This is a genomic window from Pseudomonas sp. LB3P93 (assembly GCF_054898025.1).
On the sequence record NZ_CM142713.1, the window covers coordinates 1785587 to 1897941 of the forward strand.

At 58.6% G+C, this 112355-nt stretch carries 114 protein-coding genes and 2 pseudogenes (2 of these 116 running past the window's edge); 94 read left to right on the forward strand and 22 right to left on the reverse strand.

Going from position 1 to position 112355, the window contains the following annotated elements:
• From pseG to ACYZT8_RS08095, 46 genes are all read left to right on the forward strand, one after another.
• On the forward strand, nt 1–1150 hold the 3' portion of the coding sequence (pseG, locus tag ACYZT8_RS07870) for a UDP-2,4-diacetamido-2,4,6-trideoxy-beta-L-altropyranose hydrolase (RefSeq protein WP_461980238.1). 356 nt of this gene lie to the left of the window's left edge; 1150 of the gene's 1506 nt are visible here — the last part of the coding sequence; its start codon lies beyond the left edge, outside the window; the stop codon is at nt 1148–1150.
• Nucleotides 1143–2195 (forward strand): pseudaminic acid synthase, encoded by a 1053-nt coding sequence (gene pseI / locus ACYZT8_RS07875; protein ID WP_461980239.1) that lies wholly within the window; start codon nt 1143–1145, stop codon nt 2193–2195. Before pseG ends, pseI begins: the two co-directional genes overlap by 8 nt.
• A gap of 228 nt (nt 2196–2423) precedes the next feature.
• Nucleotides 2424–3350 carry a ketoacyl-ACP synthase III gene (locus ACYZT8_RS07880; protein WP_461980240.1) on the forward strand — a complete coding sequence of 309 codons (927 nt, stop codon included), beginning with the start codon at nt 2424–2426 and terminating at the stop codon, nt 3348–3350.
• 96 nt (nt 3351–3446) lie between these two features.
• A complete protein-coding gene (locus tag ACYZT8_RS07885; RefSeq protein WP_461980241.1) occupies nt 3447–4739 on the forward strand; it encodes a motility associated factor glycosyltransferase family protein in 1293 nt (430 codons plus the stop codon).
• Nucleotides 4736–5005, forward strand: coding sequence for a hypothetical protein (locus ACYZT8_RS07890; RefSeq protein WP_461980242.1), 270 nt, complete (start codon nt 4736–4738; stop codon nt 5003–5005). The genes ACYZT8_RS07885 and ACYZT8_RS07890 overlap by 4 nt, the downstream gene beginning before the upstream one ends.
• A gap of 253 nt (nt 5006–5258) precedes the next feature.
• Nucleotides 5259–6110, forward strand: a complete 852-nt coding sequence (locus ACYZT8_RS07895; RefSeq protein WP_461980243.1) for a flagellin domain-containing protein — start codon at nt 5259–5261, stop codon at nt 6108–6110.
• A gap of 74 nt (nt 6111–6184) precedes the next feature.
• Complete coding sequence (locus ACYZT8_RS07900) at nt 6185–6550, forward strand: flagellar protein FlaG (protein WP_461980244.1); 366 nt, start codon at nt 6185–6187, stop codon at nt 6548–6550.
• 82 nt (nt 6551–6632) lie between these two features.
• Nucleotides 6633–8045, forward strand: coding sequence for a flagellar filament capping protein FliD (fliD, locus tag ACYZT8_RS07905; protein ID WP_461980245.1), 1413 nt, complete (start codon nt 6633–6635; stop codon nt 8043–8045).
• Between the two features lie 128 nt (nt 8046–8173).
• On the forward strand, nt 8174–8569 hold the full coding sequence (gene fliS, locus ACYZT8_RS07910) for a flagellar export chaperone FliS (protein WP_461980246.1): 396 nt from the start codon (nt 8174–8176) through the stop codon (nt 8567–8569).
• Nucleotides 8570–8579: 10 nt separating this feature from the next.
• Nucleotides 8580–8876: a flagellar protein FliT gene (locus tag ACYZT8_RS07915; protein WP_461980247.1), complete on the forward strand. Its 297-nt coding sequence runs from the start codon at nt 8580–8582 to the stop codon at nt 8874–8876.
• Nucleotides 8877–9049: 173 nt separating this feature from the next.
• A complete protein-coding gene (locus ACYZT8_RS07920; RefSeq protein ID WP_131061623.1) occupies nt 9050–10525 on the forward strand; it encodes a sigma-54 dependent transcriptional regulator in 1476 nt (491 codons plus the stop codon).
• Nucleotides 10526–10653: 128 nt separating this feature from the next.
• Nucleotides 10654–11859, forward strand: a complete 1206-nt coding sequence (locus ACYZT8_RS07925) for a sensor histidine kinase (protein ID WP_461982394.1) — start codon at nt 10654–10656, stop codon at nt 11857–11859.
• A 5-nt stretch (nt 11860–11864) separates the two neighbouring features.
• Nucleotides 11865–13244: a sigma-54-dependent transcriptional regulator gene (locus tag ACYZT8_RS07930; protein WP_461980248.1), complete on the forward strand. Its 1380-nt coding sequence runs from the start codon at nt 11865–11867 to the stop codon at nt 13242–13244.
• 254 nt (nt 13245–13498) lie between these two features.
• Nucleotides 13499–13828, forward strand: a complete 330-nt coding sequence (gene fliE, locus ACYZT8_RS07935) for a flagellar hook-basal body complex protein FliE (protein WP_010456962.1) — start codon at nt 13499–13501, stop codon at nt 13826–13828.
• Between the two features lie 14 nt (nt 13829–13842).
• Nucleotides 13843–15630 (forward strand): flagellar basal-body MS-ring/collar protein FliF, encoded by a 1788-nt coding sequence (fliF, locus tag ACYZT8_RS07940; RefSeq protein WP_461957795.1) that lies wholly within the window; start codon nt 13843–13845, stop codon nt 15628–15630.
• On the forward strand, nt 15623–16642 hold the full coding sequence (fliG, locus tag ACYZT8_RS07945) for a flagellar motor switch protein FliG (protein WP_007894195.1): 1020 nt from the start codon (nt 15623–15625) through the stop codon (nt 16640–16642). The genes fliF and fliG overlap by 8 nt, the downstream gene beginning before the upstream one ends.
• Nucleotides 16643–16649: 7 nt before the next feature.
• Nucleotides 16650–17459, forward strand: coding sequence for a flagellar assembly protein FliH (gene fliH / locus ACYZT8_RS07950; RefSeq protein WP_461980249.1), 810 nt, complete (start codon nt 16650–16652; stop codon nt 17457–17459).
• Nucleotides 17449–18807 (forward strand): flagellar protein export ATPase FliI, encoded by a 1359-nt coding sequence (fliI, locus tag ACYZT8_RS07955; protein ID WP_461980250.1) that lies wholly within the window; start codon nt 17449–17451, stop codon nt 18805–18807. Before fliH ends, fliI begins: the two co-directional genes overlap by 11 nt.
• Nucleotides 18808–18813: 6 nt before the next feature.
• Nucleotides 18814–19263 (forward strand): flagellar export protein FliJ, encoded by a 450-nt coding sequence (fliJ, locus tag ACYZT8_RS07960; protein ID WP_461980251.1) that lies wholly within the window; start codon nt 18814–18816, stop codon nt 19261–19263.
• A 215-nt stretch (nt 19264–19478) separates the two neighbouring features.
• Complete coding sequence (locus ACYZT8_RS07965; protein ID WP_461980252.1) at nt 19479–19784, forward strand: STAS domain-containing protein; 306 nt, start codon at nt 19479–19481, stop codon at nt 19782–19784.
• Nucleotides 19785–19789: 5 nt separating this feature from the next.
• On the forward strand, nt 19790–21493 hold the full coding sequence (locus tag ACYZT8_RS07970; RefSeq protein WP_461982396.1) for an ATP-binding SpoIIE family protein phosphatase: 1704 nt from the start codon (nt 19790–19792) through the stop codon (nt 21491–21493).
• Between the two features lie 30 nt (nt 21494–21523).
• Nucleotides 21524–21871 (forward strand): Hpt domain-containing protein, encoded by a 348-nt coding sequence (locus tag ACYZT8_RS07975; RefSeq protein ID WP_461980253.1) that lies wholly within the window; start codon nt 21524–21526, stop codon nt 21869–21871.
• 105 nt (nt 21872–21976) lie between these two features.
• Nucleotides 21977–23368, forward strand: a complete 1392-nt coding sequence (locus ACYZT8_RS07980) for a flagellar hook-length control protein FliK (RefSeq protein ID WP_461980254.1) — start codon at nt 21977–21979, stop codon at nt 23366–23368.
• A gap of 226 nt (nt 23369–23594) precedes the next feature.
• Nucleotides 23595–24092, forward strand: coding sequence for a flagellar basal body-associated protein FliL (gene fliL / locus ACYZT8_RS07985; RefSeq protein ID WP_131061612.1), 498 nt, complete (start codon nt 23595–23597; stop codon nt 24090–24092).
• A 9-nt stretch (nt 24093–24101) separates the two neighbouring features.
• Nucleotides 24102–25070 (forward strand): flagellar motor switch protein FliM, encoded by a 969-nt coding sequence (gene fliM, locus ACYZT8_RS07990; RefSeq protein WP_438662292.1) that lies wholly within the window; start codon nt 24102–24104, stop codon nt 25068–25070.
• 66 nt (nt 25071–25136) lie between these two features.
• Nucleotides 25137–25595, forward strand: coding sequence for a flagellar motor switch protein FliN (gene fliN, locus ACYZT8_RS07995; RefSeq protein ID WP_403099462.1), 459 nt, complete (start codon nt 25137–25139; stop codon nt 25593–25595).
• Nucleotides 25596–26045 (forward strand): flagellar biosynthetic protein FliO, encoded by a 450-nt coding sequence (fliO, locus tag ACYZT8_RS08000; RefSeq protein ID WP_461980255.1) that lies wholly within the window; start codon nt 25596–25598, stop codon nt 26043–26045.
• Complete coding sequence (fliP, locus tag ACYZT8_RS08005) at nt 26045–26803, forward strand: flagellar type III secretion system pore protein FliP (protein ID WP_027922366.1); 759 nt, start codon at nt 26045–26047, stop codon at nt 26801–26803. Before fliO ends, fliP begins: the two co-directional genes overlap by 1 nt.
• Nucleotides 26800–27069 (forward strand): flagellar biosynthesis protein FliQ, encoded by a 270-nt coding sequence (fliQ, locus tag ACYZT8_RS08010; protein WP_007948918.1) that lies wholly within the window; start codon nt 26800–26802, stop codon nt 27067–27069. Before fliP ends, fliQ begins: the two co-directional genes overlap by 4 nt.
• Before the next feature lie 3 nt (nt 27070–27072).
• Nucleotides 27073–27858: a flagellar biosynthetic protein FliR gene (gene fliR / locus ACYZT8_RS08015; protein WP_461980256.1), complete on the forward strand. Its 786-nt coding sequence runs from the start codon at nt 27073–27075 to the stop codon at nt 27856–27858.
• 3 nt (nt 27859–27861) lie between these two features.
• The gene (gene flhB / locus ACYZT8_RS08020; protein ID WP_461980257.1) at nt 27862–29001 is read left to right on the forward strand and encodes a flagellar biosynthesis protein FlhB; all 1140 of its coding nucleotides are present in this window, start codon (nt 27862–27864) and stop codon (nt 28999–29001) included.
• Between the two features lie 189 nt (nt 29002–29190).
• On the forward strand, nt 29191–29856 hold the full coding sequence (locus tag ACYZT8_RS08025) for a hypothetical protein (protein WP_461980258.1): 666 nt from the start codon (nt 29191–29193) through the stop codon (nt 29854–29856).
• A 250-nt stretch (nt 29857–30106) separates the two neighbouring features.
• Nucleotides 30107–32236 (forward strand): flagellar biosynthesis protein FlhA, encoded by a 2130-nt coding sequence (flhA, locus tag ACYZT8_RS08030; protein WP_461980259.1) that lies wholly within the window; start codon nt 30107–30109, stop codon nt 32234–32236.
• Between the two features lie 11 nt (nt 32237–32247).
• The gene (flhF, locus tag ACYZT8_RS08035) at nt 32248–33582 is read left to right on the forward strand and encodes a flagellar biosynthesis protein FlhF (RefSeq protein WP_010456940.1); all 1335 of its coding nucleotides are present in this window, start codon (nt 32248–32250) and stop codon (nt 33580–33582) included.
• A 116-nt stretch (nt 33583–33698) separates the two neighbouring features.
• Complete coding sequence (gene fleN, locus ACYZT8_RS08040) at nt 33699–34529, forward strand: flagellar synthesis regulator FleN (protein WP_003222917.1); 831 nt, start codon at nt 33699–33701, stop codon at nt 34527–34529.
• Nucleotides 34526–35266 carry an RNA polymerase sigma factor FliA gene (gene fliA, locus ACYZT8_RS08045; protein ID WP_007894214.1) on the forward strand — a complete coding sequence of 247 codons (741 nt, stop codon included), beginning with the start codon at nt 34526–34528 and terminating at the stop codon, nt 35264–35266. Before fleN ends, fliA begins: the two co-directional genes overlap by 4 nt.
• Nucleotides 35267–35433: 167 nt before the next feature.
• Nucleotides 35434–35805 (forward strand): chemotaxis response regulator CheY, encoded by a 372-nt coding sequence (locus ACYZT8_RS08050; protein WP_003183998.1) that lies wholly within the window; start codon nt 35434–35436, stop codon nt 35803–35805.
• A 22-nt stretch (nt 35806–35827) separates the two neighbouring features.
• Nucleotides 35828–36616, forward strand: coding sequence for a protein phosphatase CheZ (locus ACYZT8_RS08055; RefSeq protein WP_461980260.1), 789 nt, complete (start codon nt 35828–35830; stop codon nt 36614–36616).
• A 53-nt stretch (nt 36617–36669) separates the two neighbouring features.
• The gene (locus ACYZT8_RS08060; RefSeq protein ID WP_461980261.1) at nt 36670–38901 is read left to right on the forward strand and encodes a chemotaxis protein CheA; all 2232 of its coding nucleotides are present in this window, start codon (nt 36670–36672) and stop codon (nt 38899–38901) included.
• 49 nt (nt 38902–38950) lie between these two features.
• Nucleotides 38951–40084, forward strand: a complete 1134-nt coding sequence (locus tag ACYZT8_RS08065) for a protein-glutamate methylesterase/protein-glutamine glutaminase (protein WP_461980262.1) — start codon at nt 38951–38953, stop codon at nt 40082–40084.
• The gene (locus ACYZT8_RS08070) at nt 40084–40824 is read left to right on the forward strand and encodes a flagellar motor protein (protein WP_461980263.1); all 741 of its coding nucleotides are present in this window, start codon (nt 40084–40086) and stop codon (nt 40822–40824) included. The genes ACYZT8_RS08065 and ACYZT8_RS08070 overlap by 1 nt, the downstream gene beginning before the upstream one ends.
• A gap of 15 nt (nt 40825–40839) precedes the next feature.
• Nucleotides 40840–41730 (forward strand): flagellar motor protein MotD, encoded by an 891-nt coding sequence (motD, locus tag ACYZT8_RS08075; protein WP_461980264.1) that lies wholly within the window; start codon nt 40840–40842, stop codon nt 41728–41730.
• A gap of 40 nt (nt 41731–41770) precedes the next feature.
• The gene (locus tag ACYZT8_RS08080) at nt 41771–42559 is read left to right on the forward strand and encodes a ParA family protein (RefSeq protein ID WP_461980265.1); all 789 of its coding nucleotides are present in this window, start codon (nt 41771–41773) and stop codon (nt 42557–42559) included.
• A 1-nt stretch (nt 42560) separates the two neighbouring features.
• Nucleotides 42561–43457, forward strand: a complete 897-nt coding sequence (locus ACYZT8_RS08085; RefSeq protein WP_461980266.1) for a CheW domain-containing protein — start codon at nt 42561–42563, stop codon at nt 43455–43457.
• An 88-nt stretch (nt 43458–43545) separates the two neighbouring features.
• Nucleotides 43546–44031, forward strand: a complete 486-nt coding sequence (locus ACYZT8_RS08090) for a chemotaxis protein CheW (protein WP_008155806.1) — start codon at nt 43546–43548, stop codon at nt 44029–44031.
• On the forward strand, nt 44032–44424 hold the full coding sequence (locus tag ACYZT8_RS08095; RefSeq protein WP_109628604.1) for a DUF2802 domain-containing protein: 393 nt from the start codon (nt 44032–44034) through the stop codon (nt 44422–44424).
• A gap of 167 nt (nt 44425–44591) precedes the next feature.
• Here the strand turns inward: ACYZT8_RS08095 and ACYZT8_RS08100 are convergent.
• Nucleotides 44592–44885: pseudogene (locus tag ACYZT8_RS08100) on the reverse strand (EscU/YscU/HrcU family type III secretion system export apparatus switch protein); the annotation flags it as partial.
• 393 nt (nt 44886–45278) lie between these two features.
• Here ACYZT8_RS08100 and ACYZT8_RS08105 point away from each other — a divergent pair.
• From ACYZT8_RS08105 to ACYZT8_RS08155, 11 genes are all read left to right on the forward strand, one after another.
• A complete protein-coding gene (locus ACYZT8_RS08105) occupies nt 45279–45641 on the forward strand; it encodes an acyl carrier protein (RefSeq protein ID WP_461980267.1) in 363 nt (120 codons plus the stop codon).
• Nucleotides 45634–46758: a hypothetical protein gene (locus ACYZT8_RS08110; protein WP_461980268.1), complete on the forward strand. Its 1125-nt coding sequence runs from the start codon at nt 45634–45636 to the stop codon at nt 46756–46758. The genes ACYZT8_RS08105 and ACYZT8_RS08110 overlap by 8 nt, the downstream gene beginning before the upstream one ends.
• Complete coding sequence (locus ACYZT8_RS08115; protein ID WP_461980269.1) at nt 46755–48014, forward strand: beta-ketoacyl-[acyl-carrier-protein] synthase family protein; 1260 nt, start codon at nt 46755–46757, stop codon at nt 48012–48014. The genes ACYZT8_RS08110 and ACYZT8_RS08115 overlap by 4 nt, the downstream gene beginning before the upstream one ends.
• Nucleotides 48014–49252, forward strand: a complete 1239-nt coding sequence (locus ACYZT8_RS08120; RefSeq protein ID WP_461980270.1) for an AMP-binding protein — start codon at nt 48014–48016, stop codon at nt 49250–49252. The genes ACYZT8_RS08115 and ACYZT8_RS08120 overlap by 1 nt, the downstream gene beginning before the upstream one ends.
• Before the next feature lie 45 nt (nt 49253–49297).
• The gene (locus ACYZT8_RS08125) at nt 49298–49801 is read left to right on the forward strand and encodes a hypothetical protein (RefSeq protein ID WP_461980271.1); all 504 of its coding nucleotides are present in this window, start codon (nt 49298–49300) and stop codon (nt 49799–49801) included.
• A 59-nt stretch (nt 49802–49860) separates the two neighbouring features.
• Nucleotides 49861–50172, forward strand: a complete 312-nt coding sequence (locus tag ACYZT8_RS08130) for a hypothetical protein (protein WP_461980272.1) — start codon at nt 49861–49863, stop codon at nt 50170–50172.
• Nucleotides 50169–50714, forward strand: a complete 546-nt coding sequence (locus ACYZT8_RS08135) for a hypothetical protein (RefSeq protein ID WP_461980273.1) — start codon at nt 50169–50171, stop codon at nt 50712–50714. The genes ACYZT8_RS08130 and ACYZT8_RS08135 overlap by 4 nt, the downstream gene beginning before the upstream one ends.
• Nucleotides 50707–51078 (forward strand): hypothetical protein, encoded by a 372-nt coding sequence (locus ACYZT8_RS08140; RefSeq protein WP_461980274.1) that lies wholly within the window; start codon nt 50707–50709, stop codon nt 51076–51078. Before ACYZT8_RS08135 ends, ACYZT8_RS08140 begins: the two co-directional genes overlap by 8 nt.
• 80 nt (nt 51079–51158) lie before the next feature.
• The gene (locus ACYZT8_RS08145) at nt 51159–51794 is read left to right on the forward strand and encodes an SDR family NAD(P)-dependent oxidoreductase (protein ID WP_461980275.1); all 636 of its coding nucleotides are present in this window, start codon (nt 51159–51161) and stop codon (nt 51792–51794) included.
• A gap of 81 nt (nt 51795–51875) precedes the next feature.
• Complete coding sequence (locus ACYZT8_RS08150) at nt 51876–52736, forward strand: arylamine N-acetyltransferase family protein (RefSeq protein WP_461980276.1); 861 nt, start codon at nt 51876–51878, stop codon at nt 52734–52736.
• A gap of 18 nt (nt 52737–52754) precedes the next feature.
• Entirely contained in the window at nt 52755–54065 is a 1311-nt protein-coding gene (locus tag ACYZT8_RS08155) for an ATP-grasp domain-containing protein (RefSeq protein WP_461980277.1), read from the forward strand.
• Between the two features lie 39 nt (nt 54066–54104).
• On the opposite strand, the gene ACYZT8_RS08160 is transcribed toward ACYZT8_RS08155, so the two are convergent.
• Both ACYZT8_RS08160 and fliK read right to left on the reverse strand, forming a co-directional pair.
• On the reverse strand, nt 54105–54431 hold the full coding sequence (locus ACYZT8_RS08160; RefSeq protein WP_461980278.1) for an EscU/YscU/HrcU family type III secretion system export apparatus switch protein: 327 nt from the start codon (nt 54429–54431) through the stop codon (nt 54105–54107).
• Nucleotides 54428–56005 carry a flagellar hook-length control protein FliK gene (gene fliK / locus ACYZT8_RS08165; protein WP_461980279.1) on the reverse strand — a complete coding sequence of 526 codons (1578 nt, stop codon included), beginning with the start codon at nt 56003–56005 and terminating at the stop codon, nt 54428–54430. Before fliK ends, ACYZT8_RS08160 begins: the two co-directional genes overlap by 4 nt.
• A gap of 197 nt (nt 56006–56202) precedes the next feature.
• On the opposite strand from fliK, the gene ccmA reads away from it, so the two are divergent.
• From ccmA to ACYZT8_RS08215, 10 genes are all read left to right on the forward strand, one after another.
• Nucleotides 56203–56838: a cytochrome c biogenesis heme-transporting ATPase CcmA gene (ccmA, locus tag ACYZT8_RS08170; protein ID WP_461980280.1), complete on the forward strand. Its 636-nt coding sequence runs from the start codon at nt 56203–56205 to the stop codon at nt 56836–56838.
• A complete protein-coding gene (gene ccmB, locus ACYZT8_RS08175; RefSeq protein WP_461980281.1) occupies nt 56835–57503 on the forward strand; it encodes a heme exporter protein CcmB in 669 nt (222 codons plus the stop codon). Before ccmA ends, ccmB begins: the two co-directional genes overlap by 4 nt.
• Nucleotides 57504–57578: 75 nt before the next feature.
• On the forward strand, nt 57579–58334 hold the full coding sequence (locus tag ACYZT8_RS08180) for a heme ABC transporter permease (RefSeq protein ID WP_461980282.1): 756 nt from the start codon (nt 57579–57581) through the stop codon (nt 58332–58334).
• Nucleotides 58331–58507, forward strand: a complete 177-nt coding sequence (ccmD, locus tag ACYZT8_RS08185) for a heme exporter protein CcmD (RefSeq protein ID WP_008145547.1) — start codon at nt 58331–58333, stop codon at nt 58505–58507. Before ACYZT8_RS08180 ends, ccmD begins: the two co-directional genes overlap by 4 nt.
• Complete coding sequence (ccmE, locus tag ACYZT8_RS08190) at nt 58504–58959, forward strand: cytochrome c maturation protein CcmE (RefSeq protein WP_095127755.1); 456 nt, start codon at nt 58504–58506, stop codon at nt 58957–58959. Before ccmD ends, ccmE begins: the two co-directional genes overlap by 4 nt.
• Nucleotides 58960–58962: 3 nt before the next feature.
• Nucleotides 58963–60951: a heme lyase CcmF/NrfE family subunit gene (locus ACYZT8_RS08195; protein WP_461980283.1), complete on the forward strand. Its 1989-nt coding sequence runs from the start codon at nt 58963–58965 to the stop codon at nt 60949–60951.
• Nucleotides 60948–61484 (forward strand): DsbE family thiol:disulfide interchange protein, encoded by a 537-nt coding sequence (locus ACYZT8_RS08200; RefSeq protein WP_461980284.1) that lies wholly within the window; start codon nt 60948–60950, stop codon nt 61482–61484. The genes ACYZT8_RS08195 and ACYZT8_RS08200 overlap by 4 nt, the downstream gene beginning before the upstream one ends.
• Nucleotides 61481–61954, forward strand: a complete 474-nt coding sequence (locus tag ACYZT8_RS08205; protein WP_461980285.1) for a cytochrome c-type biogenesis protein — start codon at nt 61481–61483, stop codon at nt 61952–61954. Before ACYZT8_RS08200 ends, ACYZT8_RS08205 begins: the two co-directional genes overlap by 4 nt.
• Nucleotides 61947–63149: a c-type cytochrome biogenesis protein CcmI gene (gene ccmI / locus ACYZT8_RS08210; protein ID WP_461980286.1), complete on the forward strand. Its 1203-nt coding sequence runs from the start codon at nt 61947–61949 to the stop codon at nt 63147–63149. The genes ACYZT8_RS08205 and ccmI overlap by 8 nt, the downstream gene beginning before the upstream one ends.
• Before the next feature lie 13 nt (nt 63150–63162).
• On the forward strand, nt 63163–63570 hold the full coding sequence (locus ACYZT8_RS08215; protein WP_461980287.1) for a hypothetical protein: 408 nt from the start codon (nt 63163–63165) through the stop codon (nt 63568–63570).
• Between the two features lie 54 nt (nt 63571–63624).
• On the opposite strand, the gene ACYZT8_RS08220 is transcribed toward ACYZT8_RS08215, so the two are convergent.
• From ACYZT8_RS08220 to ACYZT8_RS08235, 4 genes are all read right to left on the reverse strand, one after another.
• On the reverse strand, nt 63625–64200 hold the full coding sequence (locus ACYZT8_RS08220; RefSeq protein ID WP_461980288.1) for a PIN domain-containing protein: 576 nt from the start codon (nt 64198–64200) through the stop codon (nt 63625–63627).
• The gene (locus ACYZT8_RS08225) at nt 64197–64664 is read right to left on the reverse strand and encodes a helix-turn-helix domain-containing protein (RefSeq protein ID WP_461980289.1); all 468 of its coding nucleotides are present in this window, start codon (nt 64662–64664) and stop codon (nt 64197–64199) included. The genes ACYZT8_RS08220 and ACYZT8_RS08225 overlap by 4 nt, the downstream gene beginning before the upstream one ends.
• Nucleotides 64665–64748: 84 nt before the next feature.
• A complete protein-coding gene (locus tag ACYZT8_RS08230; RefSeq protein ID WP_461980290.1) occupies nt 64749–65636 on the reverse strand; it encodes a LysR family transcriptional regulator in 888 nt (295 codons plus the stop codon).
• A 165-nt stretch (nt 65637–65801) separates the two neighbouring features.
• The gene (locus ACYZT8_RS08235; protein WP_461980291.1) at nt 65802–66521 is read right to left on the reverse strand and encodes an SDR family oxidoreductase; all 720 of its coding nucleotides are present in this window, start codon (nt 66519–66521) and stop codon (nt 65802–65804) included.
• Between the two features lie 256 nt (nt 66522–66777).
• Between ACYZT8_RS08235 and ACYZT8_RS08240 the strand changes: the two are divergent.
• A pseudogene (locus ACYZT8_RS08240) lies at nt 66778–67026 on the forward strand (type II toxin-antitoxin system HicB family antitoxin); the annotation flags it as partial.
• 86 nt (nt 67027–67112) lie between these two features.
• On the opposite strand, the gene ACYZT8_RS08245 reads toward ACYZT8_RS08240, so the two are convergent.
• The gene (locus tag ACYZT8_RS08245; protein WP_461980292.1) at nt 67113–68318 is read right to left on the reverse strand and encodes an MFS transporter; all 1206 of its coding nucleotides are present in this window, start codon (nt 68316–68318) and stop codon (nt 67113–67115) included.
• A 235-nt stretch (nt 68319–68553) separates the two neighbouring features.
• Between ACYZT8_RS08245 and ACYZT8_RS08250 the strand changes: the two genes are divergently transcribed.
• Nucleotides 68554–69183 (forward strand): hypothetical protein, encoded by a 630-nt coding sequence (locus tag ACYZT8_RS08250; protein WP_461980293.1) that lies wholly within the window; start codon nt 68554–68556, stop codon nt 69181–69183.
• 194 nt (nt 69184–69377) lie between these two features.
• Here ACYZT8_RS08250 and ACYZT8_RS08255 read toward each other — a convergent pair whose 3' ends face one another.
• From ACYZT8_RS08255 to gcl, 8 genes are all read right to left on the reverse strand, one after another.
• On the reverse strand, nt 69378–70376 hold the full coding sequence (locus ACYZT8_RS08255; protein ID WP_461957831.1) for a sulfate ABC transporter substrate-binding protein: 999 nt from the start codon (nt 70374–70376) through the stop codon (nt 69378–69380).
• 102 nt (nt 70377–70478) lie between these two features.
• Nucleotides 70479–71303 (reverse strand): ion transporter, encoded by an 825-nt coding sequence (locus ACYZT8_RS08260; protein WP_461980294.1) that lies wholly within the window; start codon nt 71301–71303, stop codon nt 70479–70481.
• A 21-nt stretch (nt 71304–71324) separates the two neighbouring features.
• Nucleotides 71325–72239, reverse strand: coding sequence for an urea transporter (locus ACYZT8_RS08265; RefSeq protein WP_461980295.1), 915 nt, complete (start codon nt 72237–72239; stop codon nt 71325–71327).
• A gap of 153 nt (nt 72240–72392) precedes the next feature.
• Complete coding sequence (gene pyk / locus ACYZT8_RS08270) at nt 72393–73808, reverse strand: pyruvate kinase (RefSeq protein WP_461980296.1); 1416 nt, start codon at nt 73806–73808, stop codon at nt 72393–72395.
• On the reverse strand, nt 73798–75078 hold the full coding sequence (locus tag ACYZT8_RS08275) for a glycerate kinase type-2 family protein (RefSeq protein WP_461957833.1): 1281 nt from the start codon (nt 75076–75078) through the stop codon (nt 73798–73800). Before ACYZT8_RS08275 ends, pyk begins: the two co-directional genes overlap by 11 nt.
• Before the next feature lie 152 nt (nt 75079–75230).
• A complete protein-coding gene (locus ACYZT8_RS08280) occupies nt 75231–76121 on the reverse strand; it encodes a 2-hydroxy-3-oxopropionate reductase (RefSeq protein WP_461957834.1) in 891 nt (296 codons plus the stop codon).
• A 176-nt stretch (nt 76122–76297) separates the two neighbouring features.
• Entirely contained in the window at nt 76298–77080 is a 783-nt protein-coding gene (hyi, locus tag ACYZT8_RS08285) for a hydroxypyruvate isomerase (protein ID WP_008026777.1), read from the reverse strand.
• Nucleotides 77081–77224: 144 nt separating this feature from the next.
• A complete protein-coding gene (gene gcl / locus ACYZT8_RS08290) occupies nt 77225–79000 on the reverse strand; it encodes a glyoxylate carboligase (RefSeq protein ID WP_461980297.1) in 1776 nt (591 codons plus the stop codon).
• A 279-nt stretch (nt 79001–79279) separates the two neighbouring features.
• Between gcl and ACYZT8_RS08295 the strand changes: the two genes are divergently transcribed.
• Together ACYZT8_RS08295 and ACYZT8_RS08300 are read left to right on the forward strand one after the other, a co-directional pair.
• Nucleotides 79280–79720 (forward strand): GlcG/HbpS family heme-binding protein, encoded by a 441-nt coding sequence (locus ACYZT8_RS08295; protein WP_131061571.1) that lies wholly within the window; start codon nt 79280–79282, stop codon nt 79718–79720.
• 214 nt (nt 79721–79934) lie between these two features.
• Complete coding sequence (locus ACYZT8_RS08300) at nt 79935–80393, forward strand: REP-associated tyrosine transposase (protein WP_461980298.1); 459 nt, start codon at nt 79935–79937, stop codon at nt 80391–80393.
• A gap of 109 nt (nt 80394–80502) precedes the next feature.
• Here the strand turns inward: ACYZT8_RS08300 and ACYZT8_RS08305 are convergent, their stop codons facing one another.
• The gene (locus tag ACYZT8_RS08305) at nt 80503–81111 is read right to left on the reverse strand and encodes a TetR/AcrR family transcriptional regulator (RefSeq protein ID WP_414906045.1); all 609 of its coding nucleotides are present in this window, start codon (nt 81109–81111) and stop codon (nt 80503–80505) included.
• A 134-nt stretch (nt 81112–81245) separates the two neighbouring features.
• Between ACYZT8_RS08305 and ACYZT8_RS08310 the strand changes: the two genes are divergently transcribed.
• Both ACYZT8_RS08310 and ACYZT8_RS08315 read left to right on the forward strand, forming a co-directional pair.
• On the forward strand, nt 81246–82160 hold the full coding sequence (locus ACYZT8_RS08310; RefSeq protein WP_461980299.1) for a DUF808 domain-containing protein: 915 nt from the start codon (nt 81246–81248) through the stop codon (nt 82158–82160).
• A gap of 304 nt (nt 82161–82464) precedes the next feature.
• Nucleotides 82465–83400, forward strand: coding sequence for an IS110 family transposase (locus ACYZT8_RS08315; protein ID WP_461980300.1), 936 nt, complete (start codon nt 82465–82467; stop codon nt 83398–83400).
• A 117-nt stretch (nt 83401–83517) separates the two neighbouring features.
• On the opposite strand, the gene ACYZT8_RS08320 is transcribed toward ACYZT8_RS08315, so the two are convergent.
• Both ACYZT8_RS08320 and ACYZT8_RS08325 read right to left on the reverse strand, forming a co-directional pair.
• Nucleotides 83518–84306, reverse strand: a complete 789-nt coding sequence (locus ACYZT8_RS08320) for an MlaA family lipoprotein (RefSeq protein WP_461980301.1) — start codon at nt 84304–84306, stop codon at nt 83518–83520.
• Nucleotides 84299–85597: a serine/threonine protein kinase gene (locus ACYZT8_RS08325; RefSeq protein WP_461957842.1), complete on the reverse strand. Its 1299-nt coding sequence runs from the start codon at nt 85595–85597 to the stop codon at nt 84299–84301. Before ACYZT8_RS08325 ends, ACYZT8_RS08320 begins: the two co-directional genes overlap by 8 nt.
• A gap of 224 nt (nt 85598–85821) precedes the next feature.
• On the opposite strand from ACYZT8_RS08325, the gene ACYZT8_RS08330 reads away from it, so the two are divergent.
• The gene (locus ACYZT8_RS08330) at nt 85822–86190 is read left to right on the forward strand and encodes a hypothetical protein (protein WP_461980302.1); all 369 of its coding nucleotides are present in this window, start codon (nt 85822–85824) and stop codon (nt 86188–86190) included.
• A gap of 124 nt (nt 86191–86314) precedes the next feature.
• Here the strand turns inward: ACYZT8_RS08330 and ACYZT8_RS08335 are convergent, their stop codons facing one another.
• A complete protein-coding gene (locus ACYZT8_RS08335) occupies nt 86315–87910 on the reverse strand; it encodes a glycoside hydrolase family 17 protein (protein WP_461980303.1) in 1596 nt (531 codons plus the stop codon).
• Nucleotides 87911–88210: 300 nt separating this feature from the next.
• Between ACYZT8_RS08335 and ACYZT8_RS08340 the strand changes: the two genes are divergently transcribed.
• From ACYZT8_RS08340 to ACYZT8_RS08355, 4 genes are all read left to right on the forward strand, one after another.
• Nucleotides 88211–89062 carry a glycine betaine ABC transporter substrate-binding protein gene (locus tag ACYZT8_RS08340; protein WP_131061563.1) on the forward strand — a complete coding sequence of 284 codons (852 nt, stop codon included), beginning with the start codon at nt 88211–88213 and terminating at the stop codon, nt 89060–89062.
• A gap of 295 nt (nt 89063–89357) precedes the next feature.
• On the forward strand, nt 89358–89669 hold the full coding sequence (locus ACYZT8_RS08345; protein ID WP_131061562.1) for a DUF485 domain-containing protein: 312 nt from the start codon (nt 89358–89360) through the stop codon (nt 89667–89669).
• Entirely contained in the window at nt 89666–91324 is a 1659-nt protein-coding gene (locus tag ACYZT8_RS08350) for a cation acetate symporter (protein WP_461957846.1), read from the forward strand. The genes ACYZT8_RS08345 and ACYZT8_RS08350 overlap by 4 nt, the downstream gene beginning before the upstream one ends.
• A 692-nt stretch (nt 91325–92016) precedes the next feature.
• Nucleotides 92017–92244, forward strand: a complete 228-nt coding sequence (locus ACYZT8_RS08355; RefSeq protein ID WP_461980304.1) for a hypothetical protein — start codon at nt 92017–92019, stop codon at nt 92242–92244.
• A 346-nt stretch (nt 92245–92590) separates the two neighbouring features.
• On the opposite strand, the gene gltA is transcribed toward ACYZT8_RS08355, so the two are convergent.
• A complete protein-coding gene (gene gltA, locus ACYZT8_RS08360) occupies nt 92591–93880 on the reverse strand; it encodes a citrate synthase (RefSeq protein WP_010456856.1) in 1290 nt (429 codons plus the stop codon).
• Nucleotides 93881–94243: 363 nt separating this feature from the next.
• Here gltA and sdhC point away from each other — a divergent pair, with 363 nt between their 5' ends.
• The 12 genes from sdhC to ACYZT8_RS08420 all read left to right on the forward strand — a co-directional run bounded on the left by sdhC (nt 94244) and on the right by ACYZT8_RS08420 (nt 108814).
• Nucleotides 94244–94618, forward strand: a complete 375-nt coding sequence (gene sdhC, locus ACYZT8_RS08365; RefSeq protein WP_033053500.1) for a succinate dehydrogenase, cytochrome b556 subunit — start codon at nt 94244–94246, stop codon at nt 94616–94618.
• The gene (sdhD, locus tag ACYZT8_RS08370; protein ID WP_007945134.1) at nt 94612–94980 is read left to right on the forward strand and encodes a succinate dehydrogenase, hydrophobic membrane anchor protein; all 369 of its coding nucleotides are present in this window, start codon (nt 94612–94614) and stop codon (nt 94978–94980) included. Before sdhC ends, sdhD begins: the two co-directional genes overlap by 7 nt.
• A 3-nt stretch (nt 94981–94983) precedes the next feature.
• Nucleotides 94984–96759: a succinate dehydrogenase flavoprotein subunit gene (gene sdhA, locus ACYZT8_RS08375; RefSeq protein WP_429533780.1), complete on the forward strand. Its 1776-nt coding sequence runs from the start codon at nt 94984–94986 to the stop codon at nt 96757–96759.
• 11 nt (nt 96760–96770) lie between these two features.
• On the forward strand, nt 96771–97475 hold the full coding sequence (locus tag ACYZT8_RS08380; RefSeq protein ID WP_056743991.1) for a succinate dehydrogenase iron-sulfur subunit: 705 nt from the start codon (nt 96771–96773) through the stop codon (nt 97473–97475).
• A 259-nt stretch (nt 97476–97734) separates the two neighbouring features.
• Nucleotides 97735–100566 (forward strand): 2-oxoglutarate dehydrogenase E1 component, encoded by a 2832-nt coding sequence (locus tag ACYZT8_RS08385; protein ID WP_461980305.1) that lies wholly within the window; start codon nt 97735–97737, stop codon nt 100564–100566.
• A gap of 42 nt (nt 100567–100608) precedes the next feature.
• Nucleotides 100609–101829, forward strand: coding sequence for a 2-oxoglutarate dehydrogenase complex dihydrolipoyllysine-residue succinyltransferase (gene odhB / locus ACYZT8_RS08390; RefSeq protein ID WP_033056077.1), 1221 nt, complete (start codon nt 100609–100611; stop codon nt 101827–101829).
• A gap of 110 nt (nt 101830–101939) precedes the next feature.
• The gene (lpdA, locus tag ACYZT8_RS08395; RefSeq protein WP_095130080.1) at nt 101940–103376 is read left to right on the forward strand and encodes a dihydrolipoyl dehydrogenase; all 1437 of its coding nucleotides are present in this window, start codon (nt 101940–101942) and stop codon (nt 103374–103376) included.
• A gap of 196 nt (nt 103377–103572) precedes the next feature.
• On the forward strand, nt 103573–104739 hold the full coding sequence (gene sucC / locus ACYZT8_RS08400; protein WP_008148602.1) for an ADP-forming succinate--CoA ligase subunit beta: 1167 nt from the start codon (nt 103573–103575) through the stop codon (nt 104737–104739).
• Nucleotides 104739–105620: a succinate--CoA ligase subunit alpha gene (sucD, locus tag ACYZT8_RS08405; protein ID WP_010166265.1), complete on the forward strand. Its 882-nt coding sequence runs from the start codon at nt 104739–104741 to the stop codon at nt 105618–105620. The genes sucC and sucD overlap by 1 nt, the downstream gene beginning before the upstream one ends.
• 463 nt (nt 105621–106083) lie before the next feature.
• Nucleotides 106084–107397 (forward strand): branched-chain amino acid transport system II carrier protein, encoded by a 1314-nt coding sequence (brnQ, locus tag ACYZT8_RS08410; RefSeq protein ID WP_461980306.1) that lies wholly within the window; start codon nt 106084–106086, stop codon nt 107395–107397.
• A gap of 278 nt (nt 107398–107675) precedes the next feature.
• Nucleotides 107676–108413 (forward strand): DUF599 domain-containing protein, encoded by a 738-nt coding sequence (locus tag ACYZT8_RS08415; protein ID WP_461980307.1) that lies wholly within the window; start codon nt 107676–107678, stop codon nt 108411–108413.
• Complete coding sequence (locus tag ACYZT8_RS08420; RefSeq protein WP_461980308.1) at nt 108413–108814, forward strand: MAPEG family protein; 402 nt, start codon at nt 108413–108415, stop codon at nt 108812–108814. The genes ACYZT8_RS08415 and ACYZT8_RS08420 overlap by 1 nt, the downstream gene beginning before the upstream one ends.
• Nucleotides 108815–108881: 67 nt before the next feature.
• Here ACYZT8_RS08420 and ACYZT8_RS08425 read toward each other — a convergent pair whose 3' ends face one another.
• On the reverse strand, nt 108882–109115 hold the full coding sequence (locus ACYZT8_RS08425; protein WP_150655145.1) for a hypothetical protein: 234 nt from the start codon (nt 109113–109115) through the stop codon (nt 108882–108884).
• Between the two features lie 157 nt (nt 109116–109272).
• Here ACYZT8_RS08425 and ACYZT8_RS08430 point away from each other — a divergent pair, with 157 nt between their 5' ends.
• The 4 genes from ACYZT8_RS08430 to ACYZT8_RS08445 all read left to right on the forward strand — a co-directional run.
• The gene (locus ACYZT8_RS08430; RefSeq protein ID WP_461957851.1) at nt 109273–109749 is read left to right on the forward strand and encodes a PaaI family thioesterase; all 477 of its coding nucleotides are present in this window, start codon (nt 109273–109275) and stop codon (nt 109747–109749) included.
• Nucleotides 109746–110198: a PaaI family thioesterase gene (locus ACYZT8_RS08435; protein WP_461980309.1), complete on the forward strand. Its 453-nt coding sequence runs from the start codon at nt 109746–109748 to the stop codon at nt 110196–110198. The genes ACYZT8_RS08430 and ACYZT8_RS08435 overlap by 4 nt, the downstream gene beginning before the upstream one ends.
• Nucleotides 110199–110279: 81 nt before the next feature.
• Nucleotides 110280–112184: a molecular chaperone HtpG gene (gene htpG / locus ACYZT8_RS08440; protein ID WP_461980310.1), complete on the forward strand. Its 1905-nt coding sequence runs from the start codon at nt 110280–110282 to the stop codon at nt 112182–112184.
• Nucleotides 112185–112250: 66 nt separating this feature from the next.
• Nucleotides 112251–112355, forward strand: partial view of a dienelactone hydrolase family protein gene (locus ACYZT8_RS08445; protein ID WP_461980311.1) — the 5' portion only. It continues 624 nt past the right edge of the window; the window shows 105 of its 729 coding nt (coding positions 1–105); it begins with the start codon at nt 112251–112253; its stop codon lies beyond the right edge, outside the window.

Below are 112355 nucleotides of genomic sequence, written 5' to 3' on the forward strand. Positions count from 1 at the left end.
ACGGATCGCCGCGGTGGATGACCTTGCCACTCGCCAGTACGCCGTCGATTTGCTGCTCAACCAGAACCTGTCGGGCACGCCAGAGGCTTATGAATCGCTGCTCGCGCCCGGCTGCCAGACGTTGTTCGGCCCACGTTTCGCGATGCTGCGCGATGAGTTCCGCTGCCCGGCGATCCCGATCAAGCCGCAAGCCAAACGGGTGTTGGTGAATTTCGGCGGCTTCGATGCGGCGATGCAGACTCACCACGCGATGTTGGCGATAGCGGATTTCGCTGCGCTGGAAGTCGATTTCGTTGCCGGTGCCGACAACCCGGCCTGGGACACGATGCAGGCCATGGCGGCGAATCGCCCGAACTGGCGTTTGCACAGTTTTGTCAGCGACTTCTACCGGCTGATGACCGAGGCCGACCTGTTTGTCGGCGCCGGTGGCGGCACTAGCTGGGAGCGGGCGGCCATGGGGCTGCCGACGATTTGCATTGCGGTCTCGAATAATCAACAGGCCAACGGCGAGGTCATGGCCGCTTCGGGCGCCCATGTTTATCTGGGTGCTCGTGAGGAGGTCAGCGTCGAGCAGTTGCGCCAGGCGATCGGTTTTGTCGCGGGCAATCAGGGAATACGCCAGAGCCTGGCCGAACATTCACGGCATCTGGTCGATGGTCGCGGCGCGCAGCGAGTGGCGGCAGCCTTGGCTGGTGCGGTGTTGCATATACGCTCCGCGACCGCAGACGATGCCCGGCTTCTGTTCGACGGACGCAATGCCGAGGCGGTGCGGCGCTGGTCGCTGGAGACCGGGGCGATTGAATGGGCGTCGCATCAAAGCTGGCTGACCTCCAGTTTGAACAATGAGCAGCGCTTGCTGCTGATCGCCGAGGCCGATGACGGTCCGGTGGGTGTGCTGCGTTATGACTTGCGCGGCGTTGAAGCCGAAGTCTCGATTTATCTGTTCGAAGATCGCATCGGCCTGGGCTGGGGCAGGGCGCTGCTGGCCCGCGGCGAGGTGTTCGTCACGGCCCACTGGCCGCAACTGACCGCCATCACCGCCCAGGTGCTGCCGGCCAACCAGCCGTCGCTGAAGGTCTTTCGCGAAGCCGGTTTCACTCAGCGTGCTTGCGCGTTCACGCGCGTATTGAAGGATTACAGCAATGACTAGTTTCAAGATCGGCAACCGCTCAATCGGTGCCGACGCGCCACCGTTCATCATTGCCGAGATGAGTGGCAACCATAACCAGTCGCTGGACATGGCGCTGCAAATCGTCGAAGCCGCGGCCAAGGCCGGTGCGCATGCCTTGAAGCTGCAAACCTACACCGCAGAGACCATGACCCTGGACCTGTCCGAGGGCGAGTTCTTCATCAAGGACCCCAACAGTCTGTGGGCCGGGACTTCGTTGTATGCGTTGTACGAGAAAGCGCATACGCCGTGGGAATGGCACGCGCCAATCTTTGCCCGGGCCAAGGAACTGGGCATGCTGGCGTTCTCCACGCCGTTCGATGACAGCGCCGTCGACTTCCTCGAAAGCCTGGACGTGCCGGCGTACAAGATCGCCAGTTTCGAAAACACCGACCTGCCGCTGATTCGTCGGGTCGCCGCCACCGGCAAGCCATTGATCATCTCCACCGGCATGGCCAGCATCGCCGAGCTTGACGAAACCGTGCGTGCTGCCCGTGAGGCGGGGTGCAAGGACCTGGTGCTGCTCAAATGCACCAGCACCTACCCGGCGACACCGGCCAACAGTAACGTGCGGACGATTCCTCATTTGCGCGAATTGTTTGGTTGCGAAGTCGGGCTGTCCGATCACTCCATGGGCGTCGGCGTGTCCGTGGCGGCGGTAGCGCTGGGGGCGACGGTGGTGGAAAAACACTTCACCCTCGACCGTGCGGCCGGTGGTGTCGATGCCAGTTTCTCCCTGGAGCCGGCCGAACTCGAAAGCCTGGTGATTGAAACCGAGCGTGCCTGGCAGGCCATGGGCCAGGTGCATTACGGCGTCACCGAAGCGGAGCGCAAGTCGCTGGTGTACCGACGCTCGCTCTATGTCACGCAAGACATGGCGGCCGGCGAGCCGTTTACTGTCGCCAATCTGCGTGCCATCCGTCCTGGCCTGGGGCTGGCGCCCAAACACGCTGAAACCCTTCTGGGCCACCACGCCCGCCACGCCATCAAACGTGGAACCCCGCTGGACTGGTCGTTGGTCGAATAACGCCTTGTCGGTCTGTTTCGGCAAAATAGCGTGACCTGCGAGTCATAACGCGCATCTTCACTGTATTGTATTAATCGGGAAGGTGGCGCCTGGCCTGTTTTTGGCCCAGTGATAGCCTTTTATTCTTCCCGCTGTCGCCTCCATGGGGCGACGTTTTTCTCTGTTTGTCGGCGCCCCTCGAATCATTACGAGCGGTGGTATTGGGCTGTTTATTATTGGGAAGCCGTAATGATTGGCATAAAAAGCATTGCGAGCTACGTTCCTGTAGCCGGCGTGGACAATTACGCACAAGGTGCAAAATTCGAAAAGGATGAAGAGTTCATCCTGGGCAAAATCGGTTCGGCCTTCCTGCCGCGCAAAGACGCCGGGCAAGAAACGTCGGACCTGTGTGTCGAAGCAGCCAACGCGCTGTTCGCCAACAACCCCGATCTGAAACGCGAATCCATTGATGTACTGATTGTTGTCACCCAGAACGGCGACGAAGAAGGCCTGCCCCACACCGCAGCCATCGTTCAGGACAAACTCGGCCTGCCGACCACCGTGGCCGCGTTCGATATTTCCCTGGGCTGCTCCGGCTACGTCTATGGCATCTACGCGATCAAGGGCTTCATGGAAGCCGCCGGCCTGAAAAATGGCTTGCTGATCACTGCCGACCCGTATTCGAAAATCGTCGACCCGGAAGACCGCAACACCACCATGCTTTTCGGCGACGCCGCCACTGCGACCTGGATGGGTGAAGACGCGCCTTGGCAGCTGGGCAAAGCCAAGTTCGGCACCGATGGTTCCGGTGCGCCGCACCTGAAAGTCACCGACGGCGTGTTCTACATGAACGGTCGTCAGGTGTTCAACTTTGCGCTGCTCAAAGTGCCGGCGCACTTGCATGAACTGCTGGCCGACTCGCAACTGACCGCTGACGACATCGATGCCTTCTGCATTCACCAGGGCAGCGCAGCGATTGTCGACGCCGTAGCACGTCGCTTCGAAGGTGAGCCGGAGAAGTTCATCAAGGACATGGTCGAGACCGGCAACACCGTGTCGTCGAGCATTCCGCTGCTGTTGGAAAAACACGTGCTGGACTCCGACTGGAAGCGCGTTGCGCTGAGCGGTTTCGGCGTTGGACTGTCCTGGGGCTCGGCGATCATCTATCGTCCTTGAACCCGGTGAATTAGTCGAAGAAAGCCAGACACAAAAATAGCGCTCAAGGTGTAATCTTGAGCGCTATTTTTTTGCCCGAACACAAAGCGAGGCTCCATGAGCGAGTTCTTTGAGCACAACGTCGACGTCATTCAGCAACGCTGGCCGGCGTTGGCTGTGCGTTTGCTGATTGAAGACGCGAGCCAGTTGCAGGCTGACCTGGTGGAAGGCCTCGGCTCGACGTTGAGTATCAACGGCATTCAGCTGACCAGCCGCCATGATCGCAGTCGCGAAGCCGTGCTTCAGGCCGACAGCTTGCCGGTCGACAGTCCGGTGATGCACGTCTACGGCACCGGGCTCGGCGATCTGCAAATGGAGTTGCTGCAACGTGCCGGTCTCGAGCGGTTGTATGTGCACATTCTCAACGGCGCCGTGTTCGCCCTCGTGCTGCAACTGCTCGATCAGCACACGTGGCTCAGCGATCCGCGGGTCGAGTTGCTGTATGCCGGCGATCTGGGAGAAATCCAGCTGCCGTTTTTTGCCCTGCCATCGGAGCTGGTACTGGCCGACGATTTCAACGCGAAGATCCGTGATCGCCTGATCAGCGAAACCCATCTGACGTTCAATAATCGTGAGTTCGACCCGCAAGCGCCTGAGGTTATCGAGCGCTTGCAGGCCAGCCTCAAGTGGGTGCAGGCCGATCACGACGTGGCCGAGTTGTTCGGTTCGCAACCGGGGCAGGAGGTGTTTGTCATCGCCACCGGGCCAAGCCTCGAACAGCACTTCGCGACCCTGCGCGCGATTCGCAATGAAGCCGAGCGACCGTTATTCATCTGCGTCGATACGGCCTATCGTCCGTTGCTCAAGCACGGCATACGTCCCGACATTGTCGTCAGCATCGACCAACGCATTTCCGACCGACACCTGCCGTCAGAAGGCACGGCTGACATCACGCTGGTGTACATGCCCATGCTGGATCCCGTGGTGATTGAAGCCTGGCAGGGGCCACGCTATGCCGGTTACTCCGCGAGCCCGATCTACCAGCAGTTGCGTCGGCAATTGCCCAGGGGTGAATTGTATGTCGGTGGCAGCGTGATCCATCCGGCGGCGGACCTGGCGGTGAAGATGGGCGCGGCACAGATCACGCTATTTGGCGCCGACTTCGCCTTCCCGGGGGACAAGACCCACGCCGGCTGGAGCGATGGTGATCTGGGGCCGCAACTGGGTGCTGCCAAACATTGGGTGCTGGACGGTCACGGTCAGCGCATCAAGACTCAGCTCAATTTCCGCAGCTATCTGTGTGAGCTGGAGCGTTTTATCGCGGGCCATCCGCAGGTGCGTTTCTATAACAGCAGTCGGGCAGGGGCGATGATCGCCGGCACGGTTTTTCATCCGGAGTTCGCGTCATGAGCGTGCTTGAAACCTTCGTCGTCGAAGCGCAGCACTGTGCAGCCTTGTTCCGTCTGGGGCGTGATGTGGAAGCCGGGCTGGCGATGACTGAGCTGGTCGCAGCCGTTCACCCGACGTTCGATTCAAGATCGCTGGAGGCTCGGCAGCAGTGGGCATTTTTGCTCGGCGAACTATTCGCGTGTCAGGAGGCGCAGAACTGGCTCGCGCTGGCGGATTACCTGGAATATGAGCTGGTCGAGATGCTCACCGAGAATCTGTCCTTTTAAGCAATTTATCTTCAGTCGGTGCCGGCGAATCCTCGCCAACCTGTCGCCGACATTTCCCTGACGTCATTTTTTCGCTATCAAATTGCCGCCAACCCCTTGATTTACGGGGGGTGGCAACGTGATGGCAAATATTTTTGAAAATCCCCTAAAGCAAGTTGCGTTGGCGACGATAACTATTACGAAGGTTCTCTAGGCCATACCCGGCGGTTGCCAGGGCCGGAAGCCGCAGTACCCAACCAACGAGGAATTCGTCATGGCTTTAACAGTAAACACCAACGTCACATCGTTGAACGTTCAGAAGAACCTCAACCGTGCTTCCGACGCTCTGTCGACTTCGATGTCTCGTCTGTCTTCCGGCCTGAAAATCAACAGCGCTAAAGACGACGCCGCCGGCCTGCAAATCGCTACCCGTATGACTGCTCAAATCCGCGGTCAGAACATGGCGATCAAAAACGCCAACGACGGTATCTCGATCGCTCAGACCGCTGAAGGCGCGATGCAGGAATCGACCAACATTCTGCAGCGTATGCGTGAACTGGCAATCCAGGCACGTACCGACTCGAACGGCACTGCAGACCGCGTCGCTCTGAACAAAGAGTTCATGGCTCTGTCGGACGAAGTGACTCGTATCGCCCAGTCGACCAACCTGAACGGCAAAAACCTGATCGACGGCACCGCCGGCACCATGACCTTCCAGGTCGGCGCCAACAGCGGTGCTTCCAACCAGATCACTCTGACTCTGGCCAGCGGCTTCGACGCTGCAACCTTGTCCGTTGGTTCGGCTACCCTGCAAATCACTGGTAACAGCTCGGCTACCGCTCAGGCTTCGTTCACCGCTGCTGTGACCCGTATCGACGCGGCTCTGGCAAGAATCGACGCCAGCCGTGCTGACCTCGGTGCTGCACAAAACCGTCTGGCCAGCACCATCTCCAACCTGCAAAACATCAACGAGAACGCTGAAGCTGCTCGTGGTCGCGTACAAGATACCGACTTCGCTGCTGAAACTGCCCAGCTGACCAAGCAACAAACTCTGCAACAAGCTTCCACCGCGGTTCTGGCTCAGGCCAACCAACTGCCGTCCGCTGTACTGAAACTGCTTCAGTAATAGCTGATTGAGTTTTGGCGAGGGGTGTGCGCTGGTCGTGCCCTCTCGCTTTTTTACTTTTAGAGGTGATGGACATGGATATGAGCGTGAAGCTGAACTTGTCTTATCCGACGGCGAAGCACGCAACCCCGGTTGCTGAGACGCCTGTGGAAAAGCCTCGAGCGGAGCCCGCGAAAGTGGTCGACGTCAAGGAGGTGCGCAAGAGCGCACAAACCGAGCAGGACAAATTGAAAATGGCTGTTCAAGAAATTGAAAAGTTCGTTCAGTCGGTCAAGCGCAATCTGGAGTTCTCGATTGATGAGCCTTCAGGCCAGGTTGTTGTGAAAGTCATTGCCAGTGAATCCGGTGAGGTGGTCCGTCAGATCCCCAACGAAGAAGTCCTGAAACTGGCGAATAGTTTGAATGATGCAAGCAGCCTGTTGTTCAGCGCTAAAGCCTGATAACTGGCACGAATTTTGTTGCTATGTTCTTTTGGGCGTTGTAGTGGTCAAAAGGCCGGCGACACACTGAAGGGAGTTACACATGGCAAGTCCAATTTTACCGGGCACGGGTTTAGGTTCAGGTATTGATACCGGTGCTATCGTCAAAGCCTTGGTGAGCGCTGACAAAGCGGCCAAACAAGGTCAGATCGACCGTGGCACCGCCACCAACTCGGCGAGTATTTCCGGGGTCGGTACGTTGAAGTCGCTGCTGGCCACGTTCCAGGCGGCGCTCAAGGATCTGGGTAACACGACATCCCCTCAGTTCACGGGTTTTGCAGCGACCACCGCCAACGCCAAAGTGGTTACCGCCACCGCAAACAACTCAGCGGTCGCCGGCACTTACACCGTCGCCGTCACTCAATTGGCCACCAGCTCGAAAGTGGCCAGTGCTGCCTTCGCCGGTGGTGCAACCAGCCCGGTCGCGTCAGGCACCCTGACGATCGATCAGGGCAGCAACTCCTATACCGTTAACGTTGCGGCGGGCGCCACCCTGCAACAGGTTCGTGACTCCATCAACACTTCGTACCAGTCCAGTGGCCTCAGCGCCAACATCGTGACCGACAGTTTCGGTTCGCGTCTGGTGCTGGGTTCCAGCACCACGGGTGCCGGGTCCGAGCTCAAAGTCAGCGGTATTGCCGGTCTGGACATGGACGGTACGGTGAAAATGGCGGCAACGCCGACTGCGACTTCTTCGGGTGCCATCGGCGAATTGCCTGTGGATGCGCTCTACAGCGTTGATGGCTTGGCCATGAGCAGTCCTTCCAACACCGTGAGCAACGTTTCCGGGTTGTCGATGACCTTGCTGTCCAAGGACGCCACCACCACCGTAACCGTCGCAGGCAACAACGATGGCCTCAAGGCTTCGATCCAGAAGTTTGTCGACGCCTACAACGCCGTGGCCAACGCAGTGGCGTCCTTGACCAAGCCGTCTCTGGACGACAATAACAAGCCGACCATCCCGGCCGCGCTGACCGGTGATGCGATGCCGCGTGCGATTCTGGCTGCCATGCGTGGTCCATTGTCCACTCCCAATGGCGGTCCGGGCGACAAGCTCAGCGTGCTCTCGCAATTGGGGATCAACACTGACCAGAAAACCGGTGCACTGAACTTCGACTCCACCAAGTTCACCGCGGCCATGAATGACAAGAAGCTCGGTGGCGAGGTTCAGACCCTGTTTACCGGTACCAACGGTCTGCTCGAGCGCATGAGCAATGTGATCAAGCCATACACCGATACCGGCGGAATTCTGGATACCCGCACCTCCAGCCTGAATAAGGTCAAAACCAAACTGGCCGAAGACCAGGGAGCCCTGGATCGCCGGATCGAGAACCTGACCGCTGTACTGACCAAAAAGTACAACGACATGGATACACTCGTTGGTAAGTTGAAAGCGACCGCCAACAACATTACCTCGATGTTTGAGGCGATGACTGCGCAGCAGAAGAACTCGTAACACGCACAACGCCAAAAGCCCGGCAGCGTTTTCAAGCGCTCCGGGCTTTTTGCATTTGAATCTAAAGTTTTTTGACGCGTCGTCGATACACTGGTTAGACGAACTACAGAATTTTGATGAGGTACAACATGAATCCAATGTTAGCCCTTCGCCAATACCAGAAGATTGGCGCTCAGGCGCAAACTTCCGAAGCCAGCCCACATCGCCTTGTGCAGATGTTGATGGAAGGCGGTCTTGATCGTATCGCTCAGGCCAAAGGCGCGATGGAGCGCAAAGACATCCCGAACAAAGGTGTTCTGATCGGCAAGGCCATCGGCATCATCGGTGGTTTGCGTGAAGGTCTGGACCTCGAAAATTCCGCTGAAACGGTCGGTGAGCTGGACAGTCTTTACGCCTACATGATGAAGCGTCTGGCCGAAGCCAACATCAAGACCGATCCGAAGATGCTCGACGAAGTCGCTGATTTGCTTCGTACTGTCAAAGACGGTTGGGATGGAATTGCCGCACCGGGTCCGCAGTTTTAAGGAGATCACCATGAGTCTTGTATTGCAGCGAATTGAACACACCCGTGACGCGCTGGTCGGAGCATTGGCCGAGCGAAACTGGGAGGCCATCGGTGAGTTGGACCTGGCGTGCCGTTCCTGCATGGAAGACGTCTTGAGTGAAGGTTCGGTGGACGAAGCCGCGTTGCGCGATAATCTTGAGGAGTTGCTGGGGGTGTACAAGCAGCTTCTGGAGGCAGCGACGGGGGAGAGGCAAGCGATAGTCGACGAGATGTCGCAGATCCATCAAGCACAGAGCGCGGCAAAGGTTTACCATCTGTTTGGTTAATTAACCCTCAGTTAATCCAAACATAGTGCGCCATAAATTTGACTGTGCACGGTTTTTTGACTTAACTAGTGGCTGGTTCCAGATTTCAGGCGTCTACAGGCATAACGTGTCTGCAAGCGTCTAGCTTGCCCCATCATTTTGGGCATTGAGTTGACTAGGGAAGTTGCTATTGCATGTGGCGTGAAACCAAAATTCTGCTGATTGATGACGATAGCGTCCGCCGCCGCGATTTGGCGGTGATTCTAAATTTTCTCGGCGAAGAAAATTTACCTTGCGGCAGCCATGACTGGCAGCAGGCCGTCGGCTCTTTGTCATCAAGTCGTGAAGTGATCTGTGTCCTCATCGGGACGGTCAATGCTCCTGGCGCACTTCCGGGCTTGTTAAAGACACTCGCTACCTGGGATGAGTTCCTTCCGGTTTTGTTAATGGGCGATAATTCTTCCGTTGACTTGCCTGAAGACCAGCGTCGCCGTGTGCTTTCGACCCTCGAAATGCCGCCCAGCTACAGCAAGCTGCTCGACTCGCTGCACCGTGCCCAGGTCTATCGCGAGATGTATGACCAGGCTCGCGAGCGCGGTCGTCATCGCGAACCCAATCTTTTCCGCAGCCTTGTCGGCACCAGCCGGGCGATCCAGCACGTCCGTCAGATGATGCAACAAGTGGCCGACACTGACGCCAGTGTGCTGATCCTCGGCGAGTCCGGCACCGGCAAGGAAGTGGTCGCGCGCAACCTGCACTACCACTCCAAGCGTCGTGACGCGCCGTTCGTTCCGGTCAACTGCGGGGCGATCCCGGCCGAGTTGCTGGAAAGCGAATTGTTCGGCCACGAAAAGGGTGCTTTTACCGGCGCCATTACCAGTCGTGCCGGGCGTTTCGAACTGGCCAACGGCGGCACCCTGTTCCTCGACGAAATCGGCGACATGCCGCTGCCGATGCAGGTCAAGTTGCTGCGCGTGTTGCAGGAGCGCACCTTCGAGCGCGTGGGCAGCAACAAGACCCAGAGCGTCGACGTGCGCATCATTGCGGCGACGCACAAGAATCTCGAAAGCATGATCGAGATCGGCACCTTCCGCGAAGACTTGTACTACCGCCTGAACGTGTTCCCGATCGAGATGGCGCCGCTGCGTGAGCGTGTCGAAGACATCCCGTTGCTGATGAACGAGTTGATCTCGCGCATGGAGCACGAGAAGCGCGGTTCGATTCGCTTCAACTCGGCGGCGATCATGTCGCTGTGCCGTCACGGCTGGCCGGGCAACGTTCGCGAGCTCGCCAACCTGGTGGAACGCATGGCGATCATGCACCCGTACGGGGTGATCGGCGTGGTCGAGTTGCCGAAGAAATTCCGTTACGTCGATGACGAAGACGAGCAGCTGGTCGACAGCCTGCGCAGCGACCTTGAAGAACGCGTGGCCATCAACGGTCATACCCCGGACTTCACCGCCAACGCCCTGCTGCCGCCGGAAGGCCTCGACTTGAAAGACTACCTCGGTGGTCTGGAGCAGGGGCTGATTCAGCAGGCGCTGGATGATGCCAACGGCATCGTGGCCCGCGCTGCAGAGCGCCTGCGTATTCGTCGTACCACGCTGGTGGAAAAGATGCGCAAGTACGGCATGAGCCGTCGCGACGGTGATGAACAGGCGGATGATTGACGCCTGTTTTTCAAGTCGTTCATTTGTAGGCGGTTTTTTTTAGGCACGGGTATTGCTACATCCCTCGCAACGTTCCGTTTAACTGACGGTCAGCCAAGCGAGAGAGCACGATGCCCCAAGCCGCCCAGATGTCTCCTGTCCCTGATGTTTCGGGGCAACCGTCGTCCGTAGAGCAGGCAAGCCGGCTTGGCCTTGAGCAGGCGTTCTCGCTGTTCAACCAGATGTCTAGCCAGTTGACCGATTCCTACAGCATGCTTGAAGCCCGGGTCACCGAGCTCAAGGGCGAGCTGGCGGTGGTCAGCGCTCAACGCATGCAAGAGTTGGCAGAAAAAGAACGCCTGGCCAACCGTCTGCAAAACCTTCTTGATCTGTTGCCTGGCGGTGTCATCGTCATCGATGCCCAGGGCATCGTGCGTGAAGCCAATCCGGCGGCCTGCGAGTTGCTCGGTCTGCCCCTCGAAGGCGAACTCTGGCGCCATGTCATTGCTCGCTGCTTTGCCCCTCGCGAAGACGATGGTCACGAAATCTCCCTCAAGGACGGTCGGCGTCTGTCGATTGCCACTCGCTCGCTGGATGCCGAGCCTGGGCAGTTGGTATTGCTCAACGACCTGACTGAAACCCGTCATCTGCAAGATCAACTGGCCCGTCACGAACGCCTGTCGTCCCTCGGTCGCATGGTCGCTTCGTTGGCCCATCAAATTCGTACACCGCTGTCCGCCGCCTTGCTCTACGCCAGTCATTTGACTGAGCAGGAATTGCCGGTCGCCACGCAACAGCGTTTCGCCGGGCGCCTGAAAGAGCGTTTGCATGAGCTGGAGCATCAGGTCCGCGACATGTTGGTGTTCGCGCGCGGCGAGTTGCCGTTGACTGACCGTGTCACACCCAAACAGCTGATGCAGTCGCTGCAATCGGCGGCGCTGACCCATGTGCAGGACCTGCCGATTCGCTGGCAGTGCGACAGTCATGCCGGCGAATTGCTGTGCAACCGCGACACCCTGGTCGGCGCGATCCTCAATCTGATCGAGAACGCGATTCAGGCCAGTGCTGGCGATGTCCGATTGAAGGTGCATTTCTACGCCCGTGAAAACAACCTGCGCGTGTGCGTCAGTGACAGCGGCAGCGGCATCGACAGCAAAGTGCTGGCGCGCCTGGGCGAGCCGTTTTTCACCACTAAAACCACCGGGACCGGCCTGGGCCTGACCGTGGTCAAGGCAGTGGCCCGTGCTCATCAGGGAGAATTGCAGTTGCGCTCGCGGCCGGGGCGCGGCACGTGTGCGCAGGTCATCCTGCCGCTTTTTTCCGGTGAACAGCCCAACGCTCAGGGAGCGGAGTGAAGGACATGGCAATCAAGGTTCTGCTGGTCGAGGACGACCGCGCGCTACGCGAAGCACTGGCCGATACGCTGCTGCTCGCGGGGCACGACTACACGGCGGTCGGTTCGGCGGAAGAGGCGCTTGCGACGGTCGGCAATGAGGCGTTCAGCCTGGTAATCAGCGACGTCAACATGCCGGGCATGGACGGCCATCAACTGCTCGCTTTGCTGCGAGCGCGCCAGCCGCAATTGCCGGTGTTGCTGATGACCGCTCACGGCGCTGTAGAGCGGGCCGTCGATGCGATGCGTCAAGGCGCGGCAGATTACCTGGTCAAGCCGTTCGAGCCTAAAGCTTTGCTTGACCTGGTGGCGCGGCATGCATTGGGCGCGCTCGGTGCGACCGATAGCGAAGGTCCGATCGCCTTCGAGCCGGCCAGTGTGCAATTGCTGGAACTGGCCGCGCGGGTCGCACGCAGCGATTCGACAGTGTTGATCTCCGGCGAGTCCGGCACCGGTAAAGAAGTTTTGGCGCGCTACATCCATCAGCATTCCCATCGCGCCAGTCAGCCGTTCATTGCGATCAACTGCGCGGCGATCCCCGACAACATGCTCGAAGCCACCTTGTTCGGTCACGAAAAAGGTTCGTTCACCGGTGCCATCGCGGCGCAGGCCGGCAAGTTCGAGCAGGCCGATGGCGGGACGATCCTGCTCGACGAAATTTCTGAAATGCCCCTTGGGCTCCAGGCCAAGTTGCTGCGTGTGTTGCAGGAGCGCGAAGTCGAACGTGTCGGCGCACGCAAGCCGATCACCCTGGACATTCGGGTCGTGGCGACCACCAACCGTGATCTGTCCGGTGAAGTGGCGGCGGGGCGGTTTCGTGAAGATCTTTTCTATCGGTTGTCGGTGTTTCCGCTGGCCTGGCGTCCGCTGCGCGAGCGCACCGCCGACATCCTGCCGCTGGCTGAGCGTCTGCTGGCCAAACACGTCAATAAAATGAAGCATGCCGCGGCGAAACTGTCGCCCGAGGCGCAGGCGTGCCTGATCGGTTATCCATGGCCGGGCAACGTGCGTGAGCTGGACAACGCGATCCAGCGCGCCTTGATTCTGCAGCAGGGTGGTTTGATCCAGCCTCAGGATTTTTGCCTGTCCGGGCCGGTGGCCTGTGCGCCGTTGCCGGCCTTGGCGCCGGTACGGGTCGTGGAGGCCGAGGCTGAATCGGCCGGGGCGTTGGGCGATGACCTGCGCCGCCGTGAATTCCAGATGATCATCGACACCTTGCGCACCGAACGCGGCCGTCGCAAAGAAGCCGCCGAGCGACTGGGCATCAGCCCGCGCACCTTGCGCTACAAGCTGGCGCAGATGCGCGACGCCGGAATGGACGTGGAAGCTTACTTGTTCGCCACTTGAAAACTGATGGACGCAAAGTCCCTGTGGGAGCGAGCCTGCTCGCGATGAGGGCGAGACAGATACATAAATGTCGGCTGACATGACCTCATCGCGAGCAGGCTCGCTCCTACAGGGGGCTGCGGCAATTTTCGGTCAGGATGAAGCCAGGACGGCTTTTGTTCAGAGTGGCCACGGAGCTGGCACCCTTGTTGCTAACACCTCACTACCCGCCGAGTGAGTGTCAAAAAATTGCGGGTCGCCAACGAGAGTAGACGATGAGCCAAGGTATTGAATTTAATCGGTTGATGCTCGACATGCGTTCCATGCAAATGGATGCCATGTCTGCGCCTAAATCGACTGCCGCAGTCCCTGAACTGGGTGGCAGCAGCTTTTCCGACATGCTCGGTCAGGCCGTCAATAAAGTGAACGACACCCAGCAGGCGTCCAGTCAGTTGGCCAGTGCCTTCGAGATCGGCAAAAGTGGCGTCGACCTGACGGATGTCATGATTTCCTCGCAGAAGGCCAGCGTGTCTTTCCAGGCGTTGACCCAAGTGCGCAACAAGCTGGTTCAGGCATACCAAGACATCATGCAGATGCCGGTTTAAGGACGAATTGAGTCATGGCAGAAGCAGTCGCCGATAACGTTCCGGCCAAGGCCACTCCGATAGACGGCAAACCGCCGCTGTTCGGGTTGTCCTTCCTGGAAAACCTCTCCGAGATGACCATGTTGCGTCAGGTAGGCCTGTTGGTCGGCCTGGCTGCGAGCGTGGCGATTGGTTTTGCCGTGGTGCTGTGGTCTCAGCAACCGGACTACCGGCCTCTGTACGGCAGCCTTGCCGGTATGGACGCCAAACAGGTCATGGAGACCCTTGCCGCCGCCGACATTCCCTACAACGTCGAACCCAACTCCGGTGCCTTGCTGGTCAAGGCCGATGACCTGTCCCGTGCGCGGCTCAAGCTCGCGGGCGCTGGTGTCACTCCTAGCGACGGCAACATCGGTTTTGAAATCCTCGACAAGGACCAGGGCCTGGGGACCAGCCAGTTCATGGAAGCGACCCGTTATCGTCGCGGCCTCGAAGGCGAACTGGCTCGCACCATTTCCAGCCTGAACAACGTTAAGGGTGCCCGTGTGCACCTGGCGATTCCGAAAAGCTCGGTGTTTGTGCGTGACGAACGCAAGCCAAGCGCTTCGGTCCTGGTTGAACTGTATTCCGGTCGTTCGCTGGAGCCGGGTCAGGTGGTGGCGATCATCAACCTGGTCGCGACCAGCGTTCCCGAACTCAGCAAATCCCAGATCACCGTGGTCGACCAGAAGGGCAACCTGCTGTCGGATCAGGCGGAAAATTCCGAACTGACCATGGCCGGCAAGCAGTTCGATTACAGCCGTCGCATGGAAACCATGCTGACCCAGCGCGTGCACAACATCCTGCAACCGGTGCTGGGCAACGACCGCTATAAAGCCGAAGTGTCGGCAGATGTAGACTTCAGTGCCGTCGAGTCGACCTCCGAGCAGTTCAACCCGGATCAACCGGCGTTGCGCAGCGAGCAGTCGGTCAACGAACAACGCACCGCCAGCAATGGCCCGCAAGGTGTGCCGGGTGCCTTGAGCAACCAGCCGCCATCGCCAGCCTCCGCGCCGCAAACCACCGGTGGCAGCACCGCAGCGGCCGGCATGGTTCAGCCAGGCCAGCCGTTGATCGATGCCAACGGTCAGCAAATCATGGACCCGGCCACCGGTCAGCCGATGCTGGCGCCGTACCCGGCAGACAAGCGTCAACAATCCACCAAGAACTTCGAACTCGACCGTTCCATCAGCCACACCAAGCAACAGCAGGGCCGTTTGAATCGCCTGTCGGTGTCGGTGGTGGTGGACGATCAGGTCAAGCTCAACGCGGCCAACGGCGAAACCACTCGTGCGCCGTGGAGCGCCGATGAATTGGCGCGCTTCACTCGCCTGGTGCAGGACGCCGTCGGTTTCGACGCCAGCCGTGGTGACAGCGTCAGCGTGATCAACATGCCGTTCTCCGCTGAGCGCGGTGAAGTGATTGCCGATATTCCGTTCTACTCCCAGCCGTGGTTCTGGGACATCGTCAAGCAAGTGCTGGGTGTGTTGTTCATCCTGGTGCTGGTGTTCGGTGTGCTGCGTCCGGTGCTCAACAACATCACCGGTGGCGGCAAAGGCAAGCAGCTGGCCGGCATCGGCAGCGACGTGGAACTCGGTGGCATGGGCGGCCTGGACGGCGAACTGGCCAACGACCGCGTCAGCCTCGGTGGTCCGCAAAGCATCCTGCTGCCGAGCCCGAGCGAAGGCTATGACGCACAGTTGAATGCAATCAAGAGTCTGGTGGCAGAAGATCCGGGTCGCGTGGCCCAGGTCGTGAAAGAGTGGATTAACGCAGATGAGTGATAACCGAGCCGTTGCCGCCAAACTGACCAAGGTCGACAAAGCCGCGATTCTGCTGCTGTCCCTGGGTTCGACCGATGCTGCCCAAGTGTTGCGCCACATGGGGCCTAAAGAGGTCCAGCGCGTCGGCGTGGCCATGGCGCAGATGGGCAACGTCCATCGCGAGCAGGTCGAGCAGGTCATGAGCGAGTTCGTCGACATCGTCGGCGACCAGACCAGCCTGGGCGTCGGCTCCGATGACTACGTGCGCAAAATGCTTACCCAGGCACTGGGCGAAGACAAGGCCAACGGCCTGATCGATCGCATCCTGCTGGGCGGCAACACCAGTGGCCTCGACAGCCTGAAGTGGATGGAACCGCGCGCCGTCGCCGACGTGATTCGTTACGAGCACCCGCAGATCCAGGCGATCGTCGTGGCGTACCTCGATCCGGATCAGGCCGGCGAAGTGCTCGGCAACTTCGACCACAAGGTGCGACTGGACATCATTCTGCGGGTTTCCTCGCTGAATACCGTGCAGCCAGCGGCCCTGAAAGAACTCAACCAGATTCTCGAGAAGCAGTTCTCCGGCAACTCGAATGCCTCGCGCACCACCTTGGGTGGCATCAAGCGTGCGGCCGACATCATGAACTTCCTCGACAGCTCGATCGAAGGCCAGTTGATGGACTCGATTCGCGAAGTCGACGAAGACCTGTCCGGTCAGATCGAAGACCTCATGTTCGTGTTCAACAACCTGTCCGATGTCGACGACCGCGGGATTCAGGCGTTGCTGCGCGAAGTGTCTTCCGACGTATTGGTGCTGGCCCTCAAGGGTTCGGACGAAGGCGTCAAGGAAAAGATCTTCAAGAACATGTCCAAACGAGCGGCCGAACTGTTGCGCGACGACCTCGAGGCCAAAGGCCCGGTGCGTGTCAGCGACGTGGAAACCGCGCAGAAAGAAATCCTCACCATTGCCCGCCGTATGGCCGAAGCCGGAGAAATCGTTCTCGGCGGGAAGGGCGGCGAAGAGATGATCTAAGGTCACTATGTCGTCCAAACATGATGAGTCCCAGACCGACCTGATCCGAGGCAAGGCCGTCGCCGGTTTCGACGTCTGGGCGTTGCCCAGTTTCGATCCTTTCGTGCCGGAACCCGAGCCGGAACCGGAGCCCGAACCGCCGGAAATGGAAGAAGTGCCGCTGGATGAAGTCCAGCCACTGACGCTCGAAGAACTCGAAGCGATTCGCCAGGAAGCCTACAACGAAGGCTTCGCCGTGGGCGAGAAAGAGGGGTTTCACAGCACCACGCTCAAGGTTCGTCAGGAAGCCGAAGCGGCGCTGGCGCCGAAGATCGCCGGCCTTGAACAGCTGATGGCCAACCTGTTCGAGCCCATCGCCGAGCAGGACACTCAGATTGAAAAGTCCCTGGTCGACCTCGTGCAGCACATCACCAAACAGGTGATCCAGCGCGAACTGGCCATCGACTCGACGCAAATCGAACACGTCATGCGCGAAGCCCTCAAGCTGTTGCCGTTGGGCGTGGGCAATGTGCGGCTGTACATCAATCCGCAGGATTTCGAACAGGTCAAAGCCCTGCGCGAGCGCCATGAAGAAACCTGGCGCATCGTCGAGGACGAGTCCCTGCTGCCCGGCGGTTGCCGGGTCGAGACCGAACACAGCCGCATCGACGCCACCGTTGAAACCCGCGTCGCCCAGGTCATGGCCAAGCTGTTCGATCAGTTGCATGACCAGGCTTTGCACCCGGCCGCGCCGGATCTGAGCCTGGAACTGCCGGTCGACGAAAAGCCTGCGGTCGCTGCGGTCGAGCCGACACTGGACGACCCCGATGCGCCTTGATCGCACCAGCTTCGCCAAGCGCCTCGGCAGCTACGCCGAGGCCACGGAGCTTGCCGGCGCGCCGATCCTGGAAGGCCGTCTGCTGCGCATGGTCGGCCTGACCCTCGAAGCCGAAGGTTTGCGCGCCGCCATGGGCAGCCGCTGCATGGTCATCAACGACGACAGTTATCACCCGGTGCAGGTCGAAGCCGAAGTCATGGGCTTCTCCGGCAGCAAGGTATTCCTGATGCCGGTCGGCAGCGTCGCCGGTATTGCGCCCGGTGCCCGCGTGGTTCCTATGGCGGATACCGGCCGCTTGCCGATGGGCATGAGCATGCTTGGGCGGGTGCTTGACGGCGCCGGTCGTGCGCTGGACGGCAAGGGCGGCATGAAAGCCGAAGACTGGGTGCCCATGGACGGCCCTACCATCAACCCGCTCAAGCGCGAGCCGATCAGCGAGCCGTTGGACGTGGGTATTCGCACCATCAACGGTTTGTTGACGGTGGGTCGCGGTCAGCGTCTCGGCCTGTTCGCCGGTACCGGCGTCGGTAAATCCGTGCTGCTGGGCATGATGACCCGCTTCACCGAGGCCGACATTATCGTCGTCGGGCTGATCGGTGAGCGGGGTCGTGAGGTTAAAGAATTCATCGAGCACATCCTCGGTGAAGAAGGGCTCAAGCGTTCGGTGGTCGTTGCTTCGCCTGCGGACGATGCGCCGCTGATGCGTCTGCGTGCCGCCATGTATTGCACGCGCATTGCCGAGTATTTCCGTGACAAGGGCAAGAACGTGCTGTTGCTCATGGATTCGCTGACCCGTTTCGCCCAGGCCCAGCGGGAAATCGCCCTGGCCATCGGCGAACCGCCAGCGACCAAGGGTTATCCGCCGTCGGTGTTCGCCAAGTTGCCGAAACTGGTGGAGCGGGCCGGTAACGCGGAGAAGGGCGGCGGTTCGATCACGGCGTTCTACACCGTATTGTCCGAAGGCGATGACCAGCAGGACCCGATTGCCGACTCGGCCCGAGGCGTGCTCGACGGGCACATCGTGCTGTCCCGGCGCCTGGCGGAAGAAGGTCATTATCCGGCCATCGATATCGAAGCCTCCATCAGCCGGGTCATGCCGTCGGTGGTCAGCCCCGAGCACATGGCGCGCGCGCAGATGTTCAAGCAGTACTGGTCGCGCTATCAGCAGAGTCGCGACCTGATCAGCGTCGGCGCCTATGTGCCGGGCGGTGACCGAGAAACCGACATCGCGATTTCCCTGCAGCCGGCCATGACCACCTATCTGCGTCAGGGCTTGAACGACAACATCGGCATGGGCGCCAGCGAAAACCATCTCGCCTCGATCTTCGCCCCGGCAGCGGGCGGCTAACCGGCCATGGCCCTGAGCCGCGCGGCACGCCTGGCACCCGTAGTGGAAATGGCCGAAAAAGCCGAAAAAACCGCGGTCATGCGCCTCGGGCACTTCCAGGGCCAGGTTCGTGTGGCGGAAAGCAAGCTCGCCGACCTCGAAAACTTCCGCCTCGAATACCAGGAACAATGGATCGTGCGCGGCAGCACCGGCGTATCCGGCCAGTGGTTGCTCGGCTATCAGGGCTTTCTTGCCCAACTGGGCACCGCCATCGATCAGCAGCGCCAAAGCCTGAACTGGCACCAGAACAACCTGAACAAGGCGCGCGATTCCTGGCAGCAGGCGTTTGCCCGGGTCGAAGGTTTGCGCAAACTCGTACAACGCTACATGAGCGAGGCGCGGCAGCTGGAAGACAAACGCGAGCAGAAACTGCTGGATGAGTTGTCCCAGCGGTTGCCGCGGCATGATCCGTACTGAGTCAGTCGGACTGCGTTATCGTTCTTCGCGGGCAAGCCACGCTCCCACAGGTCTTGCGTCGTTCACATAATCCCGAACAATGCAAAACCTGTGGGAGCGTGGCTTGCCCGCGAAGGCGGTCTGACAGACGCCACAACTTCCAGCCTTGCTCCCATCTCCGCCAAGTGCTAAACCTTGTACACGCACGTTCACCCATGACAAGGAAGCCGCTAAAAATGTCAGTCGTTACAGAAATCTCCCAGGATGGGCAAAAGCTGACGATTTCGATCAAGGGAAGATTCGATTTCGGCAAGCATCAGGAGTTTCGTGAGTCTTACGAAAACCTCGCTAAAAAACCCGAATCCTACGAAGTAAACCTCAAAGAGGCCACCTACCTCGACAGTTCCGCGCTCGGCATGCTCTTGCTATTGCGTGATCACGCCGGCGGCGAAAATGCCGAAATCACGTTGACCAACGCTAACGCCGATGTGCGCAAGATTCTCGCCATCTCCAACTTCGAACAAATCTTCGACGTTGCATGACCGCCATGCAGCCGCTTGAACCGCTGACGATCCTCATCGCCGAAGACAGCGCGGCCGACCGCATGCTGTTGTCGAGCATCGTTCGGCGCCAGGGCCACCAGGTTCTCACGGCCGCTAACGGTGCCGAAGCGGTCGAGGCGTTTCGCGAGCAACGGCCGCACCTGGTGCTGATGGACGCCATGATGCCGGTGATGGACGGTTTCGAGGCGGCACGCCAGATCAAGGCGCTGGCCGGGGAAACCCTGGTACCGATCATCTTCCTGACCTCGTTGACCGAAAGCGAAGCCCTGGCTCGGTGTCTGGAGGCTGGTGGCGACGATTTTCTGGCAAAGCCCTACAACCAGGTGATCCTCGCCGCCAAGATCAAGGCAATGGACCGCTTGCGCCGGTTGCAGGCCACGGTGTTGCAGCAGCGTGACCTGATCGCCAAACATCACGACTACTTGCTCAACGAACAACGGGTGGCCAAGGCCGTGTTCGACAAGGTGGCGCATTCAGGCTGCCTCAGTGCGCCGAACATCCGCTACCTGCAATCCCCTTATGCGCTGTTCAATGGCGATCTGCTGCTCGCGGCGTTCACCCCGGCCGGGGACATGCACGTGCTGCTGGGCGATTTCACTGGTCATGGTTTGCCGGCGGCCGTGGGCGCCATGCCTCTGGCTGAAGTCTTCTACGGCATGACCGCCAAGGGCTACGGCCTGGCCGAAACACTGCGCGAAATGAACGCTAAGCTCAAACGCATCCTGCCGGTGGACATGTTCTGCTGCGCCACTTTGCTGTGTCTGAGCTTTCAGCGACGCTCGGTGGAAGTCTGGAACGGCGGGATGCCGGACGGTTACTTGCACAACATCGCCAGCGGTGAGCGCACGCCGCTTCCGGCGCGGCACTTGCCGCTGGGCGTGCTGAGCCCGCAAACCTTCAATGACCGCACCGAAGTGTTTCCGATGGCTGTCGGCGATCGGGTGTTCCTGCTGTCCGACGGGGTCATCGATACCTGCGATGCCAACGAACAGCTGTTTGGTGTGGAGCGGTTGCAGCGAGTGTTTGCGGCTAATCGCCAGCCAGATGCGCTGTTCGAAGAGATCGAGCAGGCGCTGCGGGATTTTCGTGGCGAGGCGCGCGATGACGTGAGCATGGTCGAGGTCAGTCTGCTGGAGGCCGCGCAGCTGACCCCGCCGGCGCCGGTGTATTCCGACAGCGGCCAATCCTGTCCGCTGGACTGGTCGGTGAGTTTCGAGTTTCGCGCCGCGACCCTCAAACGTTTCAATCCACTGCCGTATCTTTTGCAATTGCTGCTTGAGGTCCACGGCCTGCGGGCTCAGAGTGGCGCGCTCTACAGTGTGTTGGCAGAGCTTTACTCCAATGCCCTGGAGCACGGCGTGCTGGGTCTGGATTCGAGCCTCAAGCGCGATGCTTCGGGGTTCGCACGCTATTATCAAGCGCGCAATGAGCGGCTGGAGGCGTTGCACGACGGCTATGTGCGGGTGCATTTGCAGGTCGTGCCGACGGGCAAGGGCGGGAGCCTGATTGTGCGGGTCGAAGACAGCGGCAAGGGCTTTGATGTGGCGCGGGTGATGGAGCGTCCTGTCGATGGCGGCCGTCTGTCGGGGCGCGGCGTCAGTCTGATCCGCCAATTGAGTCGCAGCGCGAGCTGGTCCGACGATGGTCGAAGTGCATGCGTGGAGTTTTTCTGGGAGGCTCTGGCATAATTCACCCATTCTTGATCAAGGAGTGAGCAAGTGGCTGACACACATCTGGACCGCGACGTGCTGAGCGCGTTGCAGGAAGTCATGGAGGATGAGTATCCGACGTTGCTGGATACCTTCATCGCCGACTCCGAAGAACGCTTGCGCGTCTTGCGCCAAGCCGAAGATGCCGCGCAACTCATGAATGCAGCCCATAGTTTCAAGGGCAGCAGCAGCAATATGGGCGCCATTCGCCTGGCTGAGCTGTGCAATGAGCTTGAGCAGCGCGCCAGACAAAAAACCCTCACGGGCATTGAAAAACTGGTCGGCGAAATCGACGGCGAATTCGCCATTGTCCGACCGCTGTATGAGGCGGAGCGACAGCGCTCTCTGGCCGAATAACGCGACCGTCCGGCGCTTTTGGTATCTGTCGAGCTAACCTGGCTCGACCTTTGCAGTCATCTCGCTCAACTGTACCTACGATCCCAGTGCAGCGGAGACCGTTTTATGCCTGTTACCCCCAATTCGCTTCTTCAGGCCGCCCCGACGGCCAAGACTCAAGTCGCCCCCGCCAATACCCCGGCGCCGGCCGCTGAGCCAGGGGACAAGGCGCCCAGCTTCGCTGATGTTTACGCCAATCAAGCCCAGAACAAGCCTTCTGTGGTCGCTGATAAATCGACCAAGCCTGCGACCGAAAGTGCTGCGCAAGGCTCCGGCAAACCGGATGTCAGCAGTGATAAGCCTGCCGCCGCAGAACCTGAGGTTGCCGATAGCGGCAATTCCTTGCCCGCCGATAAACCGGCGCCGACCGACGACGCCGTCGCCAGCGACGACCAGCCCGAGACCACCGAAACGCTGTTGACCGATACGGCGCCCGTTGATCCGAGCCTCGATCCGGCCCTCGACCCGGCCCTTGATCCTGCGTTGATGCAGGCAGTGCAACCGCTGGTGACCGTGCCGATCGCGCAAACTGCTGCGCCGGTTGCCACGAGTGCAGCGCCACAGGTTGAAGCGCCGGTTGCCGCCGCCGCGGTCGTTGCCGCGACCGCGCAGGCAGCGCCCGTCACCGATAGCGATTTCGACCCCGAAGCTGATCCGCTCGACGCGCTGCCCGCCGTGCGCATGGCCATGGAGCAGAGCGGCCATGTATCCGCCAGCAGCCAGGCCCAGCCAAAAGCCACGCCAGCCCAAACCCAGGCTGACGGTGAACTGACGACGGCGCAAAACTTTGCCGCCAGCATGGCGAGCATGCTCGATGTGCAAGCCGACAAGGACAGCACCAGCCAGGGCGGCGAAAAGGCTTTCAGCGGTCTGATCGATAGCGGCCTCAAGGATTTGACCTCCACCAGCAGCGATACCCGTGTCGATGACTTCGCCAACCGTCTGGCGGCACTGACCCAGGCGGCCACCCCGAAAACCGCCAATGCCTTGCCGGTGAACCAGCCGATCGCCATGCATCAGAGTGGCTGGACCGAGGAAGTGGTCAATCGCGTCATGTACCTCTCCAGCGTCAACCTCAAGGCAGCCGACATCCAGTTGCAACCGGCTGAACTGGGGCGTCTCGATATCCGGGTGAACATGGTTCCGGATCAGCAGACCCAGGTCACCTTCATAAGCGCTCACCCAAGCGTTCGCGAAGCGCTGGACAGCCAGATGCATCGTCTGCGTGACATGTTCACGCAGCAGGGCATGGGTCAGGTTGACGTCAACGTGTCCGACCAGTCTCGTGGCTGGCAAGGTCAGGGGCAGGATCAGGCTCAACAGGGGCAGGGCGGTCGCACCAGCGCCAATGGTGGTCGCCTCGATGGCGTGGATGAAGAGATCGAGCCAGGCGTGGCTGAGGTGGCGGCAACCGCTACCAGTGTGATCGGCTCCAGCGCCGTCGACTACTACGCCTGATCCAACACAACATCTTCCCTGTAGGAGCGAGCCTGCTCGCGATAGCGGTGTAACAGTCAACGCAGATGTTGAATGTTACGCCCTCATCGCGAGCAGGCTCGCTCCTACAGTGGTTTGTGGTGCTCCGTCGCTCCCCGACTAAACCCCCTCCCGACACTTCTGGCATAACACTTGCTCTTGCCTTGCCGTGCGACTGTGAAAACCCGAATAGTGACGGATTATTGGCATGGCGAAGAGCGACGCAGTAGTAAAAGACCCCGCAACCAAAGGCAAGATCAAGCTGATCATTGTGATCGTGGTGGCCCTGCTGCTGGCGATCGGCATGTCCGTGGGGGCGACCTGGTTCTTCATGCACAGCGCCCAGAGCAAGCCTGCCGCCGCTGAAACCGCGGTGGTCGGCAAGCAACCAGCGATTTTCGAGCCTATGGCCCCGGCCTTCGTGGCCAACTACAACGTGAACGGGCGCCAGCGCTACATGCAGGTGAGCATCACCATGCTAGGGCGCAATCAGGCGGATCTGGAAGCGCTCAAAGTGCACATGCCGGTGATCCGCAATAACCTGGTCATGCTGTTCTCCGGCCAGGATTTCGCCACGCTGGCGACCCCGGTCGGCCAGGAGATGTTGCGTCAGAAGGCCACGGCCGGCGTCCAGGAAGTGGCGCAGAAAGAACTCGGCAAAGTGGTTATCGAACAGCTGCTTTTTACTAATTTCGTACTGCAGTAGGAACACGACATGGCCGTGCAGGACCTGCTGTCCCAGGATGAGATCGATGCGCTGTTGCATGGCGTCGACGATGGTCTGGTACAGACCGATAACGTTGCTGAGCCCGGCAGCGTCAAAAGCTATGACCTGACCAGCCAGGATCGCATCGTCCGCGGACGCATGCCGACGCTGGAAATGATCAACGAGCGTTTCGCCCGCTACACCCGCATCAGCATGTTCAACATGCTGCGCCGTTCGGCGGACGTTGCCGTCGGTGGTGTGCAGGTGATGAAGTTCGGCGAATATGTGCACTCGCTGTACGTACCGACCAGTCTCAATCTGGTCAAGATCAAGCCGTTGCGCGGCACCGCGCTGTTCATCCTCGACGCCAAACTGGTGTTCAAGCTGGTGGACAACTTCTTCGGCGGCGACGGCCGTCACGCCAAGATCGAAGGGCGTGAATTCACCCCCACCGAACTGCGCGTCGTGCGCATGGTGCTGGAGCAGGCCTTCGTCGATTTGAAGGAAGCCTGGCAGGCGATCATGGAAGTGAACTTCGAGTACATCAACTCGGAAGTGAACCCGGCCATGGCCAACATCGTCGGCCCGAGCGAGGCGGTGGTGGTCTCGACTTTCCACATCGAACTCGATGGCGGTGGCGGCGACCTGCACGTGACCATGCCGTACTCGATGATCGAGCCGGTGCGCGAAATGCTCGACGCCGGCTTCCAGTCGGATCTGGACGATCAGGACGAGCGTTGGGTCAACGCCCTGCGCCAGGACGTGCTGGACGTCGACGTGCCGATCGGTGCCACGGTTGCCCGTCGCCAGTTGCGCTTGCGCGACATCCTGCACATGCAGCCGGGGGATGTGATCCCGGTCGAGATGCCGGAAGAAATGATCATGCGCGCCAACGGCGTGCCGGCCTTCAAGGTCAAGATGGGCTCGCACAAAGGCAACCTCGCGTTGCAGGTGATCGAGCCGATCGAGCGCCGCTGACCGGCGCTCCACCCCCCCTTTTAATTTGCTGCTCTTGATTGAGCAGTTGCCCGCCGAGGACAAATGATGAACGACGATATGAACGCCCAGGACGACCAGGCACTGGCTGACGAATGGGCCGCCGCCCTGGAAGAAACCGGTGACGCCGGCCAGGACGACATCGACGCCTTGCTGGCTGCCGACGCCGCCGGCTCGCCGTCCAACCGTCTGCCGATGGAAGAGTTCGGCAGCGTGCCGAAGAACCACGACCCGGTCACTCTGGACGGTCCGAACCTCGATGTGATCCTCGACATTCCCGTGTCGATTTCCATGGAAGTGGGCAGCACCGACATCAATATCCGTAACCTGCTGCAACTCAACCAGGGTTCGGTGATCGAGCTGGATCGCCTGGCCGGTGAGCCGCTGGACGTGCTGGTCAACGGCACCCTGATCGCCCACGGCGAAGTGGTCGTGGTCAACGAGAAGTTCGGCATTCGCCTGACCGACGTGATCAGCCCAAGCGAACGTATCAAGAAGCTGCGCTAAGTGAAAAAGGTTCTGGGGCTTCTGCTTGCGTTGCCGTTAAGTGTTCTGGCAGCCGAACCTGTGGCCACGGCTGCAACGGTCGCTGCTGCGCCGGCGGTCGGCAGCGGTGTGGCCGGGCAATTGACGCAGTTGGTGTTCGGCTTGCTGCTGGTGCTGGGGTTGATCTTCTTCCTCGCCTGGTTGTTGCGCCGGGTCCAGCAGGCCGGGCCGGCTGGCAAAGGGCAGGTGATCGAGCTGATCGGTTCCCGCGCTCTGGGCCCGCGTGACCGGCTGATGCTGGTGCAAGTCGGCAACGAGCAGATCCTGCTCGGCCTGAGCCCTGGCACCATCACCGCGTTGCATGTGCTTAAAGAGCCGATTGAAGCGCCAACCACCACCGAGAAAGCGACTCCGGAGTTTGCCCAGCATCTGTTGAAGATACTCGGCAAGGATCAGAAGGATAAGAAGTAATGGGTGCGTTACGCATCGTCTTGACGCTGGCCCTGATGCTGGCCGCGCCGCTGGCGTTCGCCGCCGATCCGTTGTCGATCCCGGCGATCACCCTGGGTACCAACGCCAATGGCGCCCAGGAATACTCGGTCAGCCTGCAAATCCTGCTGATCATGACCGCGCTGAGTTTCATTCCGGCGTTCGTCATGCTGATGACCAGTTTCACCCGGATCATCATTGTCTTCTCGATCCTGCGTCAGGCTCTTGGCCTGCAGCAGACGCCGTCGAACCAGATCCTCACTGGCATGGCGCTGTTCCTGACGCTGTTCATCATGGCGCCAGTGTTTGATCGGGTGAATCAGGACGCCTTGCAACCGTATCTGGCGGAGAAACTCACCGCTCAGGATGCCGTGGCCAAGGCCCAGGTGCCGATCAAGGACTTCATGCTGGCGCAGACGCGCAGCAGCGATCTTGAACTGTTTATGCGCCTGTCCAAACGTACCGACATTGCCTCGCCGGATCAGGCGCCGCTGACCATTCTGGTGCCGGCCTTCGTGACATCGGAGCTGAAAACCGCATTCCAGATCGGCTTCATGATCTTCATTCCGTTCCTGATCATCGACCTGGTCGTGGCCAGTGTGCTGATGGCCATGGGTATGATGATGCTCTCGCCGCTGATCATTTCCCTGCCGTTCAAGATCATGCTGTTCGTGCTGGTGGATGGCTGGGCGTTGATCATCGGCACCCTGGCGAGCAGCTTCGGCGGTGTGTCGCCATGACGCCGGAAGTGGCGGTAGACATCTTCCGCGAAGCGCTGTGGCTGACCACCATGATGGTCGCCGTGCTGGTGATTCCGAGTCTGCTGGTGGGCCTGCTGGTGGCGATGTTCCAGGCCGCCACGCAGATCAACGAACAGACCCTGAGCTTCCTGCCGCGCTTGCTGGTCATGCTGGTGACGCTGATCGTCGCCGGCCCGTGGCTGGTGCAGACGTTCATGGAATACATCCTGCAGCTGTACGGCAGTATTCCTCAGGTCATCGGCTAAACCATGCCGTCGCTGCTGCAGCTGACCGATACCCAGATCAGTACCTGGGTGGCGACGTTCATGTTGCCGCTGTTTCGCATCGGATCCTTGCTGATGGTCATGCCGGTCTTTGGCACGTCCCTGGTGCCCACGCGCGTGCGCCTGTACTTTGCCCTGGCGATCACGGTGGTGATTGCGCCGGGCCTGCCGCCAATGCCGCCGATCAATGCACTGGATTTGAGTGCGCTTTTGCTGATCGCCGAGCAGATCCTTATCGGCGCGGTGCTGGGGTTTTCCTTGCAGCTGTTCTTCCAGGCGTTCGTGGTGGCGGGGCAGATCGTCTCCATTCAGATGGGTATGGGCTTCGCGTCGATGGTCGACCCCACCAACGGCGTCTCGGTTGCAGTGATCGGGCAGTTCTTCACCATGCTGGTGACGCTGTTGTTCCTGTCCATGAACGGCCATCTGGTGGTCTTGGAAGTCCTTACCGAAAGCTTCACCACGATGCCGGTGGGCAGTGGCTTGATGGTCAATCATTTCTGGGAACTGGCCGGCAAGCTCGGTTGGGTCCTCGGTGCTGCGTTGTTGCTGGTGCTGCCGGCGATCACGGCGCTGCTGGTGGTCAACATCGCGTTCGGCGTGATGACCCGGGCCGCGCCGCAGTTGAACATCTTTTCCATCGGTTTTCCGCTGACCCTCGTGCTCGGGCTATTCATCGTCTGGGTCGGGCTGGCGGATATCATCAATCAGTATCAACCGCTGGCTTCCGAGGCCTTGCAGTTGTTACGCGAACTGGCACGGGCGCGCTGAGTCATGGCTGAGAGCGAAAGCGGTCAGGACAAAACAGAAGACCCCACGGAGAAACGCAAAAAGGACTCCAGGGAAAAGGGGGAGGTTGCGCGCTCCAAGGAGCTCAACACCCTGGCGATCATGCTCGCCGGCGCTGGCGCGCTGCTGATTTTCGGTGGCGCCCTGGCGCAAGACCTGATGGAGCTGATGCGGATGAACTTCACGCTGTCGCGGGAAGTGATTCTGGATCAGCGCAACATGGGCACCTTCCTTATGCACTCCGGTTTGGTTGCCCTGTTGTCGGTTCAACCGGTCATGATCACCTTGGTGCTGGCGGCGTTGATCGGCCCGATTTCCCTCGGTGGCTGGCTGTTTGCGGCGGGCTCGATGGCGCCGAAATTCAGTCGCATGAACCCTGGCGCAGGGCTGAAGCGAATGTTCTCGGCCAAGGCGCTGATCGAGCTGCTCAAGGCCCTGGCGAAGTTTTTCATCGTGCTGTTCGTGGCGCTGGCGGTGTTGTCTTCCGACATCGACGACTTGATGCGCATCGCGCACGAGCCGTTGGACATGGCGATTATTCACAGCCTGCAAGTCGTGGGCTGGAGCACGTTGTGGATGGCCTGCGGGCTGATCATCATCGCCGCCGTCGACGTGCCGGTGCAGCTGTGGGAAAGCCACAAGAAACTGCTGATGACCAAGCAGGAAGTGCGCGACGAGCACAAGGATCAGGAAGGGAAGCCGGAGGTCAAACAGCGCATTCGCCAGTTGCAGCGCGAGATGTCCCAGCGCCGGATGATGGCGGCCATCCCCGAGGCCGACGTGGTCATTACCAACCCGACGCATTACGCCGTCGCACTCAAGTACGACTCGGACAAGGGCAGTGCGCCGGTGTTGCTGGCCAAGGGCAGTGATTTCCTGGCCTTGAAGATTCGTGAAATCGCCGTGGCCAACAATGTGCTGCTGCTCGAATCGCCGGCCCTGGCACGTTCGATCTATTACTCCACGGAGCTGGAGCAGGAAATTCCTGGTGGGTTGTATCTGGCGGTTGCTCAGGTACTGGCTTACGTCTACCAGATCCGTCAGTACCGCGCGGGCAAGGGCAAACGTCCGGATCCGCTCAAGGATGATTTGCCGATTCCGCCGGATTTGCGGCGAGATTCTTGATTCCGCAGTCTGATTCCGTTCGTCCGAAACCTCTGCGTACCTGTTAGTTCTGACAGTAGACAGTCAGCGCCCTCTCGCGCTGTCATACCCATGGGAATTCTCCCGATCAATGTCCTTGCAGTGGAGGTTCTGATCATTTGATTGGAGCGCCAGGGATGGGTGTTTGCGTCAGTTCTAGAGGGAACCATCATGACAGAGCGTCTATATCGAAAACTGCAGGGTATGGAGTTGGAGTTTGTCTCGGGCAGGCTGGAAGAAAATCCGGCCGAGCGGGCGATCGGTTACACCATAACTTTCAAGTTGAATCTGGATTTCACGAACTTTGTTCAAATGGCCAATCTATACATTTCGGGTTATCTGAATAATCCGATCAACGCTATCCGGCCTGAGCTGACCAGTTTCGCTTATCACTATTCTTACAATTATTTTTTCGATGCTGCCGGCAATATCCGTGACAAAGAAGATCTGTTTAATGTTTTTACGAGTCCGGGTTACTACATGAGTCAGTGGTCATCGGGTGGGCTGGAGCGGCGATATGCCAAGCCGCAATTCGAAATCATTGATGATCAATTACAAGTCACAGCCCGGATGGATTTCCGGTGGGAAGACAAACGTCCGATCGTTGTAAAAGATTTGCCGATCATTCCTTTTGAATGGTCTCTAAATCTTATGAAAGGTGAATTCTCGGGTCGTGCCAATGTGCTGGCCCCTGCCACTGTGGTGTTACTTGGATATGCCGACGAAACGTTGGTCAATCAAGACGGGGTGGAAATGCACAAAGGCACGCGTTACATGATTGGGCGCAAGCTTGAGTTTGGCGATATTCACAGACAGCATATTTTGACTGCAGGTTGATCCATTTATCCGGTCCATTGCACGAATAGCGGCTGCCGAGCCCGCGGGGTCGCGCTTGACAGCCGTCCTCGCAAAGGCTTGACGACTGCTGCGCAGCCGAACGCAGCCTCGCAGGCTCGGCAGCTGCTACCAAAAGCTTCATAAGCCCCTCTATTTCCCGCCTCCGCAAAAGTTGGAAGGCTTCTTGCAGTAGCCGCCCTGCGCCTGCTTTGGGCGTCAAAAGTTTGCTTTAAAGGAACGGGGAAAACCGGTGGATCGCTCTCAGTTACTCAACACTGCCCGCACAAACGTTGCCGACTTAAGTCGGGGCAACCTGGGTGTGCCGTTGTTGCTGCTGGTCATGCTGGCCATGATGATGCTGCCGGTGCCGCCGTTTCTGCTGGACGTGTTTTTCACGTTCAACATTGCACTGTCCATCGTCGTGCTGCTGGTCTGCGTGTACGCCTTGCGGCCGCTGGATTTTGCGGTGTTCCCGACCATTCTGCTGGTGGCGACGCTGTTGCGACTGGCGCTGAACGTGGCCTCCACGCGGGTGGTGATGCTCCACGGTCAAGACGGCCATGCCGCTGCCGGTAAGGTGATCCAGGCCTTCGGTGAGGTGGTGATCGGCGGTAACTACGTGGTCGGTATCGTGGTGTTCGCGATTTTGATGATCATCAACTTCGTCGTAGTGACCAAGGGTGCAGGGCGGATTTCCGAGGTGAGCGCGCGCTTCACCCTCGATGCGATGCCCGGCAAACAAATGGCGATCGACGCCGATTTGAACGCCGGCCTGATCGACCAGAACCAGGCCAAACTGCGCCGGACGGAAGTCGCCCAGGAAGCCGAGTTCTACGGTTCCATGGACGGTGCCAGCAAATTCGTGCGCGGTGACGCCATCGCCGGTCTGCTGATTCTGTTCATCAACCTGATCGGCGGCATGGCGGTCGGTATCTTCCAGCACGGCATGACCTTCGGCGACGCCGGCCGGGTGTACGCCTTGCTGACCATCGGTGACGGTTTGGTGGCGCAATTGCCATCACTGCTGTTATCGACAGCGGCAGCGATCATGGTGACCCGTGCTTCCGGTTCGGAAGACATGGGCAAGCAGATCAATCGCCAGATGTTCGCCTCGCCGAAAGCGCTGGCCGTGGCGGCGGGTTTGATGGCAGTGATGGGCCTGGTGCCCGGCATGCCGCACTTCTCCTTTCTGACCATGGCGGCCCTGGCCGCTGGTGGCGCGTACCTGTTCTGGAAGAAACAGAACGTGGTCAAGGTTCAGGCCCTGCAAGAGGTCAAGCGTCAGCAAGAGCTGCTGCCATCGCCGGCCCGCGCCATGGAAACCAAGGAGCTGGGCTGGGACGACGTGACGCCGATCGACATGATTGGCCTGGAAGTCGGCTATCGCCTGATTCCGCTGGTGGATCGCAACCAGGGTGGTCAGTTGCTGGCGCGGATCAAGGGCGTGCGCAAGAAGCTGTCCCAGGACCTGGGCTTCCTGATGCCGACTGTGCATATCCGTGACAACCTCGACCTGGCGCCGAGTGCCTATCGCCTCACGTTGATGGGCGTGATCCTGGCTGAAGCCGAGATTTACCCGGATCGCGAACTGGCGATCAACCCGGGGCAGGTCTACGGTACGCTCAATGGCATAACCGCCAAAGATCCGGCTTTTGGCCTGGAGGCGGTCTGGATCGAAATCAGCCAGCGGGCCCAGGCGCAATCGCTCGGTTACACCGTGGTCGATGCCAGTACGGTTGTGGCCACTCACTTGAACCAGATTCTGTACAAGCACTCCAGCGAACTGATCGGTCACGAAGAAGTCCAGCAACTCATGCAATTGCTGGCCAAAAGCTCACCGAAACTGGCTGAAGAGCTGGTACCGGGTGTGGTGTCGCTGTCGCAACTGCTCAAGGTGTTGCAGGCTTTGTTGGCCGAACAGGTGCCAGTGCGGGACATTCGCAGCATCGCCGAAGCCATCGCCAACAATGCTGCCAAGAGTCAAGATACTGCCGCTCTGGTGGCCGCGGTACGCGTCGGCGTATCCCGCGCAATCGTCCAAAGCATTGTAGGGACTGACTCCGAGCTACCAGTTATCACTCTGGAGCCAAGGTTGGAACAGATATTGCTCAATAGTCTTCAGAAGGCAGGACAAGGCTCGGAAGAGGGCGTTCTGCTGGAGCCAAGCATGGCTGAGAAACTGCAGCGCTCGTTGATCGATGCGGCGCAGCGTCAGGAAATGCAAGGTCAACCGGTGATTCTGTTGGTGGCCGGTCCGGTTCGCGCGATGCTTTCGCGATTCGGCCGACTGGCAGTCCCGGGTTTGCATGTGTTGGCTTACCAGGAAATTCCTGACAACAAGCAAGTGACCATCGTTGCGACAGTAGGGCCCAACGGCTGAGGTAGTGGTTTATGCAAGTTAAGCGTTTTTTCGCCGCCGATATGCGTCAGGCCATGAAACTGGTTCGTGATGAGCTGGGCGCTGATGCCGCCATTATTGGCAACCGCCGGATCGCTGGTGGTGTCGAGCTGACGGCTGCGCTGGATTACAAACTGTCGGCGCTGGCCCCGCGTGTTCCGAACATGGAACTCGAGGATGAGCTGCGCAAGACCCAATCGCGGATCGTCACCGCCCAGGCCGAATTGAGCTTGCGTGGCGAAGGCGAAACCGAAGGCGACAAGACCACCAATCGCCAGCTGTTCGCCGGCCTGCCGTTGACCGCCGCCGAGCCGCTGATCGAGCCGACGTATGCCGAACCTCGTCGCTCCGCTCCAGCCCCGGCGCCAGCCGCTGGCGGCGTGGACCCGCGTGCATTTGACTCGATGCGTTTCGAACTCAACAGCCTGCGCGAACTGATGGAAGTGCAACTCGGCTCGCTGGCCTGGAATCAGCTGCAAGGCAGCCGTCCGGCCCAGGCCAACCTCTGGCGTCGCCTGCAACGCATCGGCCTGTCCGGCCCGTTGTCCCGCGACTTGCTGGCGATGATTACTGACATTGATGAACCCCGTCAGGCCTGGCGCATGTTGCTGGCGCACCTGGCGCGGATGATTGCCACACCGGAAGTCGAGCCACTGGAGGAGGGCGGGGTAATTGCCATGGTCGGCCCTGCCGGCATGGGCAAGACCACCACCTTGGCCAAGCTTGCGGCCCGCTACGTGCTTAAATATGGCGCGCAAAATATCGCGCTAGTGAGCATGGACAGCTACCGTATCGGTGCTCAGGAACAACTCAAGACCCTGGGCCGGATCCTAAACGTGTCGGTAACTCACGTGGATCCGGGGCAATCGCTGGTGCAGGCGCTGGATCCCTTGCTGCGCAAACGCGTGGTGCTGATCGATACCGCGGGCCTTCAGGCCAGCGATCCGGCACTGCGCATGCAGCTCGAAAGCCTGGCCGGACGTGGCATCAAGTCAAAAAATTATCTGGTGTTGGCAACCACCAGCCAGAAACAGGTTCTAACTGCCGCTTATCACAGTTACAAGCGCTGCGGGCTCGCTGGCTGCATCCTGACTAAACTGGATGAAACGGCAAGTCTGGGCGAGGTGTTAAGCCTGGCGATCAGTCATGAATTGCCGGTGGCCTACCTGACCGATGGCCCGCGGATTCCGGATGATTTGCATCTGCCGCGTCGTCATCAGTTGGTCAGTCGCGCCGTAAGCGTGCAAATGCAAGAAGAACCCAGCGAAGAAGCCATGGCTGACATGTTCGCTGATATTTACCACAGCCCGACCAAGCAGGTTGGCTGAGGTACTAATGAACAGTTTTTGTACCTACATCGATGGTCTGCCATGCATTGTTCAGTTGATGAACGCGCAGCCAGTAATGTGGCCTCCGTCTATGCAAGACAAGGTAAAGAAATAACATGGGCAGCATGCATCCCGTACAGGTGATCGCGGTGACCGGCGGCAAAGGTGGCGTCGGGAAGACTAACGTGTCAGTGAACTTGTCCCTGGCTCTAGCTGAGCTCGGCCGGCGCGTCATGCTGCTGGACGCCGATCTGGGGCTGGCGAACGTCGACGTCCTGTTGGGGCTGACACCCAAACGTACCCTGGCCGACGTGATCGAAGGCCGCTGTGAGCTGCGCGACGTTCTGTTGCAGGGCCCCGGCGGCATTCGCATCGTCCCGGCCGCGTCCGGCACACAGAGCATGGTTCATCTGAGCCCGGCCCAACACGCCGGCCTGATCCAGGCCTTCAGCGATATCGGCGACAACCTCGACGTATTGGTGATCGACACCGCTGCGGGTATTGGTGACTCGGTAGTCAGTTTCGTTCGCGCAGCGCAAGAAGTCTTGCTGGTGGTGTGCGACGAGCCGACCTCGATCACGGATGCCTACGCGCTGATCAAACTGCTGAACCGCGATTACGGCATGAACCGCTTCCGCGTCCTGGCCAACATGGCCCAGAGCCCGCAGGAAGGTCGCAACCTGTTCGCCAAGTTGACCAAGGTCACGGACCGCTTCCTCGACGTCGCCTTACAATACGTCGGTGCGGTGCCTTACGACGAAAGCGTGCGCAAGGCCGTGCAGAAGCAACGTGCAGTCTATGAAGCGTTCCCGCGTTCCAAGTGCGCCCTGGCGTTCAAGGCGATCGCGCAGAAGGTCGACACCTGGCCGCTGCCTGCCAACCCGCGTGGGCACCTGGAGTTTTTCGTCGAGCGCCTCGTGCAACAGACCGCAGGACCCGTCCTATGACAGCCAGTGGCTACAACCTCTACAAGAAGTCGGCACGTGACGCGCAGTACGAGCTGATCGAGCGTTACGCGCCACTGGTCAAACGCATTGCTTACCACTTGCTGGCGCGTCTGCCGGCCAGTGTCCAGGTTGAAGACCTGATCCAGGCCGGGATGATCGGCCTGCTAGAAGTATCGACCAAATACGACGCCAGCAAAGGCGCGAGTTTCGAGACGTACGCGGGCATTCGAATCCGCGGCGCGATGCTCGATGAAGTACGCAAGGGGGACTGGGCGCCACGTTCGGTTCACCGCAATACCCGCATGGTCAGCGACGCAATTCGCTCGATTGAAGCTAAAACCGGTCGTGACGCTAAAGATCATGAGGTTGCGGCCGAACTCCAATTGAGTCTCGACGATTATTACGGGATTTTGAACGACACCCTGGGCAGCCGGTTATTCAGTTTCGACGATCTGTTGCAGGACGGCGAACACGAAGGGCTGCACGAGGATGGCGCGAGTGCTCATCTTGAGCCGTCACGCGATCTGGAAGATGAACGCTTCCAGGCAGCGCTGGCGGACGCGATTGCCAATTTGCCGGAGCGTGAGCGACTGGTGTTGGCGCTGTACTACGACGAAGAGCTGAACCTCAAGGAAATCGGTGAGGTCCTGGGGGTCAGCGAATCTCGGGTCAGCCAGTTACACAGCCAGTGCGCGGCCCGTTTGCGGGGGCGTTTGGGGGAGTGGCGAGCGCGCTGAAGGCAGTGTGGGGACACTGCGAACGAGGCCGGTGTGGTGTTGAACTGCACCGGTCGCGATCTGTTGTGCTCCAGACAGTCATCGAGTGCATTGCCGGATTGATTGAAATGGCGCGTCCAGGTGCTGGGCGCGTTTAAGACTGCTTGGAGGTCGAATTGGACAAGAACATGAAAATCCTCATCGTTGATGACTTCTCAACGATGCGGCGGATCATAAAAAACCTGTTGCGTGACCTTGGGTTCACCAACACGGTCGAGGCCGACGATGGCACTACTGCCATTCCGGTTCTCAACAGCGGGAGCATCGACTTTCTGGTAACGGACTGGAACATGCCTGGCATGACCGGTATCGATCTGCTGCGTCACGTGCGCGCCGATGAAAAGCTCAAGCACTTGCCAGTGCTGATGGTGACTGCTGAAGCCAAGCGCGAGCAGATCATCGAAGCGGCCCAGGCCGGTGTAAACGGCTATGTGGTCAAACCCTTCACGGCCCAGGCGTTGAAAGAAAAAATCGAGAAGATTTTCGAACGCATCGGTTGATCCACTGCGCCACGGGGGAGCTATGGAGCATAAAGAATCTTCACTGGGCGATTTTGAATCGACCCTGAAAAAACACGCGGTCGAACTGGTCGAAAGCCTTGAAAAAGGCAGGTTCGGCGACGCTGTGCAACTGATCCATGAGCTCAATCAGACCCGTGACCGCGGCCTGTATCAGGAAGTGGGCAAGCTCACTCGCGAGCTGCATAGCGCGATCGTCAATTTCCAGATTGACCCGAACATGCCGCAAGCCGAGGAAGTGTCCCAGATCACGGACGCCACCGAGCGCCTGGGGTATGTGGTCAAGCTGACCGAGGCCGCTGCCAACCGCACCATGGACCTGGTGGAGAATTCCACACCGCTGGTCAACAGCCTGAGCGAAGAAGCCCAGGCGTTGAGCACGGATTGGGGGCGGTTCATGCGTCGCGAAGTCGGGGCTGAAGAGTTCCGCGAACTGGCTCGGCGCGTCGACGGTTTCCTGACACGCAGCAGCGAAGACAATCGCACGGTGTCGAGCAACCTCAACGACATTCTGCTGGCCCAGGATTACCAGGACCTCACCGGTCAGGTGATCAAGCGCGTGACCCAATTGGTCACCGAAGTTGAAAGCAACCTGCTCAAGCTCGTGCTCATGGCCAGTCAGGTAGACCGCTTTGCGGGTATCGAACATGACCGTGATGCGATGCTCGCTGAAAAAGATCCGCAAAAACATCTCTCTCAGGGTGAAGGTCCGCAGATTCATGCCGATAAAAGAGAAGACGTTGTGTCCGGTCAGGACGATGTGGACGATTTGTTATCCAGCCTAGGATTTTAGAGTTTTAGCATTTTAGGTTTTTTAGGTTTTTAGACCTCAGGAGCACCCCCTTAATGAGCTTCGGCGCCGATGAAGAGATCCTTCAGGATTTCCTGGTTGAGGCCGGCGAGATTCTAGAGCAACTGTCCGAACAGCTGGTCGAGCTTGAAAGCCGACCGGATGATGCGGATTTGCTCAATGCAATTTTTCGCGGTTTTCACACTGTAAAAGGGGGCGCCGGCTTCCTCCAGCTCAATGAGCTGGTGGAGTGCTGTCACATCGCCGAGAACGTGTTCGACATCCTGCGCAAGGGTGAACGTCGCGTCGACTCGGAACTTATGGACGTAGTTCTCGAAGCGCTGGACGCGGTGAACAGCATGTTCACCGAAGTGCGCGAACGCGGCCCGATTACGGCTGCAACGCCTGAATTGCTCGCGGCACTGGCCCGTCTGGCCGAGCCGCAAACGGCTGATGAATCGGCACCGGTTGCCGAAGTGGTCGAAGCACAGGCCGCTGAAGAATCGGGTGACATCACCGATAACGAATTCGAACAACTGCTGGACTCGCTGAACGCCGTCAAGGCTCAAGCCGAAGCGCCGGCAGTTGCTCCTGTGGCTGCCGCTGATTCCGCAACCAGCGACGAAATCACCGATGCCGAGTTCGAGTCGTTGCTCGATCAACTGCACGGCAAAGGCCAGTTCGCCGTCGACGCGGTGGCGGCACCCGCTGCACCGGCTGCCCCGAAAGCGGCAGGCGACAGCTCCGACATCACCGACGACGAATTCGAAGCATTGCTCGACCAGCTGCACGGCAAAGGCAACTTTGCGGTGGATGCGCTGGAATCGGCCATTGCCTCCGTACCCGCTTCGGCTGCGCCAACCGCCAAAGCGGCTGGCGGTGATCTGATCTCCGATCACGAGTTCGAATCGCTGCTCGACGAACTGCACGGCAAAGGCAAGTTCACCGAAGTCGGCACAGGCACTGCGGTGGCTGCTCCAGCCGCCAAGGCTGCTGCGCCGAAACCGGTTGCCAAAGCCCCCGAGCCGAAAGCCGAAGCGCCGAAACCAGCTGCTGCCGCTGCGCCGGCTCCGGCCCGCGCACCGTCCGCTCCGCCACCGGAAAAACCGGCCAGCGAAGCCGAGACCACCGTGCGGGTTGATACCGCGCGTCTCGACGAAATCATGAACATGGTCGGCGAACTGGTTCTGGTGCGTAACCGCTTGGTCCGTCTGGGCCTCAACAGCGGCGACGAAGCCATGTCCAAGGCCGTGTCGAACCTCGACGTGGTCACGGCCGACCTGCAAACCGCGGTCATGAAGACCCGGATGCAACCGATCAAGAAAGTCTTCGGGCGCTTCCCGCGTCTGGTTCGCGACCTGGCTCGCCAGCTCAAGAAAGAGATCAACCTGGAGCTGGTCGGCGAAGAAACCGACCTCGACAAGAACCTCGTCGAGGCCTTGGCCGACCCGTTGGTCCACTTGGTGCGCAACTCGGTCGACCACGGTATCGAAGAGCCGGCCGAGCGCGAGGCGATGGGCAAGCCACGCAGCGGCAAAGTGATTTTGTCCGCTGAACAGGAAGGCGACCACATCCTGTTGTCCATCTCCGATGACGGCAAGGGCATGGACGCTGATGTTCTGCGCGGCATCGCCGTGAAGAAAGGCTTGATGGACAAAGATGCGGCGGACCGCCTCAGCGAGTCCGACTGTTTCAACCTGATCTTCGCCCCGGGGTTCTCGACCAAGACCGAGATCTCCGACGTGTCGGGTCGTGGCGTGGGCATGGACGTGGTGAAAACCAAGATCGCCCAGCTCAACGGCACCATCAATATCTACTCGACCAAGGGCAAAGGCTCGAAGATCGTCATCAAGGTCCCGTTGACCCTGGCGATCATGCCGACGCTAATGGTCATGCTCGGCAACCAGGCGTTCGCGTTCCCGCTGGTGAACGTCAACGAGATCTTCCACCTCGACCTGTCGCGCACCAACGTTGTGGACGGCCAGGAAGTGGTGATCGTGCGGGACAAGGCACTGCCATTGTTCTACCTCAAGCGCTGGCTGGTCAGCTCCGCCGCTCACGAAGAGCAGCGCGAAGGCCATGTGGTGATCCTTTCGGTGGGTACTCAGCGGATCGGCTTCGTCGTCGATCAACTGGTGGGCCAGGAAGAAGTGGTCATCAAGCCATTGGGCAAAATGCTCCAGGGAACCCCGGGCATGTCGGGCGCCACCATCACCGGTGACGGTCGCATTGCGCTGATTCTCGATGTTCCGAGCATGCTCAAGCGTTACGCCGCACGGCGTATTTGATTCTGGTGGAGCGGGGCGACAGAGCCTCGCTCCGTCTAACGGAGTGTTTATGGCAGTCAAAGTCCTGGTGGTGGACGATTCGGGGTTTTTCCGCCGCCGCGTCTCGGAAATTCTTTCAGCGGATCCGAATATCCAGGTCGTCGGTACGGCGACCAACGGAAAAGAGGCGATCGATCAGGCGCTGGCCCTCAAGCCAGACGTGATCACCATGGACTACGAGATGCCGATGATGGATGGCATCACGGCCGTGCGGCACATCATGCAGCGCTGCCCGACCCCGGTATTGATGTTCTCCTCGCTGACCCATGAAGGTGCCCGGGTAACCCTCGATGCTCTGGACGCCGGCGCGGTGGATTTCCTGCCGAAGAATTTCGAAGACATCTCCCGTAATCCGGAGAAGGTCAAGCAACTGCTGTGCGAGAAGATTCTCAGCATTTCGCGCAGTAATCGTCGTGCCAATACCTACAGCGCACCGGCCCCGGTCGCCGCGCCAGCCCCGACGCCTGCGCCATCGATCGTCAGCAGTTACGGCAGCAGCGCACCTGCGCGTCCGGTACCGGCTCCGGCGCGTAGCCACGCCCCGGCATCGTCCGGCCCGTCGTCGCCCGCGCCGAAACGCAAAGCCTACAAACTGGTGGCCATCGGCACGTCCACGGGCGGTCCGGTTGCCCTGCAACGGGTGTTGACCCAGTTGCCGGCCAACTTCCCGGCCCCGATCGTGTTGATCCAACACATGCCGGCCGCCTTCACCAAGGCCTTCGCCGAACGTCTGGACAAGCTCTGCCGCATCAGCGTCAAGGAAGCCGAGGATGGCGACATCCTGCGTCCGGGCCTGGCGCTGCTGGCGCCGGGTGGCAAGCAAATGATGATCGACGGCCGTGGCGCGGTGAAAATCCTCCCGGGCGACGAGCGTCTGAATTACAAACCGTGCGTGGACATCACCTTCGGTTCGGCCGCCAAGTCCTACGGCGACAAAGTTCTGGCGGTTGTATTGACCGGCATGGGCGCCGACGGTCGTGAAGGCGCGCGCCTGCTCAAGCAGGGCGGCAGTGCGATCTGGGCTCAGGATGAAGCGAGCTGCGTGATCTACGGCATGCCGATGGCCATCGTCAAAGCCGACCTCGCCGACGCGATCTACGGTCTGGACGATATTGGCAGGCACTTGGTCGAGGCGTGTATCTGATGGATGTTTTAAGCCTGATCGGGATCATCATGGCGTTTGTCGCCATCATTGGCGGCAACTACCTTGAAGGCGGTCACCTCGGCGCTTTGGCCAACGGCCCGGCGGCGCTGATCGTACTCGGTGGGACCATCGGCGCGGCGTTGCTGCAATCGCCGATGAGCGCCTTCAAGCGCGCCATGCAAATCATTGGCTGGATTCTGTTCCCGCCTCGCATCGACCTGGCCGGCGGCATTGACCGCGTCGTCAACTGGAGCCTGACCGCCCGCAAGGAAGGTTTGCTCGGTCTGGAAGGGGTGGCCGACGCCGAACCTGACAGCTACTCGCGCAAAGGCCTGCAACTGCTCGTGGACGGCGCCGAGCCGGAAGCGATTCGCAGCATCCTTGAAGTGGATTTCTACACCCAGGAATCCCGCGACATCGAAGCGGCCAAAGTCTTTGAAAGCATGGGCGGCTACGCGCCGACCATCGGCATCATCGGTGCGGTGATGGGCCTGATCCATGTCATGGGCAACCTGGCCGATCCGACGCAACTGGGCAGCGGCATCGCCGTCGCCTTCGTCGCGACCATCTATGGCGTGGCCAGTGCCAACCTGGTGTTGCTGCCAATCGCCGCCAAGCTCAAGTCCGTGGCCTTGCGCCAGTCGCGGTATCGCGAAATGTTGCTGGAAGGGATCCTGTCGATCGCCGAAGGTGAAAACCCTCGCTCTATTGAGTTGAAGCTTCAGGGCTTCATGGATTGATGGGGGACATGGACCATGGCACGTCGCAGGCAACCTGAAGAACACGTCAATCACGAACGCTGGCTCGTTTCCTATGCCGACTTCATCACGTTGCTGTTCGCATTCTTCGTGGTCATGTACTCGATTTCTTCGATCAACGAGGGCAAATACAAGGTCATCTCGCAAGCGTTGATCGGTGTCTTTACGGATGCCGATCGCTCGCTCAAGCCGATTCCGATCGGTGAAGAACGGCCGCAGACCGTGACCCCGGCCAAGCCGTTGGTCAGGGACAGCGAGCAGGTCGATGCCGGTGTGGCGGGCGCCAGCGATCCGCTGAAAAGTATCGCCGATGACATCAGCGCGGCGTTCGGCGACTTGATCAAGTCCAACCAGATGACCGTGCGTGGCAACGAGTTGTGGGTCGAGATCGAACTCAATTCCAGCCTGTTGTTCGGCAGCGGCGACGCCATGCCCAGCGACATGGCGTTCAGCATCATCGACAAGGTTGCCGGCATTCTGAAACCGTTCGACAACCCGATTCACGTCGAAGGCTTTACCGACGATCAACCGATCCGCACCGCGCAATACCCGACCAACTGGGAGCTGTCCTCGGCCCGTTCGTCGAGCATCGTGCGCATGCTGGCGATGCAGGGTGTAAACCCCGGCCGTCTGGCGTCGGTGGGTTACGGTGAATTCCAGCCGGTGGCCAATAACGCCACTGCCGAGGGCCGCGCACGTAACCGTCGTGTGGTGCTGGTCGTGTCACGCAATCTCGATGTACGCCGCAGCCTCACCGGCACCGGAACCGCCCATGCGCAACCGGATGCCGCGTTGAAGCGTGCTGGCACACAAACTGCACCGACCCCGGTCAAGTCGCCGGGACGAGAGAGCGCCGTCAATTCTCCGTCACCTGCATTAACACGTTGAGCTATTTCCCGGTCGACCCGACCTGGGTGGAACAATCCGAATGAGAGTCTGGGCCGTTGCCAATCAAAAGGGTGGTGTTGGTAAAACCACTTCCTCTATCGCTTTAGCCGGTTTACTGGCCGAGGCGGGCAAGCGCGTGGTCGTGGTCGATCTCGATCCGCACGGCTCCATGACCAGCTACTTCGGCTACGACCCCGACAGCCTGGAACACAGCAGCTACGACCTGTTTCTGCACAAGGGCGCTGTGCCGCAAGGCTTGCCCGGGCAGTTGCTGCTGCCGACCAGTGATGAACGCATTTCGCTGTTGCCGTCGAGCACCGCTCTGGCCACGCTTGAACGTCAGTCGCCGGGCCAGAGTGGCCTGGGCCTGGTGATCGCCAAGAGCCTGGCGCAACTGTGGCAGGACTTCGATTACGCGGTGATCGACAGCCCGCCGTTGCTCGGCGTGTTGATGGTCAATGCCTTGGCGGCGAGCCAGCAGTTGGTGATTCCGGTGCAGACCGAGCACCTGGCCGTCAAAGGCCTGGAGCGCATGGTCAACACCTTGGCGATGATCAACCGCTCACGCAAAGTGGCGTTGCCGTTCACCATCATTCCGACCCTGTTTGACCGCCGCACCCAGGCTTCCCTCGGAACCCTTCGCGTGCTGCGCGACAAATACCCGGAAGAAATCTGGCAAGGCTACATCCCGATCGACACGCGCCTGCGGGATGCGAGCCGGGCAGGGCTGACGCCTTCGCAATTCGATGGCAAGAGCCGTGGGGTTCTCGCTTACCGCGCCTTGCTCAAGCATTTGCTGGCGGCACAACTTGTCCCGCAGGTGGCCTGAGATGATTCGGCCGGTGAAAATCACCTCGCGTCCGCAACTGGCACTCCAGTCTTATCTGGACAGCTTGCTGATGGAGGCGACTGAAGAGTCGCCGCTGGAAGTCGAAGCGGTGGCTGCAGTCATTGAGGTCGTTGAAACGATTGAGGTCGAAGCGGCGCTGGATGAATTCCAGGCTGCTGTGCTTGAAGAGCAGGCGCGTGATGCGCAGAAGCCTGTTGTCGCTGCCGCGCCAGTCGTGGCGCCAGTGGTTGCTCCGGTCGCAAAAGCACCAGTGGTGATCGAAGAAGCGCCGGCTCCGATTCTGGCGCCGGTCTCGACCCTCGCACCGCTGCTGCAAACCCTCGTGCCGCCGCTGGTCGAAGTCCATCTGCCACCGAGCAACACACCGCCGCCGGTGGAAACCGACGGTCGCCCGGCGTGGGCCGCCGAGCCGTTCGAATGCCTGCTGTTCGATGTCGCCGGGTTGACCCTGGCGGTGCCGCTGGTGTGCCTGGGCTCGATTTACTCCTTGGCCGGTCACGAGCTGACGCCGCTGTTCGGTCAGCCGGAATGGTTCCTCGGGATCTTGCCGAGTCAGGCCGGCAACCTGAAAGTCCTGGACACCGCGCGCTGGGTCATGCCCGACCGCTACCGCGACGATTTCCGTCAGGGCCTGCAATACGTCATTTCGGTTCAGGGCTACGAGTGGGGGCTGGCGGTGCATCAGGTCAGCCGCTCGTTGCGCCTGGACCCGAACGAAATCAAATGGAGAAGTCATCGAGGTCAGCGGCCATGGCTCGCCGGCACGGTGATTGAGCACATGTGTGCATTGCTGGACGTTTCCGCCCTGGCCGAGTTGATCGCCAGCGGTGGTGCAAAGCACATGAGCGGCAGCAAGCCGCTACACAAACCGACATAGCTGCCGACATAACAAGTATGCGACGGCATTGTTGAATGCCGCCAACAGAGCACACACCGCCAGAAGCGGTTTTTCGAGGGGTCAGGGTATGAGTAATCAAGCGACGAATGCAAAAGGTTCTGAAGATCCGATCCTGCAATGGGTAACCTTCAAACTGGACAATGAAACCTACGGCATCAACGTGATGCGCGTTCAGGAAGTCCTGCGTTACACCGAAATCGCTCCGGTCCCGGGTGCCCCGAGCTACGTGCTGGGCATCATCAACCTGCGCGGTAACGTGGTCACCGTGATCGACACCCGTCAGCGCTTCGGCCTGATGAATGCCGAGATCAGCGACAACACCCGTATCGTCATCATCGAAGCCGACAAGCAAGTGGTCGGGATCATGGTCGACAGCGTGGCCGAAGTGGTTTACTTGCGTCAGTCGGAAATCGAAACCGCGCCAAACGTCGGTAACGAAGAATCCGCCAAGTTCATTCAAGGCGTGTGCAACAAGAACAACGAACTGCTGATCCTGGTCGAACTGGACAAGATGATGAGCGAAGAAGAATGGTCGGACCTGGAGAACATCTGATTGATTCTTGAGGTAGCGGTCATTGTCCTGTTCCTCTTCTGGGCAGGCACGCTGGCAATGTTCCTGGCGTACATTCGCGCTCAACGGCAAATTGCCGCGCAACAGGCCCAGGGTGATGCGCTGCGCGATCAGCGCATCAAGGACTTGGCCAAGCGCGTCGACGACTATCAGAGCGGCAATGTGCGCATGGGTGAAGACCTGCACGAACTGCGCGCTGTCGTCGGCCCCTTGCCGGACAAACTGGCTCAGCTGGAACAGCGCGATCCGTCGAGCCTGTCGTTTGCCCAAGCGGCTCGCCTGGTCGGGATGGGGGCTACCGTTGATGAGCTGACCCAGTCTTGCGGGTTGACCCAGGCTGAAGCGGAGTTGATGCGCAAGCTTCACCGGAACTGAGATCATTCCCACGCTCTGCGTGGGAATGCCTCTTGGGACGCTCCGCGTTCCGCTGTTGAATGTGACGCGGAGCGTCACGGGCTGCATTCCCACGCGGAGCGTGGGAACGATCAAACGCCGCTAAACCCTGTGGGAGCGGGCTTGCTCGCGATGGCGACCTCGAAGCCTCAGTAATCATCCCCGCGATCGGTAACATCCTTCTCCACCATCACCGCATCCGGATCATGCCCCGCCGGAAACTTGCCCTTCAGATTCCACGCAAACGCAATAATCTCGGCAATCGTGCGGTACAACTCCTCCGGAATACTCTCGCCCAGTTCCATCCGCGCCAGCAGCTTCACCAGCTCGGCGTTTTCATAGATCGGCACTTCATAATCGCGGGCAATTTTCAGAATGGCTTCGGCCAGTTCTTCGTCACCTTTGGCCGTGAGGGTAGGGGCGTGGGTGCCGTAGTATTTGAGTAGCCTTGTGGCAAGGCTGCAATCGAACTAGACGCGGCGTCTTTTTTTACATCTGCGCAGAGGGTGGAGGTAACCGAAATTTCTATCGATTGCCCATCCTCGGACCTACAACGCCTTAGTCTGTTGCCTACAACTCTATCGGATCGCACCGACTTGCGATAGTTACTGCTGGTTGGTAACTTAATTGTCCATTGGATTGGTTTGTTTGTCTTGGATGGCTTGGCGAATTGTGCTTTTCTATAAAGGCTAAATGTTAAGCGTCGGCTTGTTAGATAAATAGTTTGTATTGTGGTGTGCTCGGTATTTCAGTGGGCTTGTCTGCTTCCTGTTTTGAGCCGATTTCTAATATACAAACTGAATTCATCGTGTACTGAGAAAATGATAAGGAATATTATGTATCTCGCTAAGGTTAAAGAAATCGCTGCGAATATCCTTTTTTTGGAATCTTCAGACGATATTAAAGACGACGCGTCATTCGAGGAAATGGGTTTTTCCTCCATTGACTTCATTGATTTTTGTTATGAGGTCAAGGCACAGATAAATCCAGGGCTTGAGCCATACGATATATGGCCATTCGCTAAGTTAGTAACCGAACCGCAATTTTATAATGATAGGCGCTGGACTGCAGCGGGTATGAAACTTGTTAATGAAATATTAGGGTCGGACAACAATGTAGAGGTAAATCCCAGGTCGCTGGATCAATACTGGACGCCAAAATTCTGCGCGGAACGAATCGAGATGGTTCTAAATGCCTAATCTATTCATCACCGGATATGGTATTGAGCAGGCAGCTTTAAATACATATAACTTGGTTCAGAGTTTGACTAAGCATTCGGTCGCTTTGCTAGGCAGCAAGCCAGGAGATATAAAGTTGTCAGCGGCGATTGTTCCGCGTATCGCACGCGAAGATCGGGCAATGCTGACTTCTCAAGCAATTAGTAGCCTTAATGTCGCGTATTCGGCTATGAGCATGGCCGAGCAAAACGTAGCCTTCAGCCCGACAGAAAAAGACACCATGTGTGTGTATACCACCTATGAAACGGTTCGGGACTTTCATGAGGTGGTCTGGCAGTTCAAAACATCCAGCAAGCACTACAGCAACAAAGCCGCTTTGCTAGCCAACCTTGGGAAAATAACCAACGCTGTGCATCCTTTGCGGTTGTTTCGCAAACTCCCCACCAATGGCCTCTATCATTTATCAAAGCTCTTCGGGCTTCGCGGTGGTGGCTATCCGTTGCGCAAGATGTCGTTGGGCGGGCTCTCGTTGCTGGAGGAGGCCTTTTATAACCTGACTTTTAGCGACTCTAGCGGTGCCCTGATCTGTGCTTTCGGTGATATGTCGAAAGCCGATAACGCCCAAGTATTCAGGAAAATGGGCTTGATTGATGAGAGGGAGCCACAACGCTCAAGCGTTCAGGGAGATCGAGGCGCGGTGTCGCTGGTGGTCGAAACCTCGGATCGGGTTTCCCGGTTGCAAATACAGCCACTGGCAGAAGTGTTGATGGCAGTCAGTCGATTTTCTACCAGCATGTTCGCGACTCGCCAAGACTGGGTACAGGCCTATGAACAACTGGAACCCTGGGTTCGGGAAAGTCATCCGGTAGTGGTGTTGTACGACAACGGAGCCCCGGGTATCGGCGATGCAGAGGTGCAGGCGCTGAAGCGCTGTCTGGATACCTTTGAATTACGTCGCTACAAACCGTGGACGAGGTATGCGGTGGCTACCAGCGGTCTCGCCGATCTGGTCTGTGCGTTGGCCGACCCGTCCATCGAGCCGGGTCGGGTGATCATCATTCACGGTGAAGGAGCAGGGATGGGCTTGGGGTTGATCGTATTGCGAAAGTCACCAACGTCACAGGGAGTGTCGTCATGAATCAGCAAAGAGTTGTGATCAGCGGATTCGGATGTTGCACCCCGCTGGGTGATCGCTATGGCGTCATCGAGGAGGCGCTGCGTGATGGCCGCTCCGGTATCAGGAAAATCGCCAAATATGACAGCGCTACCTTCAAGAGCCATTTTGCCGGAATCCCCGAATCCGGAAATTTCTTCTCTTCTGGGGAATTGCAGCGATTCAGTCACGATGAGTTCTATACCCATAAGGCCATGGAAAATCTTCTGGCGTCGGTATCTTTCGATCCGGCTGCAATCGGTGAGCACCGAATAGGTTGTTTTCTGGGGGTTGACGAGCCTGTGGTGGATATTCAACAAACAGTCAATCTGGCATATGAACTGAAGAAGGTTGATGGGCAATTTTCCAATCTTGATTCTGCTCTCGAGAAGCACTTCCGAATACAGGACTTCATTCGTTACGATCCGACGAATGCGCTACGTACCGTCCATAAGTTCGTACCATTCAAAGGTCCTGCTTCGGTTCACCTGGGGTTGTGTTCCGCTTCGTTGCAAGCCATCGGTACCGGTTTTCAAGCTGTACGGCAGGGGCGTGTGGATGCGGCGCTCGTCGGCGGCATCTCGGCAAAGGTCACCCCTGAACATTACATCGGCCTGGAGTCGGTCGATATCATCGCCACCGATGAGCGACTCGACCCCACGGGCCTGTCGCGCCCCTTCGATACGCGGCGTTCGGGTTATCTGCCGGCTGAAGGTGCAGTGCTGTTCCTTGTGGAATCTCTGGACACCTGTCTCAAAGCAGGGCGTGAGCCGTTGATGGAACTGGTCGGTTTTGGCACCAGTACCAACGCCAGCCATATCGTCAAACCGGCACTCGACAGCGCCGAAATGAAGTTCGCCATGACCCGAGCATTGAACAATGCCGGGCTGCGGGCGAGTGATATCGGAATGGTCAATGCGCATGGGACCTCAACGATCCTGAATGACTTTCATGAGTCCGCAGCCATTTGCGCAGTGCTTGGAGAGCAAGTTCCCGTCACTGCCAACAAGTCTTTGCATGGGCACATGATTGCCGCCGCCGGGGCCATGGAAACCCTCAATACATTGATAAGCCTGCGCTCGGGTTTCATTCCAGGAACCCTCAATCTTGAGTCGAGGGACCCCGAATGCTTGGCCAATGTATCTCCATTTACCCTGCAACGTCCGGTTGACTACTGCCTGAAAAACTCTTTTGGCATGGGCGGCCTCGCCGCGTCGATGATATTTAAAAGAATCGAATAATGACTATAAAAAACCGCACTTCGTTTGATATCGACAAGTTCAACAAGTTGGTCGGCGAGTACGCCGAACAGGATTACCCGCTCAATTTACCAGCGGTCACCGGGTACGACGATTTCGTGCAGAAGTACCCGCTGTTGAGCAAAAAAGCGCTTATGAAGGTGAGTGATACGCTGATTGACGCGGGCAAGCTCAAACAGTGTTATGTAATCTCTACGTCGGGCACGACATCTTCCCCCCTGGTCCTGGCAAGCCGGATTTTTCAGCGTGTCACGGAAGACAGTTACCCCTACCAGGTTCGCGATTTCATGGCCGAGCACGTGTTTTGTGCTGACGATACGGTAGTAAACCTGCTGACGGCCGGATGCCTGGGTTACAACTATGAAGGAATGTGCCGGATGCTTGAGCCGATCGGCTCGACAGTGCTGCCGGTAGGGCGTCCTGATGTAATGAACAACATGCCGTCGTTGCTTGGCACCATGAAGCGTTTCAATGCAAATGTGTTGGTTGGCTCCCCGACCGGAATCATCCAGATTGCGCAGGCTGCGCAAGCGCTGGATGTGGATCTGGCGATCACCAAAATTGTGTTCGTCGGGGAGGCGTTCCATATGGGCAAGCGCGACTTCGTACAACGCTTATGGCCCGGAGCCCAGTTCTACAGCATATACGGAGCCACCGAACTGGGGTTTGCTGCGGTGAATACACCGGCCATGGAACCGCATCAGCACTTGATACTTTCTGACTGGTTCTTCATGGAACAAACCGATGCAGGTGAGCTGCTCGTCACCGATCTGAAAGCCCCGATGGTGCCCATCATTCGCTACCGAATAGGTGATGTAGGCGAGCTGACCCAAGGGGAAGACGAGCGTTACTACCTCAAAATCGGGCAAAGAGTGGCCGAGGAGTTCAGCCTCGGCGGTCATCGCATCAGTCTGACGCTGGTTGAGCAGGCATTGCATGCCGCTGGTGTACTGACGGAGGCATTTCAGGTGAGCTTGTCGACCACCGATGGGGGCAAGGACTGTGTGACAGTACTCGTCGATGTCGAGGCATCGGTTATGGATGCCGACTGGACGGCACGCCTGCAAGCGCAACTCTTGCTGGTCCCGATGTTGAAGGAGGCTGTGACGCGTGGTGTAGCGGTAGTTCAATCGGCAAGTAATGCAGATTTCTCCTATAACCCACGGGGCAAACTCAACCGTTTGCTCGATCGGCGAAATCAACTTCAGATTGCAGGCTGATGATCATCGATTGTTTAAAGCACAGCTGTGCTAAAAGGGATTTTTATGCTCGACATTTTGCGTGGTACGCCACTGTGGGTTTACGCAGTCTTTTTTATCGTGACGTATTACGGCGTCATTGCCTACTTCAAGAGTCATGAAACGAAAAGATCGTTGCTACTGACGCCGACGATATTCGTCGCCATTTCCGTGGCCTCGCTGAAAATCTCCCAAGGGTTCGTGGTTCCGCTTTCGGTTTATGCGCTGGGGTTATTGGTTGGATGGTTGCTGGCCTTGCGCTTTTATTCGTACTACAACGTGGAACGTGAGGGTGAAACGTTAGTGGTGGGTGGAACGATCAAAGTGCTGGTCGTGTATTGGTGCTTCTTTGCCTTGCGTTATTACAGGGGGTACCAGGAGCAGATGCATCCGGAACTGGTCAATGAAGTGGCGTTCGTGGCCTATTCGTCACTGGGGGCGGGACTTCTCAATGGTTTGATCGTTGGTCGCAGCCTTGGGTTATTACGTCTTTTTAAGTCCGATACTCTGCCAGTGGCATCTTCTAAATGACGGTTTATCTGGATATGTGCCCACCGGTAATTGACTTGGAACACGGCTGGAGCAGTCGCGTGAACGAAGGTCGACTCGATCACTACATCGAACGCTTTGGCGCGGTCGTGGTGCTGACCGAATTGCTCAATCAGTTTGCCGTGCGTTGTGTACGCGGGGCGCGTAACTCGACACGTTCAACGCATTACGTTCCTGCGTTGATTACCGGGATGCGAAGTCTGAACCCACAGCGGATATCGCAATTGACGGGATACGTCAGCCTGGACAGCGGCGCAGGGCGTGTCGAAGTATTCGGCTCACTTGACGCAGACAGTCGGGATTGTCTCTTGGCGGTCATCACGGTTTTAAACCTCAAGGAGCAACCGTCATGATCAAGCTCATAATTCCATGGTTGCTATTTCCCTATCTGATTGGCTGGCTCGATGGAAACTTTGCGAAAGCGGCACTGATAGTGGCATTTTTGATGTTCCTTCTATGTTTCGACAATCTTCAAAAGGGCTTCGTCATTGAGTGCGCGTTGGTCATTTGTCTGCTAGGGATGGCGCTTATGTCCTTGTATTGGCCAATGCTCGCCACGTTCGAAAGTATCAAGATCGTGATGTATGGCGTGTTAACCGTGGTGGGTTGGTGGAGTGTGTTTCGCAAACAGCCCTTTACCCTGCAATACAGCCGAGAAGGAGTTGCTGACACTGTCCGTCAGTCGAGCGAGTTTTTTGACATAAACAACACTATCACCAAGGCATGGTGCGTGACGTTCTCAATAAACTTGGGGTTGGCGGGTCTGAGCATCGGATTTGAAGCGTACTGGCCGGTTTTTTTGATCGGTTCCTATATGAGCATTTTGGTGGCATCGGTAGTGACGGAAGTTTTTCCTGATGCGTACTTTGGTAAAAGGACTTCAGTGAATGCCTGAGTTGCAGATTTTTCGAGTGGATACGTCTGCGGTGTCGGCACAGCGTTTCGACGCTCACCTGACTGTGAACCAGGCGGCGCCGATATTCGCAGAGCACTTTCCCGATTATCCAATTGTGCCAGGCGCTTGCATCGTCGGTTTCGTCACTGACTGTATTGCCCGGATGACAGGTGCGCACGTCGGTGCATTCACCCTGTCTCGGGTTACCTTTCTGGAGCCGATCACTCCACAGCAAGCGCTTTGTCTGGCGATCGACAAAAGACCTGGCATTCAAGGCCCTGACGATAGTTACAATTTCAGAATGCATCACGAGGCCATCAACTATTGCCGCGGTGTGATAGTGCTGGAAGGGGGGAACGCATGAGTGGCATCGCAGTGGTGACGGGTGGCACCCGGGGGATCGGCCGTTGAATAGCCGAAAAATTGCTTGGGGCCGGTTATAAAGTGTTCGTGACCTATGCGCGCGATGAACGGGCCGCGGCCAGTTTCATGGCGGATTTTCCCGAACTGGATGCCGCGCAGCTGGATGGCCGGCGTATTGATCAGGTACAGGCGTTGCGCGACCGAGTCCTCGCTGAGGGGGGGATTTCGGTGCTGGTCAACAATGCCGGTATCACCGGAGACGGGATATTTTTGAACGCCAGCCCTGAGGCGTTTCATCAGGTGATGGATACTAACTTTGGCAGTACCTTGAATTACTGCAACGTCTTCGCACCCGTGATGGCGGCCGCCCGCTGTGGCAACATCATCAACATCAGCTCGGTGGCTGCAACGAAAGTAAAACTTGGCAATACCGCCTACGGCTGTGCAAAAGCAGCCATTGAGCGACTGACCCTCGGGTTGGCTCTGGAGTTGGCCAGATTTGACGTAAAAGTCAATGGAATTGCCCCGGGTTTTGTCGACACTGATATGTTCAAGGTCTTTGCGCAGGGTGGCGAGCGCGATATTTTGAAGTCGATACCTAGCCGAAAAATCATGCAGCCCGAGGAAGTTGCCAATATGGTCTTCTTATTGGCTTCCCGTAAGTTCAATACAACAGGCACGATAATCAAAGTCGGTAATGGCGAAAACATTGGCTAGCCCGATGTTATGTTCAGGCTGCGCCGCACAATATTTCATCCTGTATAACTAAGCCCTCCCTGACTTTGTGAGGTTGCACCCGTGAATACCGAAACGGTTTCATCGCGCGTGAGAGTTACACGTGCGCCATTATTTCCTGATTGGTTGGCTCTTTATTTTAATAGAATTAATCTGGCCATCCCCAGGGACACGACTGCCAAGACGTTGGCTGACATCCATTTTGCTCACGCTAATGCGATTGCATATGAAATGCTCGATGTCTTTCTGGGCATTGTGCCGTCCTTCGACATGGATGAGATCAGCGACAAACTGATCTCGGGACGCCGCGGGGGTGGATGTACCCAGATGAACGGTTTGCTGGCGGTAGTGCTGGAAACACTCGGTTTCAGCGTCCGACGAAGCCTTTCGGCAGTGACTCGGGAAAACGGCGTGATGAATCTGTGCACGCACATGGTGCTATTGGTACGTGCCGATGATGAAGAGTGGATATGTGATGTGGGTTTCGGTTATCGGGGATTTTTATACCCTTTGCGCTTACAGCATAACGCGCCCTGCGTGCAGGGTGTTCATGAGTATCGAGTGCAGCGGGTCGACGCTTGGAACTGGAGTATTCAATACCGGCGGGGTGTTCAATGGATTGAGATGTATGTATTACGGGACGCCAGTTACGATGCTCATGAATTTGTGGTGGGGCAGTTCTTTAACGCCTACTCACCATTGTCACCTTTTAAAAATAATCTGGTATGTGCCCGGCCATCGCTGCAGGGTGGTAGCTATCTGATCAACAATGTGTTGGTCTCCATTCAACAACGCGCGCGTATCCGACGTCATGTCAGGTCTAAAAGCGAGTGGGTGGATTTGTTGGATGAGTACTTCGATATCAAAATTCAAGCCAGTGATTTTGTGTCGCTGCCTTTCGGCATGTTTGATGATCTTCGGTAACTAAAAGGAATTAAAATAATGCCGACATGTTTGATCACCAATCCCGTATCAAATGCCAACATCATGGTTCGCTATTTGAAAGAGCGAGGGGTCGATTGCTATGCAATTATTGAACTCGATAAAGTGGCGAAGATTCCAAAACTCAACGCAAAAAAGAAAGGTGAATTTCAGGCCGATCTCTATAAAGGCATTTTTACCAGCGAGGACCAACTGCCTCCGGCAGCGAGTGGGTTGTTCGACGCTGTTTTGGCTGGTAGTGAAAATGGTGTTTTTCTGGCGGAAAAGCTTGCCGCCCATTATTCGCTGGCAGGTAACGATCCGGCCACGTCGCACCGACGCCGACACAAAGATCAGATGCAGCACGCGCTGGCGCTGGCGGGTCTGGCATTTATCCCGACCATCGTGCTCGACAGGCCCGAAAGTGTGGAGCCTGCGATGGCAACGTGGGATCACTATCCCTGCATTATCAAGCCCCAGTCGTCCGCCGGTGGTGAAGGTGTACAGCGCTGCAACAACCGCGCGGAACTGCGGCGGGCACTAGAGAGTGCATCCTGGGATACGTTTTCTGCGACCTGGACGGTTAACGACCACTTTCTGATACAGCCCATGATTCAGGGGCCGGAGTACGTTGTTGACCTGGTGGCCTGCGCAGGTAACTACTTTGTTTCTTCGGTTTGTCGTTATATCCGCAGCGATGAACTGGACATTGTCGGGTGCGACTTCGTCAAGAAATTTACCTTCATGCTGCCCCTCGATGCGCCGATCAGCAAAGTCTTAAGCGATTATGGCCAGCATGCCGCCAAAGCGCTCGATATTACTTATGGCGCTGTCCATATGGAGTTGGTCATGGGCAAGGACGGTCCTGTGATGATCGAGGCGGGGGCTCGTATGCATGGCACCATAACTCCCACCTTGTTTGCCGACTGCTATGACTCATCATTACTGGTGCAATTGCATGAGACTTATTTTGGTGAAGCCGGCAACCTGCGCGATGCAGTACTTTTAGCGCCCGCTATAGTCTCCGATGTCATTTGCATCGAGAACGGTATTTGCTCGATCAGCGAGTCGATGCTGGAGCAATCGCTGACAGACCTGACGTCGCTCAAGGGGTATGCCTGTGTGATTGCAGAGGGAGACGAATATGTGGCGACCCACAATCTTTTCTCATCACCGATGAACGCCTGTTTCTGTAACACCGATGCAGATCAGTTATGGGCCGATGTAATTGAATTCGACCGGATGGCGGAGGATCTGATGGGTGGCGTCGCCTTGAGCGAAGATGCCTGGCGATCCATCCGTCAGACCTATCAAAGTTACCTGGATGCTTGAAGCGTCGGGATGATGAGCGTCGTCTGTGAGGCGACGTTCTCATTCCGGTTCAGTAGGTGTTATATCGCGCTCAACTTGGGGGAGGGAGGGATCATGCCCCGCCGGAAACTTGCCCTTCAGATTCCACGCAAACGCAATAATCTCGGCAATCGTGCGGTACAACTCCTCCGGAATACTCTCGCCCAGTTCCATCCGCGCCAGCAGCTTCACCAGCTCGGCGTTTTCATAGATGGGCACTTCATAATCGCGGGCAATCTTCAGAATGGCTTCGGCCAGTTCTTCGTCACCTTTGGCCGTGAGGGTAGGGGCGTGGCTGCCGTCGTATTTGAGGGCGATGGCCTGGCGTGGGGTGTTGGGGTTTCTCATGCGGTTTCGTCGACCCAGCGTTGTTCGAGGCGGGTTTGCGGGCCTTGCGGTGGCGTGCCGAGGTGGCAATCGAGATCGCCGACGTTCAGTCCGGAGTCCAGCAGGCGCTGGCGCAGCGCGGCCAGATTGCTTTCGATCAGGCTGGCGGTGTACGGGCGTTCGGCCCAGAGCTGGCTGGACAGGCTGCCTTGGATCAGTTGCGCCTGAATCTGCAACGGGCCCAGCGGCTCCATGTCGAACGCCAGGTCCACGCGCCACAATTGCTGTTTAGGCTCGCGTTCGTCTCGGCGTTCGTGCGGTTGTTCTTTTTCGGGTGCTTCTTCGCGCTGGAATTTGACCTGCAACGGCACGATGTCCTGCAAGTTGCGCATCGGGATTTCCAGCTGCCAGGTGCTCAGCAATCGACCATCGTCAGTGACGCCGGTTTGCTCAAGGCTCGACAATTGATGGCTTTGCAGGCGCGAAACGGCCGCCGCCGCCAGACGCAGCAAATGCTCCAGATCGTTTTCACCGTCCTGGCTTTGTAGCAGCCGTTCAGGAAGCGGGAAGCTGGTGGGCAACGGTTTGGCGCTGACTTGGCCGAGCATGCCGAGGGCGCTGCGCACGAAGCTCGGCATGGACTGAACCAGCGTGTTGGCCGCCAGGATCGCATTGAGATTGGTGCTGGCCGGCAAGCCCGGCGTCAGTTGCGCGATCAGCTTGAGCAGGTCGCCTTTCATGTCCGGCGCCAGTGTCGGGTTTTGCCCGGTCAGCAGTTTCGCTTCGAGGAACAGGCCGCTATTGGCCAGTGCCTGAGCCAAACCTTTGGGCGTACTCAGTTGTTGAACGTCCGGCAAACCGGCCAGCAGTTTTTCCACGGCAACCCGCAGGTCGCTGGACGTCTGATCCGACGAGGGAGGCAGGTTTTGCAGGACTTTGATCAAACCATCCAGCGAACCTTGGCGGCTTTGCTGGCTGACCAGTTGCTGAGTGACCGCCAACTGCTCCTGACGATTGCTCAGGGGCACGAACTTCAGGGTTTGCGTGTCCTGCACCAAGGCACTCAACAAGGTACCGATGCGCAGCGGCGTCGGGCTCTCGATGCTCAGGGTGCTGCCTCTCAACGCGGTGTTGAGCAGGCTCACCATCGAGCGAAACACCGTCGGCTGTCCCGGCACCTGCGGCAGAACCTGCGAGGTCAGCACTTTACCCTGCAACAGCGTCCCGACCGGCAATTGTGCGGTGTCGATGCGGGTGAGGGTGGCGATGCTGGAAGCAATGGCCTGTTGCACTGTGATCGCCAGGTTACTCGCTGATGGTTGAGTGATCGCCAGGCTGGTGCCTTGGGGCAGCGGCTGGGTACTGGTGGCCTGGACCGTGGTCTGGCGGCCGTTCTCGAGGGTGACTTTGAGCAACAGTTGAAAGGTCTGATCCGCCTGCTTGAGCGACAGCACTTCGGCGTTGGCAGTCTGACCGGGTGTGATCAGGCCCTCCATCGGCGTCAGCAGCTTGAGCAGATCGCCACTCACCACCAAGGGCCGCGAAGTCGCGGGGGTGGTCTGCGGTAGCGGGAGGATGTTCATTTCGCCTGTCATACGCGGTCACAACCTGAGGAAATTGCCCTCTTGAGAGGAGGGCATGGCATGTATAATGCCGCCCCGTTGTATCCGGGGCGCTGAAAACATTTCAAATACTTGATCCAGCTCCTTAGAACGGGCCGCCAATGCATTTATCCTGCATGTCTTTAACGGCCGCTCCACTGCCGACTTGAACCCTGAAGGCCCGTGATCTCGTGACCAGTCCTGTCCTGCAAACCGTTGCCCTCGCTTGTGAGCGAGACCTTCGGCTGCTCTTCGAAAATCTCGAATTGAGACTGGCCAGTGGCGAAATGTTGCAAATCAGCGGCCCCAACGGCAGCGGCAAAACCAGTCTGCTGCGCCTGTTATGCGGCCTGATGCAGCCGACCGCCGGTCAAGTGCTGCTCAATGGCCAGCCGCTGAACGATCAGCGCCTTGAACTGGCGCGCAATCTGCTGTGGATCGGCCATGCCGCCGGGATCAAGGACTTGCTGACGCCGGAAGAGAACCTGATCTGGCTCTGTGCCTTGCATCAACCGGCCTCCCACGAGGCAATCTGGCAAGCGCTGGCCGATGTCGGACTGCGCGGTTTCGAGGATGTTCCCTGTCACACGTTGTCCGCCGGCCAGAAGCGCCGCGTGGCGTTGGCCCGGCTGTATCTGGACAGCCCGCCGCTGTGGATCCTCGACGAACCGTTCACCGCGCTCGACAAACAAGGCGTGGCGCAACTCGAAGAACACCTGGCCGCGCACTGTGAGCACGGCGGCATGGTGGTGCTGACCACTCACCACACGCTGAGCCGGATGCCGGCCGGCTATCGCGACATCGATCTGGGGAAGTGGGCCGTATGAGTGTTTTCGGCCTGTTGGTCGCCCGTGAGGCCCGTCTGCTGTTCCGCCGTCCTGCTGAACTGGCGAATCCGCTGGTATTCTTCGCGATCGTGGTTTCGCTGTTCCCTTTGGCGGTCGGACCCGAGTCTCAATTGTTGCAAACCTTGTCTCCGGGACTGGTCTGGGTCGCGGCCCTTTTATCGGTCTTGCTCTCGCTGGACGGGCTCTTCCGCAGTGATTTCGAAGACGGATCGCTTGAACAGTGGGTCCTTTCGTCGCACCCCCTGCCTCTTCTGGTTTTGGCCAAGGTACTGGCACACTGGGCCTTCTCTGGCCTGGCACTGGTTTTGCTCGCTCCACTGCTGGCGTTGATGCTTGGTTTGCCAACCGCCTGTCTGCCGGTGTTGCTGCTTTCTTTGTTGCTGGGTACACCGGTGCTGAGCCTGCTCGGTGCGGTGGGCGCAGCCCTGACGGTGGGATTGAAGCGTGGCGGCCTGTTACTGGCGCTGCTGATTCTGCCGCTGTACATCCCGGTGTTGATTCTCGGCAGTGGCGCCTTGCAGGCGGCCTTGCAGGGTATGCCGGTGACCGGTTATCTCTTGTGGCTTGGTAGCCTGACCACCCTGGCGATAACCCTGACACCTTTTGCAATAGCCGCTGGCCTGAAGATCAGCGTCGGCGAATAATGAGGTCTGGTCATTTTTTGATCAGTAAAGACCCTTGGCTCTTCAAAGCGAAGAGCAACCGTGATGGAAACAGTAATGAACTGGACCTGGTTTCATAAGCTCGGCTCGCCCAAATGGTTTTACGGCATCAGCGGAAAACTGCTGCCGTGGCTGAGCATTGCCGCGTTGCTGCTGATCAGCATCGGTGTCGTCTGGGGCCTGGCCTTCGCGCCGCCTGACTACCAGCAAGGCAACAGCTTTCGCATCATTTATATCCACGTTCCCGCCGCCATGCTGGCGCAGTCCGTCTACGTCATGCTGGCGGTGTGCGGCATCGTCGGGCTGGTCTGGAAAATGAAACTGGCCGACGTCGCCCTGCAATGCGCGGCCCCTATCGGTGCGTGGATGACCGCCGTGGCGCTGGTCACCGGCGCGATCTGGGGCAAACCGACCTGGGGCTCGTGGTGGGTCTGGGATGCGCGACTTACGTCCATGCTTATTCTGCTGTTTCTGTACTTCGGTCTCATTGCGCTGGGCAACGCGATCAGCAATCGTGACAGTGCGGCCAAGGCCTGCGCGGTCCTGGCGATTGTCGGCGTGATCAACATTCCGATTATCAAATACTCGGTGGAGTGGTGGAACACCCTGCACCAGGGCGCGACCTTCACCCTCACCGAAAAACCGGCGATGCCGGCCGAGATGTGGCTGCCACTGCTGCTGACGGTGCTGGGTTTTTACTGTTTCTTCGGCGCGGTGCTGTTGCTGCGCATGCGCCTTGAAGTGCTCAAGCGCGAAGCCCGGGCGAGCTGGGTGAAAGCCGAAGTGCAGAACAGTCTGGAGGCCGCTCGATGAGTTTTGCTTCATTCGGCGACTTCCTCGCCATGGGCCATCACGCCCTGTATGTCTGGTCAGCCTATGGCATCTGCCTGGCGGTGCTGGCCCTCAACGTGGCGGCGCCGATCCTGGCCCGCAAGCGGTATCTGCAACAAGAGGCGCGTCGTCTGCGCCGGGAGAACGGCAAGTGAATCCGCTGCGCAAAAAGCGTCTTATCATCATTCTTGCGATCCTGGTGGGTGTCGGCGCTGCCGTCGGCCTGGCCCTGAGCGCCCTGCAGCAGAACATCAATCTGTTTTACACCCCGACCCAGATCGCCAACGGCGAAGCCCCGCAAGACACGCGCATTCGCGCGGGCGGCATGGTCGAGAAAGGTTCGCTGCAACGTTCCGGCGATTCGCTGGACGTGAAATTCATCGTCACCGACTTCAAAAAGTCAGTGACCATCAGCTACCGCGGCATCCTCCCGGACCTGTTCCGCGAAGGGCAGGGCATCGTGGCGTTGGGCAAACTCAACGCCGACGGCGTGGTGGTGGCCGACGAAGTACTGGCCAAGCACGATGAAAAGTACATGCCGCCGGAAGTGACCAAGGCTTTGAAAGACAGCGGTCAATCTGCTCCAACGCCCGCGAAGGAGGGTTGATCGATGACATCCGGACTGTTTATTCCTGAACTCGGCCACCTGGCCATGATTCTGGCGCTGTGTTTCGCGCTGGTTCAGGCCATCGTGCCGTTGCTCGGCGCCTGGCGCGGTGACCGTTTGTGGATGAGCCTGGCCCAACCGGCCGCCTGGGGCCAGTTCACCTTTTTGCTGTTTGCCTTCGGCTGCCTGACCTACGCGTTCATGGCTGACGACTTCTCCGTCGCCTACGTCGCCAGCAACTCCAACAGCGCCTTGCCGTGGTACTACAAGTTCAGTGCAGTGTGGGGCGCTCACGAAGGTTCGTTGCTGCTCTGGGCCCTGATCCTCGGCGGCTGGACTTTTGCGGTGTCGGTGTTCTCCCGGCAATTGCCGCAAGTGATGCTGGCCCGCGTGCTGGCCGTGATGGGTATGATCAGCACCGGTTTCCTGCTGTTTCTGATCCTCACGTCCAACCCGTTCAAGCGCATCCTGCCGCAAGTGCCCAGCGATGGCGCGGACCTCAATCCGCTGCTGCAAGACATCGGTCTGATCGTCCACCCGCCAATGCTGTACATGGGTTACGTCGGTTTCTCGGTGGCCTTCGCCTTCGCCATTGCGGCGCTGATGGGCGGTCGTCTTGATGCGGCGTGGGCGCGCTGGTCGCGTCCATGGACCATCGTCGCCTGGGCCTTCCTCGGTATCGGCATCACGCTCGGTTCGTGGTGGGCCTACTACGAACTCGGCTGGGGCGGCTGGTGGTTCTGGGATCCGGTGGAAAACGCCTCCTTCATGCCTTGGCTGGTGGGTACGGCGCTGATTCACTCGTTGGCAGTCACGGAAAAACGTGGCGTGTTCAAGAGTTGGACCGTGTTGCTGGCCATCGCTGCTTTCTCGTTGAGCTTGCTCGGGACCTTCCTGGTGCGTTCCGGCGTGCTGACCTCGGTCCACGCCTTTGCCTCCGACCCTGAGCGCGGCGTGTTCATCCTGATTTTCCTGCTGTTTGTGGTCGGCGGTTCGCTGACGCTGTTCGCCTTGCGCGCCCCTGTGGTGAAGAGCCACGTTGGCTTCAACCTGTGGTCCCGGGAAACCCTGCTGCTGGGCAACAACCTGGTGCTGGTGGTGGCGGCGTCGATGATCCTGCTCGGCACCTTGTACCCGCTGATTCTCGACGCGATGACCGGCGCCAAGCTGTCGGTCGGCCCGCCGTACTTCAACGCGCTGTTCATTCCGTTGATGGCGTTGCTGATGGTGGTGATGGCCGTTGGCATGCTGGTGCGCTGGAAAGACACCCCGGTCAAATGGCTGTTCAACATGCTGATCCCGGTGTTGCTCGGCAGTGCCGCGTTGGCCGTGGTGGCCGGCGTCGCTTACGGTGACTTCAACTGGGCGGTGATCGCCACGTTCATGCTCGCGGCCTGGGTGCTGTTGGCTGGTGTGCGCGACATCTTCGACAAGACCCGCCACAAAGGCCTGATCAAAGGCCTGCCGACCCTGACCCGCAGTTATTGGGGCATGCAGGTCGCGCACTTGGGTATCGCGATTTGTGCCCTCGGCGTCGTGCTGTCGAGCCAGAACAGTGCCGAGCGCGATTTGCGCCTAGCGCCGGGCGAGTCCATGGACCTGGCCGGTTACCACTTCGTGTTCGAAGGCGCCAAGCACTTCGAAGGCCCGAACTTCACCTCCGACAAGGGCACCGTGCGGGTAATCCGTGACGGCAAGGAAGTCAGCGTGCTGCACCCGGAAAAACGCCTCTACACCGTGCAGAACTCGGTGATGACCGAAGCCGGGATCGACGCCGGTTTCACCCGTGACATTTATGTCGCACTCGGCGAACCGCTGGGCGATGGCGCCTGGGCCGTGCGTGTCCATGTCAAACCGTTCGTGCGCTGGATCTGGTTCGGCGGGCTGCTCACAGGTTTCGGCGGGTTGCTGGCGGCGCTGGATCGCCGTTATCGGGTCAAGGTGAAAAGCCGCGTGCGTGAAGCACTGGGCATGACGGGAGCCACTGCATGAGACGTTGGTTAATGCTGTTGCCACTGGCGATTTTTCTGGTGGTGGCTGTTTTCCTGTATCGCGGGTTGTTTCTGGACCCGGCCGAGTTGCCTTCGGCGATGATCGGCAAACCGTTCCCGGCGTTTTCCCTGCCGACCGTGGAGGGCGACAAGACCCTGACCAAGGCCGACATTCTCGGTAAACCGGCGCTGGTCAACGTCTGGGCCACCTGGTGCATCGCCTGCAAGGTCGAGCATCCGGTATTGAACAAACTGGCCCAGCAGGGCGTGACGATTTATGGCATCAACTACAAGGACGTCAACGCGGACGCGAAGAAGTGGCTGGTGGAATTCCACAACCCTTACCAGTTGGGCATCAGTGACGCGGAGGGCTCGCTGGGCCTGAACCTCGGCGTGTACGGCGCGCCGGAAACCTTCTTCATCGACGCCAAAGGCATCATCCGCGACAAGTTCGTCGGGGTGATCGACGAGCGGGTCTGGCGCGAAAAACTGGCGGCCAGGTATCAGGCGCTGGTGGATGAGGCCAAGCCATGAAACGCTGGATAGCCGCTGTTGTACTGGGTTTAAGCATGGCCGGCATGGCGCACGCGGCCATCGACACCTACGAGTTCGCCAAAGAAGGCGATCGCGAGCGTTTTCGCGAACTGACCAAAGAGCTGCGTTGCCCCAAGTGCCAGAATCAGGACATCGCCGATTCCAACGCACCGATCGCCGCCGACCTGCGCAAAGAGATTTTCCGCATGCTGGGCGAGGGCAAGAACAATCAGCAGATCATCGACTTCATGGTCGATCGCTACGGTGATTTCGTCCGCTACAAACCCGCACTGAACGCCAAAACCGCCTTGCTCTGGTTCGGCCCCGCCGGCCTGTTGCTGGGCGGTTTTGTGATCATCGCCGTGATCGTCCGTCGTCGTCGCGTGCAACGCACTGACACCAAGGACGAGCTTTCTGCCGAGGAGCGCGAGCGCCTCGACCACCTGTTGGATAAAACCAAGAATGATTGATTTCTGGCTCGCTGCAGGTCTGCTACTTCTGGTTGCCCTGAGTTTTTTGCTGATCCCCGTTTTGCGTGGCCGTCGCGCCCAGCTTGAAGAGGATCGTACCGCCCTGAACGTTGCGTTGTATCAGGAGCGCGTGGCTGAGTTGCAAACCGAGCAGGAAGAGGGCGTGCTCAACGCTGCGCAACTGGAAACCGGTCGCGCCGAAGCTGCCCGTGAGTTGCTCGCCGACACCGAAGGCGTCGAGGCACCGCGCGTAGCGCGCCTGGGCAAACCGTTGCCCTTGCTGGCGGCGATTCTGGTGCCGGTCCTGGGGTTGGGCTTGTACCTGCATTTCGGCGCCAGCGACAAAGTCGAACTGACCCGCGAATTCTCCCAGGCGCCGCAGTCGATGGAAGAGATGACCCAGCGCCTGGAGCGCGCGGTCGCGGCTCAGCCGGATTCGGCTGAAGGCTTGTACTTCCTCGGTCGTACGTACATGGCTCAGGATCGCCCTGGCGATGCGGCGAAGATCTTCGAACGCACGGTCAAACTGGCCGGTCGTCAGCCGGAACTGCTCGGCCAATGGGCCCAGGCACAGTACTTCGCCGATGGCAAAAAGTGGTCGGACAAGATTCAGGCGCTGACTGATGAAGCGCTGAAAGCTGACCCGAAAGAAGTCACCAGCCTCGGCCTGCTGGGTATCGCGGCGTTTGAAAGCCAGCGTTATCAGGACGCCATCGACTACTGGAATCGCCTGTTGGCGCAACTGCCACCGGAAGACAGTTCCCGTGCTGCGCTGCAGGGCGGAATCAGCCGGGCCACCGAGAAGCTTGAAGCCAGTGGTGGCAAAGTCGCCCAGGCCCCAGCGGCCAAAGCGGCAGCGAAGCTGAAAGTCACCGTCGATCTGGCGCCCGAGTTGAAAGCCAAAGTCCAGCCCGGCGACAGCGTGTTCATTTTCGCCCGCGCCACCTCGGGGCCACCGGCACCGCTGGCCGCCAAGCGCCTGACCGTCGCCGACCTGCCGGCGACCGTGGAACTGGGCGATGCCGACGCAATGATGCCGCAGTTGAAACTGTCGAACTTCCCTGAAGTCCAACTGGTTGCGCGCATCTCCCGCGCCGGCCAACCGACTGCCGGCGAATGGATCGGTCGCAGCCAGCCCCTGGCCAGCAGCAGCACCACAGCGCAAAAACTGACCATCGACAGCCCGGACAAATAACAGGAAAGCCACCATGACCGCCATCGCTCGTATCACCCTGCTCAGTCTGGTTCTGGGGTTAAGCGCCTGTGCGGTCCAGCGGCCGCCTGAACAGCCAACTCCGCGACCGATCCCGCCGTCGCAGCCAAGACCTACACCGTCTACGACGCCTGCTCCGGGCAAGCCAAGTATCCCGGCCAAACCCGCCAAGCCGCTGCCGCGTACCTCCGCCAGCTTCGCGCCGCCACCGGGTGGCAACAGCCATTGGGATGCCAAGCTCGGCGTTTATGTGCTTGATGATCAACCCAACACCTTTTACCGCCAGCGCACCTACTACCGCTGGAACAACGGCTGGAGCCGGTCGATCAGCCCGAACGGGCCGTGGGAAGAGACCAATATCCATGGCGTGCCGGGTGGGTTGGGACGACAATTCGGGGAGTAAATGGAAACGGCGATCTCAGGATCGCCGTTTTGCTATTTGGAGTCTGTGAAAGATTCAGAGAATGGACTGATAAGGGGTCAACGCTTTGACCGACTTGATCAGGCCCTGACGGATCAGTAGATCAAGGTAGGTTTCGACATTCATTGGCGGCATCTTCAACTGCTGTCGTTGGCGCTGCGCCGCCGCGACCACTGCTGCCGGATCGAGGCCGAAGAGGTTGCCGACGAACTCGTCAGGATGCTGAGCCTCGATACCGAAAGTGCCCAACGCTGCGCAGGGAAAATCTTTCTGATTGAAAGTGACGATGACGCTGGCGTTACAACGAATGGCGACAGCCAGCACATGTCGATCATCAATGTCGGGCAGCGTTAATCCTTCAATAAGGTCTTTGTAACCCGTTACACAAGCGTCGGGTAAGGCCTGGTCCATCAGGTCGGACGTGCGGTTCAGTTGTTCTGCGGTCAGGTCCGGGCGGTTTTTAAGCAGATTACGTTTCCACTCGTTGTGTATCTCCAAAGACCATTTCGCTCTGAAGCGCCCGGAGAGCGCGAGCCACATCAGAAAATCCCTCAAGGGAGCGGGGTACAGCACACAGGCGTCATATACAGCGGTAAAAGAAGAATTCCTCACTCGTATCCTGTCCTTAACGCTTGTGCCTGCTCGGCGAGAAGCGTCATTGCTTGCTCGCTGGCAGTGTCGCGCCGGTTTTTATAGTCCATCAAATCGGCAAAGCGCACACGTCGGTGCTTGCCGGTTTTGTGGTAGGACAAGTCGCCGGATTCGAGCAGTTTGATCAGGTGCGGGCGTGAGACGTTGAGCAGGTCCGCCGCTTCCTGGGTGGTGAGTTCAGCGTGAACCGGGACCACTTTGACAGCGTTGCCTGCGGCGAGCTCAGCCAGAATGTCGACAAGCAACCGGAGGGCGGAAGTAGGAAGTTCGACACGGTGAGCTTCGTTCTGCTCGTCGAAAATCTGGATGTGCTGAGTGTCGAATTGAGTGGCGAGATAGGCCGCCAAGGCGCGCTGCCCCTCGATGGCGGCTTGTACTTCGCGCTCCATAGGCAACGTGATTGGCGGGTGGATAACAGGCGACATGGCGGTTTCCAATATTTTTAACAGTCGAAGTGGGCAGGCTATTCGAAATAATCGAAAATCGCAATAAACGAAATATTCGAAACGTCAGGCCTCTTTTGCCAACAACCCCTGCACATACTCCACAAACGCCCGAGCCTTCGCGCTAGCCAATCTGCCTGTAGGAAACACCGCCCAAAGGTCCTGATTCGGCAGCGTCCAATCCTTCATCACTTCCCTGACCGCACCATTCGCCAACTCCGGCGCAAACATCCATTCCGATGCCAGGGTCAGCCCTTGATGGGCGAGCACGGCGGCACGCAGACCTTCGGCGGCGTTGACGCGGATTCGGCCGCTGATGGTGACTGACTGCTCATCTGCCCCGTTACGGAACTGCCAATTGGCACCGCCGCCCAAGCTGTAGGTGAGTGCCTGGTGCTTGCTCAGATCCGCCGGGCAGGTGGGCTCGCCGTGTTTTTCGAAATAGGCGGGCGTGCCCAGCACCACGCGCCGGCATTCGGCGATCTTGCGGGCGGTGAGGCCGGAGTCGCTCTGGGCGCCGAGGCGCAGGGCGATGTCGACGCCTTCTTCGACCAGATTGACGTTGCGGTCGTCGAGCATCAGGTCGATGTTCAGGTCCGGGTTTTGATCGAGAAACGGTCCGAGGTGCGGAACGATGTGCAGTCGGCCGAAGGTCACGGCAGCGCAGATCCGCAGGTTGCCGGTGAGGCCGCTGGCGGCACCGCGTGCGGCGTTGTCGGCCTCATCGGCTTCCTCGATGGCGCGCTTGGCTCGTTCGAAGAAGGCCAGCCCGGCTTCGGTGGGCGTCAGGCCGCGAGTCGAGCGCAACAGGAGGCGAACCGCGAGACGCGCCTCCAGTTGCGCAATGGTTTTCGACACGGCGGGCTGGCCGATATTCAGGCGCCTCGCGGCGGCGGAAAACGAGCCGGTTTCCACCACGTAGACGAAGGTTTCCATTGCGCCGAGACGGTCCATCGCGGTTCCCTGTTCTGATTGAATTGCGCTTCAACTGTGGCGAGGGAGCTTGCTCCCGTTCGGCTGCGAAGCAGTCGTCATCGATCAACCTGGCGCCTGTCATGGGGCCGCTTCGCGACCCAACGGGAGCAAGCTCCCTCGCCACAAAGTGTTGAGATGTGTTCCTCAGAACGCGGCTTTACCGATTGAAGAGCCGCCGTCGACAAACAACGTTTGCCCGGTGATAAACCCGCTCTGCTCGGACAACAAAAACGCAATGGCCGCCGCTATCTCGTGCGGCTGTCCCAGACGGCCCATCGGCACACCCGCCAGATACCGCGCTTCACCTTCGCTGCCCGGCGGGTTGTTGGCGCGGAACAGTTCCGTTTCAGTCGGCCCCGGCGCCACGGCATTCACCGTCACGCCGGTGTGCGCCAGTTCCAGCGCCCAGGAACGCGTGAAGCTGATCAGCGCCGCTTTGGCCGCGGCGTACGCCGTGCGTTGGGTGATCCCGAGTACGGTCAAACTGGAAATATTCACCACCCGCCCCCAAGCCTTGGCGCGCATGCTCGGCAGCAGCGCCTGAGTGGCCTGCAGCGCCGAATGCAGATTGACCCGCATCACGTCATCAAAGGTATCGAGGTCGATTTCGCCCAGCACTTGCGGGCGAACCAGGCCGACGTTATTCACCAGCCCATCAAATTCGTAAGTCTTGGCCAGATCCGCCAGCACTTCCTGGGTCAGCGCCCTGTCGCTCAAATCCAGCGGAAACAGAATCCCGGGGAACGTCAGGTCCGGCGTTCGGGCAATCCCGACCACCCGATGCCCCGCGCGGTCCAGATGCTCGGCCACTGCCCGGCCAATGCCTTTGCTGGCACCGGTAATGAGAAAGGTACGTCGGGTCATTGCAAACTCCTTGAAAGAACATGCCGCCGGGGCAGGCGGCATTTGACGGGTCAGCCGCGAATCGCATCCAGCTTCGCTTCAGGCTCTGGCCGCTGAGTGTAATCCGGGTTGGCCTCGGGCGTAACGAGTCAGGCGAGATCTATCCTGAGCCCGACGCGAGGGGTTCACATCCTGAAAAACAACGTGAACAGACACAATCCGGTTTCCATGGTGCAGTGGAGCTCCATTAAGTTGAAGATTTGCTGGAGGTACCGCTGTGCACTATCCAATCATTATCGAGTGGGGAGAAGAGAGGACTGCGACAGGTATTCAATTACCAGATATACCGGGTGCTGTGACTGCCGGTGATACGTTCGAGGAGGCGTACGACGCAGCCGTCGAAATCGCGCAGATACTTCTGCAACAAATGGAGGCGCAGGGACTGGATATTCCGGCGCCGACATCGGTAAGCGAGCATCGAGGCAATCCGGAGTTTTCAGGCAGAGGCTGGGGGATGTTGACGATTTGAAGTGCCGAATATCAGTTGCACAACAATCACGAGCAAGCCAGATTCCTGTGGAAGGGAGGCTTGCCCGCGAAGCTTTTGACGCCTTATGCCGTCGCCAACGAGGCCTTCGGCGAAACACTCAAAAACCGCAACAACGCCAACAGCGGAAACGCGCTGCCCACAATCACGATCCACAACCAGCCGCCATGCTCATACACCGCGCTGGCCACCGACGAACCAAAAGCGCCGCCGATGAAGATGCTGGTCATGTACAACGCATTCAAGCGGCTGCGGCTTTTGGCGTCGAGGGCGTAGACCGCGCGTTGGCCGAGGACCATGTTCATCTGCACGCAGAAGTCGAGGACCACGCCGGTGACCGCGAGACCAATGACGCTGTAGACCGGGTGGATGAATGCTGGCAGAAAGCTCAGGCTGGCGAACAGCAGAGCCAGCAACGAGGCGATGCGGGTGTGGCCGGCATCGGCCAGACGACCGGCAATCGGCGCGGCGATGGCACCGATGGCACCGACCAGGGCAAAGATCGCGATCTGGGTTTGCGACAGGCCATGATTGCGCGCCAGTTCCAGCGGCACGGCGGTCCAGAACAGGCTGAAGGTGGCGAACATGCAACCCTGGTAAAACGCGCGTTGACGCAACACCGGCTGTTGGCGCAACAGCGTCCACAGAGAACCGAGCAACTGGCCATAAGAAGCGCTGTGATCAGGCTGGCGCTTGGGAATCGTCAACGCCAGCACCAGGCTGATCGCCGCCATCAATACCGCCGCGATCACAAACATCGCGCGCCAGCCGAAGTGGTCAGCCACGACGCTGGACACCGGTCGCGCCAACAGAATCCCCAGCAACAAGCCGCCCATGATCCCGCCGACCACCCGGCCGCGTGAATCTTCCGGCGCGAGGTGCGCGGCCAGCGGAATCAGGATCTGCACCGACACCGAACTGAAACCCACCAGCAACGAGATCAGCAAAAACACATTTGGCTGATCGGTGAACGCCGCGCCCAACAGGCTGCCAATCGCCACCACGGTGGTGATAATCATCAGCCGGCGGTTTTCCAGCAGATCACCCAGTGGCACGAGGAAGAACAGACCCAACGCGTAACCGATCTGGGTCAGCGAAACGATCAGGCTGGCCATGGTGCTGTTCAGGCCGATGTCCGGCGCGATCAGGCCGATGATCGGCTGGGCATAGTAGATGTTGGCCACAATCGCGCCACAGCAGAAGGCGAACAGCATCACCATGCCTTTGGTCATTGTCGCGGCGCCGTGGGGCACCTGAGTCGCTGGGTTCATAACGTGTCTCGCTGAACAGAAGGGAATGCGCGCAGGCTAAAGAGGTATCGGATTCGGCAGAAGAGGGGTTGGAGTGATAGCAATCATTCCTTTGCGGAATGAGTGACGGACATGCGTGATGCCCATCGACGAGCCTTGCGTCAAAATATCGAGGTCCGATGATACATTCACTTACATCCTGTTCGATAGCGTGCTTATGTTCTCTCTTCACGTTTCTTGAACGGAAGGCACTTCCATGAATGCGATGTTTCGTCACCTTATTCGCGGCGCTTCAGTTGTTACCCTGGTCGGCTTGTTCACGGCGGGACTGGCCCAGGCCGCCGACGCGCCGGGCATGCGCATCGGTGTGCGCGGCGAGATCACCGGCGTCAGCCCCGACGTCTTGAAAGTTCACGTCAACACCGGCGAAAACGTGGTGATCAACCTGACCAACGACACCAAGGTCCGCGCCGTCACCCTGGCCAATATTGAAGACATCAAACCGGGCAGCTACATCGGCTCGGCGGCCATTCCGCAAGACGACGGCACCTTGAAGGCGCTGGAAGTCCACGTCTTTCCGCCGGAGCTGGCGGGCAGCGGCGACGGGCATCGGCCGTTCGATCTGGTCAAGGGCAGCAGCATGACCAATGGCAGCGTGGGCGATCTGGTGATCAGCAATGGCCGGGTGTTGACCGTCAACTACAAGGGCGGGCAGAAGAAGATTCTGGTGCCGGAAGATGTGCCGATCGTGAACTTGATGCCGGGGGATCGCAGCTTGCTGAAGGTGGGCGTGAAGATCGTGACGTTTGTTACCCAAGGGGCGGACGGGACGCTTACCGCGCAATCGATCTCGGCGGGCAAGGATGGCGTGACACCGCCGATGTAATGGCATGTCCAAAACCTGTGGGAGCGGGCTTGCCCGCGATGGCGATTTATCAATCACATCAATGCTGGATGTGCCGCCGTCTTCGCGGGCAAGCCCGCTCCCACAGGATTAATGTCGTATGAGCAATCTGTGACCACAGAAAACCCACAAAAAAAGGCGACCTCATCAGGTCGCCTTTTCATTCTGCTCAGGAACTACTGACCGCTGTAAATCTGATCAAAGATCCCTCCATCATTGAAGTGGGTCTTCTGCACAGTCCGCCAGTCGCCAAAGGTCTTCTCCACCGACAGGAAATCCACTTTCGGGAACCGATCGGTGTACTTGGCCAACACCGCTGGATCACGCGGACGCAGGTAGTTGGCTGCTGCAATTTCCTGGCCTTCCGGCGACCACAGGTACTTCAGGTATTCCTCGGCCGCCGCGCGGGTGCCTTTCTTGTCGACGGATTTGTCGACCACCGACACTGGCGGCTCGGCTTCAGCGGAGACGCTTGGGTAGATCACTTCAAACTGATCGCGACCAAACTCGCGGGCAATCATTTCCGCTTCGTTTTCGAAGGTCACCAGCACATCGCCGAGCTGGTTGGTCATGAATGTGGTGGTGGCTGCACGGCCACCGGTATCCAGCACCGGCGCTTGCTTGAACAGCTTGCCGACGAAGTCTTTGGCCTTGTTCTCGTCACCGCCGTTTTTCAGCACATAACCCCAAGCCGAGAGGTAGGTGTAGCGACCGTTACCCGAGGTTTTCGGGTTCGGCACGATGACTTGCACGCCGTCCTTGAGCAGATCCGGCCAGTCTTTCAGGGCTTTCGGGTTGCCTTTGCGCACGATGAACACGGTGGCCGAAGTGAATGGCGCGCTGTTGTTCGGCAGGCGGGTAACCCAGTCTTTCGGTACCAGTTGGCCGTTGTCCGCCAGGGCATTGATGTCGGTGGCCATGTTCATGGTGATGACGTCAGCCGGCAGGCCATCGATCACCGAACGCGCCTGTTTGCTGGAGCCGCCGAAGGACATCTGCAGGGTGATGTTTTCGTTGTGCTCGGCTTGCCAGTGTTTCTGGAACGCAGTGTTGTAGTCCTTGTAGAAATCTCGCATCACGTCGTAGGAAACGTTAAGCAGGGTCGGTGCGGCCTGAGCCACGCTGGTCAGTGCCAGGCCAGCGGCCAGAAGTGAGGCGCCAAAGAGTTTTTTCACTGCGCAGTCCTTGTTCGAAAGTTTTTATATAAAAAGCGAGGCAATTTGCCAGCGACTATAGCCGGGCTTGCATAGGCGTTTAAAGATTAAAAAGCACTTTGCTTATTCCAGTTTCTTAAACAATGCATTCCCGCAACGGGAGCAAAACGTTGCACCGTGTTCATGGCTGTTTTTCTTGCATACCGGGCAGTCGTGTTGCAGCTGTTCACCGCGCATGGCATTGGCCAGTTCGGCGGTGAAAATCCCGGTCGGCACGGCGATGATCGAGTAACCGGTGATCATTACCAGCGACGAAACCACCTGGCCCAGCGGCGTCTTGGGCACGATGTCGCCGAAGCCCACCGTGGTCAACGTGACGATCGCCCAGTAGATGCCTTTGGGAATGCTGGTGAAGCCGTGTTCCGGGCCTTCGATCACGTACATCAACGTGCCGAATACCGTCACCAGCGTGCAGACGCTGACCAGGAACACCACGATCTTCTGCTTGCTGCCGCGCAACGCCAACATCAGGTAGTTGGCTTGCTTGAGGTACGGGCTGAGTTTGAGCACGCGGAAAATCCGCAGCATCCGAATGATCCGGATGATCAGCAGGTACTGCGCATCGGCGTAATACAGCGCCAGGATACCGGGCACGATCGCCAGCAAATCCACCAGCCCATAAAAGCTGAACGCATAGCGCAATGGCTTGGGCGAGCAATACAGGCGCAAGCCATATTCGATGGCGAAGATGACGGTGAAGCCCCACTCGATGTACGCCAGCACGTCGGCATAATTCTTGTGGACCGTGTCGATGCTGTCGAGCATCACGACGATGATGCTGGCGAGGATGATCAACAGCAGGATGCCGTCGAAGCGCCGCCCGGCCTTGGTGTCGCTCTGGAAAACCATGACGTAAAGGTCTTCACGCCAGTTTTTGCTGCTGTCCATGGATACCGCCTGAACCAATGATCAGCGAAGCCTAGGTTGATTCTCCTCCAGAGTGCAAGGCGTACGGGCGACAGGGGTCTTGCCGAGCATTTGAACAACCGTGCGAATCAGCCAGCAGGCGAGGATGAACGGCGCGGTCAGCGTTGGCAGACCGATGGTGGCAAACACCGGCGTCAGCAACAGCGCGGATGCAATACCGATCAGCGGCAGCCAGGGTTTCTGGCGCTGCGAGCTGAAGGCGAGGGCGGCGAGTACGGCGTTATAGCCACCGAGGCCGATCAATGCGCTATAGAAGTCGTGATGCAACATGCTCCAGCCCATGCCCGCGGCAGACGCCAACAACGCCCAGCAGAAGGCGCGGCGATCAGCGATCAGCAACCCCGCGGCAATCATCGCACCGGCTAGCGGATGACCGAGGAACATTACCTGGCCGAGGCCTTTCAGGGGGGCGGCGAGCATGTTCAGCGTGCTGATTTCGATCAAGTGCGCATTGGTCGAGGGCGTGGCGAAGCACAGCAGCAACCAGCCCAGCCCCACGAAAGGCGCCGTATAGGCAGGCAGGTAGTGGCTGACCCGGACGCGTTTGAGCCACTGTTGAGTGAACATCGCGCTCAGTCCTCCGGCAGCGATGATTAGCGGCGGCAACAGCGCGGACCAGGGGAAATACAGGCTCAGCAGCAGGCCGAGCAAGACACCGTTGTAACTGAACAGCCCGGCCTGACGATCAGCCTTGGCATAGCCGCGACGCTGCGCGGTGAGCAACCCGGCGACACCGCCCAGCAGCGCACCGCCGAGCAGGGTGGGTGCGGTGAAAAGAATCGCCAACAGGCACAGCAGACCGCACAGCGGATGGCGCTGGAGGAAGATCTGGCTGAAGCCGTTGAGCAGGGCAGTCGCCCAATCGGGGCAGTGGGAGTTGAAGTGGTTGGCAGGCATGATGAAGTCTGTGGTGTTTCAGTTAAACCGTGTACAGATCGTTCCCACGCTCTGCGTGGGAATGCCTCAATGGACGCTCTGCGTCTGCTCTTGGGACGCAGAGCGTCCCGGGCTGCATTCCCACGCGGAGCGTGGGAACGATCATCTTGTGGGTTAGATAAGGGTTTCTATTCGCAAAGAGTTAGTCGACCCCGGCTGCCCAAACGGCACACCCGCGGTGATCAACAAGGTGTCCCCGCGCTGCGCCATTCCTTGCGCCTGCGCAATCTCCAGCGCCGTCGAGCACACCTCATCCACCTGCCGCAGCCGATCATTGACCACCGAATGCACGCCCCACGCCACGGTCAAGCGGCGCGCGGTCTGCAGGTTCGGCGTCAGGTTCAGGATCGGCACCGTCGGCCGTTCCCGCGCCGCACGCAGGCTCGATGTCCCCGACTCGCTGTAATTCACCAGCACCGCCACCGGCAGCACATTGCTGATGCGGCGGATCGCGCAGCTGATCGCGTCAGAAACAGTCGCCTCAGCCTTCGGCCGGCTCACGTCCAGTTGCGCCTGATAATCCGGACCGTTTTCCACCTGGCGAATGATCTTGCTCATCATCTGCACGGCTTCCAGCGGGTATTCGCCGGACGCGGTTTCGGCCGACAGCATTACCGCATCGGCGCCTTCGGCCACGGCGTTGGCCACATCAGTGACTTCGGCGCGGGTCGGGGCAGGGGAGAAGCGCATCGATTCGAGCATCTGCGTCGCCACCACCACCGGTTTGCCGAGTTCGCGGCAGAGGCTGATGATGTTTTTCTGAATCTGCGGCACGCTTTCGGCCGGTACTTCGACGCCAAGATCACCGCGAGCGACCATGATCGCGTCGCTCAACTCGGCGATTTCCCGTAGCTGAGTCACCGCCGACGGCTTCTCGATCTTGGCCATCAAAAACGCTTTGTCGCCGATCAGTTCGCGGGCTTCGCGGATGTCTTCCGGACGTTGCACAAACGACAGCGCGACCCAGTCCACACCCAGCTCCAGACCGAAACTCAAGTCGCGACGATCCTTGGCGGTCAACGGGCTCAGTTCCAGCATCGCTTGCGGCACGTTCACCCCTTTGCGATCCGAGAGCTCGCCGCCGTTGAGCACGGTGGTGTCGATCGCATCGGCGTACTTGGTGACCACGCGAAGGCGCAGCTTGCCGTCGTCCAGCAGCAGGTCCATGCCGGGTTCAAGCGCGGCGATGATTTCCGGGTGGGGCAAGTTGACCCGGCGCTCGTCACCCGGCGTCGGGTCCAGATCCAGGCGCAGGGCCTGGCCGCGGTGCAGTTGCACCTTACCCTCGGCGAACTTGCCGACCCGCAGTTTCGGGCCTTGCAGGTCCATGAGAATGCCCAGCGGATAATTCAGCTGGCGCTCGACTTCACGAATCCACTGATAACGCTGAGCATGGTCGGCGTGATCGCCATGGCTGAAGTTCAGGCGAAAGATGTTGACCCCGGCCTGCACCAGCTCACGGATGTCGTCGATCCCGTCGGTGGCAGGGCCGAGGGTGGCGAGGATTTTAACCTTCTTGTCAGGCGTCATTTTTAGGGCTCTCAAGGATCAGGATGGCGCGGAAGTCATTGACGTTGGTGCGGGTCGGTTCGGTGACGATCAGTGCGTCCAGCGCCTCGAAATAACCGTAGCCATTGTTGTTGTCCAACTCGTCGCTGGCGCTCAAGCCGAGGGCGGCGGCGCGGGCGTAGCTGTCCGGGGTCATGATGGCGCCGGCATTGTCTTCGGAGCCGTCGATGCCATCGGTGTCGCCGGCCAGGGCGTAGACGCCGGGCAGGCCTTTGAGGCTGTCTGTGAGGCTGAGCAGGAATTCGGCGTTGCGTCCGCCACGGCCATTGCCGCGCACGGTGACGGTGGTTTCGCCGCCAGACAAAATCACGCACGGCGCCGCCAACGGTTGGCCATGCAAGACCACTTGCCGCGCGATGCCGGCGTGAACCTTGGCCACTTCGCGGGATTCACCTTCGAGGTCGCCGAGAATCAGCGGACTGAAACCAGCCTGACGGGCTTTCACCGCAGCGGCTTCAAGCGATTGCTGGGGGCGGGCGATCAACTGGAAATGGCTGCGCGCCAGGCTCGGATCGCCGGGTTTGACCGTCTCCGATTCCGGGCTCTGCAGCCAGTTGCGTACCGAGGCCGGAACGTCGATGCCGTAGCGTTTGAGAATCGCCAGGGCTTCGGCCGAGGTGCTCGGGTCGGCCACGGTGGGGCCGGAGGCGATGACCGTGGCGAGGTCGCCCGGCACATCGGAAATCGCGTAGGTATAAACAGTGGCCGGCCAGCAGGCCTTGCCGAGGCGGCCGCCCTTGATCGCCGAGAGGTGCTTGCGCACGCAATTCATCTCGCCGATGGTGGCGCCGGATTTGAGCAGGGCTTTGTTGATCGACTGCTTGTCGGCCAGCGTGATGCCGGCAGCAGGCAGGGCCAGTAACGCAGAACCGCCACCCGAGAGCAGGAAGATTACGCGGTCGTCTTCGGTCAGGTTGCTGACCAGGTCCAATACACGTTTTGCGACGGCTAGACCGGCCGCGTCAGGCACCGGGTGAGCGGCTTCGACGACTTCGATTTTTTCGCACGGGGCGCCGTGACCGTATCGTGTCACCACCAGACCGGACACTTCACCCTGCCAGCAACGCTCGACGACCTGAGCCATGGCGGCCGCGGCTTTGCCGGCGCCAATGACGATCACCCGACCGCTGCGATCTTTGGGCAAATGGGCTTCGAGGACTTGCTGCGGATGGGCCGCGTCGATGGCTGTGGCAAACAGCTCGCGCAGGAATTGTTGCGGATTGACCGACATGGCGGGCTCCCGGATTTCTTGTTATTTGGAGGGCGACTCGGTTCCCTGTGGGAGCTAGCCTGCTAGCGATTCAGACGCCGAGGTCTATCAGACACACCGCGTTGATTTCATCGCTAGCAGGCTAGCTCCCACAGGTTTTATGCAAGGCTTGCTTACTTATCGCGAATCGAGAAGTTCGCCATGTGTTCCAGGCCTTTAATCAGCGCCGAGTGGTCCCAGTTGCTGCCGCCGATGGCCGCGCAGGTGCTGAACACTTGCTGGGTATTGGCGGTGTTCGGCAGGTTGATGCCCAACTCGCGCGCGCCGGCGAGGGCCAGGTTGAGGTCCTTCTGGTGCAGGCTGATGCGGAAGCCCGGGTCGAAGGTGCCTTTGATCATGCGCTCGCCGTGCACTTCGAGGATCTTCGACGAAGCGAAACCGCCCATCAGCGCTTCACGCACCTTGGCTGGATCGGCACCGTTTTTAGAGGCGAACAGCAGGGCTTCGGCCACAGCCTGGATGTTCAGCGCCACGATGATCTGGTTCGCCACTTTCGCGGTCTGACCGTCGCCGTTACCACCGACCAGGGTGATGTTCTTGCCCATGGCCTGGAACAGCGGCAGCACGCGTTCGAAGGCATCGGCATCACCGCCGACCATGATGCTCAGGGTCGCCGCCTTGGCGCCGACTTCACCGCCGGACACTGGCGCGTCGAGGTACTGCGCGCCTTTTTCGTTGACCTTGGCCGCGAAGGCTTTGGTGGCGGTCGGCGAGATCGAGCTCATGTCGATGACGATTTTGCCTTTGCCCACGCCAGCCGCAACGCCGTCGGCGCGGAACAGCACGTCGTCAACCTGCGGGGTATCCGGCACCATGATGATGATGACTTCAGCTTCCTGGGCGACTTCTTTCGGGTTCGCCAGTGCGACGGCGCCAGCGGCGATCAGGTCGGCAGGCGCGGCGTCGTGGTGCGCCGACAGGAACAGGCTGTGACCGGCTTTCTGCAGGTTCAACGCCATTGGGTGGCCCATGATGCCGGTGCCGATAAATCCGATTTTAGCCATGAGAAATTCCTCTTTATTTGACGCATGTTCCGATGCGGCAATGCAGTCTTGGGGACGCAGCAGATTCATGTGGGAGCTGGCTTGCCTGCGATGGAGGTAGGTCAGGCAACATCTTTGTCTGGTGTGCTACCGCCATCGCGGGCAAGCCCGCTCCCACAGGGTTTTGTGTTGTTCGTTCAGATCGCGTTATGGGTCTTGAGCCAGCCCAGACCCGCTTCCGTGGTGGTCAGCGGCTTGTATTCGCAACCGACCCAACCCTGATAACCAATGCGGTCGAGGTGTTCGAACAGGAAGCGGTAGTTGATTTCACCGGTGCCCGGTTCGTTGCGTCCTGGGTTGTCCGCCAACTGCACATGGTTGATCTCGCCCAAGTGCGATTGCAGGGTGCGGGCCAGGTCGCCCTCCATGATTTGCATGTGGTAAATGTCGTATTGCAGGAACAGGTTGGCGCTGCCGACCTGTTCGCGAATCGACAGGGCTTGCGCCGTGTTGTTCAGGTAGAAACCCGGGATGTCGCGGGTGTTGATCGCTTCCATCACCAGTTTGATGCCCGCCGCTTGCAGCTTGTCGGCGGCGTACTTGAGGTTGGCGACGAAGGTTTTTTCCACGGTGGCATCGTCGACGCCTTGTGGACGAATACCGGCCAGGCAGTTGACTTGGGTGTTGCCCAGCACTTGTGCGTAAGCGATCGCCAGATCGACACCGGCGCGGAACTCTTCAACCCGGTCCGGCAGGCACGCGATACCGCGTTCGCCCTTGGCCCAGTCACCGGCCGGCAGGTTGAACAGCACCTGGGTCAGGCCGTTGGCGTCGAGCTTGGCCTTGATCTCGGCGGAGCTGAAATCGTAGGGGAACAGGTACTCGACACCACTGAAACCGGCCTTGGCGGCCGCTTCGAAACGGGCAAGAAAATCCTGCTCAGTGAACAGCATGGACAGGTTGGCTGCGAAACGCGGCATGGTGGTCTCCTGTTAATGTTTGTTGGGATCGTTCCCACGCTCTGCGTGGGAATGCCTCAATGGACGCTCTGCGTCCGCTTTGGGACGCGGAGCGTCCCGGGCTGCATTCCCACGCAGAGCGTGGGAACGATCATCAATCAGCTGTTAGTCCAGCAACGAAATCGCGGTTGGCGCATCGTTGCCGACCAGCGCCAGGTCTTCGAATTCGTTGACGGCGTTGATCTCGGTGCCCATGGAAATGTTGGTCACACGCTCCAGAATAATCTCGACGATCACCGGCACCTTGAACTCTTCGATCAGCTCCTGAGCCTTGCGCAATGCAGGCTGGATCTGACCCGGTTCGAACACACGCAGCGCCTTGCAGCCGAGGCCTTCGGCAACCGCGACGTGGTCGACACCGTAACCGTTGAGTTCCGGAGCGTTCAGGTTATCGAAGGACAGCTGCACGCAGTAGTCCATGTCGAAACCGCGCTGAGCCTGACGAATCAGCCCCAGGTACGAATTGTTTACCACAACGTGGATGTACGGCAGCTTGAACTGCGCGCCCACCGCCAACTCTTCGATCATGAACTGGAAATCATAGTCGCCGGACAACGCCACGACCTTGCGGGTCGGATCGGCCTTGACCACGCCCAGCGCTGCCGGAATGGTCCAGCCCAACGGGCCGGCCTGACCGCAGTTGATCCAGTGACGCGGCTTGTAGACGTGCAGGAACTGCGCGCCGGCAATCTGCGACAGACCGATGGTGCTGACGTAGCACGTGTCCTTGCCGAACACCTGGTTCATCTCTTCGTAAACGCGTTGCGGCTTGACCGGCACGTTGTCGAAGTGAGTCTTGCGTTGCAGGCTGGCTTTGCGCTGCTGGCAGTCTTGCAGCCAGGCACTGCGGTTTTTCAGCTTGCCGGCGGCTTGCCATTCGCGAGCGACTTCGATGAACACGGTCAGCGCGGCAGCGGCGTCGGAAACGATGCCCAGGTCCGGGTTGAACACGCGGCCGATTTGCGTCGGTTCGATGTCGACGTGAATGAACTTGCGGCCCTCGGTGTACACGTCGATCGAACCGGTATGACGGTTGGCCCAACGGTTACCGACGCCCAATACCACGTCTGATTTCAGCAGGGTCGCGTTGCCGTAGCGGTGCGACGTCTGCAAGCCCACCATGCCGACCATCAATGGGTGATCGTCCGGAATCGTGCCCCAGCCCATCAGGGTCGGGATGACCGGAATACCGGTCAGCTCGGCGAACTCCACCAGCAAATCGCTGGCGTCGGCATTGATGATGCCGCCACCGGCAACCAGCAGTGGGCGCTCTGCCTGATCGAGCATGGCGAGGGCCTTCTCGATTTGCACGCGGTTAGCGGTCGGCTTGGCGAGCGGCAGTGGCTGGTAGGCGTCGATGTCGAATTCGATTTCGGCCATCTGCACGTCGAACGGCAGGTCGATCAGCACCGGGCCTGGGCGGCCGGAGCGCATTTCGTAGAAGGCTTTCTGGAACGCATACGGCACTTGGCCAGGCTCCATGACGGTGGTTGCCCACTTGGTCACTGGCTTGACGATGGTGGTGATGTCGACGGCCTGGAAGTCTTCCTTGTGCATACGGGCGCGGGGGGCTTGCCCGGTGATGCACAGAATCGGGATCGAGTCGGCCGAGGCGCTGTAGAGCCCGGTGACCATGTCGGTGCCGGCCGGGCCGGAGGTGCCGATGCACACGCCGATGTTGCCGGCCTTGGTGCGGGTGTAGCCCTCGGCCATGTGCGAGGCACCTTCAACGTGGCGCGCGAGGACGTGATCGATGCCACCGACCTTCTGCAAGGCGGAGTACAGCGGGTTGATCGCGGCGCCCGGGATGCCAAAAGCGGTATCAACCCCTTCACGGCGCATCACCAGAACGGCGGCTTCGATTGCTCTCATTTTGCTCATTGTTTTGTGCCTCTTACGTTTTGTAATTGTATACAAGTGGCTTTGCGCAGAGTGTATTCACGGCGGACGGCGCAGGTCAATCCATTTTCTCAAGCGACTGTTTCATTCGTCGGAAGCCCGTGCTGCTGTGGCTTTTCGTCGCATGCGGCGCTTTTCGAGAATTATTGTATACAAAAAAATAACTCATTGTGTTCTATTTGTTGCATCGGACTGCGACGCAAGCGTGAGACCTTCCGCGCAGCCCAACAGCTTTCCCTATAACAAAATGAGGACGGCACCATGAGCGCTTTAACCTTGAAAGTTGCAGTCAACCTGATCAATCAGGCCATCACCGCAGGGCGTGCTATCTCGGCGGCTCCACTGACCATCGCGGTCCTGGATGCCGGCGGACACTTGATTACCCTGCAACGCGAAGACGGCGCCAGCCTGCTGCGCCCGCAGGTCGCCATCGGCAAAGCCTGGGGCGCCATCGCCCTGGGCAAAGGCTCACGCCTGCTGGCGCTGGACGCCCAACAACGCCCGGCCTTCTTCGCCGCACTAAACAGCCTGGGGCAGGGCAGCGTCGTGCCAGCACCGGGCGGTGTGTTGATTCGGGATCAGGACGGGAACGTGCTGGGGGCAGTGGGGATCAGCGGGGATCTGTCGGATGTTGACGAGCAATGTGCGATCAGTGCGATTGAGGCGGTGGGGTTGCGGGCGGATGCGGGGGTGACGGCTTGATTTTGTATTGATTGATCTATCGCCATCGCCAGCAGGCTGGCTCCCACAGGGGATGTTTGTCGAGCGCGAATTTTGTGTTCACAGAGATCCAGTGTGGGAGCTAGCCTGCTAGCGATGACGGACTACCAGACACATCCAGCTAAATGTCTGCCCCGCCCTTGGGTGATATCAGGTCTAGCCTTCCAGATGAATTAATCATGCAAGGGGCAAAGGAATGCCTGATCTACCCGCTTCAAATCGCTTGCGCATCGGCCGTTATGCCGAATCCAGTCGGATTTACCTTCTGACTACCAATACACATGACCGAAAGCCAATATTCAAAGACTTCACCTTGGGTAGAGTGGTGGTTAATCAATTTCGCTGCGCTCAGGATCAAGGCATCGCGAATTCACTGGCCTGGGTTGTCATGCCCGATCATTTCCATTGGTTGGTCGAGTTACAGCAGGGATCGTTGGGTGACCTGATGCAAAAGACCAAATCACTGAGCACTAAAGCGGTGAATCAGTTCATTGGCCGCAAGGATAATCTTTGGCAGAAAGGCTTTCATGACCGTGCACTGCGGCGGGAAGAGGATTTGGTGAAATTGGCGCGGTATGTCGTGGCCAACCCGTTGCGGGCTGGGTTGGTGGAAAAGCTTGGCGACTATTCGCTGTGGGACGCTGTTTGGGTTTGAGCTGAAATCGAGTTGCCTTCATCGCTAGCAGGCTAGCTCCCACAGGGGATTGGTGAACGCCACAGATCCAATGTGGGAGCTAGCCTGCTAGCGATGAATTCACCGGGGTCTACCTATCCGGCTCACACCCCTTCAGCACCAACCGAATAATCGTCTGCGCCGCCGCTTCATAGTCCTCTTCATCCAGCTTGGCCTTGCCCGTGATGGCGGTGATCTGCCAGTCAAAGTCGGCGTACGTCTGCGTCGCGGCCCAGATGCTGAACATCAGGTGGTTGGGGTCGATCGGGGCGATCTGGCCGCGGTCGATCCAGGTCTGGATGCAGTCGATGTTGTGCTTGGCCTGGCCGTTGAGCTGTTCGACCAGGTCGGCGCTCAGGTGCGGGGCGCCGTGCATGATTTCGCTGGCGAACACTTTGGAGGCGAAGGGCAAGTCGCGGGAGATGCGGATTTTCGAGCGGATGTAGCCGCTCAGCACTTCACTGGGCACACCGTCGGCGTTGAACGGCGTCGAGGCCTGCAATATGGGCTCGATGATGCTTTCCAGGACCTCGCGGTAGAGGTTTTCCTTGGATTTGAAGTAGTAGTAGACGTTGGGCTTGGGCAGTCCCGCCTTGGCTGCGATGTCACTGGTTTTGGTCGCAGCGAAGCCCTTGTCCGCAAATTCTTCACTGGCGGCACGCAGGATCAGTTCTTTGTTGCGCTCGCGGATAGTGCTCATAAACCAGGGGGTTCCTTGCCTGTTCTGGCGGTTGCGCATGGTAGCACCGGGCTCGCGCGGCGCTCAAGAATGCCCCGTGCGGCGCTCGGCCGCGCTATGCTGCGCGGCATTCATTCAAGAAGGAAACCTGATTCATGGCAGGAAGCAGTTTGCTGGTGCTGATCGACGACATCGCGGCCGTTCTCGACGATGTGGCGTTGATGACCAAAATGGCCGCCAAGAAGACCGCCGGCGTGCTCGGTGACGATCTGGCGCTCAATGCCCAGCAGGTCAGCGGTGTGCGTGCCGAGCGGGAAATACCGGTCGTTTGGGCCGTAGCCAAGGGGTCGTTTCTAAACAAACTGATCCTGGTGCCGTCGGCGCTGGCAATCAGCGTGTTCATCCCGTGGCTGGTCACGCCGTTGTTGATGGTCGGTGGCGCCTACCTGTGTTTCGAAGGTTTCGAGAAACTCGCCCACAAATTCCTGCACAGCAAGGCTGAAGATCAGGCCGAACATGCAGAGCTGGTGGAGGCCGTGGCCGATCCGGCGGTCGATCTGGTGGCGTTCGAGAAAGACAAGATCAAGGGCGCTATCCGCACTGACTTCATTCTGTCGGCGGAAATCATCGCCATCACCCTTGGCACCGTGGCGGATGCGTCGTTGACCCAGCAGGTCATCGTGCTGTCGGGCATCGCCATTGTCATGACCATCGGCGTCTATGGCCTGGTCGCGGGCATCGTCAAACTCGATGATCTCGGCCTGTGGCTGACCCAGAAGCCCGGGCAGATGGCCAAAAGCATCGGCGGCGGGATTTTGCGTGCCGCGCCTTACATGATGAAAAGTCTGTCGGTGATTGGTACGGCGGCAATGTTCCTGGTGGGTGGCGGGATTCTGACCCATGGCGTGCCGGTGGTTCATCACTGGATTGAAAGCGTCAGCGCAGGGGCGGGCGGTGCCGGGTTTATCGTGCCGACGTTGCTGAATGCGGTGGCGGGGATTGTGGCGGGTGCGGTGGTGTTGGCGGGTGTGATGTTGGTCAGCAAAATCTATAAGGCGCTGAAAGGCTGAAGCCGGACTCTGTCCAAAAATGTGGGAGCGAGCCTGCTCGCGATAGCGGTATGTCAGTCAGCATAGATGTTAACTGCGCTGGCCTCATCGCGAGCAGGCTCGCTTGTATGTTTAGACTTGAAGGGGTGGGCGGGACTACAGACTCGATTCTGACTCTGACCAGTACAGACCGTGGGAGACTTCTCGTCCCGCCCCTTCTACCCAAAGCGCCGATAAGGAATTCATCGGTAAACCGACGATAGAGACAAGCCAGCGCAACGGTAGACCCCAACAAGCACTTAAACCCTAGCTCCGAGGATTTGTCATGACAATCCTTACTTCGCAGACGGTTGTTGGTATCGATATCGCCAAGGCCCAAATTGCTGTCTATCGCACCGACCTGCAAATCATTCAAGACATTAAGAACGATCGAACCACCCTTAAACGTTGGCTTAAAACCCTGCCCGCCCAAAGCGCTATTGCCGTTGAAGCCACCAACATTTACCACCTGGACACGGTTGAGTTGGCTCATGAAATGGGTCATCAGGTCTACGTGGTGGATGCTTATCGGGTAAGTCATTACCGCCGTGGCGTCGGCCAACGAGCCAAGAATGATCCCTGCGATGCGCGTTTGCTGGCGCGTTACTTGGAGAGTGAACAAAACAAACTGCGGGTCTGGAGCCCGCCACCCAAGGCCTACAGCTCACTGAAAAGCCTTCTCCATAGACGTGCAACGCTGATCCAGAACCATGCTGGGCTGATGTTGAGTTGGGCCCATGAACCCTTGTTGAAGAAAGTGCAGGCCGCTCAGCAGAAGGCGTTCAAGCAAGCGGATCAGGCTATTCAGAAACTGCTGCGCAAGGTCAGCAAAGAGGCAGGGATTGAAGAGAATATTGATCGCTGCAAAGCCATAGAAGGTGTTGGGGAATTGACCGCAACGGGGTTGGCGACGACTTTTATGCGGGGTGATTTTGCGAACAGCGATGCGTTCATCGCATTCCTGGGAATGGACTTGGCAGTCGACGACTCCGGCAAGAAGAATGGGCGGCGGTACCTGACCAAAAAAGGAGATCCGGAGGTTCGTCGTTTGGCTTACAACGCCGCAATGGCGGCGTGTCGCTCGTCTAAATGGAAGCCGTTTTACGAGGCATACCTGGCTAGAGGCTTCTCGAAAACCCAGGCCTTGGTCGCCTTGGCCCGAAAGCTCTGTCGAGTGGCATTTGCCCTGATGAAAAATCAGAGCGAATACCTGTCAGCCTGAGAATTCAGGGTTGTCGGGCAACATAGAATCTCCCACAGGTGATTTTTGGTGTTTGATAGACCTCATAAAAAAGGCCATTCGATCTGCATCGAATGGCCTTTTTTGTTGCCGCCGAATTTACTCGGCAATCTGCAACTTGCGTGACTCGGTGTACACGTAACGCACTTTCTCGTACTCGAACGGCGAGTTCAGCTGGCCGTAGCGGAAGCTGTTCTGGTAGCGCTTGTCGACGCCGCGCAGGGCCCAGACTTCAGGATGGTTGGAGCTGACTTCGGAGACGTTCAGGAAGTTGATCGCCGATTCGGCGCTGAAGTCCACCACCAGGCCGCCTGTGTCGCGGATGTTCGAAGGGCCGAGGATCGGCAACACGAAGTAAGCGCCACCCGGTACGCCGTAGAAGCCCAGGGTCTGACCGAAGTCTTCGGCTTGACGCGGCAGGCCCATGGCGGTGGCCGGGTCCCACAGGCCGGCGATGCCGATGGTGGTGTTGAGCAGCAGGCGCGCGGTGGTTTCCATCGAGCGCTTGCCTTTGAATTGCAGCAGGCTGTTCATCAGGTTCGGCACATCGCCGATGTTATTGAAGAAGTTGCTGACGCCGGTGCGCAGGAAACTCGGGGTGATGTAGCGATAACCGTCGACCACCGGCAGGAACACCCATTGGTCGAAGCGATAGTTGAAGTGATAAACCCGGCGGTTCCACTCTTCCAGCGGGTCGTAGACGTTCAGCGCATTGAGCGTGGAGCGTTCGAACTCGCGCTGATCCAGCCCCGGGTTGAACTTGAGCTTGCTCAGTGGCTCTTTGAAGCCGTCACTGTCGATAACAACCGGTGCGTTGGCTTTGCTGTTGTCGGCATTGGCGACGCCTGCACAGAGTAACGCTGCGATTAGCAGGAGGTATTTAGCCACGGAAGAACTCCAGCATGGCGTCGCTGTTGACGCGGTAATTAAGGTTGCCGCAATGGCCGCCCAGTGGATAAACGGTCAAACGATCGCCGAAGGTCTTGCGCAGGAAGCCGAGGTCGCCAGGGCCGAGGATCACGTCGTCGGCGTTGTGCATGACAGCGATTTTCGGGCTGTCATGCAGGTAATCCTTCAAGGCGTACAGGCTGGCCTGATCGATCAGTTGCAGCAGGCTCCCGCCATCGGTTCGTGCACGCCACATCGGGATCACTTGTTCGGTGATGTAGCAGTCGAAGTCGCACTGCAGCGCACGCTTGAGGTACGGCGTGAGGCTGGTGCCTTCGGTGATCGGGGTTTTCGGCGGGGTGATCAGGCCACGACGGTTGATCAAGTCCGAGGTGAAGGCAATGTCGGCCGCCGAGAAGCGGAACGAGGTGCCGATCAGCATGGCCATCTGTTCGTTGGTCAGGTGCTGCTTGGACTGCTGGAAGTCGTAGAGCAGAGCATCGTTGAGGTCGATGTAGCCTTTTTGCTGGAAGTAGCGGGTCAGTTTGTTCAGCACCAGTTCATAGAAGGTGGTGCTGTTGTTGATGCCCTTGACCTCGGTCTGGACCAGCTTGTCCAGGTTGGTGATCGAGGTGTAGAGGTTGACCGGCGGGTTGAGCAGCAAGACTTTCTTGAAGTTGAAGCTGCGGCGGGTTTCGTCCAGGTGCGCGACGAATGCTGCGTCCAGCGCACCGAGGCTGTAACCGGTCAGGTAGTAATCGGTGACAGCGACGTTCGGGTTTTGCGCCCGCACGGCCTGCATCACCCGGTACATGTCTTCGGCGTCTTCCTTGGTAATGCCCGGTGTGGCAAAGCGTGACGCCGCGCTCATGAAGTCGAAGCTGGTGGGTGACGACAGTTGCACCACATGGTAGCCGGCCTTGTAGTAGAGCTTTTTCAGGTACTCGTTGTGGCTGCTGTCATAACGCGCGCCGGTGCCGGCGATCAGGAAGATCAGCGGGGCTGCCTTGTCCTGCGTGGCGATGCGGTAAGTCAGTTTTTTTACCGGCCAGAAGTTGTCCGGCAGTTCGAATGCACGCTCCGGGCGCAGAGTCACGCTGCGTGTCTGCTGATCGATGTCGTCGTCCAGCGGCAACTCCGGACGCAGGTCCGGCGGAGTCGTGGCGATGGTCGCCTCGAACGGGTTGGTCAAGGGGTAGCCATAACTGGCAGCGTCGATATCGACCGCCAGTGCGGACGCACTCAAGATAAGGCCGCCAAACAGGGCGGCGAAGCGCAAGGAACGGAGCATGACTAGATCCCTTAGAGGAAGGTGCCGAATGAAGTTCGCAGGCTATGACCACGGGGTTTGCGCCAAAGTGCCATGCTGCGGCACCAATCAGGGCGAATTTCGGATCAATAGTAGCTGGACGATACACTTTGCAGCTATTTCGTGACCAGTTATCTGTTAAGCGCGTTTGCTTAGCGCTGTCGGGGGATTAAGCTGGCCGCCGTTTTCGTTTATTGGAGTGCTACATGTCCCGCCGTCTGCCTGTGATTCTGCTGCTAGTTCTGCTGCCGTTATGGCTGGCCGCCAGTTATGGCGCGCGTTATGGCTTTATGGAGGATGCGCAGTGGGTTGGCCTCTGCGTGGACGAGGCGAGCCGCTGGGAATGCCAGATTCGTTCGAACCTGGGTTTGATGATTCACTTCAAGGTGTTGGGCTTCGCCGCATTGGCCGCCGCGATCATCGGTTTTGTGGTGCCGGGCCGGGCCGGATGGTGGCTGGCGGTGCTGGCGCTGGTGTTCGGGTTTCCGGCGCTGGCGTTGTACAACACTACTTTGGCTGTTTTTGCGGTGGTGATTGCGGGGTTGCGTCTAGTCAGGGCGTCTCGTAGCGCCTGAGAGTCAGTCTTCGCGGGCAAGCCACGCTCCCACAGGATCTTTGTCGTACACAAAATCTGTATTCGCTGAAGAACCCTGTGGGAGCGTGGCTTGCCCGCGATGAGGCCGGTAGCCGCGCTGAAGATCAGCCCTTGCGAACCCGCAAACTGCGCCACAACGCCGCCACCATCAACACACTCACCACCGCCCAACCCCAAGCCTGCTGGTTCTGCAATCCTTCCTGATACAGCTGCGGTGCAATGCCGGCGCCGATGACAAAGGTCAGCAGGGCGATTTCACGGCGCGGGACGCTCACCGGGCGGCACAGGTAAACCAGCGCCGGCAGGATGAACGCGACACTCGGGAAGCTGCGATAGCGCGGATCGAACACCAGCTCCAGCATCATCACCGCCGCCGCAAAACCTGCCACAGCGACCAGCCAGCCCGCTCGACGTTCCAGTGCATTGAACGCCCGTTCACGCCAGCCAGTGCGGGCGCTCAGCGTCAGCGCGGCGTGTGCCAGCACCAGCAGATTCAACCCTGTCAGCAACGCTACCCACAACCATTCACTGGTAAACCGCGTGGTGACACGCGCCAGATCGCCCCAGGCGCCAATCGAGCAAGCCGCCAGCGCGCCGAGCAGCGGCAGCACCAATGCCGCGCGCGTGGTGCGTACACGCCCGCCAAGGAACAGCGTGCCCAGGAAGATCAAGCCGCCAACGGCCAGCCACTGCGACCAGTACGGCACGTTCGACACGGGACCGGCCAGCACGCCCTTGTCCTGACGATCAGCATCGAACAGCCCCCAGTAACCGCCGACCGCACCTTCGCTGGCACGTTTCCATGGCTGGTCGAAGGCTTCGATGAGGTTGTAATGCCAGCCTTGCTGCTCGGCCATGACAACAAAGCCGCGAATGAACTTGGCTTCGTTAACCCGACTCGGCAAGGCGGTTTCGCGTTGACGGCCTTCGCTCGGCCAGCCGGTTTCGCCAATCACCACGTCTTTGGGAGCAAATTTGTTGCCGAACACCTGACGCACTTCCGCCACATGCTGCAACGCGGCGTCGATGTTCGAGGGATCATCTTCCCAGTACGGCAGCAAATGGATGGTCAGGAAATCCACCGCCGGGGCGATTTCCGGGTGCTTGAGCCAAAACTCCCAGACGTCCGCGTAAGTGACCGGTTGCTTGACCTGGCTTTTGACTTTGTTGATCAGCTTCGCCAACTGCGCACCGGTGACTTCCTTGCGCAGCAGGGTTTCGTTGCCGACGATCACCGAGGTCACCACGTCCGCATTCGCGTTGGCCGAGGCGATCAGCAGGTCGACTTCTTTCTCGGTGTCCACCGGGTTGCTGTTGACCCAGGCGCCGATCATCAGCTTCAGACCATGTTTGCGCGCCAGATCGGGCAAGGCCTCGAGGCCGGTCATGGAATAGGTGCGGATGCATTCGAAGCTTTTGGCCAGCAGCGCGAGGTCGGCGTCCATGCGCTCGGGGCGCAACTTGAACGGCACGTCGAACGGCGACTGGTCCTTGTCAAACGGGGTGTAGGAGGCGCATTGCAGCTTGTGCGTCGCGCTGGCTACGTCCGGCAGAATCACCGGTTTGCCGAGCCCGTACCAGAAGCCGCCAAGGGCAAACAGCCCCAGCAGACACGCGAAAAGATAAGCCAGAAAAGGAAAGCGGGATGTCGCGGGCATGGTCAGGCCGTCTGGGAGCAAAGCCGGGCATGTTACCTGCATTTGCCCCGCGCTAGGGCCCTTGCATAATTTTGACATGCAAAGTTTGGGCGGATTGTCAGGCGCATCCGAGGCGGTCGTGATTAATGGCGTTCTGATGTCGTTTCTCGATGCCTTGAGGTCGCTGACAGCACAGGTCCCGGTTGGCGTCAGGTTGATTATCGACGCATCAGTGCTCTCATAGATAAACCACGCTGATGTTCTAACGAGTTTGCGGTGGGCGTGATGGGGGCGCTGTGCACCATAACAATACGTTGACGCGACTCGGCACCCGTCGAGCGCAGCACTTTCGGGGAAGTAACGATGAAGATGCGACGACTTTTAGGCGCCGGTGCCGCTCTGGTGCTTGCGATTGGCTCCACTATGGCCAATGCCGAGAGCAAAACCCTGAGCATCGGTTACGTTGACGGCTGGTCCGACAGCGTCGCGACCACGCATGTGGCCGCCGAAGTGATCAAGCAGAAGCTGGGTTATGACGTGAAACTGCAAGCCGTCGCCACCGGGATCATGTGGCAGGGCGTAGCCACCGGCAAACTCGACGCCATGCTGTCCGCCTGGCTGCCAGTGACCCACGGCGACTACTGGACCAAGAACAAGGATCAAGTCGTCGATTACGGTCCTAACTTCAAGGATGCAAAAATCGGCTTGATCGTGCCGGAGTACGTCAAGGCTAAAACCCTTGATGACCTGAAAACCGATGACAGCTTCAAAAAGCGCATCGTCGGCATCGACGCAGGTTCAGGTGTGATGCTCAAGACCGAGCAGGCAATCAAGGACTACGACCTGACCGGGTATCAACTCAAGGCCAGTTCCGGCGCCGGCATGATTGCCGAGCTGACCCGTGCCGAGAAGAAAAACGAATCCATTGCTGTGACCGGTTGGGTGCCGCACTGGATGTTCGCCAAGTGGAAACTGCGCTTCCTGGACGACCCGAAAGGCGTTTATGGCGCGGCTGAAACCGTGAACAGCATTGGCAGCAAAGAATTGGCAACCAAGGCACCGGAAGTGGCCAAGTTCCTGAAGAACTTCCAATGGGCGTCGAAAGACGAAATCGGCGAAGTCATGTTGGCGATTCAAGATGGCGCCAAGCCTGAAGCTGCCGCCAAGGACTGGGTGGCCAAACACCCGGAACGCGTTGCAGACTGGACCAAATGATTTGAGCTGACGCCTCTGGTCAGCACCTCTAAAGGCCGCTTGGCATAACCGCCAAGCGGCTTTTTTGCTTACCCTGTGGGAGCGAGCTTGCTCGCGATTGCGGTGTATCAGTCGATATTGATGTTGACTGACACGCTGCAATCGCGAGCAAGCTCACTCCCACATTGTTTAGTGGATGCTGGGAAATGGCGATTCTGTCATGTCGTTCTAATACTAAGGTCGTCTGGAACCTGTTCCGCAGCCGCATAGAGTGGATAACGTTCCAACTTTAATCTGTGCTGCGAGGATAAAAACAATGAACGACAGCATTTACCTCTCGATTCAAAACAGCCCGCGCTTCAAGGAGCTGGTTAGTAAGCGAGAAAAGTTCGCCTGGATTCTTTCAGCGATCATGCTTGGGCTTTACTCCGGATTCATCCTTTTGATTGCTTACGGGCCGCATATTCTGGGGGCGAAAATCAGCCCCGAATCTTCGATTACCTGGGGGATACCGATTGGTGTCGGGCTGATTCTTTCGGCCTTTGTCCTGACTGCGATCTACGTACGACGCGCCAATGGCGAATTCGACGACCTGAACAATCTGATTCTCAAGGAGGCTCAGCAATGATCCGGCGTCTATTGGCTTTATTGAGTGTTGCAGCCTTCGCACCGGGTGCCTGGGCGGCTGAAGCCCTGACCGGCGCCGTTCAGAAACAACCGTTGAACGTCGCCGCGATTCTGATGTTCGTGGCGTTCGTCGGCGCGACTTTGTATATCACCTACTGGGCCTCCAAGAAAAACAACTCGGCGGCCGACTACTATGCGGCTGGCGGCAAGATCACCGGTTTCCAGAATGGTCTGGCGATTGCCGGTGACTACATGTCCGCGGCGTCCTTCCTGGGTATTTCCGCCCTGGTGTTCACCTCCGGCTACGACGGCCTGATCTACTCGATCGGCTTCCTGGTGGGCTGGCCGATCATTCTGTTCCTGATCGCCGAGCGCCTGCGTAACCTGGGTAAGTACACCTTTGCCGATGTGGCGTCCTATCGCCTTGGGCAAACCCAGATTCGCTCGCTGTCTGCATGCGGTTCGCTGGTGGTGGTGGCGTTCTACCTGATCGCGCAAATGGTCGGTGCCGGCAAACTGATCCAGTTGCTGTTCGGTCTGGATTATCACGTAGCAGTGATCCTGGTTGGCGTCCTGATGTGCATGTACGTGCTGTTCGGCGGCATGCTGGCGACCACTTGGGTGCAGATCATCAAGGCAGTGCTGTTGCTGTCCGGTGCCTCGTTCATGGCACTGATGGTGATGAAACACGTCAACTTTGACTTCAACACCCTGTTCTCCGAGGCGATCAAGGTTCACGCCAAAGGCGAAGCGATCATGAGCCCGGGCGGTTTGGTGAAAGATCCGGTTTCCGCGTTCTCCCTCGGCCTGGCACTGATGTTTGGTACCGCAGGCCTGCCGCACATCCTGATGCGCTTCTTCACCGTGAGTGACGCGAAGGAAGCTCGCAAGAGCGTGTTGTATGCAACCGGCTTCATTGGCTACTTCTACATCCTGACCTTCATCATCGGCTTCGGCGCGATCCTGCTGGTCAGCACCAATCCGGCCTTTAAAGATGCGGCTGGCGCGCTGTTGGGCGGTAACAACATGGCGGCGGTGCACTTGGCCAACGCGGTGGGTGGCAGTATTTTCCTGGGCTTCATCTCGGCGGTAGCGTTCGCGACCATTCTGGCAGTAGTTGCCGGTTTGACCCTGGCCGGTGCTTCGGCGGTGTCTCACGACCTGTATGCCAGCGTGATCAAGAAAGGCAAGGCCAACGAGAAGGACGAGATCCGTGTCTCGAAAATCACCACCATCGCTTTGGCGGTGCTGGCGATCGGTCTGGGCATTCTGTTCGAAAGCCAGAACATCGCGTTCATGGTAGGCCTGGCGTTCTCCATCGCGGCGAGCTGTAACTTCCCGGTGCTGCTGCTTTCCATGTACTGGAAGAAGCTGACCACTCGCGGTGCGATGATCGGTGGCTGGTTGGGTCTGGTGAGTGCCGTAGGTTTGATGGTACTTGGGCCAACCATTTGGGTGCAGATCCTGCATCACGAGAAGGCTATCTTCCCGTATGAGTACCCAGCGCTGTTCTCGATGGCCATTGCGTTTATCGGGATCTGGTTCTTCTCGATCACTGACAAGTCCGCGGCTGGCGTTAAAGAGCGTGCGTTGTTCTTCCCGCAGTTTGTTCGTTCGCAGACTGGGTTGGGGGCGAGTGGGGCGGTTTCTCACTAAGGCTTCGGGGTTGTCTGTGTAAGTTGCGTTAAACGAAAAATGCCCCGGTCGAGAGATCGGGGCATTTTTTATTGGGCTCGGCGTTGACTCTGTGGGAGCTGGCCTGCCAGCGATGGCGGCCTGATAGCCGACCATGTTCTTGCTTTCCGGGTACATATCCATTCCTGCGGTAACGGTGGCTGGCGGTTTCGCCCTTACGGCGACTCACTTTTTTTACAAGCGCCTAAAAAAAGTAAGCAAAAAAACGCTCGCCCCAAGCGTCCGGCCCCTCGCCTGGGCTCGGTGTACCTTCGCTCCGGTATCCATCCGGGGACACTGCCCTCCGGTTGGCTTCGCTGCACCTACATGCAGCGTGTTCGACTGCGTCGAACGGCGCTGCGCGCCACTCCCCGGATGAACACCTCCACTCAGCCTCCCGAAAGGGGCGGGTGGATCAAGATCAAAAGCTGAAGGCGAGCTAACGCTCGGCCTGATGAGTGGTGAGAAGCAAAAGCTCTGCGCTGCTCTGCTTGCATTTTGTAGGAGCGAGGCTTGCACGCGAAGGCGGCCTGACAGCCGACCAATTTCTTGAAGGTGTACATCAATCCACTGTGGGAGTGAGCCTGCTCGCGATGGCGGTTTGTCAGGCAAAGCAATGTTGATCGAACTGCCGCCATCGCGAGCAGGCTCGCTCCTACAGGTGTGAGGATACTTTGGCTTTGGCTTTGGCTTTGGCTTTGGCTTTGGCTTTGGCTTTGGCTTTGGCTTTGGCTTTGGCTTTGGCTTTGGCTTTGGCTTTGGCTTTGGCTTTGGCTTTGGCTTTGGCTTTGGCTTTGGCTTTGGCTTTGGCTTTGGCTTTGGCTTTTGACGTTGATCTTGATCTTGATCTTGATCTTTCGCCCCTTCGGCAGGCCGAGCGTAGGTGTTCATCAGGGGGTTAGGCGCGAAGCGCCGTGCGGCGAAGCCGCACACATCGAGAGGAGGTCGTCGCGAAGCAGACCGTAGGCGATGCCCCCTGATGGACACCGTAGCGAGGGAACGCGGAGCCTCAGCGAGGCGCCGTACGCCGGGGCGAAGCCTTTTGGTTCCTTTTTGGCGTCTGAAAAAGTGAGTCGCTGTAAGAGCGAAACCATAAGTAGCCATTCCGCAGAAACGGATATGCACCCAACCAAAAACCCAGTCGGCCCTCAGGCCGCTGAGTCTTCTGAGGCCGCACAAACAAAAACGGCCCCTATATAAATAGAGGCCGTTCCCGGTACAACTTAAGACGTTATCGCAAGACAGGTCTTATTTGCGGTCTTCCAGCTTGGTGATATCACGCGACTCGTAGCCGGTGTACAACTGGCGCGGACGGCCAATCTTGTACGGGCTGGAAAGCATTTCTTTCCAGTGGGAGATCCAGCCGACAGTCCGCGCCAAGGCGAAGATCACGGTGAACATGCTGGTTGGAATGCCGATCGCCTTGAGGATGATCCCCGAGTAGAAGTCGACGTTCGGGTACAGCGAGCGTTCGATGAAGTACGGGTCGGTCAAGGCAATCTCTTCCAGGCGCATGGCCAGTTCGAGTTGCTTGTCGTGCTTGATACCCAGTTCCTTCAGTACTTCGTCGCAAGTCTGCTTCATGACGGTAGCGCGTGGGTCGCGGTTTTTGTAAACCCGGTGACCGAAGCCCATCAACTTGAACGGATCGTTCTTGTCCTTGGCCTTGGCGATGTACTTGTCGATGTTCGAAACATCGCCAATTTCATCGAGCATGGTCAGAACCGCTTCGTTCGCGCCGCCGTGGGCAGGGCCCCACAGTGCAGCGATGCCGGCGGCGATACAGGCGAACGGGTTGGCACCCGAAGAGCCGGCCAGGCGTACGGTGGACGTCGATGCGTTCTGCTCGTGGTCGGCATGGAGGATGAAAATCCGGTCCATGGCCTTGGCGAGTACCGGGCTGATCGGTTTGATCTCGCACGGGGTGTTGAACATCATGTGCAGGAAGTTTTCCGCGTACGTCAGGTCGTTGCGCGGGTACATCATGGGTTGGCCCATGGAGTACTTGTAAACCATCGCTGCCAGGGTCGGCATCTTGGCAACCAGGCGGATCGCGGAAATTTCGCGATGCTGCGGGTTATTGATGTCCAGGGAGTCGTGGTAGAAGGCCGAGAGGGCGCCGACTACACCGCACATGACGGCCATCGGGTGGGCGTCGCGACGGAAGCCGTTGAAGAAGGTCTTCAGCTGCTCGTGAACCATGGTGTGGTTCTTTACGGTACTGACGAACTGGGCCTTCTGTTCTGCGGTCGGCAATTCGCCGTTGAGCAGCAGATAGCAGGTTTCCAGGTAGTCCGACTTTTCAGCCAGTTGTTCGATCGGGTAACCGCGGTGCAGCAGAATGCCGTTGTCGCCGTCGATATAGGTGATCTTCGACTCGCAGGAAGCTGTCGACATGAAACCAGGGTCAAAGGTGAAACGGCCCGTGGCCGTCAGGCCCCGAACGTCGATTACATCGGGACCAACGGTGCCGGTTAAAATGGGCAGCTCGACGGGGGCTGCGCCCTCGATGATCAACTGCGCTTTTTTGTCAGCCATGTGGCCTCCTATTTATGCTTGAAATCATCAGACAGACCCCCCACGCAGGGCCCGCACCACTATAGTGAGATAAATTCGAATGTCAATTTGCCTAAAGTCTTGCTCCAGAAGGCTTTAACCGGACTTTTTCCTCGAAATTGACTGCCATTTACGCCTTTTATCCAACTTGTGCAATGAGCTATTAGGGGAAGGTGAACGCGTTGTCATTAGTAGCCTAACTGTCTATACTCGGCCTCCGACCGCCAGGGGCTTTTGGGCCTGCTTTATTGGGGGTCGCACTCCCTGGGTGGTGGGTACCTGACCAGTGCACTCCCCAACAACTTTGCCCTGATTGTTAGGGGCTCTTCAGTGTGAAAAAAAGCCGTGAATAGCCAACGACCTGTAAACCTAGACCTAAGGACCATCAAACTCCCAGTCACTGCTTACACGTCCATTCTTCACCGAATCTCCGGAATCATCCTCTTTGTCAGCCTGGCCATCATGCTTTATGCATTGGACAAGTCGCTCGACTCGGAAGAAGGTTTCGGCCAGGTGAAAGCGTGTCTGACCAGTCCGCTAGCCAAGCTAGTGACATGGGGCATCCTGTCCGCCTTGCTGTATCACCTGGTTGCCGGTGTGCGCCACTTGATGATGGACATGGGCATCGGCGAGTCGCTTGAAGGCGGCAAACTGGGCTCGAAAATCGTTATCGCCGTTTCCGTGGTGGTAATCGTTCTGGCAGGAGTTTGGATATGGTAACTAACGTCACGAACCTGTCGCGTTCGGGCCTCTATGACTGGATGGCACAACGTGTGTCTGCGGTCGTTCTCGCGGCTTACTTCATTTTCCTGATCGGATACGTCGTCGCCAACCCTGGCATCGGCTACGCCCAATGGCATGAACTGTTCGCAAGCAACTGGATGCGTATTTTCAGTCTCCTGGCTCTCGTTGCCCTCGGCGCTCACGCCTGGGTCGGCATGTGGACCATTGCGACCGACTACCTGACGCCAATGGCGTTCGGCAAGTCCGCGACTGCAATACGTTTCCTTTTCCAGGCGGTATGCGGCGTTGCAATGTTCGCTTACTTCGTCTGGGGTGTGCAGATTCTCTGGGGTATCTGATTCATGTCTACTACCGTTAATACGCTTTCGTTCGACGCCATCATCATTGGCGGCGGCGGTGCTGGCATGCGCGCTGCGCTGCAGCTGGCACAAGGTGGTCACAAGACTGCCGTAGTTACCAAGGTTTTCCCGACTCGTTCGCACACTGTATCCGCCCAGGGTGGCATCACTTGCGCCATCGCTTCGGCAGATCCGAACGATGACTGGCGCTGGCACATGTACGATACCGTCAAGGGTTCCGACTACATCGGTGACCAGGACGCTATCGAATACATGTGTTCCGTAGGCCCGGAAGCGGTCTTCGAGCTCGAGCACATGGGTTTGCCGTTCTCCCGTACCGAACAAGGCCGCATTTATCAGCGTCCGTTCGGCGGTCAGTCGAAAGACTTCGGTAAAGGTGGCCAGGCTGCACGTACGTGCGCCGCTGCCGACCGTACCGGTCACGCTCTGCTGCACACTTTGTACCAGGCCAACCTCAAGGCCGGCACCGTATTCCTCAACGAATACTACGGCGTCGACCTGGTGAAGAACGAAGACGGTGCCTTTGTCGGCATGATCGTCATCTGCATCGAAACCGGCGAAACTTCCTACGTCCGCGCTAACGCCACCGTATTGGCGACCGGCGGTGCAGGTCGTATCTACTCGTCCACCACCAACGCCCTGATCAACACCGGTGACGGCGTCGGCATGGCTCTGCGTGCTGGCGTGCCGGTACAAGACATCGAAATGTGGCAGTTCCACCCGACCGGTATCGCCGGCGCTGGTGTACTGGTTACTGAAGGCTGCCGCGGTGAAGGCGGTTACCTGATCAACAAGCACGGCGAGCGTTTCATGGAGCGTTATGCTCCGAACGCCAAAGACTTGGCTGGTCGTGACGTTGTTGCCCGTTCGATGGTTAAAGAAATCATCGCCGGCAACGGTTGCGGTCCGGATGGCGACCACGTAATGCTGAAACTCGATCACCTCGGTGAAGAAGTTCTGCACAGCCGTCTGCCAGGCATCATGGAACTGTCCAAGACCTTCGCCCACGTCGATCCAGCCGTGGCGCCGATTCCGGTCGTTCCAACCTGCCACTATATGATGGGCGGCGTTGCCACCAACATTCATGGCCAGGCAATCACCCAGGACGCCGACGGCGTCGACCAGATCATTCCTGGTTTGTTCGCAGTGGGCGAAGTGGCTTGCGTATCGGTTCACGGTGCCAACCGTCTGGGCGGCAACTCGCTGCTCGACCTGGTGGTATTCGGCCGTGCGGCCGGCCTGTTCCTTGAGCAGACCCTGAAAGAAGGCGTCGACTACACCCGCGCTCGCCAGTCCGACATCGACGCTGCCCTGGCACGTCTCGATGGCCTGAACTCGCGTACCGAAGGCGAAGACGTCGCCACCCTGCGTAAAGAGCTGCAAAGCTGCATGCAGAACTACTTTGGTGTATTCCGTACCGGCGAATACATGCAGAAGGGTATTGCCCAGCTGGCTGATCTGCGTGGCCGTATCGCCAACGTCAAGATCAACGACAAGAGCCAGGCGTTCAACACCGCTCGAATCGAAGCCCTGGAACTGCAAAACCTGCTGGAAGTGGCCGAAGCCACCGCCATTGCTGCAGAGATCCGCAAAGAGTCCCGCGGCGCTCACGCCCGTGAAGACTACGAAGATCGCGACGACGAAAACTGGCTGTGCCACACCCTGTACTTCCCGGGTGACAAGCGCGTGACCAAGCGTGCCGTGAACTTCTCGCCGAAGACTGTTCCGACTTTTGAACCTAAGATTCGGACTTATTAAGGGTGGCCGCCATGTTGCAAGTCAGTGTTTATCGCTACAACCCTGATCAGGACGCTGCGCCGTTCATGCAGGAATTTACGGTCGATACCGGTGGTAAAGACCTGATGGTGCTGGACGTGCTGGCCCTGATCAAAGAGCAGGACGAAGGTTTCTCCTATCGTCGCTCTTGCCGTGAAGGTGTTTGCGGTTCCGACGGCATGAACATCAACGGCAAAAACGGTCTGGCCTGCGTCACGCCGCTGTCTGCTGTCGTAAAAGGTAACAAGCTGATCGTTCGTCCGCTGCCAGGTTTGCCGGTTATCCGTGACCTGGTCGTCGATATGAGCATCTTCTACAAGCAATACGAAAAGGTTAAGCCATACCTGCAGAACGACACGCCGGCTCCGGCCATCGAGCGTCTGCAGACCCCTGAAGAGCGTGAAAAGCTCGACGGTCTGTACGAGTGCATCCTGTGCGCTTGCTGCTCGACCTCTTGCCCGTCCTTCTGGTGGAACCCGGACAAGTTCCTGGGTCCAGCTGCTCTGCTGCAAGCGTACCGCTTCCTGGCAGACAGCCGCGACACCAAGACTGCCGAGCGTCTGGCTTCGCTGGATGACCCGTTCAGCGTATTCCGCTGCCGCGGGATCATGAACTGCGTCAACGTCTGTCCGAAAGGCCTGAACCCGACTAAGGCCATCGGTCACGTACGTAACATGCTGCTGCAAAGCGGCGTGTGATTCAGCTGTAAACGCAGGACCGCTGTACCCGTAGATGCTACGGCGCAGGCTTCAACCGGCGCCGTAGTTTTAACCTGAGCAGCAGCTTATAAGGCTGCGGCTCTTATTTTGAAGAAATGAGACAAGCAGGGGCATCCGGGCTGGTACCCGGACTATCAGCGTGATCCTAAGTGGCTTGTTTTGGTCGCTGCATTCGGACTTCTGCAAGTTTGCTCGGTGTCGACGCCGGTGGTGTTCCCCTAACCGAGGGTGACCAAGCATGCAAGAAAGCGTGATGCAGCGCATGTGGAACAGCGCCTACCTATCCGGTAGTAACGCTGCCTATGTGGAAGAGCTCTACGAGCTCTACCTGCACGACCCTAACGCTGTGCCAGAAGAGTGGCGCACCTACTTCCAGAAGTTGCCGGCTGACGGCAACACTGCCACCGATGTTTCGCACTCCACAATTCGCGATCATTTCGTCTTGCTGGCAAAGAACCAGCGCCGCGCCCAACCGGTTTCCGCCGGGAGCGTGAGCAGTGAGCACGAGAAGAAGCAAGTTGAAGTGCTGCGATTGATCCAGGCCTACCGTATGCGTGGCCACCAGGCAGCCCAGCTTGACCCGCTGGGGCTGTGGCGGCGTCCTGCACCTGCAGACCTGTCGATCAATCATTACGGCTTGACCAATGCCGATCTTGATACGACCTTCCGTGCCGGCGACCTGTTCATCGGCAAAGAGGAGGCGAGCCTACGCGAAATTCACGAAGCGTTGCAGCAGACATATTGCCGCACCATCGGCGCTGAATTTACGCACATCACCGATTCCGAGCAGCGCCAGTGGTTCCAGCAGCGTCTGGAAAGCGTACGCGGCCGTCCGACGTACTCCGCCGACATCAAGAGTCACTTGCTTGAGCGCGTTACCGCCGGTGAAGGCCTGGAAAAATACCTGGGCACCAAATACCCGGGTACCAAGCGTTTCGGTCTGGAAGGCGGCGAGAGCCTGATTCCGATGCTCGACGAGCTGATCCAGCGTTCCGGTTCCTACGGCACCAAGGAAATCGTTATCGGCATGGCCCACCGTGGCCGTCTGAACGTGCTGGTCAACACCTTCGGCAAGAACCCGCGCGAGCTGTTCGACGAGTTTGAAGGCAAGAAGAAGGTCGAGCTGGGTTCCGGTGACGTTAAATATCACCAGGGCTTCTCGTCCAACGTCATGACCACCGGCGGTGAAGTTCACCTCGCGATGGCGTTCAACCCGTCCCACCTGGAAATCGTATCTCCAGTGGTCGAGGGTTCGGTTCGCGCCCGTCAGGATCGTCGTAACGACCCTACTGGCGAGAAGGTTCTGCCGATTTCCATCCACGGTGACGCGGCATTCGCCGGTCAGGGCGTGGTGATGGAAACCTTCCAGATGTCGCAGACCCGCGGTTTCAAGACCGGCGGCACCGTGCACATCGTGATCAACAACCAGGTCGGTTTCACCATCAGCAACCCGCTGGACTCGCGCTCCACCGAGTACGCGACCGACGTTGCGAAAATGATCCAGGCGCCGATCCTCCATGTGAATGGTGATGATCCGGAAGCCGTATTGTTCGTGACCCAGCTGGCCATCGACTACCGCATGCAGTTCAAGCGTGACGTGGTGATCGATCTGGTCTGCTACCGTCGTCGCGGCCACAACGAGGCCGACGAGCCTAGCGGCACCCAGCCGATCATGTATCAGCAGATCACCAAACAGCGCACCACCCGTGAGCTGTACGCCGATCGTCTGACTCAGTCCGGCGTGCTGGACGTTGAGCGTGTTCAGGCGAAAGTCGATGAATACCGCAACGCGCTGGACAACGGCCTGCATGTTGTAAAAAGCCTGGTCAAAGAGCCGAACAAAGAGTTGTTCGTGGACTGGCGTCCGTATCTGGGCCACGCCTGGACCGCGCGTCACGACACTCGCTTCGATCTGAAAACCTTGCAGGAACTGTCCGCCAAGCTGCTGGAAATTCCGGAAGGCTTCGTGGTTCAGCGCCAGGTCTCGAAAATCTACGAAGACCGTCAGAAGATGCAAGCCGGCGGCCTGCCGATCAACTGGGGTTACGCCGAAACCATGGCGTACGCGACCCTGGCGTTCGAAGGTCACCCGATTCGCATGACGGGTCAGGACATCGGTCGCGGTACGTTCTCGCACCGTCACGCTGTCTTGCACAACCAGAAAGACGCGGGTACCTACGTCCCGCTGCAAAACCTGTACAAGGGCCAGCCACGTTTCGACCTGTACGATTCGTTCCTGTCCGAAGAAGCCGTGCTGGCGTTCGAATACGGTTACTCGACCACCACGCCTGAGGCGCTGGTGATCTGGGAAGCCCAGTTCGGCGACTTCGCCAACGGTGCCCAGGTGGTTATCGACCAGTTCATCACCAGTGGCGAGCACAAGTGGGGCCGTCTCTGCGGTCTGACCATGTTGCTGCCGCACGGTTATGAAGGTCAGGGGCCGGAGCACTCGTCGGCGCGTCTGGAGCGTTACCTGCAGCTGTGCGCCGAGCACAACATTCAGGTGGCTGTACCGACTACCCCGGCTCAGATCTACCACTTGCTGCGCCGTCAGGTGATTCGCCCGCTGCGCAAGCCATTGATCGTTCTGACTCCGAAGTCGTTGTTGCGTCACAAACTGGCCATCTCGACCCTGGAAGATCTGGCCGAAGGTTCGTTCCAGACCGTTATCCCGGAAATCGATGCCCAAGACCCGAAAAAGGTCGAGCGCATTGTTCTGTGTAGCGGCAAGGTCTACTACGACCTGCTGGAAAAACGCCGTGCCGAAGGTCGTGACGACATCGCCATCGTGCGTATCGAGCAGCTGTACCCATTCCCTGAGGACGACTTGAACGAAGTCCTGGCTCCGTACACCAACCTCAAACATATCGTTTGGTGTCAGGAAGAGCCGATGAACCAGGGTGCCTGGTACTGCAGCCAGCATCACATGCGCCGCATCGTTGGCAATCACAACAAGGCGCTCGTTCTCGAGTACGCCGGCCGTGATGCTTCTGCTGCCCCTGCTTGTGGTTATGCATCGATGCACGCTGAGCAGCAGGAAAAACTGCTGCAAGACGCCTTTACTGTTTAACGCCTTCGCGCACCTGAAACCGAATTTAAGGACTCACAGATAATGGCTATCGAAATCAAAGCCCCCACTTTCCCGGAATCGGTTGCCGATGGCACCGTTGCCACCTGGCACAAACAACCGGGCGACGCTGTAAAGCGTGATGACCTGATCGTCGACATCGAAACCGACAAGGTTGTGCTGGAAGTGTTGGCCACTGCTGACGGCGTGCTGGGCGCTATCGTCAAGAACGAAGGCGACACCGTTCTGTCCGACGAAGTCCTGGGCTCCATCGAAGCGGGCGGCGCTGCTGCCGCTCCAGCGGCTGCCGCTGCTCCGGCGGCTGCACAAGCTGCTGCTCCAGCCGCTGAAGGCGAAGACGATCCTGTTGCTGCACCGGCTGCTCGCAAGCTGGCTGAAGAAAACGGTATCAACATCGCTTCCGTTGCCGGCACCGGCAAAGGCGGTCGTGTGACCAAGGAAGACGTGGTTGCAGCCGTTGCTGCCAAGAAAGCCGCTCCGGCTGCCGCACCTGCCAAGGCTGCTGCTCCGGCTGCCGCTGCTCCTGTGTTCGCCGCTGGCGACCGCATCGAGAAGCGTGTTCCGATGACCCGCGTTCGCGCTACCGTGGCCAAGCGCCTGGTAGAAGCCCAGTCGAACATGGCGATGCTGACCACCTTCAACGAAGTCGACATGACCGAAGTCATGGCCCTGCGTTCGAAGTACAAGGACCTGTTCGAGAAGTCCCACAACGGCGTACGCCTGGGCTTCATGTCGTTCTTCGTGAAAGCGGCCACCGAAGCGCTGAAACGCTTCCCGGCTGTCAACGCCTCGATCGACGGTGCCGACATCGTTTACCACGGCTACGCCGACGTTGGTGTAGCTGTTTCCAGCGACCGCGGCCTGGTTGTACCGGTTCTGCGTAACGCCGAACTGATGAGCCTGGCTGAAATCGAAGGCGGCATCGCCACCTTCGGCAAGAAGGCTCGTGACGGCAAACTGTCGATGGACGAGATGACCGGCGGTACGTTCACCATCACCAACGGTGGTACCTTCGGTTCGATGATGTCGACTCCGATCGTCAACCCGCCACAAGCGGCCATCCTGGGCATGCACAACATTCTGCAGCGTCCTATGGCGATCAACGGTCAGGTCGTTATCCGTCCGATGATGTACCTGGCGCTGTCCTACGATCACCGTCTGATCGATGGCAAAGAAGCTGTGACCTTCCTGGTTACCATCAAGAACCTGCTGGAAGACCCGGCTCGTTTGCTGCTGGATATCTGATTACGTTGCACGGGCCGTCCAGTGATGGGCGGCCCTCCTGTAATGACCAGCTTCGTCCCACGACAATCCCCAAAAGGGATTGTCCGGTTTGATTCGAGAAGGAATGACACATGACTCAGAAATTCGACGTGGTAGTGATTGGCGCGGGCCCTGGCGGCTACGTGGCTGCCATTAAAGCAGCGCAACTGGGCCTCTCCACTGCCTGCATCGAGAAATACACCGACAAGGAAGGCAAACTGGCCCTCGGCGGTACTTGCCTGAACGTCGGCTGCATTCCATCCAAGGCGCTGCTGGACAGCTCCTGGAAATACAAGGAAGCCAAAGAAGGCTTCGCGATCCACGGTATCAATCACGCTGGCGTGACCATGGACGTGGCGGCAATGGTTGGCCGTAAAGCCAACATCGTCAAAGGCCTGACCTCTGGCGTTGCCACCCTGTTCAAGGCGAACGGCGTCACTTCCCTGCAAGGCCACGGCAAACTGCTGGCCGGCAAGAAAGTTGAACTGACCAAGCCAGACGGCACCGTTGAAATCATCGAAGCCGAGAACGTGATTCTGGCTTCGGGCTCGCGTCCGATCGACATTCCACCGGCTCCGGTTGACCAGAATGTGATCGTTGATTCGACCGGCGCACTGGAATTCCAATCGGTTCCAAAACGTCTGGGCGTTATCGGCGCTGGCGTGATCGGTCTGGAACTGGGTTCGGTCTGGTCGCGTCTGGGTTCGGAAGTGGTTGTCCTGGAAGCACTGGAGAAGTTCCTGCCTGCTGCTGACGACGCCGTTTCCAAAGAAGCTTACAAAACCCTGACCAAACAAGGTCTGGACATCAAGCTGGGCGCTCGCGTCACCGGTTCCAAAGTGAACGGCAACGAAGTTGTCGTGAACTACACCGATGCCAATGGCGAACAGAACATCACGTTCGACAAGCTGATCGTTGCCGTTGGTCGCCGTCCAGTGACCACCGAACTGTTGGCTGCCGACAGCGGTGTGAACATCGACGAGCGCGGTTTCGTATTCGTTGACGACCAGTGCGCCACCAGCGTACCGGGCGTTTACGCGATCGGTGACGTGGTTCGCGGCATGATGCTGGCGCACAAGGCGTCCGAAGAAGGCATCATGGTGGTTGAGCGCATCAAGGGCCACAAAGCCCAAATCAACTATGACCTGATCCCGTCTGTTATTTATACTCACCCGGAAATCGCGTGGGTCGGCAAAACCGAGCAGGTCTTGAAGGCTGAAGGCGTTGAAGTTAACGTTGGCACCTTCCCGTTCGCAGCCAGTGGCCGTGCCATGGCAGCCAACGACACCGGCGGTTTCGTGAAAGTCATTGCCGATGCCAAGACTGACCGCGTATTGGGCGTCCACGTGATTGGCCCGAGCGCTGCAGAACTGGTTCAGCAGGGCGCAATCGGTATGGAATTCGGCACCAGCGCGGAAGACCTGGGCATGATGGTTTTCTCCCATCCGACCCTGTCCGAAGCCTTGCACGAAGCAGCTCTGGCAGTGAATGGCGGCGCCATTCACATCGCCAACCGCAAGAAGCGTTAAGACAATAAGAAACCACGGCGGAATGGCCCGTCGTGAGCCTTGCATGCAAGACTCACCGCGGAATATCCGCTGGACGCAGTCTCGCGTAGTTGCACCGGTTGACCGGAAAGGCTACGCGAGCAGCAGTCACAGGTGGTGCGGCACTTGAACAAGTGCAGCACCGAATGCGCAGTACCTAACGAAGACGGTAATAAGCATGAATCTTCACGAGTATCAGGGTAAGCAGCTCTTCGCTGAATACGGCCTGCCAGTATCCCAGGGTTTCGCCGTAGACACCCCGGAAGCAGCAGCAGAAGCGTGCGACAAAATCGGCGGGACCGAATGGGTTGTCAAAGCCCAGGTTCACGCAGGTGGTCGCGGTAAAGCGGGCGGCGTCAAGCTGGTTCGCAGCAAAGAAGACGCCAAAGCATTCGCTCAACAGTGGTTGGGCAAGCGTCTGGTGACTTACCAGACTGATGCCAATGGTCAGCCAGTCACCAAGATCCTGGTTGAATCGTGCACTGATATCGCTAAAGAGCTGTACCTGGGCGCTGTCGTTGACCGTTCGAGCCGTCGCATCGTGTTCATGGCTTCCACCGAAGGTGGCGTGGACATCGAGAAAATCGCTCACGACACTCCAGAAAAAATTCTGAAAGCCACTATCGATCCACTGGTTGGCGCTCAGCCATTCCAGGGTCGCGAGCTGGCATTCCAGTTGGGTCTGGAAGGCAAGCAAGTTGCTCAGTTCGCCAAGATCTTCGTAGGTCTGGCCAAGCTGTTCAAGGATCACGACCTGGCTCTGCTGGAAGTGAACCCGCTGGTGATCAAGGCTGACGGCGATCTGCATTGCCTCGATGCCAAGATCAACATCGACGCCAACGCCATGTACCGTCAGCCTAAGCTGAAGACTTTCCACGATCCGTCGCAAGACGATCCGCGCGAAGCGCACGCTGCCAAGTTCGAACTGAACTACGTAGCGCTGGAAGGCAACATCGGTTGCATGGTCAACGGTGCTGGCCTGGCCATGGGTACCATGGACATCGTCAACCTGCATGGCGGCAAGCCAGCCAACTTCCTCGACGTGGGCGGCGGTGCTACCAAAGAACGCGTTACCGAAGCGTTCAAGATCATCCTGTCCGACACTAACGTCGCTGCAGTACTGGTCAACATCTTCGGCGGCATCGTTCGTTGCGACATGATTGCCGAAGGCATCATCGGTGCAGTGAAAGAAGTCGGCGTGAAAATCCCGGTTGTTGTTCGCCTTGAAGGCAACAACGCTGAGCTGGGCGCTAAAGTACTGGCAGAAAGCGGTTTGAACATCATCGCTGCTACCAGCCTGACCGACGCTGCTCAACAAGTCGTTAAAGCTGCGGAGGGCAAATAATGAGCGTCCTGATCAATAAAGACACCAAAGTTATCTGCCAGGGTATTACCGGTTCGCAAGGTAGTTTCCACACCCAGCAAGCCATCGAATACGGCACCAAGATGGTGGGTGGTGTAACTCCTGGCAAAGGCGGCACCGAGCACCTGGGTCTGCCAGTGTTCAACACCGTGAAAGACGCTGTAGCTGCCACTGGCGCCACCGCCAGCGTGATCTACGTTCCAGCTCCTTTCTGCAAGGACTCCATCCTGGAAGCAGCATTCGGCGGCATCAAGCTGATCGTTTGCATCACTGAAGGCATTCCTACCCTGGATATGCTGGATGCCAAGGTCAAGTGCGACGAGCTGGGTGTTACCCTGATCGGCCCTAACTGCCCAGGCGTGATCACTCCAGGCGAATGCAAGATCGGCATCATGCCAGGTCACATTCACTTGCCAGGCAAGGTCGGTATCGTTTCCCGTTCCGGCACCCTGACCTACGAAGCTGTGAAGCAAACTACTGACGCCGGTTTCGGTCAGTCGACTTGCGTCGGCATCGGCGGTGACCCGATCCCGGGTTCGAACTTCATCGACATCCTGAAGCTGTTCCAGGAAGACCCGAAGACCGAAGCGATCGTGATGATCGGCGAGATCGGCGGTTCGGCTGAAGAAGAAGCGGCTGCCTACATCAAGGCACACGTGACCAAGCCGGTTGTTTCCTACATCGCTGGTGTGACTGCCCCTGCAGGCAAGCGCATGGGCCATGCTGGCGCAATCATCTCCGGCGGCAAAGGCACTGCAGACGAGAAGTTTGCTGCCCTGGAAGACGCAGGCGTTAAAACCGTGCGTTCGCTGGCAGACATCGGCAAGGCTTTGTCCGAGCTGACCGGTTGGGCTGTCAAATAAGCTTCGCGCTTAGCTGACGCTTCACCAAACAAAGGCCACCTTCGGGTGGCCTTTGTCGTTTCCGGCGTTGCAGATGTCCGCAGGGCTTTTGTGGCGAGGGAGCTTGCTCCCGCTGGGCTGCGAAGCGGCCCCAAAACAGGCCGCCGAGTTTTGTCTGGTACGCCGCATGTAATGGTTTTGCGACTGCTTCGCAGCCGAGCGGGAGCAAGCTCCCTCGCCACAGAGTTCTGTGCAGGTAAATTAGATATGTAAACGCGACACAGAAATGTCGCGTATCGGATAGATCGCCCCTTAACAGTGCGTTTGTCGGGCAAATTCGTTAGGCTAGCAGCCATTTTGCGAAACGCGGCCCACAAGGAAGCGACGCGCTAAAGGGTCAGTCCTATACGGACCGACAGCATTTCCCTCACCCACAAGGGAAATCCCTCTCTAAATTCCGATTCAGTAGTGTGGTATTTCCTTAATGAAAGTTTTGAAAGGTCAGGACATCCTGGCACTTGGTTTTATGACGTTTGCCCTGTTCGTCGGGGCCGGTAACATCATCTTCCCGCCTATCGTCGGTTTGCAGTCCGGGCCGAATGTCTGGATGGCGGCGCTGGGCTTTCTGATCACTGCGGTCGGTCTGCCAGTGATCACTGTGGTGGCTCTGGCGAAAGTCGGTGGAGCAATGGATGCGTTGAGCAGCCCGATCGGCAAAATCGCCGGTGGCCTGCTGGCCGCGGCGTGCTACCTCGCCGTCGGGCCGCTGTTCGCCACGCCGCGCACCGCGACCGTGTCGTTCGAAGTGGGTCTGGCGCCGTTGACTGGCGAGAGCCCGCTCGCGCTGTTCCTCTACAGCTCGGTGTACTTCCTGCTGGTGTTCTTCATTTCGCTCTATCCGGGCCGTTTGCTGGATACCGTAGGACGTTTCCTCGCACCCCTGAAGATCATTGCCCTGGCCGCGCTCGGCATCGCCGCGTTCGCGTTGCCCGCCGGCGACATCGGCGTGGCCACTCCGGAATACGTGGCGGCACCGTTCTCACAGGGTTTCATCAATGGTTACCTGACCATGGATACCCTGGGCGCACTGGTGTTCGGCATCGTCATCGTCAACGCGATCCGCTCCCGTGGTGTCGAATCGCCGGTGCTGATCACCCGTTACGCGATCATTGCCGGTCTGATTGCCGGCGTGGGCCTGGCGCTGGTGTACGTCAGCCTGTTCCGTCTCGGTTCCGGCAGCCATGAAGTGGCGGCAGGTGCGACGAATGGCGCAGCGGTGTTGCACGCTTACGTTCAACACACCTTCGGTTCGTTGGGCAGCGGCTTCCTTGCCGTGCTGATCTCGCTGGCTTGCCTGGTGACGGCTGTCGGCCTGACCTGCGCCTGCGCCGAGTACTTCAGCCGTGTTTTGCCGCTGTCTTACAAGACCCTGGTGATCATCCTGGCGGTGTTCTCGCTGTTTGTGTCCAACCTGGGCCTTACCAAGCTGATTGCGTTCTCGATCCCGGTGCTGACAGCGATTTACCCGCCGTGCATCGCCTTGGTAGCGCTGAGCTTCTGCAAGGACTTCTGGCATGAACAGGGCCGCATCGTTGGCCCGGTAATGCTGGTCTCGTTCATCTTCGGGCTGATCGACGCCCTCAAGGGCGCGGGTCTGGCGGACTGGATGCCGACTCAGCTGTCCCACCTGCCGCTGAGCGAGCAGGGCCTGGCATGGTTGGTGCCGTCGGTGATGACGCTGGTCGTCGCGGTGGTTTGCGACCGTTTGCTGGGCAAGCGCGAAGAAGTGCTGGCTTAAGCGGTTTCACGACTCGCCACAAGCGGGTCTTGAGCCTCTACAGAAATGCCCCGTATCAATCGATACGGGGCATTTTTTATGCGCGTGATGCAGTGTCTTTTTTTGTCAGCTAACGTCGAAGCACTGCAAATCCCCTGTGGGAGCGAGCCTGCTCGCGATAGCGGTAGATCAGTCAACATCCGAGTTGAATGTAAATCCGTCATCGTCGGAACGCCGCCCGGAGCCGGCTCGCTCCCACAAAGGTTTCGGTGTTCAGTCTCTACATCACAAGGACCTGCATGTCGTTCATCCACGCCAACATCATCCACATTCTCGCCGCCGTCTGGTTTGTCATCTGCTGGGGCGGTTACACCCGTTATGCCACTTGGAAGGGCCGCGACACCGCGTGCCTGGCCAGTGTGCTGCACTTGTACCGCGAAGACTGGATGCGCCGCATGTTGCTGCGCGACAACCGCATCGCAGACGCCAGCGTGGTCGGCAACCTGGAGCGTAACGCCTCGTTCTTCGCTTCCAGCACACTGATCATCCTGGCCGGTATTCTGACGGTGCTCGGCGCGTCTGAACGGGCCGTGTCGTTGCTGGCGGATATTCCGATGGTGCAGCAGGCGTCACAGGGTATGTCCGAGATCAAGTTACTGTGCCTGGCGCTGGTCTTCGTCTATGCGTTCTTTACGTTCAGTTGGTGCATGCGCCAGTACAACTTCGCCGCGATTCTGATTGGCTCGGCACCAATGATCGGTGAGCGTCACGTTTCCGAACAGGAACGCAAAGCCTTCGCGGCCCGCGCGGCCCGGGTGATCTCCATGGCCGCCAACCAGTTCAACTTTGGCCTGCGCTCTTACTACTTCGGCATGACCATGCTGGCCTGGTTCGTCAGCCCGTGGCTGTTCATGTTGATGAGTGCCGGCGTGGTGCTGGTGTTGTATCGCCGGGAGTTTCATTCCGACGTCCTCGATGTGATGGTCTATACCCCTACAGAGGCGCCATTGCCCGAATCCAGTAAAGAGGCCGCTTGATGAGTATTCCGTTCTGGTGCGTGTTTATCAGCGCCTTGCTGATTTATGTGGCAAAGATCCCGGTGGCCAAAGCCATGAAAGAGCAGGGCGGTTACAACAACCACCTGCCGCGTCAGCAACAAGCGCAACTCACAGGTTTCGGCGCCCGTGCGGTGGCGGCGCATCAAAACTGCTTCGAGGCGTTCATGTTATTTGCGGTGGGGGTGTTGATGGCGCACACCACGCAAACGGCGGGGTGGCTGATCGATTCGCTGGCAATCATCTTTGTGATTACCCGAATCGTTTATTTATTGTGCTATTGGGCTGATCTTGCCTGGCAGCGGAGTCTGGTGTGGTTCGTCGGACTAGTGTGTTCGTTGCTGCTGATGATTAGTCCGACTTTTAGAACTATTTTGCTCTAGCAGGGCAAATGACAGGCAAAAGAAAACCCGCACTTGGCGGGTTTTCTTTATCACGCTAAAAACTGTTTTAGTTTTTAGGTGCTTCTTTTGCTGCGGCTTCGTTCGATTCAGCCTGAGCTTTGGCAGCTTCGGCGTTTTCTTTCGCAGCGTCGTTCACTTTATCCTGAGCTTTGCTCATGTCTTGCTGAGCTTGCTCAGCATGTTTGGCTGCATCTTGAGCTTTGTCCTCGGATTTTTTATCGCAGGCAGCGAGACCGAGGGAAGCGGTCAACATCAAGGCAATAGCTAAAGTCTTACGCATGGGGTGTATCTCCTTATGGAAAATATCTACTGGCCTTTCGAGCACAGCCATCAGGGTTAAGTTCCTCAATTCGTTCAGATATATAAGATTATTCCCATGGGAACTTTTACGAATACGCTGAACACGATCACCGAATACTAAAAAGAGTGTTTATCACATGGCCGAAAACCCCGTTTTTGAGCGCGCGACGCGATTTCTTTCAGCGCTCAGGCATTGTCAGGTACTGGGTTTGCGCGTTCACAGCGCCAGCAGCGACGGACTGACGGTCATCCTGCCGTACAGCCCGCAAATTGTCGGTAACCCGCAGACCGGGGTGATCCATGGCGGGGCGCTGACGACCCTGATGGACACCGCGTGTGGCATGTCGACCCTCTGCGTCCTGCCCGAATTTGAAGTCTGCCCGACCCTGGATTTGCGTATCGACTACATGCACGCCGCCGAGCCGCACAAGGATGTCTACGGTTTCGCCCAATGCTACCGAGTGACCACCGACGTGATCTTCGCTCGGGGCTTTGCCTACCAGGACGATCCCGAACAGCCCATTGCTCATGTGGTCGGCACGTTCATGCGCATGGGCAAAGCCATCAAAGGCACCAAGGGTTTTGGCGGTGCAATCGCCGGAGGTGCGAAATGACTGACACTTTCAAGGAGCAACTTCAGCAGGCCCATGAGCATGGGGACTACGCCTCGCTGCTGCATTTGCTTCCCTACGCCAAACTGATCGGTGTCGAGTGTTCGCGTGTCGGGGATGAGCTGCTGTTTCGCTTGCCGGCCAACAAGGACAACATTGGTAACCCTTTACTGCCCGCCATCCATGGTGGGGTGATCGCCGGTTTCATGGAGCTGTCCGCAGCGCTGCACCTGCTGATTTTCACCGGTTCGCCCGGTGTGCCGAAGATCATCGACTTTTCTCTCGATTACCTGCGAACCGGGCAGTTTCGCGATACCTGGGCCAAATGTCAGGTCTGCCGCCAGGGCCGACGCGTCGCCAACGTAGCGATTACGGCCTGGCAAACCACCGAAGCCGAACCGATTGCCACGGCACGGGCCCATTTCAAAATCGAAGAGCCCTTGAAATCCTGAACTCAGCCCCAAACTCTGATGACAACCCGCCGTCGACCCTGAAGGTCGCGGCCACTGCCATCTGATTGGAGTTTGATGACCATGAGTGTGGAAACTCAAAAGGAAACCCTGGGCTTCCAGACCGAGGTGAAGCAACTGCTGCACCTCATGATCCATTCGCTGTATTCCAACAAGGAAATTTTCCTTCGCGAATTGATCTCGAACGCCTCTGACGCTGTCGACAAATTACGTTTCGAAGCCCTGTCCAAGCCTGAATTGCTGGAAGGTGGCGCCGAACTGAAAATCCGTGTGAGCTTCGACAAGGACGCCAAAACCGTCACCCTCGAAGACAACGGCATCGGCATGAGCCGTGAAGACGCGATCACCCACCTGGGCACGATCGCCAAATCCGGCACTGCCGACTTCATGAAGCACCTGTCTGGCGATCAGAAGAAAGACTCGCACCTGATCGGTCAGTTTGGTGTTGGTTTCTACTCGGCGTTCATCGTCGCCGATAAAGTTGACGTGTTCAGCCGTCGTGCCGGTGCTGCCGCCAGCGAAGGCGTGCACTGGTCGTCCAAGGGCGAAGGCGATTTTGAAGTTGCCACCGTTGATAAAGCCGAGCGCGGCACCCGTATCGTCCTGCACCTGAAGTCCGGTGAAGACGAATTCGCCGATGGCTGGCGTCTGCGCAACATCATCAAGAAGTACTCCGACCACATCGCTTTGCCGATCGAGTTGCCGAAAGAAGTGGCAGCCGCTGAAGGTGAAGAGCAGCCGGCCGTTGAATGGGAAACCGTCAACCGCGCCAGCGCCCTGTGGACCCGTCCTCGCACCGAGATCAAGGACGAGGAATACCAGGAGTTCTACAAACACATCGCTCACGATTTCGAAAATCCGCTGAGCTGGAGCCACAACAAGGTCGAAGGCAAGCTCGAATACAGCTCGCTGCTGTACGTGCCGACCCGTGCTCCGTTCGATCTGTACCAGCGTGAAGCGCCGAAAGGCCTGAAGCTGTATGTACAGCGCGTATTCGTTATGGACCAGGCCGAGTCGTTCCTGCCGCTGTACCTGCGCTTCATCAAAGGCGTGGTCGATTCCAACGACCTGTCGCTGAACGTGTCGCGGGAAATCCTGCAGAAAGACCCGATCATCGACTCCATGAAGTCGGCGCTGACCAAGCGCGTTCTGGACATGCTGGAAAAACTGGCGAAGAACGAGCCTGAGCAATACAAAGGCTTCTGGAAAAACTTCGGCCAGGTCATGAAAGAAGGCCCGGCAGAAGACTTCGCCAACAAAGAGAAAATCGCTGGCCTGCTGCGTTTCGCATCGACCAACGGTGATGAAGGCGAGCAAGTGGTAGGTCTGACCGAGTACCTGGCTCGCGCCAAGGAAGGTCAGGACAAAATCTACTACCTGACCGGCGAAACCTACGCGCAAGTCAAAAACAGCCCGCACCTGGAAGTCTTCCGCAAGAAAGGCATCGAAGTGCTGCTGCTGACCGACCGCATCGACGAGTGGCTGATGAGCTACCTCAGCGATTTCGACGGCAAGAGCTTTGTCGACGTGGCGCGCGGTGACCTGGACCTGGGCAACCTGGACTCGGAAGAGGACAAGAAAGCCGCGGAAGAAGTCGCCAAGTCCAAAGAAGGCCTGGTTGAGCGTCTGAAAACTGCACTGGGCGATTCTGTTGCTGAAGTACGGGTTTCCCACCGTCTGACTGATTCCCCGGCGATTCTGGCCATCGGCGAGCAGGACCTGGGCATGCAGATGCGTCAGATCCTCGAAGCCAGCGGTCAGAAGGTGCCGGAGTCGAAGCCGATCTTCGAATTCAACCCGGCTCACCCGCTGATCGAGAAACTCGACAACGAGCAGAGCGACGAGCGCTTCGGCGACCTGTCGCACATACTTTTCGATCAGGCGGCCCTGGCGGCCGGCGACAGCTTGAAGGACCCGGCCGCGTATGTGCGCCGCCTCAACAAGCTGCTGGTTGAACTGTCGGTTTAACCGAGTTGTACAAAAACCCGCTTCGGCGGGTTTTTTCATTCTGGTGTCTTTTACTGGGAGTTCGTCATGAGCCAAATCACTGTTCGTTCTGTCGCTTATCAGATTGATGGCCAGTCGTATGAAAGCCGTCTGGCGTTCGATGCCGACAACAAAGGCCCACGCCCCGGTCTG

Bases quoted from the DNA above. Each gene is read 5' to 3' on its own strand.
- pseI (WP_461980239.1), top strand. From the start codon at position 1,143: ATGACTAGTTTCAAGATCGGCAACCGCTCAATCGGTGCCGACGCGCCA.
- ACYZT8_RS07880 (WP_461980240.1), top strand. From the start codon at position 2,424: ATGATTGGCATAAAAAGCATTGCGAGCTACGTTCCTGTAGCCGGCGTG.
- ACYZT8_RS07885 (WP_461980241.1), top strand. From the start codon at position 3,447: ATGAGCGAGTTCTTTGAGCACAACGTCGACGTCATTCAGCAACGCTGG.
- ACYZT8_RS07890 (WP_461980242.1), top strand. From the start codon at position 4,736: ATGAGCGTGCTTGAAACCTTCGTCGTCGAAGCGCAGCACTGTGCAGCC.
- ACYZT8_RS07895 (WP_461980243.1), top strand. From the start codon at position 5,259: ATGGCTTTAACAGTAAACACCAACGTCACATCGTTGAACGTTCAGAAG.
- ACYZT8_RS07900 (WP_461980244.1), top strand. From the start codon at position 6,185: ATGGATATGAGCGTGAAGCTGAACTTGTCTTATCCGACGGCGAAGCAC.
- fliD (WP_461980245.1), top strand. From the start codon at position 6,633: ATGGCAAGTCCAATTTTACCGGGCACGGGTTTAGGTTCAGGTATTGAT.
- fliS (WP_461980246.1), top strand. From the start codon at position 8,174: ATGAATCCAATGTTAGCCCTTCGCCAATACCAGAAGATTGGCGCTCAG.
- ACYZT8_RS07915 (WP_461980247.1), top strand. From the start codon at position 8,580: ATGAGTCTTGTATTGCAGCGAATTGAACACACCCGTGACGCGCTGGTC.
- ACYZT8_RS07920 (WP_131061623.1), top strand. From the start codon at position 9,050: ATGTGGCGTGAAACCAAAATTCTGCTGATTGATGACGATAGCGTCCGC.
- ACYZT8_RS07925 (WP_461982394.1), top strand. From the start codon at position 10,654: ATGTCTCCTGTCCCTGATGTTTCGGGGCAACCGTCGTCCGTAGAGCAG.
- ACYZT8_RS07930 (WP_461980248.1), top strand. From the start codon at position 11,865: ATGGCAATCAAGGTTCTGCTGGTCGAGGACGACCGCGCGCTACGCGAA.
- fliE (WP_010456962.1), top strand. From the start codon at position 13,499: ATGAGCCAAGGTATTGAATTTAATCGGTTGATGCTCGACATGCGTTCC.
- fliF (WP_461957795.1), top strand. From the start codon at position 13,843: ATGGCAGAAGCAGTCGCCGATAACGTTCCGGCCAAGGCCACTCCGATA.
- fliG (WP_007894195.1), top strand. From the start codon at position 15,623: ATGAGTGATAACCGAGCCGTTGCCGCCAAACTGACCAAGGTCGACAAA.
- fliH (WP_461980249.1), top strand. From the start codon at position 16,650: ATGTCGTCCAAACATGATGAGTCCCAGACCGACCTGATCCGAGGCAAG.
- fliI (WP_461980250.1), top strand. From the start codon at position 17,449: ATGCGCCTTGATCGCACCAGCTTCGCCAAGCGCCTCGGCAGCTACGCC.
- fliJ (WP_461980251.1), top strand. From the start codon at position 18,814: ATGGCCCTGAGCCGCGCGGCACGCCTGGCACCCGTAGTGGAAATGGCC.
- ACYZT8_RS07965 (WP_461980252.1), top strand. From the start codon at position 19,479: ATGTCAGTCGTTACAGAAATCTCCCAGGATGGGCAAAAGCTGACGATT.
- ACYZT8_RS07970 (WP_461982396.1), top strand. From the start codon at position 19,790: ATGCAGCCGCTTGAACCGCTGACGATCCTCATCGCCGAAGACAGCGCG.
- ACYZT8_RS07980 (WP_461980254.1), top strand. From the start codon at position 21,977: ATGCCTGTTACCCCCAATTCGCTTCTTCAGGCCGCCCCGACGGCCAAG.
- fliL (WP_131061612.1), top strand. From the start codon at position 23,595: ATGGCGAAGAGCGACGCAGTAGTAAAAGACCCCGCAACCAAAGGCAAG.
- fliM (WP_438662292.1), top strand. From the start codon at position 24,102: ATGGCCGTGCAGGACCTGCTGTCCCAGGATGAGATCGATGCGCTGTTG.
- fliN (WP_403099462.1), top strand. From the start codon at position 25,137: ATGAACGACGATATGAACGCCCAGGACGACCAGGCACTGGCTGACGAA.
- fliP (WP_027922366.1), top strand. From the start codon at position 26,045: ATGGGTGCGTTACGCATCGTCTTGACGCTGGCCCTGATGCTGGCCGCG.
- fliQ (WP_007948918.1), top strand. From the start codon at position 26,800: ATGACGCCGGAAGTGGCGGTAGACATCTTCCGCGAAGCGCTGTGGCTG.
- fliR (WP_461980256.1), top strand. From the start codon at position 27,073: ATGCCGTCGCTGCTGCAGCTGACCGATACCCAGATCAGTACCTGGGTG.
- flhB (WP_461980257.1), top strand. From the start codon at position 27,862: ATGGCTGAGAGCGAAAGCGGTCAGGACAAAACAGAAGACCCCACGGAG.
- ACYZT8_RS08025 (WP_461980258.1), top strand. From the start codon at position 29,191: ATGACAGAGCGTCTATATCGAAAACTGCAGGGTATGGAGTTGGAGTTT.
- flhF (WP_010456940.1), top strand. From the start codon at position 32,248: ATGCAAGTTAAGCGTTTTTTCGCCGCCGATATGCGTCAGGCCATGAAA.
- fleN (WP_003222917.1), top strand. From the start codon at position 33,699: ATGGGCAGCATGCATCCCGTACAGGTGATCGCGGTGACCGGCGGCAAA.
- fliA (WP_007894214.1), top strand. From the start codon at position 34,526: ATGACAGCCAGTGGCTACAACCTCTACAAGAAGTCGGCACGTGACGCG.
- ACYZT8_RS08050 (WP_003183998.1), top strand. From the start codon at position 35,434: ATGAAAATCCTCATCGTTGATGACTTCTCAACGATGCGGCGGATCATA.
- ACYZT8_RS08055 (WP_461980260.1), top strand. From the start codon at position 35,828: ATGGAGCATAAAGAATCTTCACTGGGCGATTTTGAATCGACCCTGAAA.
- ACYZT8_RS08060 (WP_461980261.1), top strand. From the start codon at position 36,670: ATGAGCTTCGGCGCCGATGAAGAGATCCTTCAGGATTTCCTGGTTGAG.
- ACYZT8_RS08065 (WP_461980262.1), top strand. From the start codon at position 38,951: ATGGCAGTCAAAGTCCTGGTGGTGGACGATTCGGGGTTTTTCCGCCGC.
- ACYZT8_RS08070 (WP_461980263.1), top strand. From the start codon at position 40,084: ATGGATGTTTTAAGCCTGATCGGGATCATCATGGCGTTTGTCGCCATC.
- motD (WP_461980264.1), top strand. From the start codon at position 40,840: ATGGCACGTCGCAGGCAACCTGAAGAACACGTCAATCACGAACGCTGG.
- ACYZT8_RS08080 (WP_461980265.1), top strand. From the start codon at position 41,771: ATGAGAGTCTGGGCCGTTGCCAATCAAAAGGGTGGTGTTGGTAAAACC.
- ACYZT8_RS08085 (WP_461980266.1), top strand. From the start codon at position 42,561: ATGATTCGGCCGGTGAAAATCACCTCGCGTCCGCAACTGGCACTCCAG.
- ACYZT8_RS08090 (WP_008155806.1), top strand. From the start codon at position 43,546: ATGAGTAATCAAGCGACGAATGCAAAAGGTTCTGAAGATCCGATCCTG.
- ACYZT8_RS08105 (WP_461980267.1), top strand. From the start codon at position 45,279: ATGTATCTCGCTAAGGTTAAAGAAATCGCTGCGAATATCCTTTTTTTG.
- ACYZT8_RS08110 (WP_461980268.1), top strand. From the start codon at position 45,634: ATGCCTAATCTATTCATCACCGGATATGGTATTGAGCAGGCAGCTTTA.
- ACYZT8_RS08115 (WP_461980269.1), top strand. From the start codon at position 46,755: ATGAATCAGCAAAGAGTTGTGATCAGCGGATTCGGATGTTGCACCCCG.
- ACYZT8_RS08120 (WP_461980270.1), top strand. From the start codon at position 48,014: ATGACTATAAAAAACCGCACTTCGTTTGATATCGACAAGTTCAACAAG.
- ACYZT8_RS08125 (WP_461980271.1), top strand. From the start codon at position 49,298: ATGCTCGACATTTTGCGTGGTACGCCACTGTGGGTTTACGCAGTCTTT.
- ACYZT8_RS08135 (WP_461980273.1), top strand. From the start codon at position 50,169: ATGATCAAGCTCATAATTCCATGGTTGCTATTTCCCTATCTGATTGGC.
- ACYZT8_RS08140 (WP_461980274.1), top strand. From the start codon at position 50,707: ATGCCTGAGTTGCAGATTTTTCGAGTGGATACGTCTGCGGTGTCGGCA.
- ACYZT8_RS08155 (WP_461980277.1), top strand. From the start codon at position 52,755: ATGCCGACATGTTTGATCACCAATCCCGTATCAAATGCCAACATCATG.
- ACYZT8_RS08160 (WP_461980278.1), bottom strand. From the start codon at position 54,431: ATGAGAAACCCCAACACCCCACGCCAGGCCATCGCCCTCAAATACGAC.
- fliK (WP_461980279.1), bottom strand. From the start codon at position 56,005: ATGACAGGCGAAATGAACATCCTCCCGCTACCGCAGACCACCCCCGCG.
- ccmB (WP_461980281.1), top strand. From the start codon at position 56,835: ATGAGTGTTTTCGGCCTGTTGGTCGCCCGTGAGGCCCGTCTGCTGTTC.
- ACYZT8_RS08180 (WP_461980282.1), top strand. From the start codon at position 57,579: ATGAACTGGACCTGGTTTCATAAGCTCGGCTCGCCCAAATGGTTTTAC.
- ccmD (WP_008145547.1), top strand. From the start codon at position 58,331: ATGAGTTTTGCTTCATTCGGCGACTTCCTCGCCATGGGCCATCACGCC.
- ACYZT8_RS08195 (WP_461980283.1), top strand. From the start codon at position 58,963: ATGACATCCGGACTGTTTATTCCTGAACTCGGCCACCTGGCCATGATT.
- ACYZT8_RS08200 (WP_461980284.1), top strand. From the start codon at position 60,948: ATGAGACGTTGGTTAATGCTGTTGCCACTGGCGATTTTTCTGGTGGTG.
- ACYZT8_RS08205 (WP_461980285.1), top strand. From the start codon at position 61,481: ATGAAACGCTGGATAGCCGCTGTTGTACTGGGTTTAAGCATGGCCGGC.
- ccmI (WP_461980286.1), top strand. From the start codon at position 61,947: ATGATTGATTTCTGGCTCGCTGCAGGTCTGCTACTTCTGGTTGCCCTG.
- ACYZT8_RS08215 (WP_461980287.1), top strand. From the start codon at position 63,163: ATGACCGCCATCGCTCGTATCACCCTGCTCAGTCTGGTTCTGGGGTTA.
- ACYZT8_RS08225 (WP_461980289.1), bottom strand. From the start codon at position 64,664: ATGTCGCCTGTTATCCACCCGCCAATCACGTTGCCTATGGAGCGCGAA.
- ACYZT8_RS08230 (WP_461980290.1), bottom strand. From the start codon at position 65,636: ATGGACCGTCTCGGCGCAATGGAAACCTTCGTCTACGTGGTGGAAACC.
- ACYZT8_RS08235 (WP_461980291.1), bottom strand. From the start codon at position 66,521: ATGACCCGACGTACCTTTCTCATTACCGGTGCCAGCAAAGGCATTGGC.
- ACYZT8_RS08245 (WP_461980292.1), bottom strand. From the start codon at position 68,318: ATGAACCCAGCGACTCAGGTGCCCCACGGCGCCGCGACAATGACCAAA.
- ACYZT8_RS08250 (WP_461980293.1), top strand. From the start codon at position 68,554: ATGAATGCGATGTTTCGTCACCTTATTCGCGGCGCTTCAGTTGTTACC.
- ACYZT8_RS08260 (WP_461980294.1), bottom strand. From the start codon at position 71,303: ATGGACAGCAGCAAAAACTGGCGTGAAGACCTTTACGTCATGGTTTTC.
- ACYZT8_RS08265 (WP_461980295.1), bottom strand. From the start codon at position 72,239: ATGCCTGCCAACCACTTCAACTCCCACTGCCCCGATTGGGCGACTGCC.
- pyk (WP_461980296.1), bottom strand. From the start codon at position 73,808: ATGACGCCTGACAAGAAGGTTAAAATCCTCGCCACCCTCGGCCCTGCC.
- ACYZT8_RS08275 (WP_461957833.1), bottom strand. From the start codon at position 75,078: ATGTCGGTCAATCCGCAACAATTCCTGCGCGAGCTGTTTGCCACAGCC.
- ACYZT8_RS08280 (WP_461957834.1), bottom strand. From the start codon at position 76,121: ATGGCTAAAATCGGATTTATCGGCACCGGCATCATGGGCCACCCAATG.
- hyi (WP_008026777.1), bottom strand. From the start codon at position 77,080: ATGCCGCGTTTCGCAGCCAACCTGTCCATGCTGTTCACTGAGCAGGAT.
- gcl (WP_461980297.1), bottom strand. From the start codon at position 79,000: ATGAGCAAAATGAGAGCAATCGAAGCCGCCGTTCTGGTGATGCGCCGT.
- ACYZT8_RS08295 (WP_131061571.1), top strand. From the start codon at position 79,280: ATGAGCGCTTTAACCTTGAAAGTTGCAGTCAACCTGATCAATCAGGCC.
- ACYZT8_RS08300 (WP_461980298.1), top strand. From the start codon at position 79,935: ATGCCTGATCTACCCGCTTCAAATCGCTTGCGCATCGGCCGTTATGCC.
- ACYZT8_RS08305 (WP_414906045.1), bottom strand. From the start codon at position 81,111: ATGAGCACTATCCGCGAGCGCAACAAAGAACTGATCCTGCGTGCCGCC.
- ACYZT8_RS08310 (WP_461980299.1), top strand. From the start codon at position 81,246: ATGGCAGGAAGCAGTTTGCTGGTGCTGATCGACGACATCGCGGCCGTT.
- ACYZT8_RS08315 (WP_461980300.1), top strand. From the start codon at position 82,465: ATGACAATCCTTACTTCGCAGACGGTTGTTGGTATCGATATCGCCAAG.
- ACYZT8_RS08325 (WP_461957842.1), bottom strand. From the start codon at position 85,597: ATGCTCCGTTCCTTGCGCTTCGCCGCCCTGTTTGGCGGCCTTATCTTG.
- ACYZT8_RS08330 (WP_461980302.1), top strand. From the start codon at position 85,822: ATGTCCCGCCGTCTGCCTGTGATTCTGCTGCTAGTTCTGCTGCCGTTA.
- ACYZT8_RS08335 (WP_461980303.1), bottom strand. From the start codon at position 87,910: ATGCAGGTAACATGCCCGGCTTTGCTCCCAGACGGCCTGACCATGCCC.
- ACYZT8_RS08340 (WP_131061563.1), top strand. From the start codon at position 88,211: ATGAAGATGCGACGACTTTTAGGCGCCGGTGCCGCTCTGGTGCTTGCG.
- ACYZT8_RS08345 (WP_131061562.1), top strand. From the start codon at position 89,358: ATGAACGACAGCATTTACCTCTCGATTCAAAACAGCCCGCGCTTCAAG.
- ACYZT8_RS08350 (WP_461957846.1), top strand. From the start codon at position 89,666: ATGATCCGGCGTCTATTGGCTTTATTGAGTGTTGCAGCCTTCGCACCG.
- gltA (WP_010456856.1), bottom strand. From the start codon at position 93,880: ATGGCTGACAAAAAAGCGCAGTTGATCATCGAGGGCGCAGCCCCCGTC.
- sdhD (WP_007945134.1), top strand. From the start codon at position 94,612: ATGGTAACTAACGTCACGAACCTGTCGCGTTCGGGCCTCTATGACTGG.
- sdhA (WP_429533780.1), top strand. From the start codon at position 94,984: ATGTCTACTACCGTTAATACGCTTTCGTTCGACGCCATCATCATTGGC.
- ACYZT8_RS08380 (WP_056743991.1), top strand. From the start codon at position 96,771: ATGTTGCAAGTCAGTGTTTATCGCTACAACCCTGATCAGGACGCTGCG.
- ACYZT8_RS08385 (WP_461980305.1), top strand. From the start codon at position 97,735: ATGCAAGAAAGCGTGATGCAGCGCATGTGGAACAGCGCCTACCTATCC.
- odhB (WP_033056077.1), top strand. From the start codon at position 100,609: ATGGCTATCGAAATCAAAGCCCCCACTTTCCCGGAATCGGTTGCCGAT.
- lpdA (WP_095130080.1), top strand. From the start codon at position 101,940: ATGACTCAGAAATTCGACGTGGTAGTGATTGGCGCGGGCCCTGGCGGC.
- sucC (WP_008148602.1), top strand. From the start codon at position 103,573: ATGAATCTTCACGAGTATCAGGGTAAGCAGCTCTTCGCTGAATACGGC.
- sucD (WP_010166265.1), top strand. From the start codon at position 104,739: ATGAGCGTCCTGATCAATAAAGACACCAAAGTTATCTGCCAGGGTATT.
- brnQ (WP_461980306.1), top strand. From the start codon at position 106,084: ATGAAAGTTTTGAAAGGTCAGGACATCCTGGCACTTGGTTTTATGACG.
- ACYZT8_RS08415 (WP_461980307.1), top strand. From the start codon at position 107,676: ATGTCGTTCATCCACGCCAACATCATCCACATTCTCGCCGCCGTCTGG.
- ACYZT8_RS08420 (WP_461980308.1), top strand. From the start codon at position 108,413: ATGAGTATTCCGTTCTGGTGCGTGTTTATCAGCGCCTTGCTGATTTAT.
- ACYZT8_RS08425 (WP_150655145.1), bottom strand. From the start codon at position 109,115: ATGCGTAAGACTTTAGCTATTGCCTTGATGTTGACCGCTTCCCTCGGT.
- ACYZT8_RS08430 (WP_461957851.1), top strand. From the start codon at position 109,273: ATGGCCGAAAACCCCGTTTTTGAGCGCGCGACGCGATTTCTTTCAGCG.
- ACYZT8_RS08435 (WP_461980309.1), top strand. From the start codon at position 109,746: ATGACTGACACTTTCAAGGAGCAACTTCAGCAGGCCCATGAGCATGGG.
- htpG (WP_461980310.1), top strand. From the start codon at position 110,280: ATGAGTGTGGAAACTCAAAAGGAAACCCTGGGCTTCCAGACCGAGGTG.